Below are 103981 nucleotides of genomic sequence, written 5' to 3' on the forward strand. Positions count from 1 at the left end.
TCCACTGCACAGGTGTTGGTGTCGTGGCCATTGATTTCGAACGGGTTGTACTCGTCCACCATGCTGCTTGGTAGCGGGCAGGCGGTTCGATGGGGTCGAGATCTGGCAGACACCGCATTCTGTGTAGGAGCCGGCTTGCTGGCGATGGCGATTGTCAGCCACCCTCATTGTTGCCTGACCCACCGCTATCGCCAGCCGTGCTCCTACAGATCAGCCGACGCGCAATGCGCGCAAATCCAGATGACCGTCCTTCAAGGGCGGGCACCAGTAGTAGCCACCGGTAATCGGTCGACTGATGCGGTACAAACCGTCGGTGATGCCGTCTTCCAGACCGCTCATGCGGCGCAGTTGCGCTTCAAAGGCATCGAGGGAAAAACCGAACGCGAGGAACATCAGGCCGGCACGATCCCCTTCGATCCAAGGCATCGAACGACGGACCACGAACGCTTCCGGGGCAAAGCTCTCCTGGGCGGTGCGTTTGACGTGGGCGGAGATCGGCGCCTCATCGAGTTCTTCGTTGTCGCTCAGGCGACGGCCCATGATGTTGTCCTTTTCATCGGACGGCATGGCGTGGAAGCCTTTCAGGTCATGCTGCCACTGCTGGATCGCAGCGAAGCTGCCACCCACAAGACCCTCAGCGCCCTCACCCACCAGCGCAGCGGCTACGGCGGCTTCGTCGTGCGGGTTTTCAGTGCCGTCTTCGTAACCGGTCAGGTCGTGGCCGGTCAGGTGGCGGAAGGTTTCGTTCATCTGCACCAGGCGCAGGGCCGGTGCCAGCGCAGCTTCTATGGCGTTGCTGCGATTGAGCAACTCACCACGGTCGACGCCATGCAACCAGCACCACAGCGCGTGCTGGGTCGATGGGTTGTCGACACCGACACCAGTCAGCGCCGGAAATGGTCGCAGGCCTTCGATCTGACCATTGAGCGCCTGGACCAGGGATTCACCGAAACCGACCACTGCCGATTTACCGTCCACCAGCTGTGCCAACTTGTCGAGCGCGGCCGGCAGTGCATCGACGGATTCCAGCGCGAAGAACATATGACGGGCTTGAGGCGGTACTGGGGTGGCGAGAATGCCCGGCTGGTAGTAACTCATATGAACTCCTTAAGAAAGAGCACGAAGTTTACCCGCAGCGTTGGCCGTTGTGTGTTCTCAGGTCAAAAGATCGCGGGATCGTGAAATCCGCACTTAAAAAGTCGGACCAATAAGGCGTATAACCTTTGAAGTGAATTCTGAACTGCAAGCCGCCAGCGCTTGGCTTACATCACATGGAGTAGCGACATGACCACAGCACATATCCTTGGCAACCTGTTTCCAGACTCCAGCGACATCCCGGAAAAGTACCGCCTCGACGGTCAGACCGAGCAGCGTGAATACCTGGTCGACGGCGAGCTGAAAACCTGGTCAGGCCCGCTCGCCCAGGTTCGCAGCCCGGTGTACCTGACCGGTGAAAACGGCGACGAACAGGTCATCCTCGGCAGCACGCCGCTGCTCGATGCCGACACCGCGCTGACCGCCCTCGACGCCGCCGTTCGCGCCTATGACCGGGGCCAGGGCTTGTGGCCTACCATGCGCGTGGCCGAGCGCATCCAGCACGTCGAAACCTTCCTCGGGCGTATGCGCGAACAGCGCGACGCGGTGGTCAAGTTGCTGATGTGGGAGATCGGCAAGAACCTCAAGGACTCGGAAAAAGAGTTCGACCGCACCTGCGACTACATCGTCGACACCATCAACGCCCTCAAGGAACTCGACCGCCGCTCCAGCCGATTCGAGCTGGAACAGGACACCCTGGGCCAGATCCGTCGCGTACCACTGGGCGTGGCGCTGTGCATGGGACCTTACAACTACCCGTTGAACGAAACCTTCACCACACTGATTCCGGCGCTGATCATGGGTAACACCGTGGTGTTCAAGCCGGCCAAACTCGGCGTACTGTTGATTCGCCCACTGCTGGAAGCGTTCCGCGACAGCTTCCCGGCCGGGGTGATCAACGTCATCTACGGCAGCGGCCGCGAGACGGTCAGCGCGCTGATGGCCAGCGGCAAGATCGACATTTTTGCGTTTATCGGCACCAACAAAGCGGCCAGCGACCTGAAAAAACTCCACCCGAAACCGCATCGCCTGCGTGCCGCGCTGGGCCTGGATGCGAAGAACCCGGGCATCGTCTTGCCTGAGGTGGATCTGGACAACGCCGTGAGCGAAGCGGTCACCGGCTCCTTGTCCTTCAATGGCCAGCGCTGCACCGCGCTGAAAATCCTCTTCGTCCACGAAGAGGTGGTCGAGGCGTTCATCGACAAATTCAACGCCAAACTCGCGAGCCTCAAACCCGGCATGCCGTGGGAAAGCGGTGTGGCCCTGACGCCGCTGCCGGAGTCGGGCAAGGTCGACTATCTGCACGCACTGGTCGCGGATGCCGTCGGCAAAGGCGCCCGCGTGGTCAACCCCAATGGCGGCGAAGCCCGTGCATCGTTCTTCTATCCGGCGGTGTTGTACCCGGTGACGCCACAAATGCGCGTCTATCAGGAAGAACAGTTCGGCCCGGTAGTGCCGATCGTGCCTTACCGGCATCTGGACACCGTGATCGATTACGTCCTGGAGTCGGACTTCGGCCAGCAACTGAGCATCTTCGGCACCAACCCGGTGGCGGTAGGCCGGCTGGTGGACACCTTCGCCAACCAGGTCGGGCGGATCAACCTCAACGCCCAGTGCCAGCGCGGCCCGGACACCTACCCGTTCAACGGCCGCAAGAATTCCGCCGAAGGGACGTTGTCGGTGCATGATGCGCTGCGGGTGTTTTCGATTCGCACGCTGGTCGCGACCAAGTTCCAGGAGACCAACAAAGACCTGATCAGCGAAATCATCAGCGGCCGCAGTTCGAGTTTCCTGACCACCGATTACATCTTCTGAGGACAACGAGCCTGAGCACCTTCAGAGCCCAAAGACTGCCACCGCTGTTGCGCCGGGTACTGCGTCCGTTACTGGACCCGTACCGGCGCTATCGCCACGCCAAACTGATTCACGCCGTGCGCGTATCACTGGGGCTGCTGGCGACGATCCTGCTGACCACCGGCATCCACCTGCCCCACGGTGAGTGGGCGTCGGTGACGATGCTGGTGGTGATCGGCGGTTTGCAGCACCACGGCAACATCGGCAAAAAAGCCGCCGAGCGCGCCATTGGCACGTTGATCGGGGCTGGCGTCGGCCTTGTGTTGGTGGCGCAACAGGCCTGGCTCGGGATGCCGTGGCTGACCTATTTTGCAATGTCGGTGGTCTGCGGATTCTTCTCGTACCACGCCATCGGCAAGGGCGGTTACACGGCGCTGCTGTCGGCGATCACCGTGTTTATCGTCGCCGGGCATGGCGATAACCCAGTGACCGACGGATTGTGGCGCGGGGTGGACATCCTGATCGGCATTGCCCTGGCACTGGCATTTTCCTTCGCCCTGCCGCTGTACGCAGTTTATTCCTGGCGCTACAACCTGGCCGATGCCCTGCGCGATTGCGCGACGATTTACGGACGGATCATCAATGGCCAGTCCGTCACCGATGACGAGCACGTGAAGTTGATGAATCGCCTGAACGCGGTGATGGTGCAACTGCGCTCGCTGATGCCGTCGGTATCCAAGGAAGTGAAGATATCCATGACGGAGCTCGATGCGATGCAGCGTCATTTGCGGATGTGCGTCAGCACCCTGGAAATCCTCAGTAATACCCGACCGGATACCCATGACCCGAACGCGATGGCTCATTTGCAATCGGCGTTGAAAGCGGAGCATCGGCTGATTCGGGTGCAACTGGTGGGAATGGCGCGGGCGTTGAAGTCCGGCGCGTCGCAACGGCTCAGTCGACCTGTTGAACTGCCGGCGGATTCAAGCCTGGACGCACCCGTCTATAACCCGCTGGACGGTTACCGGTTGTTGATCCGGCAGCTGGCCAGCAACATCGGCGAGATGCGCCAGCGCCTGGCCAAGACCGCGCCGCGCTGGAACATTTGATTATTGCGTAACAGTCCGCCGAAACTTCAGGCTCCAGCCTTGCTGCATGCCGGCAGCGGCCAGCAGAATGGCGGCGACACCGATCCATTGCAGCGTTTCCAGGCGATGGCCGAAGGCAAACCAGTCGACGAAAATCGCCGCAATCGGGTAGATGAACGACAACGCGCCGGTCAGTGCAGTCGGCAACTTCTGGATCGCGCCGTACAGCAGCACATACATCACGCCGGTGTGAACAATGCCAAGGGTCACCAGGCTGGCCCATGCGCTCGGCGCTTGCGGCAACGCGGAGAAGTGCGCGAACGGCGCGAGCAACAACACGCCAGTGCTGACCTGAATCAGCGCAATCAGATGCGGTGGCGTGCCGGTCAGGCGCTTGATGATCAACGCGGCAATCGCGTAGAGGAACGCAGCGCCCAGCGCCAGCGCGATGCCCATCAGGTAATCATTGCCGCCCTCGCCCTGTTCACCGTGCGCGCTGACAATCGCCAGCATCCCCAGAAACGAAATGCCCAGCCAGAACAGCTTCTGCAAAGTGATTTTTTCGTTGAGGAACAGCGCCGCCAATCCGACCAGCATGAACGGCTGAACGTTATAGACCGCCGTGCCAATGGCGATCGAGGCGCGGGAGTAAGAGGCAAACAACAACACCCAGTTACCAACAATCGCCACGCCGCTGAGCACGGCCAGCAGGAAGGTGGTGCGGGTCAGAATGCCGGGGCGCAGGAAACCGAATGCCGCGCAGATCAGCAACAACGTGCCGGCGCCGAACACGCAACGCCAGAACACCACGTCCAGCACCGGCTGCCCGGACACCAGCACAAACCAGCCGATAGTCCCGGAAATCAGCATGGCGGCGGTCATTTCGAATGACCCGTGACGAATTGTTTTGTCCATCATCAGACTCCTGTGTTTGAGCCCAAAGTATGCCAATCCGCCGGGGGGCTTCTCCAGCGCAAAAAGCAGGCTAAACTCGGTATCTGCCTTTTTTATCAAAGCGGTTTCGATTAATCGCCTTACAGGGGATGCGCCATGACTGATGATATCGACCAAGTGCTGATCACGGCGTTGATGGAAGACTCGCGGCGTTCGCTGAAGGCCTTGGCGAACCTCAGCGGCCTGTCCTCGCCCAGCGTCGCCGAGCGTTTGCGCCGCCTCGAAGAGCGCGGCGTGCTCAAGGGTTACACCGTCGAGATTGATCCCAAATGCTTCGGCTATCAGCTCCAGGCCATCGTGCGTATCCGCCCGCTGCCGGGCCAGTTGCAGGAGGTGGAGCGGCAGATCCAGGCCATCCCCGAATTCACCGAGTGCGACAAGGTAACCGGCGACGACTGCTTCATCGCCCGCCTGCATGTGCGCTCGATGGAGCAGTTGGACACCCTGCTCGACCGCCTCAACACCCACGCCGAAACCAACACCGCGATCGTCAAGAAAACCCCGGTCAAGCGACGGTTGCCGCCGATGGCGTGAACCTTTACTCAAATCACAGACAAAAAAAACCCGCTTTCGCGGGTTTTTTATTTCAAGCCTGGCGATTAATCATCGCGGCTCATGATGCCGAAGATCTGCAACAAGCTGATGAACAGGTTGTAGATCGATACATACAGGCTGATGGTCGCCATGATGTAGTTACGCTCGCCGCCGTGAATGATGGCGCTGGTCTGGAACAGAATGCAGACCGACGAGAACAGCACGAAACCTGCGCTGATCGCCAGTTGCAGACCGCTGATCTGGAAGAACAGGCTCGCCAGCGTCGCACCCAGCAACACGAAGAAACCTGCGGTGATGAAGCCGCCGAGGAAACTCATGTCCTTGCGAGTGATCAGCACGTAAGCCGACAGACCGCCGAACACCAGTGCCGTCATCGCGAACGCCGAACTCACCACTTCCGCACCGCCCTGCATACCCAGGTAGCGGTTGAGGATCGGGCCGAGCAGGAAACCCATGAAACCGGTCAGGGCAAACGCCGACACCAGGCCCCACGCGGAATCACGGAGTTTGTTGGTAAGGAAGAAAAGGCCGTAGAAACCGATCAGCACCACGAAGATATTCGGGTAGCCGACACGCATCTGCTGGGCGACAAACGCCATCACGCCGCTGAATGCGAGGGTGAGTGCGAGTAAGCCGTAAGTGTTGCGCAGGACGCGGCTAACCTCTAGCTGCTCAGCCTGCACGCTGTTATTAACTGCGTAATCCTGTTCGCGCATGGCGACACTCCTGTTGGTTTGAAACGTTCAGTCGCAAAGATCATAACAGACGCTCTGTAACAAGCCATCCAGAGAGTTTGACAGTGTGTTTCATTCAGGTATTATGGCGCCCGCAACGCAAACGGAGGTGTGGCCGAGTGGTTTAAGGCAACGGTCTTGAAAACCGTCGACTGTAACAGGTCCATGAGTTCGAATCCCATCGCCTCCGCCATCTTTAGTACGACAAAGCCCTGATTATTCGGGGCTTTGTCGTTTCTGGGGTTTGGTAAAACCTGCCAGCCCACACTTCAGCCCACGCCCTGGATGAAGTATTACTTTTCGACCAGCGGCCAATTTTTCGGATGCTAAATTGTCGCTGCACTCCTGCAGTACTGATAAAGACACAGAGGCTGTAGGAGATCCGGGGCGAAAGTAACGACTTGATCTCGTTCCCAACACGCGATGATGCACTGCGGATTAAAGGCTCGACATATCACTTCTTTCACCTCTAACAAAACCTGGCAATCGCTGGTCGTCTTTAGCGCGTGCAGATCGCGGCTCAGGCAACCAGGCGTATCAACGTCAGGGATCGAGCTCGCTGATCAACTGAGCACAATGTTGACTGCCGAGGCATAACATCTCAGGCTAATGAGCGCAGCTCTGCCACAGAAAGTACCTGACAGCTCCGTGATCTGCACTCCAACAACAATTTAACGTGGAGCGGCAACGCTTGGAATTAAGACAGCTGCGCTATTTCGTAAAAATCATCGAACACGGAAGCTTGGGACGCGCAGCTCTTGAACTGGACGTCGGCGTTTCAGCCCTTAGCCAACAGATCGCGAAACTTGAAAGTGAGCTGTCAACCCGCCTCCTTAATCGCACCACGACTGGCGTCACACCTACCAGCTCCGGTATGGCGTTCCTGCACCATGCCCAGCTCTGCTTGCGGCAAGCCGAAAATGCGATCATGGCCGCTCACCGTGGGCGAATGAGTGGGTATGTCACCGTCGGAATGGCGCCCACGACTGCCACTGTTCTCGCCCTGCCACTGATCAATGCGATGCGAGAGCGCTACCCGGATATTCAATTGCATCTGGTCGAGATGTTGTCCGGGCATTTGGCCACGCAACTCAATGCTCGCCAGATCGACCTGGCCATTCTTTTTCAACTCGAGGGTGGTAAGCGCTGGAGCGTGACGCCGCTGCTCGACGAGAAACTATTTGTCATCAGCTCACCGCACCTGCCCCACGCACCACAAGGAACCAGCGTGCAACTGGCGGATCTAGGTCAACTTCCACTGGTGATGCCGAGTGCGCAACACGGTTTGCGCTCTACGCTGATGGTTGCGTTTGAACGTTCGGGATTGGCTCCCAACATCATCATGGAAGTGGATGGTCTTGCCGTACTGATGAACGCCGTACGCGCAGGTCATGCTGCCACCATCCAGCCCGGTGCGGCAGCGGCGCTCAAAGGTGAGTCGGGACTTTCAGTAGTGGAAATTTCCGATGCTCACGCAGGGCGACGAAACCTGTTGGCGACACTGCCTGATGATGAGCTGTCCCCCGCCGCCCTGGCTGCGCGGCTGGTTATTACGGATGTCGCTCGGCAGTTGGTCATTGATCAACAATGGCCGGGAGCGTCGTGGATCGAGGACGTCGTGCCATGATGCCGGCTAACCCTCTTCCCGGCGTCCAATACTGTTGTTATTCGCAGCAAAGCCTTTATAAAAACTAAACACCCCGAGTCATTTCGCGCCTTTCGACAATAAGCTGACAGCTCTACCTTCTCCCCACTCGCGAGGAGCACTTCGTTCATGCCTCCTTGCGATTGAGGAGTGATGATGATCGACGTATTAGTAATTGGCGGCGGCAATGCGGCCTTGTGTGCAGCCTTGATGGCTCGGGAGGCCGGCGCCAGCGTCATGTTGCTGGAGGGTGCACCAAAAGCCTGGCGCGGCGGCAACTCGCAACACACCCGAAACCTGCGCTGCATGCACGACGCGCCGCAAGATGTACTGGTCGATGCCTATCCCGAAGAAGAGTATTGGCAGGATCTGCTGAAGGTCACCGGTGGGCTTACCGACGAGAAGCTTGCACGTCTTGTCATCCGTGCCTCGTCGAACTGCCGTGACTGGATGCGCTCCCATGGCGTGCATTTTCAGCCATCGCTGTCCGGCGCCCTTCATGTTGCGCGCACCAATGCATTTTTCATGGGGGGCGGCAAAGCGCTGGTTAATGCGTATTTCCGTAGCGCCGAGCGGCTGGGCGTCAAGATCCGCTATAACGCTCAAGTCACTGACATTGAGATGGAAGGCGCAGAGTTCGTCGCGGCGTACATCGGTGAACGTGAGATCGATGGTCAGCGTTTACCCGCCGAGCGTATTCAGGCCAAAGCCTGCGTTCTGGCGGCTGGCGGTTTCGAGTCGAACCGCGAGTGGCTCCGTGAGGCTTGGGGTCAAAACGATCGCGGTGAATGGCCGTCAGACAACTTTCTGATTCGCGGGACGCGCTTCAATACCGGCGTACTGCTTCGCCGCATGCAGAACCTGGGCGCCGATTTTATCGGCGACCCGACTCAAGCACACATGGTGGCCATCGACGCCCGTGCCCCCCTCTATGACGGTGGTATCTGCACCCGTATCGATTGCGTATCGCTGGGCGTAGTGGTCAATCGCGACGGCGAACGCTTCTATGACGAAGGCGAGGATTTCTGGCCCAAGCGCTATGCAATCTGGGGACGCCTGGTGGCCGGGCAACCCGGTCAACAGGCCTACTCAATCATCGACCAACAAGCCCTCGGCCGTTTCATGCCTCCGGTGTTTCCTGGCACTAAAGCCAACTCCCTGCAAGACCTGGCCCGCCAATTGAAGCTTCCCGTAACGCAATTCGTCAAAACCATCGAGCAATACAACGCCGCCTGCCGCGTTGGCACGTTCGACCACACCGCGCTGGACGATTGCCACACCGAGGGTTTGACACCCGCCAAAACCCATTGGGCTCGCCCACTGGTAAAGCCCCCCTTCTGCGCCTACCCGCTCAAGCCCGGCGTGACCTTCACCTATTTGGGCCTCGCTACCGACGATACCGCCGCCGTTCACTTCAACGGCAAGCCTTGCCCCAACCTGTTCGTCGCAGGAGAAATGATGGCGGGCAATGTATTGGGCAAGGGCTATACCGCCGGCATCGGCATGGCCATCGGTACCGCATTCGGTCGGATTGCCGGTGTACAGGCAGCCGCTTCGGCAGGCTTTGTTTCTCGTTCACAAACGGAATTTAGACATGCAGCTGTTTGATCCCAAGGCACCGAGCGATTTGATTCCGGTGCTCAACCTTGATGAAAGCGAAGTTCAGCGACAAATGACCGTTTGCAATGCCTGCCGTTATTGCGAGGGCTTCTGCGCTGTATTTCCGGCCATGACACGACGTCTGGAGTTTTCTCAGGCGGATATCCACTACCTGGCGAACCTTTGCCATAACTGCGGTGCGTGCCTGCATGCCTGTCAGTACGCCGCACCTCACGAATTCGAAATCAATGTACCCAAGGCCATGGCCAAAGTCCGCCTCGACACTTACGCCGAGTACGCCTGGCCACAGGTGATGGGCACGCTATACCGGCGCAACGGACTGACTCTGGCACTGTCAGCCGGTGCCGGGCTGGCATTGTTCCTGTGTCTCACGTTGATGGTGATGGGCAACCTGTTCACGGCGATACCCGGGGGAAATTTCTACGAGATCTTCCCCCACAACACCCTCGCCGTAATGTTCGGTGCCGTTTTCGGATTCGCGGTACTCGCGTTGACCCTTGGCGTGCGGCGCTTCTGGCGCAATGTTTCACCGGCCGACGCGCCCGCGCAGGAAAAAACCGCTGCTGCACTGGAAGCCACGGCCAACGTCGCCCGGCTCAAATTTCTGGACGGAGGCCATGGCGAGGGCTGCAATAACGCTGATGATCGATTCACCTTGTGGCGGCGGCGCTTCCACCACTTCACCTTCTACGGCTTCATGCTGTGCTTCGCAGCCACTGGGGTCGCCACGCTCTACCATTTCCTTCTGGACTGGTCGGCGCCCTACCCCGTATCGAGCTTGCCAGTGATGCTGGGCATCAGCGGCGGGCTCGGGTTGCTGGTCGGCCCTGCGGGTCTGTTGTGGTTGAACCTGCGTCGCAATCCCGAACACGGCGACGAAAACCAGAAACCCATGGATCGCGGCTTTATCGCACTGCTGTTCCTGGTCAGCGCCAGCGGCCTGGCACTCCTGGCGTTCCGTGAAACCGCAGCCCTGGGCCTGTTGCTGGCGATCCATCTCGGCCTGGTCATGGCGTTTTTCCTGACCATGCCCTACAGCAAATTCGCCCATGGCATCTTCCGTAGCGCCGCGCTGCTCAAGTACTCCATCGAAAAACGCCAACCCAACCCGATTAACGCCGGAAGCGACTGATCGTAGAACCACTCATTCCAATAACAATATTGATCACCTGAGTAACCATAATGAAAACAACAACTCAAGACAGCCGATCCAAGGGGTCGAAGCTGGGCGCCATTCTACGGGTCACCAGCGGCAACTTTCTCGAACAGTTTGACTTCTTTCTGTTCGGGTTTTACGCGACCTACATCGCCCAGACGTTCTTTCCTGCCACCAGCGAGTTCGCCTCGCTGATGATGACCTTCGCCGTATTCGGCTCGGGATTCCTGATGCGCCCACTGGGCGCTATCGTGCTGGGGGCATACATCGACAAGGTGGGGCGGCGCAAGGGATTGATCGTGACACTGTCGATCATGGCAGCGGGAACGGTATTGATTGCACTCGTGCCGGGCTATGCCAGCATTGGTGTCGCGGCACCTGTACTGGTATTGATGGGACGACTGTTGCAGGGCTTCTCCGCAGGGGCGGAGATGGGTGGCGTTTCAGTGTATCTGGCTGAAATCGCCACGCCGGGTCGCCGCGGTTTCTACACCAGTTGGCAGTCGGCAAGCCAGCAGGTGGCAATCATTCTTGCAGCCGCCTTGGGCTACACGATAAACGCGTCCATGGAAGCTGCCGAAGTGGCCGCCTGGGGCTGGCGGATCCCCTTCTTTATAGGGTGCGTGATTATTCCATTCATCTTCGTCATTCGCCGCTCGCTACAGGAAACCGATGCGTTCAAAGCACGCGCGCACCACCCAAGTGCCAATGAAGTGTTTCGCTCGATGCGAGACAACTGGCGAACAGTGCTGGCGGGTGGCTTGCTGGCCTCAATGACCACCACCACGTTCTATCTGATTACCGTCTACACCCCCACCTTCGGAAGGACTGTACTGAACCTGAGCACCACCGACAGTCTGGTGGTCACGCTCTTCGTCGGCCTGAGCAACTTCATTTGGCTACCCATCGGCGGCACACTCTCCGACCGTATCGGCCGTCGCCCCTTGTTGCTGGCGATTTCCTTGCTGTGCCTGTTCACCGCTTATCCCGCCATGCATTGGCTGGCCGCAGCGGCAAGCTTTGAACGCCTGCTCGCCGTGCTGTTGTACTTCTCTTTCTTCTTTGGCATTTACAACGGCGCGATGGTTGCAGCTTTGACTGAGGTGATGCCGCAGAACGTACGAGTCGTGGGATTTTCTCTGGCATTCAGTTTGGCGACCGCTTTTTTTGGCGGTTTCACACCCGCCGTATCCACAATCCTGGTGCAGGCAACCGGTGACAAGGCGTCGCCTGCCTACTGGCTGATGTTTGCCGCTTTGTGTGGTTTCACAGCGACGACGATCTTGTATCGCCGGCAAAAAGTAGTGACAGTCAACGCTTGATCAACGAGCGGTTTCGTTGGCGTTCAATCGCTCTACCCTGCCTGCATTGACTCGTCTTTCGTATCAATGCAGGCCTGCCACGCATCTGTCCTGTCCAACACCCTGCCCCATCGTCCTGATAAGCGCCGAGCAGGACGGCATCAAATTTTGAAATGCCCCAGCAAGCTTTGCAGGCGATTACCGATCATATGCATCTCGTCGACTGTCTTGACCCCGAGCTGAGTCTGGTTGGCAACGGCGTCAATTGCGCGCGCGATCTGATGCACCCCACGATTGATCTCTTCCGCCACCGAGGTCTGTTCCTCGGCAGCACTGGCGATCTGTGCGTTCATCGCATTGATAGTCGCGATCAGCTCGACAGTGTTGCCCAGGAACTCACCCGCCTGGTCGGCCTGAGCGTTAGCGCCTTGAGCGGCTTCGGTGGATTGGTGCATTGCATTGACCACCCCTCCAGTAGCGCTCTTGAGGCGTTCAACCATCGCTTGGATTTCCTGGGTACTCCGCTGGGTACGGCTGGCCAACGCTCGCACTTCATCAGCAACCACCGCAAAACCGCGCCCGGCAGCACCTGCACGGGCGGCTTCAATGGCCGCATTGAGCGCGAGAAGATTGGTCTGTTCAGCAATCGAGCGAATGACATCCAGCACGGAGACGATAGACGTTACATCGCTTTGAAGATGCTTCATGGAAATACCGCTCTCATCAAGCTCAACGGTCAGCGCCTGAATTCGCGTAATGCTGCCATCGACAATTTGCCTGGCGTGCCGGGACTGCTTGTCGGTCTCGACGGCTGCCTCTGCAGCATTTTGTGCGCTGACCGACACCTCCTGCGCCGCCGCCGACATCTGGTTTATGGCCGCAGCCACCAGGTCTGTTTCCTGACGCTGCTTGTCCATGGCACGATCAATTTGTCGGCTCTGATCGGCCACACGACTGACGGATCCATTCAACTGCTCGCTCATGGCAACAATCTGGCTGACAAGGCTGTGAATCTTTTCGATAAACGCATTGAACGAACCGGCCAGTTGCCCAAACTCATCTCGACTGACAACCGGCAGACGCCGCGTCAGATCCCCCTCGCCCGCAGCGATTTCATCAAGGTGGGCCCGGATCAGGGTCAAGGGACGCAAGCTGCGCTTGACCAGCAGTAAAGCCAACGCACCGATAATGCCAACCAGCACACAAGCAATGATGGCGATGCTGTACATCAAGCTGTGCACCCGCGCATCAACATCAGCCCGCACCTTGGCGACCTGAACTTCAATACTGTCCAGATTGATCGCCGTGACCACCACCATGTCCCACTTGGGCAAATAAAAACTATATGCGAGCTTCGCCACCACCTTATCGGTGTTGACCAACCCACCCGAATAGGTGACGAAGTGAGTCTCGTTTTTTGCCGCAGCGACCATTTCGCGGTTCAAGTATTTTCCGTTGATGTCTTTGCGATCACTCATGTTGGTGCCGATGCCTTCGCTGCTTTCACCGCGAAACAGGCGTACAACCTGGCTGTCATAACCGATGAAATAGCCGTCATCGCCGTACTTCATTTTCGACAAGCGGGTGATCGCCAACGCTCGGCTGGACGGATCCCCGGCAGCAGCCCGATCATAAAGTTCGGCGATGGAAGTGCGAGCAATGCTCGCGTAATCCTTGAGCCGAGCACGGCTCTCCTCAAGCAGTCGCTCGCGGGTCTGAGCGACTTCTTGCTCGGCCTGGGACTGTAAAGTGCCGCGGGTGCTCAAACCTGAAACCAGGGCAAACAACATCACCGGAAACAAGGTCAGCAACAGTATTTTGGTTTTAAACGACATCGTTGAAATCCTTCACCCAATCCTGTGAGGCCGAGGCTGAAAAGGCGGCCTGCGAATATCGCGAGGCCGCGATCAGGGAATCACCAGAGCGCGATGTCGTAGGTAAAGTAGATCCGATTACTATCCCGGCCACGGGAATAATCAGAGCGGTAAACGTAGTTACGCAACCGCACACCCAGCCCTTGGAAGGTGCCTTGCTGCACTACATAAGCAAGTTCGGCGTCACGCTCCCACTCTTTTACCGTGGTGTTGGACTTACCGTCGTTGCCGCTCAGATAGCGAGTAGAGAAAGTCAGGCCCGGCACACCGAGGGCGGCAAAGTTATAGCCGTAGTTAAGCATCCAGGTCTTCTCATCTTCCTCGATGAATTTACCTATCCCGGCGTTGCTGAACGAGTAGACAGTCGCGCCACTGATGAAGGGCAAACCGGCATCGCCGCTCAGGGTCTGGTATCCGCCACCAAAGGTGTGGCCGGAAATGGCATAGGACAGTTGCCCGCTCAGCATGTTGTTATCGATCTTGCCGCTGTAGGCAGAGCCGGTGTCGACACTGTTGAAGTAGCGTAAATCACTGGTCAGTACACCGCCGCCCAAGGGTAGGTCGTGCTGGATACCTGCAAAATTCTGACGGTAAAAGTTTTCCAGTTCGCCGTAGAAGTAACTCAAACGAATGTTTTTCCCGAGCTTGTATTCGGCGCCGGCATAGCTGAAATCTCCGGATTTATCACCGCTGTAGCCGTCAGGAACAATCGGCATACTGTCGCTGGAATCACGCAGTTTGAATCGATCCAGATAACCCCCGGTGAGGGTGAGGTTCTGAATGTCGACGCTACTGATTTGTGTGCCTTGGTAGGTTTGCGGCAATAAACGCGCATCGTTGTAGATCAGCACCGGAGTCTTGGGGAGCAAGGTGCCGTATTTGACCGTGGTCTTGGCCAGTTGGGCCTTGGCGGTCATCCCCATACTTGCGAATTCGTCGGCCGCACGACCGTCATCATGGACGGGCAACAAGCCAGTCCCGCTGCGCCCACGGCCTGAGTCGAGCTTGACCCCGACCAAGCCAAGGGCATCCACACCAAACCCGATCGTGCCGGGGGTAAATCCCGACTGATAATCCAGCAGGAATCCCTGGGCCCACTCGGTTCGTTCGCTCTTGGCCGTCCTGGCCGCTTTGGCACTCAAGCCATGCTCGTCGCGGAAATTTTCATTGAAATAGACGTTGCGTAATTGCAGCTTGAGCTTGCTGTCGTCGATAAATCCTTCTGCACTGGCACTGGCCAGCGGCAACAAACCAAGAAATGAAAACAGCACCCGTTGGGTATGCAAAGTGGTCATTGGCAAACTACTCATTGTTGTTATTTGGAGTGCAGGACGTCGCGCGCCTCGCTGATGAGGCGCGTCAGGGAAGAACAGATGGTGTGGTTGAATCAGGTGAAGAGACTGATCGCACCGGTCAACAGGGCTATAGCCGTGATCACCAGGGAAGTGAGAACTGCCCATTTGACGGTGGCTTTCTGGAAGTCACCGATATCGCGATCGACCATCCCCACCAGCAACAGGGTCGAAGCCACGAGAGGGCTCATCAGATGCACCGGCTGTCCGAGTATCGAGGCCCGGGCGATTTCAAGCGGGTCGATGCCATAGGCAGCGGCCGCGTTGGCCAGGATAGGTACAACCCCGAAGTAGTAGGCATCGTTGGAAAGAACAAAAGTCAGCGGCATGCTGGTGATCGCCACCACCAGTGGGAACAGATGACCCCAGGATGGCGGAATCCAGTCAACCAGCGTTTGCGCCAGAGAATCGACCATCTTGGTGCCCGAGAAAATCCCGGCAAAGATACCGGCGGCAAACACCAACAGTACGACAGTCATGGCGTTGCCCGAGTGGGCAAGAATGCGTTCTTTCTGAATATCCAGTTGCGGGTAGTTGATCATCAGTGCCAGGACAAAGCCGATCAGGAACAGGATCGCCGAGTGCATGATCCCCATGACCAGCGCGACCATGACCGCGATCACCAGCAACAGGTTCACGTAGGCAAGTTTAGGCCGCTTGTGCGGGGTATCGCCCAGGATCGCGTCGATGTAGCAATTACCGCCACCGCTTTGTAGCTGCACATTACCGATGCGCTTACGCTCGGCACGGCCCAGGAGGAAAGCGGTAAACACCACCCACATCGCGCCGCCGATCATGGTCGGCAGCAAGGGCACGAAGTATTCGCCGGCATCCAGGCCCAGTGCCGCGATTGCCCTTGTAGCGGGGCCACCCCATGGGGTCATGCCGCTCATGATACTCAAGGACAACATGGCGATGGTCGCCAGAATCATCGGATTCATGCCGATACGCTTGTACAACGGCAGCATTGCCGCGCAGGTGATCATGTAGGTGGTTGTGCCGTCGCCGTCGAGCGCGACCACCAGTGACAGCAGCGCGGTGCCGATAGCAATTTTCATCGGATCGCCGTTTACGCGCTTGAGAATCTTGCGAATCAACGGGTCGAACAACCCCGCATCAATCATCAGGCCGAAGAAGAGGATGGCGAACAGCAGGAGCGCAGCCGAAGGCGCAACCATCTTCAGGCCGTCGAGCATCATCTTGCCCGTAGTGCCACCAAAACCGCCAATCACCGCAAACACTATCGGCACCACAGTCAGGGCGACAATCGGCGATAGGCGTTTCGACATTATCAGGTAGGTGAAAACCACCACCATGGCCAAACCAAGAAATGCGAGCATAGGTCAGTTCTCTTGTTCTTATCAGTAGCGTGGCCGATGCGCAGGCGCACGACCCCGTGCCCGCCAGACGGCCCGATCAACGGTGCCTGGCGGGGGTGTTCTTTGAGGTATTTAAGGGGGCTCGATTCAGCTGCGACCGGTTAGACCTGTTCCGTGACCTTCAGGCCATCCCAATCCGGGTTCTGAACTAGGGTCGGGGTCGCTGCAGGCGAAGGTTTGCCGTCCAGTGTCCGCATCAGCGTTTCGCGATCGCAGGCGTTCTCCGAGATGGACATCACCACGGTGGCCACGGCGTTGCTTGCCAGACTGGTCAACGCCCGGGCTTCCGACATGAAGCGATCGATCCCGATCAGCAGGGCAAGGCCGGCCAAGGGAATGTCATGGATCACAGTCAGTGTCGACGCCAGCGCGACAAAACCGGCGCCGGTGACGCCTGCCGCGCCCTTCGAGGACAACAGCATGATTGCCAGCATGGTCACGGTCTGTGTCAGGCTCAGCTCGATGTTGCAGGCCTGAGCAATGAACACCGCTGCCAGCGAGAGGTAGATCGCCGTTCCGTCGAGGTTGAACGAGTAACCCGTTGGCAGCACCAGCCCCACCACGCCTTTTTTGCAACCCAGGGCTTGCAACTTTTCCAGCATCCGCGGCATCACCGGCTCGGTGGAGGAAGTCCCGAGCACCACCAGGAATTCTTCGCGGAAGTAGCGCAGCAACTTCCATAGACTGAAGCCATTCGCCCGGCAGATGCTCCCCAGCACCACAAAGACGAAGAAGGCGCAGGCGATGTACAACGTCATGATCAGCTTGGCCAACGAGCCCAGCGATGTAATACCGTACTGGCCCACGGTGAAGGCCAAAGCGCCGAAGGCACCGACCGGAGCGAAGCGCATCAAGTAGGAGAAGATCTTGAACACCATGTGCGAGGCGGATTCCAGTACATCCAGTACCGGCTTGCCACGCTCGCCTATGGCCGACAGAGCAAAACCGCAAAGCACCGCGATGAACAACACCGGCAGCACTTCGCCTTTATTGAAGGCACCGATGAACGTGTCGGGGATGATGTGCATGAAAAACTCGACCACTCCCAGCTTCGCAGCGGAATCGGTGTACTGCGACAGGCCCTGGGTGTTCAACTGGGTGGGGTCAATGTTCATGCCCACACCGGGCTTGAACAAGTAGACCGACACTAGGCCGATGATCAAACTGATCACGGTCAGCGCCAGGAACAGCAGCATGGTCTTGCTCAACAGACGCCCGAGGGAGCGTTTGTCGCTCATGCCGGCGATGCCGGTGACGATGGTGCAGAACACCACCGGAGCGATCATCATCTTGATCAGCTTGATGAAGGCATCACCCAGCGGTTTCAAGGCAATGGCCTGTTGCGACCAAAAATGTCCGACCAGCACGCCCAACAGCACGGCGAAGAGAATCTGGAAGTAGAGCGATTTTACAACTTTCATGGCATCACCCATTTTTAGAATTGTGCTGATGCAAGAACGGCAATGACTAGGGGAAATTATCCGGCAAGTCGTCGGGAAGCCGCGGCGTAGACAAAACCGGAGAACAGCCTGCGCGATGTACGCACCACAGAGGCACGAATGGTCTCACCCTGAGCGCCGGTGTAGGACAATACGACATCTATTCCACCACTTGGGTGTTCAATGCGTACTTGCTGCAAGCGCGGCTCGCTAACCCCGCCGAGCAATTGCGCGACCACACTGCCTTCAGTGACGCAAGCTGTAGCCAGACCGATGGAGCCGGTAATCGCCAAGGCCCGGTGGCAGTTGTGTGGCATGAAGTAGCGCACCTGGATTGTGCCACCAGCCTTGGCCGGTGAAACCAGTACTGGCTTGGGGATCACTTTGTCGCTGACATCACCCAGGCCCATTGCCAGGCCAGCTTGCAGTCGCAAGGATTCCAGGCGACGCAGAAACTCTTTGTCGGCATCCAGCTCAGCAGGACTTTCATCACCGCGCTTACCCAACTGGCCGGCTTCGACGATCATCATCGGCATCGCCATGTCGATGCAGGTCACTGCAATACCGTCGATCAGATCCTGCGTTTGCCCCGTCGGGAAAAGCTTGCCCGTCTTGCTGCCCGCCGCATCCAGGAAGGTCAGTTGCACAGGAGCGGCGGTACCCGGCACACCATCGATGGCGGTGTCGCCTTCATAGCTGACCTTGCCACCCGGGGTCTGTACCTCGGCGTTCACAAAAGTCCCCGTGTTGAGGTTGCGAATACGCACAAGGGTCAGGTCTTTGGTGCCTTTTACCAACCCCTGTTCAATGGCGAACGGCCCAACGGCGCAAAGCATGTTGCCGCAATTGGGCGCAGTGTCGACTCGACGCTGGGAGACCATGACTTGAACGAACAGATAATCGACATCCGCGTCAGGATGCAACGAAGGACTGACGATCGCCACCTTGCTGGTTTGTGGACTACCGCCACCGATACCGTCAATTTCCAGCTCATGGCCAGAACCCATAAGGTTGAGCAGCAGCTCATCACGCTCTTCGATTGCAACAGGTAGATCCCAGGCGAGAAATACCGGGCCCTTGGAAGTACCACCGCGCATAAGCACACAGGGAATTCGTTGCATGAATACTGACTCTTGTTGATCAATGGGGGTTATTGATGTCTTGTGAGCAAGAGTCGCAGGCTTTCAAAATTGTTTCCAATGCAAATATCAGCCTGATTATTGCGTTTGACGAATGATAAACCTAGGATGACCGGGCTGAACAACGCTCCTCTGATGGGATAAAAAAAGTGAATTATGAGCTCAATGACATCCGATCTTTCGTGAAGATCGCAGAACTTGGAAGCTTCCACGAAGCTGCCGATGCATTGCATCTCTCTCAACCCGCGTTGAGTCGAAGAATGAAAAAGCTTGAAGAGGGATTGGGAACAGCGCTTCTTGATCGCACGACAAGAAGGGTTAGCCTCACCAGCGTTGGGCGAGACTTCCTGCCCAAGGCACGACGCTTACTGGATGACTTCGACGACTCGATACTGAACATCCGCGAGCTGGCAGAGCGGCAGAGCGGTCGTGTCACCCTCGCCTGCATCCCCACCGCAGCCTTCTACTTCCTCCCGTCGGTGATCCGCCTCTACAACGAGCGCTACCCACAAATCCGCATTCGCTTGCTTGATCTCAGTGCGAACGAAGGACTGGAGGCTGTTCTGCGTGGCGAAGCCGACTTTGGCATCAACATGATGAGCGGCCAGCACCCAGACATTGAGTTTGTGCCGTTGGTCAACGAGCCTTTTGTTTTGGCTTGTCGACGCGATCATGAGCTGGCCGGGCGCAGTTCGGTCACCTGGTCTGAACTGAGCAATTACCGCCTTATCGGGGTCGGTCGCCTGAGCGGCAACCGCATGTTGCTGGACCACGCGTTGTCGGGCTTGAGCTGGCGTCCGCAGTGGTTCTATGAAGTGCAACACCTCTCTACATCACTGGGCCTGGTAGAAGCTGGATTAGGCGTTTCGGCAATGCCGAGCCTCGCAATGCCGGCGGTGGATCATCCCACCTTGGTGAGCGTCCCTTTGATAGAGCCTATTGTGAACCGATCGCTGGGACTGGTTTACCGAAGAGGCGCCTCACTTTCTCCGGCAGCGGAAAAATTCGTGTCAATACTGCTGGAACAGTGGGAGAAATGACGCAACTCCCCCCGCACAGATCCGTACGTGCGTGACGACCACATACGGCTCCTACTCATTTCATGCAGGGCGGTCGCGGCCAGCTCCACTTCGCGGTACTGGCGTTGCATCCCTGCGCTGACTTCCCGGGCAATCCCCGAGGAGGTATTCGCGCTGTTGCGGGTATCCAGGGAGGCGGTTTGAATGTCGCGAATAATCGGCTGCAACTTGTCCAGAAAACGGTTGAACCCATTGGCCAATTGGCCCAGTTCAAAATAACGCGCCGCGGCGTTATGAAACGCCAGCAGGCGGTGCGTTCACTGGGTGACCATATCTTCGTACTCGAGCCCGAGCCCTACCTGGAAACCGAGGAGGACGTCTACATCCAACAGTTCACCAAGCTGATCGTGAACGTGGGCGGCGTACCCAGCGACTGGGCAGAACCACAGGGCTTACCGGTTGAGATCCAGCCCCTGAGCAAGCCCTATGCAAACTGGACCGGCGGCGTATTCCGCGCGTTGGTGCTGGCCGACGGCAAGCCCGTTCCTTTCGCCGAGATCGAAATCGAATACGTCAACCATTCCGTCGATATCAAAAACAACGCCTTCGGCAAGCAGGACTATGTCACGGCCCCCCAAGCCTCCTTCAAATCCCTGAGTACGTATTCGGATGCCCAAGGAATCGTCACCATCGGCCTGCCCCGTGCCGGCTGGTGGGGCATTGCGGCGCTCAACATTGGCACAACGAAAACCCATAAAAGCAAACCCCTTTCGCAAGACGCCATACTGTGGGTGCAGGCCAGAGACATGAAATGACAATAGGCCGTTCGGGGGGAAGTGCTTGGGTCCACGGCAGCTCGACCAAAATGTGAAGAATGAGCCTCCTTGAGGCATTCAAGCCAAACGCATGGGCTGGGTTGTGATTGCCGGGATCGAGGCGTTGTCGAACTGCCCTGCGCGAACGGCTACCTCGTGAACCCGTTCATTTGCGCCCACACCAATCGTCGTGACAACAAATATGGTTGTTCACTGCAAAACCGCCTACGCTTGTTGAATGATCCCCAAGCCTTTGCTCAGATGATGTATCGGGCTGGAGCGATCTGATTTCTTTCTACCGTCCGCTCATCGCCGAATCCGGACCTGCCCGCGCGTATCGCCAGCAACTGGCCCCTCGATCCGGTCGACCCGACCAGCATGTACGGTGCAACGGGCGAAGACTACACCCATTACCCCACCTGTCGTTCTCAAGCGACCGATGCCGCAGCACCTCTGGAAACGGGGCGCTGTTCACGTTCTCCCATTGAGGAAGATGAGTATGTATCGGCCGAGCACGATTCCTTATCAGCAGCATCGAGGGTTCAGCCGAACCTTCACTCAGGGTCATTTGAGCCTTGGATTGTTCTTTCCTTTGGAGGCCTTCGATGGGGACACTCCGAGCATGCTCAATCAGGTCGCACTGGCCAAACAAGCAGAGGCGCTGGGCTTCTGCGCGCTCTGGTTTCGCGACGTGCCGCTTCGGGACCCTGGTTTCGGCGATGTGGGCCAGCTGTTCGACCCTTGGGTTTACCTGGGCTATATGGCTGCTCATACGTCGGAGATAGCGCTTGGCACCGCCTCCATTGCCATCCCTTTACACCATCCTCTGCACACGGCCAAGGCGTCAGCCAGCGTCGATCAGTTGAGCGCAGGTCGCTTGATTCTGGGAGTTGCTTCCGGCGATCGTCCTGTGGAGTTTTCGGCTTTTGGCGTCGATCCCGAAAGACGCGGAGAAATCTTTCGAGAACACTACGAGGTGATTCGCCAAGCCCACAGCACCAGCTTTGAGCCCATTCGCTGGAGCGGTGGAGAGATGCGGGGCGCAGACCTCATTCCGAAACCCACAACCCAAGTCATTCCAATGCTCGTGACCGGGAATAGTCGCCAGTCACTGGATTGGATCGCACGCGAAAGCGTCGGATGGATCAACTATCCACGTATACCGAACATGCAGCGACTGATCGTGGAGGATTGGCGGCAGGAGGTCATGAAGCAATGTGGCTCCGTCTATAAGCCCTTCACTCAGTCGCTTTACATCGACCTCGATGAGACCCCGTCGACGCCGCCCACTCGCATTCATTTGGGGTTCAAACTGGGACGCTACCATCTCCGGTTTTTGCTGGAGTCACTTGAGGAAATCGGAGTGGACCACGTTATCCTGAATCTCAAATACGGAAAGCGCCCTGCTGCGCAAGTCATTGAAGAGCTGGGCACTCACATCGTTCCGCAATTCGGAGTACAGCCGCGTCCTGAAGCGAAATGATGCGCCGGCCGCCTCCATGCCGGCCGAGGTGGTGCGGTTCAACAGGTCGAATCATCCGGCCGATACCTGCTCAAGGAATATCAGTTGCAACGGCTCTTCGAGCAGGTCATCTGCCGTGGCGGCAAAGCGCTGAAAGTAAGGCATCGAAAAATGCGCATCCAGCGCCGCCTGATCCCTGAAAGCCTCGCGCATGTAGAACGTGCCCTGCTCGTCACGCAGCTTGAACAACACATAATCGAGATTGCCCGGCTCTGCGCGGGTCGGCTCTACCAGCGCCAGCAATTCTTGTTTCAATGCCAGTTCTTTGCCTGCCTTGGCCTTGAGCATGGCAATCGATACCAACACGTTACTGGACGTATTCACCGTCAACGCTCCAACATTAAAAAATCGAAAGTGATGCCGCAGGCGGTTCAGCGGGCCCGCAAGCGAGCACGCCTGATGAGTAAAATCAGAAACCTTCGAGAACGATCTTGCCCCGGGCCTTGCCGCTCTCGACCAGCGCATGGGCACGACGCATGTTTGCCGCATTGATCGCACCGAAGTGCTCGCCCACGGTGGTTTGCAGAACGCCTTGGTCAATCAGAGCGCTGACCCGATTGAGCAGATGATGCTGGTTGATCATATCCGGGGTTTCATACAGCGAGCGGGTAAACATCAGCTCCCAATGCAACGACAGCGACTTGCGCTTGAGCGGCATCACGTCGAGGGTTTCGGGATCGTCAATCACAGCCAGACGCCCTTGCGGCTTGAGTACGTCGATCAGTTGTGCAAAGTGCTGCTCGGTGTGAGTCAGGCTGGCGACATAGTCGATCTCCGGCACGCCGAGGGCTTGCAACTGTGCGAGCAGTGGCTGGCTATGATCGATCACGTGATGCGCGCCCAACTGCCGCACCCAATCAGCGGTTTCCTGGCGTGAGGCGGTACCTATGACGCTAAGGCGGGTCAACTGTCGGGCCAGTTGCACCAGCATCGAACCGACGCCGCCAGCCGCTCCAGTGATCAACAGGCACTTGCCCTCCCCCGATCCCTCGGCGACACCGAGCCGGTCAAACAATAATTCCCAGGCAGTGATCGAGGTCAACGGCAACGCGGCCGCATCGGCTGCACTCAATGAACGAGGCTTGTGCCCGACGATCCGCTCATCGACCAAATGGAATTCGCTGTAGCTGCCGGTGCGGGCAATCGAGCCGGCATAGAACACTTCATCGCCCGGCTGAAACAACGTCACTTCAGAGCCGACCTCGCGGACAATGCCTGTGGCATCCCAGCCGAGGATTTTCGGTTCTTTTGTGAAAGTTCCGGCGCGCACCTTGGTATCGACCGGATTCACTGATACCGCGCGAACTTCAACCAGCAGATCCCGTGGGCCAGGTGTGGGCACCGGGAGACTGATGTCAATCAATGCTTGTGGATTGTCGATGGGCAAAGCGTGTTCGGTGAAGGTGATGGCTTTCATGGACACTCGCTGTCTGAAGGGTTTGTGCATTCGCTTGCAGCCATCTTCGACTTCCCATGTGCAAAGAAAAACAAGCAGAATGCGCCAACACTTTCACTGCAGGAGTGAAAATGATCCGTATCGATGATCTTGGTTTATTCATCCGCAGCGCCGCGCTGGGCAGTTTCACCGCAGCGGCGCTGGAGGCTGATCTTCTGCCTGGTCAGGTCGCCGCCGCCATCAAACGTCTGGAACGCGAGCTGGACGTGCGCCTGTTCGCCCGCACCACTCGCAGCCTGCGATTGACTGCCGAGGGCGAGCAATATCTGCCCACCGCCCACGCAGTGCTTGAGACCCTGAAGCAAGGCAAGGAAAACCTGCGTGGTGAGAACGCCACGCTGCGAGGTGTACTGCAAGTGACAGCGCCGTCCGATCTGGGGCGCAACATACTGCTGCCGTGGTTGACGCAGTTCCGCCGTCAGCATCCAGAATTGACGTTGCGTTTTTTCCTGTCGGACCAGATGGCCAATCTGTTTCGCGACCCGGTGGACGTGGCGATTCGATACGGCCCGAACGAAGACGCCAACTATGTGGCACTGCCGCTTGCACCGTGGAACCAGCGGGTGCTGGTTGCCTCGCCGGAGTATGTGCAACGCTGCGGTTCTCCCCAAACGCCGGATGACTTGAGCAAGCATCCCTGCCTGCTCTATCTGCAAAATGGCCGGGTCTACGACAAGTGGAACCTTGGCGGGCAAACCGTTCAGGTTTCAGGACCGTTGTTCAGCGACGACGCCGATGTCGTGCGGCGCTGGTCATTGGAGGGTGAAGGTATCGCCAACAAATCCTGGCTGGATGTCAGTGCCGATATCGCTGCAGAGCGTCTGCTTGTGCTGCTGCCGGATTACCCTGGCGAAGCGTCGCCGTTGAGCCTGGTGTGCCCGCATCGCAAGCAGATCAGCCCTGCGGTTTCGCAGCTTTATACGTGGTTGAGGGGCCAGTTTTCTGCTCTGGAGCGCAGTTGAGCCGACACTGTGCCTGATGCTCACCGAGCCTCCCGCGACTCCCGCGCCTCAGGGTTCGGCGGCTCGATGCGCTCAATATTTCCCAGCACCAACGCTCGCCCGGCAAACAGCCCGCCCGATGTTTCCAAGGCAAAACGTTCGGCATCGCGTTTGCGCACTTCGTCGATCACCGCGTCGGCTTCGTGCTCCGACGCACCCAGAGTCACCACGGCCTGACGGCCGAGCAGCAGGGCGGCCTCAAAGGTTTCCCGCACTATGTAGTCGGCGCCGTGTTTGACCAATTCCAGCGCATGTTCGCGGTCAAAAGCGCGTACCACCAATTTCACCTGCGGGCAGAAGTGCCGCGTACTTTCGACAATGCGAGTCGCGGCTTTTTTATCATCCACACAAACAATGATGGCGCGAGCGTGATGGGCGCCAGCGGCGTGCAATATTTCATGGCGGGCGCCATCGCCGTAATAGACCTTGAAACCATAGGGTGTCACGGCGCGGATGACCTCTGGATTTATATCGATGATGGAAATTTTCGCTCCCTGAGCGAGCGGCGCCTGGCAGGCAATCTGCCCCACACGGCCAAAACCGATGATGAGTACATTGCAGCGCAGATTCTGTGCGGCTTCCACGCCGTCCAGGGAAACGGTCCGCGCGCGAGCAAACCGTTTGTACAGCAATAAAGTCACCGGCGTTATGACCATGGAGAGCACCACAATAGCCGTCATATTGGCGTTGACTTCAGGACTGATGGCCCTGAGTTTGAGCGCTTCGGCAAACAGCACAAAAGCAAATTCGCCACCCTGCGCCATCAGCAAGGCGCGATCCAGCGCGTCGTCATGACCGCTTTTCGCGAGGCGCGCGACCGCATAAATACACAGCGCCTTGACCACCATCAGCGCCAGCACGCCGGAGATGATGAGCTTCCAGGCCTCGGCCACCAATTGCAGATCCAGCGACATGCCGACGCCGAGGAAAAACAGCCCCAGCAGCAGGCCGCGAAACGGCTCGATGTCGGCCTCCAACTGGTGGCGGAAAGTGGATTCGGACAGCAGCACACCGGCCGCGAAAGCCCCCATCGCCATTGAAAGACCGCCGAGTTCCATCAGCAACGCTGCGCCCAACACAACCAGCAGCGCAGCGGCAGTCATTACCTCGCGCGCCTTGACTTGGGCCAATACCCGAAACAGGGGATTGAGCAGCCACAATCCGATGGCCACCAATGCACCCAAGGACAGCGCTGCGATACCTATGCGTTGCCAAAGTGGAGACGTGGGTCCATTTGCCAACTCCGTGGGCGCCAGAAATGCCACCACCGCCAGCAAAGGGGCTATCAACAGGTCTTCAAACAGCAAAATGGAGACGACGTGCTGCCCTCTCGGCTCGGTAATGTCACCGCGTTCCGAGAGAACTTGCATAACCAGAGCCGTGGAGGTGAGTACAAAACCCGCTGCGCAGACAAATGACACCTGCCAAGAGAATCCGAAAGCCATGCCGACAAAAGTGAGCAGACATGCACTGACCACCACCTGCAGGCTGCCCAACCCAAAGATCTGCCTACGCAGGTCCCATAGGTGAGAGGGTTTCATCTCCAGGCCAATCACAAAAAGAAACATGACCACGCCCAACTCGGCCACCTCAAGGATGGTGTGGGGGTCATTGAAAAGTTGCAGTCCGAAGGGGCCAATGATCAGGCCCGCCGCCAGGTAACCGACCACTGAGCCGAGCCCGATGCGTTTGAACAGCGGCACTACCAGCACGGCGGCGGCAAGCAAAATGACGACGCCCAATAATTGTCCTGCATTGCCTTCAACGGCCATAGCATTGACCCTCATCCCACATCAGGACCGGTAATGCTTCTACGGCCAGGCGTGTTGAGCAGAGCTTTCAAGCTGAGCGCTCAGTTCTGCAAATTCTTCAGGACCAAGCACGACGTCTGGAGCGTTCACCAGGAACTCTCCAGGGTAGGAGTGGCACCTGAAGTGTAGTGCAGGACACCGGCATCGTTTGAAAGGGTGACAAAAAACTCAGTAACAACTTCCTCTCCGTACCGAAAAGGGCCGGCTAACAATCCTTTCATTTTTACCGAACGCGTAGGTAGCCTGAATCTTGGACAAGGTACTTTGCCCACGACATCAGCCTTAAATACAAGTGTTTTAATGACTCATCTTCAAATCCATCTGATACGGTTTTTTTTCGATCACCTGAGCCTTTTTCGTTAACCAACATTCTATAAAGTGCGTGCCCGATGCTCTTTAAAACAACAAAAAAGCAGCCAACTAGTTTTGGCTCTTGGGCACACTGACGCGCTCGAGAATTTAGACCATCCCAGGATCAACAATAGAACCCCGCTTTATCAAAGAAATGGGCCAAATAACTATTCATTTGATTTGGAGATGGCCGCTGTGCGAAAGCTTAGCTTCGGCTTACTGGTAACTGGCGTTTTGGGGCAACTATCAGCGCTTATATGGGCCTACGTGTCTACAGGACCAACTTGTCAAAATAACGTCGACAACACATACATCCAGCAAAAAGTGACAGCGTTCGAACAACTGGCCGATGACACCGCTAATAAAGTTGTGACAGAGTTCAGTACAAAACATTCCGATGGGGTCGTCGCACCCTTTGAGAAAAAGGGATCCCATGTACCCGATTCAGTGGAGGCGGACGCCGTACAGTTTCTGATCGAAAAGTCAGAAGAAATGCCAGAACTTACACTGCCTTCATTGCCCGCACAGGCACACAATTGGACGATTGTTCTCAGCGGTCTGATTACTTTTATCGGCCTGCTCCTGGCACGCTTCGCCCGCAAAAGAACCATTGATCCGCAATGGCATGTCTTTCGCACCGTGCCAGGATCGCTCATTACGCTGGAACGCCCGTGTTTGACGTGCTGCGGCTATATTCTCCACACTAAAAAAGAAGCTTCAACCACGCCTTCATCCGGCCTGTGGGTGGTCGAAATCGCATTGAACACACCCCACCGCCATCACGCCGTAAAGGCCATTCAACAGATGGAGTTGCCGGTAGCACGTAAAGAAAACAACTTTGTCGTCATCGGCCCGTATAAACAGAAGCAGGACGCAGCTCGAGTTGTGAAAGAGCTGAGTGAAAGTCATGGCGTTCGAGGATGGATGATGGCAGGAAATTGACATAGTCAGACTTGGCGCTGGGCCGACTTCGAACAACCAGCTACTTACTGCATGCAACAAGAGAGCACTCATGATCGCAAAAGAACTTAGAGCCGAACTCGCTTTGAAGAAATTCCTGGACGCCAACTTATGGATCCAACTTGAACTCAGCGAATTGAACTACGACCTCGCTGAAAACTGTGGACTTTCGCCAGAAGAATATCGCCTTAAATTTCTGCAAGAAGCATTTGAAGCAGAAGCGGACGCTCACGATTGCGATTACTGGGACTTCATTCTGCAATGGACAGCCGAAACCGAGGAAGAACTTGAGTTGATGCGGGAAGAACGCATGAAAGAGATTTATGACCTTCTGGACAATTAGCAACCCTTACAACTTTCGTCGTCTTTACAAGCCGCCAATTTCAAAATGACAGACTAACTTCATCGACGGGAGTATTGCCCAATACCCCCGCCCTCCTCTCGGTTCAAACCGTCACATAACAATCCACTACGCGCCGATACTGGCTGGGTGAGGCTCCGATGTGCTGACGGAAAAACCGTGTGAAATGACCTTGCTCGGAGAACCCGAGATTCTCCGACAACAGGCCCAACGTTCCACTGCGCTCACGCTCCAGCCAGGCAAAAGCCCGGCGCATGCGCGCGTCGTTCAGCAAAAGGGTCGGCGTCATGCCGGTATCTTTCTTGAACAGCGCAAAGAAGTGCGCCCGCGACAGACCACAAGCCCGCGCGGCGTTGTCGATCGGGTTCGGATCATCGAGGTGCTCAAGCAACCAGGCGGTGCCACGGCGCACGCGCGCATCCCGGAACTCACCTGAGTTCGGCGCACCCAGTTGCGACAAATGCCGCCAGCTGGAAAAGTCCTCGATCAGTTCGATCAAGAAGTCGAACAGCATGAATTCCATGCGTTCTTTCGGCACGATCCCGCAGCCATGTGCTTCGGCGACCAGAATGTCGGCCAAGGTGCGATTACGACTCGACAGCTCGATGCACGACTGGGCAAAAAAGTCCGGCCGACCGCTGAGCGCCAGCGACTGCTGGGCAGTGGCCAGCCAGGCGGGCTCGATGTAAAGCGCCAGGATGACGGTGGCACCGGCACCCGGCTGCGGATCGTAGAAATGCGGCTCCCAGGCGTTGACCAGCACCGCCGTGCGATCGCTGAGCGGAACCCGCCGACCGTTAACGTTGAAGTAAGTGTCCTCACCGGACACTTTGACCAGCACATGGCATTCGGAATGGGTATGGGTGACCAGCGAACGATCCATGTTCAGCAAGGCGACCCGGCCAAACCTGCCGTGGAAAACCCGTTGAGCAATCGACATCAGATTCCTCCGCTCGCTTGAAGCGATATCGTTATCGGCCTCAATGCATATCATCGGGGCGTCTATCTATTTCTCAAGCCCGCCGATCGGTCCATGGTTCAGCAACACTTGGCTGGCCACTATCGCGCGCGAATGACTGAGCGTCTACCTCGACTTTCGCAGCCCCCACGTTCGTCGGAAAAGCCGTTTTACAAGGCATGGCGCTCTTTCCCGTGATAAACGCGCAGGATATCGGCCACCACCGCCAGAGCGATTTCCGCCGGGGCCTTACTGCCCAGATCGAGGCCGATGGGCATGTGTAAACGGGCGATCTGTTCATCCGTCAGACCACCGATGCGTTTGAGCCGCTCGGCGCGCTTGGCCGAAGTGGCCTGAGAGCCCATGGCGCCGATGTAAAACGCCGGGGTGTGAACCGCTTCCATCAGCGCCAGATCATCGATTCGCGGATCGTGAGTCAACGCCACCACCGCGGTCGCTGCGTGACAACCTCCGGCGGCGATAAACATCGAGGGCAGCACACGCTGCATTTCCACGCCTTCAAGATTTAGATGCAGCGTCTCTTCCCGGGGGTCGCAGGCAATGACTTCGCAACCGATGGCCCGGGCGAAACTGGCGCAGACTTCCGCGACCGGCGAGAGCCCTGCCAGAATCAGTCGCAGTGCCGGGCCAACGCTGATGCGCACACTTTCGTCGACGACTTGCACCCGCTCGCTGCCGTGACCGGTGTCCGGGTCCAGGCGCAAGGCACCGCTGCTCAGCTCGATATGACGCTGCAGACGTCGCTGGCCGAGCAACGCCGCTTGCAGACTCTCCAGGTGCGCGATCCATTCGAGACTGGCAGCGCGGTGCTCGACCAGCACGATCAGCACACCACCACAGGGCAATCGCAGACGGTGGCGTTGCTCGACGCTGTCGCCATAACTGACGATCTGCGCCGGTTCGCGTAATTCACCGCGTGTCAGGCTTTCGAGGAACTCCTCCTCGACGCAGCCACCGGACAGCGAGCCAACGTGTTCCCCCGCACCATTGGTCACCAGCATCGCACCCGGCGCACGCGGCGCCGAGCCATAGGTGGAGAGCACCGTGCACAGCCACTGGGCCTGCCCGTCGCGAGCCCATTGCAGTGCCTGGTCGATCACCTGAACATCGAGATGGCGCATGTTTTCTGTACCTCAAGCAAAGCGTGGTGCTGCATGCAGGGTTACGTTTACGGTAACCTGCGAGCAACCTTGTTCAATCGTTGATTCAACATGTCGCCACAACAATTTCTGCAACTTGGGCCGCTGCGCCTGGAATATCGCCAAATCCCTGCGGCTGACCCATCGCGACCGACGCTTGTGCTGCTGCACGAAGGCCTCGGCAGCAGCGACCAATGGAAAGACTTCCCCCAGCGCCTGGCCCAGGCCAGCGGTTGCGGTGTGGTCACTTACAGCCGTCAGGGTTATGGGCAATCGAGCCCGGTAACCCTGCCGCGTCCACTGAACTACCTGAGCAGCGACGGCCCTCGGGAACTGCGGCAATTGCTTGATGCCTTGCAACTGCCGCAAGTGGTCTTGCTCGGTCACAGTGACGGCGCATCCATCGTCCTTGCCTATGCCGCCACCAACGATCCACGCGTGTTGGGCAGCATCGCACTGGCGCCTCACGTGATTGTCGAGGCCGAGAGCCTCGATGGCATTCGCCATACCACCGAGGCCTGGCATCAGGGCGAATTGCGCGAGCGCCTGGCACGCCATCATGGGACCAATGTCGACGGCGCTTTCCACGGCTGGAGCGACAGCTGGCTACACCCCGACTTTTCCCTGGACGATCTCGAAGCGCAGTTGGCTTGTATCGAAAGGCCGCTGCTGGTCATTCAGGGTCGCGAAGACCACTACGCCACGCCCGAGCAACTGGTGGTCATCCAGCGACAGGTCGCTGGACCGTGCCGCTGTGTGCTGCTGGATGACTGTCGACACTTTCCTCAAACCGAAGCGCCCGAGCGGACTTTGCAGCTGATCGGCGAATTCCTGGAGCACCTCCCCGCCGTTATTTGAAGTTGCCTTGGGTTTCTGGAATCACCACGCTGCCGATCAGGTAGATCACCGACAGACCGACGGCAAACATCGCCAGCACCATGGGGATCTGCGCGGGGCTGCCGCTGACCAGGGACACAAAGGTCGGCATGGTTCCGCCGAGGGCGAAACCGATGTTCCAGGACAATCCGGTGCCGCTGGCTCGCAGCTCGGTGGAAAAGCGTTCGTTGAGAAAGATCAGAATCGGCGCGATGATCGCCCCACCTATGAAGCCTATGCCCACGCAATACAGCGCAGTACGGGTCAGCGAACCCGATTCGGCGACACCCAGAAACATCATCGGCAGGCTCACCAGGTTGATCACACCCAGCAGCATGAAGGTCTTCTTGCGACCGATCAGGTCGCTCAGGTAACCAAAGGCCAGTGCTCCGACAATGGTTGCCACCGAACCGTACATGAGCAGCTGCGAAGTCTGCGCATGAGGCACTTTGGCGACCACGTTGAGCAATGTCGGCAGATAACCGCAGGCCAGGTAATACGTGGCACCGCCTCCGAACGTAATCAGCAGATTGACCAGCATCACGCCGCGGTACTCGCGACCGAACAGACGCTTGAGCGGCGACACGACAACTACTGCCGGCCCCTTGGTTTTACGCGCTTGTTGCAGTTGCTGCCAGACCGGGGTTTCTTCCAGGTAACGGAACATCACCAGACCGAAAAACGTGCTGAGCAGGCCGCAGAAGAACATGAAGCGCCAGCCCCAGACGTCAAATTCCTCCCCGGGAAAGATCTCCGACAACACCAGATAAGTGAATGACGCCAACAGCGCGCCCATGCCGGCGCCGGCACCACCGATCAACCCGGACATCAAGCCGCGATAGCGCGGCGAGATGGATTCGGTGCCGATGGTGTGAGTGGAGGCAACGATGCCGCCAACGAAAATGCCCTGAATCACCCGCAAGACCAAAAACAGTATCGGGGCCAATATGCCGACCTGGTGAATGGTCGGCAACGCACCAAACAGTGCCGTGGAAATACCGACGCCGACCATCGATACCATCAGCGCACGCTTGCGACCGTGTTTGTCGGCATACGCGCCGAAGATCGCCGAGCCCAGCGGACGTACCAGCAAGGCCACGGCGAACGAGGCGTACACGGCGGCCAGCGACAGTGTCGGGGTGTCCGAGGGGAAGAACAGGCGGCCGATGATCGGCGCCACGTAGAGCAGAATGAACAGGTCGAACAGATCCAGCGCCCAGCCGAAAGTCGAGGCAAATGCCGCGAGCAAGGCCTTGCCCGGTGGAATCTGCGGTGTATCGATAGCGGCGCTGGCGGGTGATGCAGTTATTGTTGTTGTCGTAGTCATGGTTGCCTCACACAAACGGTGAATCGAAACGTTCTGCATCCCGGTGCGCGGGGTGCGAGTAATCAGCAGGTCAGCGGTGATACCTTGATGTGCCCTTTGAGTTGCATTGAAGGGGCTGCAGACCCTGTTCCGTGAGGCGTACGCTGTTACCAACATACTCCCGGGCCTGCTCGCCGGTACGATTTACTCGCCGATAAACACGGCCTCACGCTTGCTGTGAAACGCTTCAACGCCTTCCTTGAAGTCCTTGGAGCTACGCAGGCGGCTGTAGCAGTGACCTTCCATTTCGATCGCGACAGTCAGCGGCGCATCTTCGTTGTCGTTGATCAGTTTTTTTGCCGTGCGCTGAGCCAGCGGCGAGAAGCGACGCAGTTCGTCGACCAACGCATCGACGGTGCTTTCCAGTTCGGTATCCGGCACGACCTCGGTCGCGATACCCCAGGCGTAGGCCTGGTCGCCGGTGATGCGTTTGGCGCGCATCACCATGTGCTTGGTGCGAGTGATGCCGATGATTTTCTGCAAGCGCGCGGAGCCACCCGAGCCGGGGATCTGCCCCAGGTTCTGCTCAGGCAAGGCGTAGCGAGTGGTTTGCGAAGCAATGCGGAAATCGCAGGCCAGGGACAGTTCGAAACCGACGCCAAAGGTGTAGCCACGGTTGGCCACGATCACCGGTTTTTCGCAACGTGCCGGTGCCGCGACGTTCCAGGCCAGCTTCGATACGTGCTCTGGCGACGCTTCGAGGAAACCCTTGATGTCGCCACCGCTGGAGAAGTGTTCACCCACCGAGCGCAGCACGATGACGCGCACGCCTTTGTGTGCATCGAGGGCTTCGAAGACCAGGCGCAGTTCATCACGCTGCCCCATGGAAATGACGTTCAACGGTGCCCGGTTGAGGATGATGTCGGCGCGCTCGCGGGACACATCGACTTCAACCTGGAAGCCATCGAACTGAGTGTCGAGAAATTGCTGGATCGCTTGCTGTTGCATGAGAGTGTCCTCTGGATGATTAGCTGATGGCCTTCAAGGCCTGTTCCTGAAATTGGGCCAGCAGTACGCGCCGCAGCACCTTGCCCACTGGAGATTTGGGAATCTGGTCGATGAACTGGTAACGCCGTGGCCGCTTGAATTTGGCCAGGCCCGAAGCGATGCAATGGGCATCGAGGTCGCCTTCCGAGACCTCGGCGCGCAGCTTGATAAATGCGGCAATGATCTTGCCCCACTGCTCGTCGGGCAGACCGACCACCACCACTTCTTCTACTGCCGGGTGCAGAGAGAGCATGTTTTCGATTTCTGCCGGGCTGACGTTTTCGCCGCCGGTGATGATCAAGTCATCGACACGACCGGTGACGAATAGATCGCCCTCCAGATCGAAGTAGCCGATGTCACCGGTGAAATACCATCCGTCACGCAATGCCTTGGCGGTCGCTTCGGGGCGGTTCAGGTAGCCTTCGAACGCCTCGTCACTCGCCAGGTCGGCGATGATCTGGCCCTCTTCCAATGGGTTGACCTGCACGTCCGCCGTTTCAGCATCGATCGGCACCACGCGCACGCGCTGGTTCATTGCACTGCGCCCTGACGAACCGGGTTTGCGGCTGGCTTGCTGGTCGATGGTGAAGGTGTAGATCTCCGAGCTGCCGTAATGATTGACGAACAATTGCGGCTGGAACGCCTGCTCGACGCGACGCATCAAACCGTCGCTCATCGGCGCACCGGCAAAGCCTATTTTCTCCACACTGGCGACTCGCTCGCGGGCAAAGGCCGGGTGTTCGATGAGCATGTGGTAGAGCGTCGGCACCAGGTACAGGTTGCTGACCTTTTCCCGCTCGATGGCCTGCAGCGTGGCTTCCACGTCGAACTTCGGCACACAGACGAAATGTCCGTCGATCAGCGCCATGGACAGCAACGAACGCACGCCCATGGTGTGGTAAAGCGGCATGACGCCCAGCGTGCACTCGTTCTGGCGGTAGAGGTTTTGCGCTACGTGGGCAACCGCCGCGGCGCGTTCGCTGCGGTGCCGACGGGGCACGCCCTTGGGCTTGCTGGTGGTTCCGGAGGTGTACAGCAGCAGTGAAAAGTCTTCGGCGTCGGCCTGCAAAATGATGCCGGAGGGGGTCTGCGAACACAGTTCCTCGAAACTCAGGTCGGTGTTGGCGGCACGCAGACCGGTGGCTATCCGTGGCAACCTTGTGGCGGCGCTGCAACCGGCCACGGCGGTCACGGTCGCGTCGTCGTAAGCCACTGCCCGAATTTGCGCATCTTCGATGCAGTAGCCCAGTTCATCGGCAGTCGAACGCCAGTTCAACGGGGTCATGACGATGCCCGCAAACTGACAGGCCCAATGCAGGGTCGCCATCTGCCAGCGGTTTTGCATCACTACCAGCAGTCGATCACCGCGTTGCAGCCCAAGGCATTGCAAGCCCCAGGCGGCACTCTGGATATCGACGAACCATTCTTCATAGGTTTTCTTCAACGCACCGTCACTGACCGCCACGGCGTGCGGCCGGCGTTCAACGGCAGCGAGGAAACTGCGTCCGAGATCGAACATTTTTGTTATACCCCTTTGTTCGTTTGGCGCTGGGCAGCGACTTCGAGCACGGCCTGGACGATGCCGGTGTAGCCGGTGCAGCGACATAGATGCCCCGAAAGCATGTCGCGTACCTGGGTCTCGTCCGGGTCGGGTACCCGTTCGAGGAAATCCACGCAGGACATGAGAATGCCCGCAGTGCAAAAGCCGCACTGCAAGGCGTGATGACGGCGAAAGGCTTGTTGCAGGTCGCTCAGTGTGTCGTCGTCAGCCAGCGACTCGACGGTCTCGATACGCCGCTCGTGCCCCTGTACCGCGAGCATCAGGCAGGAACGCATGGCGACTCCGTCCACCAGCACCGTGCAGGCACCGCAGACACCGTGTTCGCATCCGACATGGACACCGGTGGCACCGAGGTCGTGGCGCAGGAAGTCGCAGAGTTGGGTCCGCGGCTCAGCCAGGGCTTCGCGGGAGCGGCCGTTGAGTTCCAGGCGGATCGGAAAGGTTTGGTCGGCAGTTACACGCATGTTCAGACTCCTTCGATCAGCTGGTGACCCAGCTCGCGAATCAGTTGGCGGCGATAGGCAGCGCTGGCGTGCACATCGTCTTGTGCATCGAGCGACCAGGCGGTTTGATTGAGCGCGTCCGGCAGCTCCGCACCACGAGGCAGGCTGCGACGTTGCGGACGGTCGGCGACCCCGCCGATGCCGAGTTCGACCTGGTCCGCGCCGATGGCAGCGGCCAGGGAGACAATTGCAAAGTCGCCGTGGCGCATGGCGATCTCGCGGAAGCGATAGGTAATGCCTTCGCGCTTGAGCGGAAAGCGCACCTCGACGACCAGTTCATCCGCACGCTTGTCGGTGGTGAGAATGCCTTGGAAGAAGTCGGCAGCCTTGACAATGCGCTTGCCTTTTTTCGACTCCAGAACGATCTCGCCACCCAACGTCACCAGGCACAGCGGCAACTCGGCGCTCGGGTCGGCATGAGCCACCGAACCGCAGACTGTGCCGCGATTACGCGTCTGGAAGTGACCGATCCAAGGCATTGCCAGCGCCAATAAAGGCACCTCGTCCATCAGGGTCGAACGCGCCAGCAACTGCGCCTGTCGTACCCCGGCACCTACCGCCAGACAATCCTTGCGCAGTTCGATATAGGCCAGGTCAGCCACATGATTGATATCGATCAGCAACTTGGGCTGAGCCAGGCGCATGTTCAGCACCGCCATCAGCGATTGGCCACCGGCGATGATGCGAGCTTCCTGGCCGTACTCGGCGAGCAACTCAACCACCTGACGACGGTTGTCAGCCCGAACGTAATCGAAAGCAGCCGGTTTCATTGCGCACCTCCCTTGCCAAACAGCGCGCCAAGCGAGGCCCGCAATCGCGCCCACCACCCGGTGGAGATGGCTTGGCCGCTGACCCGTTGTGACAGGCGAGTAAATATTTGTCCGATGATCACTTTCGAGGCCCCTTGCAGCATTCGGCCGCCGACCGCGGCGACTTTGCCGCTGACCGCCACCTGGTATTGGTATTCCAGGCGTGTGTGGCCATTTTCCAGTTCAACGAAACGCACCTTGGCCTGCCCCTGGGCCGACCCCATCGAGCTGCTGCCGGAACCGGACAGACGCAATGAATGCGGCGGGTCCAGATCACTCAGGGCAACCTTGGCCTCGAAGCGCGCGCGGATCATGCCGACGCCGACGGTGACGTCCGCGCGGTAACGGTTTTCGCCTTCAAGCACGAGGTCGTGGCAACCGGGAATGATCGCCGCCAGCGTCTGCGGGTCGAGCAAGGTATCGAAGACCTGTTGCGGCGAAGCAGGAATCACCACCGAGTCGTTGGCCCGCAGTGCCGGTCCACCGGCAGGTGCTGCGTCGAGGTTTTCATCGGCCTCCATACCGGCGGGCCGTGGTGGCTCGTCGATGCCGATGAGCGTGCGTACTTTCGAGGGCGTCAGTGGCAGACGGATGTCCGATCGACCGAGGGCGTCGGCCACCGCGTTGGCGATGCACACCGGCGTGCTCATATTGTTGCCCTCGCCCACACCCTTGGCGCCCAGTGGGGTGAATGGCGATGGCGTTTCCATGTGCAGGATCATCGGTTCGATCACTTCCGGTGCGGTCGGCACCAGATAATCGGCGAAGGTCCCGCTCAGGAAGCTGCCGTCCTCGCCGTAGGCGAATTCTTCCATCAGCGCCGCGCCGAGGCCTTGGGTGAAGCCACCACGAATCTGGCCATCCACCAGCGCCGGGTTGAGCAGGCGGCCGGCGTCATGGCAGGTGACGTAGCGATCGATGTGGATCTCGCCGGTCATGCGGTCGATTTCCAGACCACAGATGTCGAAGACAAAGCCGTAGCACAGCGAGCTGTTGACCTGATCCTTGTCGTCCGGTGCCTCCAATTGCGGCGGGCTCCAGAAGGCGGTTTCGCGCAGACCGCCGCTTTCACCTTCCGGCAGCAGGCCCGGCGACCAATGGGTCGCACCGGCAATCCGATGGAATGGCGCCACCGCCCCGCCATTGACCACAAAAATCTTGCCACCCGCGAAACGAATATCTTCGGGACTGGCCTGCAATTGCTCCGCGGCAATCGCGGCGAGGCGATCACGGATCTTCAGCGCGGCCTTATAGACGGCACCGGCCACAGCACCGGCGAAACGGCTGGAATAGTTGCCCGAGGCAATCGACCACGCGTCCTTCTGAGTGTCCAGCTCGACGTTGACCACGATGGATTCCAGCGCAACCCCAAGCACTTCGGCGACGACTTGAGCGACGGTGGTTTGATGGCCCTGCCCTTGCGGTGCCGAGGACACATGCACACTGACGTCACCCAACGGGCCGACGTTGATGGTTGCGGTGGCGACAGCGCCGTTTTTCGGACCGGCCTTGCGCCGCTCTTCGGGCGTCATCGCGGTGGTGATGTAACCCATGTTGGAAATCGAGGGTTCGATGACCGCGGCATAACCAATGCCATAGATTCGGCCTTCGGCACGCGCCTGATCACGACGTTTGAGCAACTCCTCGAGTCCGCCATCAGCCGCCGCCAAGGCAATGCCTGCCTGGTAATTGCCGGAATCGAGCAACGCACCGGCTGCCGCGCGATAAGGGAAGGCATCGGCCGGCACCAGGTTGCGGCGGATCACGTCCAACGGATCAAGCTTCAACTGCACGGCGATGTGTTGCAGCAGCCGCTCAAGGGCGAAATACACCTGCGGGCCACCAAAACCACGGTTCAGGCCGGAAGGGGTTTTGTTGGTCAACACCACGCGGTTGCGCACTTGCAAATTGCGGATCGCGTAAGCACCCGTCAGGTTGCCGTGCATACGGTAAAAAGTCGCAGGTTCAGGCGCTCTCAGGTAGGCGCCACAATCGTCGATCTGGTCATAACGCAACGCGGTGATACGGCCATCGGCTTCTACCGCCGCTTCAATCTCGGTCACCCGATTGGTCGCCGAAGAAGCCCCCTGAAGATGTTCCAGACGGTCCTCGACCCACTTCACCGGTGCGCCGACCTTGCGTGACGCCAGGCCCATCATCACCACGTAAGGGAAAACCCCTTGCTTGATGCCAAAGCTGCCGCCGGAATCTTTCGGTGTGCGCAAACGCAAGCGGTTGCCGGGCACATTCAGTGCCCGGGCCATGACCGTGTGCAACGCATAGGGGCCCTGGAAATTGGCCAGCACGTCATAAATGCCGGTGGCGCGCTCGTACTGAGCCAGCACCACATAGCATTCAATGGGTGTGCAGGAACTGCGCGGAAACTTCACTTTGAGCGAGACCTTGTGCGGCGCCTGTTCGAAGGCCTGCTCCGGCTCGCCATAACGAAAGCGCCGTTCGTTGACCACGTTGCTGCCGACTGCTTCGTGCAGGATCGGCGCCTGTTCGGCGGTGGCCAGTTCAGGATCGATGATCGGTGGCAGCGGCTCGTATTCAACGCGCACCCCTTCGATGGCGTCCTCGGCCAGATAGCGGCTCTCGGCGATCACCACCGCCACCGGCTCCCCGACGTAACGCACCTTGTCGACGGCGACGCACCAGTGCTCCATCGGCTGACGCACACCCACCGGGAACGGCAGCGCCCAGCGTTTGACGTCTTCGCCGACCAGCACGCCGTGCACGCCTTTCATCAGCAGCGCACGGGAAAAGTCCACCGAGGTGATACGTGCATGAGCGTGGGGTGAGCGGATGATCGCCGCATGGAGCGTACCCGGAGGGATCGCAGCGTCATCGGCATAGCAGCCGAGGCCGCGCAACAATGCGGCGTCCTCGACACGGGTCTGACGGGCGCCGATGTGGCCGGTCTGGCTTTCGGTAGCAGGCTGGAAACTAGTCATTTTTTTCGCGGCTCTTGTTGTTGTGCAGCGCGATAGCGTTAGAGCCGAGTGTGTGAGAAAGGCGCGGGGAGCGCCTTGCCTGAGGAGAGGGAGTTCTGCGCTGGGGTCTGAAAATTTGCCTTAGCGTCTGATTTTCAGGTCTGGGTCCAGACAGAATTGGCGGTCAGGGATGGGACGCGGGATGGCTCAGGAAAGCTTCGATTTCTGCATAGGGCATCGGTTTGGCAAAGTAATACCCCTGAAAAACATCGCAGCGACTGCCCTTCAGAAAATCCACCTGAGACGCCGTTTCCACGCCTTCGGCGACCACCGTAAGGCTGAGGTGATGGGCCATGGAAATAATGCCTTGGGTGATCGCTGCATCGTGATGGTCAGTGGCGATTTCCTGGATGAACGAGCGGTCGATCTTGATCTTGTCGATGGGCAAACGCTTGAGGTAGCTGAGGCTGGAAAAACCGGTGCCAAAATCATCGAGCGCAATGAGCACCCCCAACGCCTTGAGCTGGTGCAACGTGTCGATCGCCTGTTCAGCGTTATGCAACAGAAGCGACTCGGTGATCTCCAACTCCAACTGCTCTCCACGCAGTCCATGTTTCTCCAGGCTGGCTTGGACACACTGGACGAAATGGCCACGCTGAAAATGCATCGGCGAAATATTCACCGCCATCGAAATGCCCGTGATGCCCTGCTCGCCTAGCTGGCGCAGCTGCGCGCAGGCCGTATCGAGTACCCAAAGGCTCAGCGGGATGATCTGACCACTGTCCTCTGCCACCGGCACAAACACCGCTGGTGAGATGAATCCTTTTCCCGGATGTTCCCAGCGCAACAACGCTTCGATCCCGACCACCCGACTCGTGAGCGCGTCTATCTGCGGTTGATAATGCAGCTTGAACGACTGAGTTTCGATAGCCTTTTGCAGGTCATTGCGCAGGCTCGCGTGCTCGCAAACGCGCTGATTAAGATCGCTGGTGTACCATTGAAAGTTATTGCGCCCTTGCTGCTTGGCTTTGTACATGGCCATGTCAGCCTGCTGGATCAGTTGCATCGGCTGCTCGATGTGACCATCACTCAAGGTGATGCCGATACTTGCACTCACGTGCAGGTCAATGCCCTGGATGCAGTAGGGTCTGGCAATGCTGGCCATCAAGCGCTCGACCACCGGTACAACGTCCTCATCACGAAGCAGGTCCGGCAGCAGCACGATAAATTCGTCACCGCCCATGCGCACGATGGTATCGCCGGGACGAACCTGCCGGGTCATACGCTGCGCCACCTCAATCAGCACCTGATCGCCGAAGTAATGTCCGATCGAATCGTTGATGGATTTGAACCCATCCAGATCAATGCACATCACCGCCAGACGACGCTCACGCCGACGGCTGATGTGACAATCCAGAACAAGCCGGTCTTCAAGCGAAACACGGTTAAGCAAACCGGTCAGGCGGTCATGGCTGGCGTTGAAGCTCAATTGGCGCTCGAAATGCTTCTGCTCGCTGATGTCACGGGCAATGCCAAATACCCCGACGATCTCACCGTTGACCATGATCGGCAGATTAGAGATGTCCATGGTCAGCAGTTTTTGACTCTCGTCGAGAACCCGTGCCTCGAAGCGCTGAGGTTCTCCGGCGCGGGCTGCGGAAAAATGCTGACTGACCCGTTCCAGGTCTTCTTCGAGTACCAGATGGGAAAAGTGATGACCAATGAAGTCGGTCGCGGTGTGCGGTTTCAGCTTCAGGCCTGCCGGATTCACACTCTGGATGTTGCCGGCCAGATCGAGGGCGAACACCGGGTTGGGGTTGTAGGTAAACAATGAACGAAAACGTTGTTCGCTTTCCTCCAGACGTTGGCCGTCACGCTCATGCCGGATCGCAATGACTGCCAGCTGGGCCGCGCGGGCCAGTCGTTGAATTTGCGCCTCATCCGGCGCATTCGTGCGGTTCTGATACAGGGCAAACGTACCCAACACGCTTCCCAGATGGGAGAGCAAAGGCACCGACCAGCAGGAACGCAGGTTATGCCCCAGCGCCAGGCCTCGAAAACGCTCCCAGTTTGGATCTCGGGCGATGTCTTCGGTGACCACAAGCTCGCGCCGGAACGCTGCGGTGCCACAGGTTCCTTCATGTGGCCCAATCAGCATTCCATGAATCGCGTCACTGTATTCGACCGGGAGGCTGGGCGCCGCGCCGCTAAGCAAGCGTTTGCCCTCGGCATCAGTGAGCAGTATCGAGCAGAAGGTTTCGGGGGCCTGATCGTCAAGCATCTGGCAAATGGCGCAGAGTATGTCGACCAGATGATGATCGGTCGCGATCATACCGAGAATGTCACGTTGCGACTCAGGGAATGTCTTGCTGTGAAAACCTGGACGAGTATTCATGGTGGTTCCTGAAGACTCTCGAGGTCGTCCGGTCTTCAGAGAGCCTGGAATAGTAGGCGGCCGATCACTGTCCACTAGTGCGTCGGACGCGCACTCTATAGAGCACCGACCAACTAAAAAAAGGCTCAGATCCAACATAAAAAACAGTATCAGATTGCCGCCGTCTGGCTGACTTCGCTTTCTCGACTCGCGGCAATTTCTCGGCCAATTTCATCCACCTCCTGCCCACCCTGCGCGCAGCCGTCGCCGGCTGCGGGCTGCGGGCTGGCTTTCCTGCCCGAAGATATGGTGCAGAAGGAAATTACTGACGGGAGCCTGGTGCGGGTGCTGGAGGACTGGTGCCAACCCTTTCCCGGGTATCACCTCTACTACCCTAACCGCCGTGAACATTCGACTGCGTTTGGCGTAGTGGTTGATGCGCTACGTTACAAGCGCTGAGGAAGGGGCTATTGCTGACGCCTGCTCTCGATTAGTGAAGGGCTGGTTTTGGCTGTGGATTCAACCGGTCGAGAGGGACTGCTTTCGATTGTCCAGAGCGGACATTTCTTTGGTTCCCAGAAGCTACGCTGTCAGTTGCCGAGGGCTATGGATATCCAAATGTTCCTGCGGGGTCGGTTTATGGTTGAATAGTTTGCGTCTTTTGCGCCTTGCGAACAGACGCCACGTCTGCTTTTCGATTCCCCCCAGAGAGCTATTCGGCCTGTCGTATACGCGCTAAAATGCGACTGTCAACCGCCTACTCGTTATCAGCTGATTAGAAAGATGGAGCTTTTGTGTTCGCAGCTATTCGCTTCCGCATTTACTGTTTCATCGGTGCGCTGGTATTCCTATTCGTTGCTTATGGGATGGGCCTGAATCTATATGACGCTCTGACCATTTCGGATTTCAATGCGGTAACGACATATCGTCCGCACACGATGATGGAAAACGTTGTATATGAAGAGCTGCAAAAGCGCTTCTTTTCGAATCTGTTGCTCAAAGCTTTTTCTTTCATTGTATCCGTCGCATTAACGCTCGCTATGCTATGGGGGGTGCTGAGGGGACCGGGGGCCTTCAAGCGCCGGGATTAACAGCCTCCTGCTCGCCAGCTTTGGTTCGAGCCTTCAGGACGCCTGATTCGCGCCGACTGCTTGCCCCTCGACGAAACCTCGATCACCGCCCTGCAACACCTGACGGACTTCCTCCAGCGTTGGGACTTCATTCCCCAACGCTTCGATGTCCGCGACTGGATCGATCCGCGTCCGCTGGAGGAGGTTTGTCGGGTGATCTGAATCCGGTTTCACAAGACATGCTCAGGGGGCGAGTATTTCCTGAAGAAATTCTATGAACACATTGATGCGACTGGAGCCGCGATGGTTGGGCAGATACAGCGCATTGATGCAGGTGCTCGCACTACCGGGGTTGACCTCATACTGCTCCAGCACGCGGGTCAGCCGGCCCGCGCCAACATCGTCACGCACCAGCCAATCGGCCAGCAGCGTCACCCCGCCACCGGCCAACGCCGCCTCCCGCAGAATGTCGGCATTGTTGCTTTGCAGCCTGCCCTGCACATTCAAGCGAATGACTTCTTCATCGCCCTGGAATGTCCAATTGTGGTGGCCGGTGCGGTAATCAAAACGCAAGCACTGATGGTCCAGCAGATCACGGGGGTGTCGGGGTAATCCGGTACGCGTCAGGTATTCGGGACTCGCCACCACCCAACGCTGGAAATCACCCACCTTCTTGCTGACGATGTCATCACTGACGACCGATGAACCGAGACGCACCGACACATCGATCTGCTCGCTGAGCAAGTCACTGACCTCGTCACTCAGCGAGAGGCTGATCTCCAGGCCCGGATGGCGATCGAGCAGCCGACTCAAATGGGGAGCGATGATACGCCGGCCGAATTCCACTGGAACGCTGGCCCGTAAACGCCCTTGGGCTTCGCTGCCACGGTCGGCAACGACGGCGTCGGCTTCATCGATTGCTTCGAGGATCGCCACGGCTTTGTCGAAATAGCTCTGCCCCGCCACCGTGACGCTGGTATTGCGCGTGGTGCGGTTAAGCAGGCTGGCGCCCAGCTCACTTTCCAGCCCCGCGACCTGCCGCGTCACCGACGAAGTGGAGATGCCAAGCTTGCGCGCTGCTGCCGAATAACCACCACAGCGTACCGTTTCGACAAACATTTTCAGCGCCAGCAACTTGTCCATAAGCGGAGTCCATGATCGAAAAGTGAAGTTGATGACTATGCATGACCAGGCTCTGAGTGTCTTGCATGGCTGTGCTCAACCCCGGGACTCACCGGAACGAAACGCACAATGCCAATCAGGATCAACTGATGCCCATGATCCGGTTGCCCATGCTCACACCCCAGTCCCCCATGCGCTTGCCTTCTGCAAGTTGCAGTCGCTGCCAGGCCAGCAAGGCTTTATCGATGTCGCCAATGTCTTCGATCGCTTGCGCCAGGGCCAGTGCATTGCGGGCCGCCTTGGCCGTGCTTCCCGCCGTGTGAGGGCGCGGCACAAAAGCAGCGTCGCCCGTCAACAGCACGCGGCCAAACACCATTCGGGGGACGTTGAGATCAAGAATCGCCTGTACAAAAATATCCTTGGTCTGGCGAATCAGTTCGCGAAAAGCAGGGTTGGCATGTTGCTCACCCCTCTCTCGAATATAGGCATCCTGCTCGACGGCCAACGCCCCGGGTGGCACAGAGTGGCTAAGGCGATGGCCATTCTTGTCAGTGAGCACAGCGTCCAGTTCCGGCCCTTGTGCCGCTTTCAGATACCAGAGCCAGTTGAACCGTCGCTCGCCAGGATTAACCGAGCCGTTCAGGCCCGGCACCATGTATTCCAGCATCAGCGACTCAGGGTCCTGCTGAAACACAAAGTCCTCGTAGATTTGCGCCTGTGCGAAGTCTGGAAGCCGGTGCTCATCGACCAGACCACGCCAGACCACATAGCCGGAATAGGAATACCCTGTGCCTGGCAACACCAGGCTTCGCACGGTTGAACCCGCGCCATCGGCACCGATCAACAGATCCCCCTCGACGCGGCTGCCATCCTCAAAAATCGCCGTCACGCGTTGCTCATTCTCAATCAGGTCAACCAACGTCTTGCCACGGTGATAGTGCTCGGCAGGGAACGCTGAGAACAATGCGTTGTAAAGCGTGTTCCAGGACGTCTGGGTTTGCGGCATCGGCTCTTTGTGCACGACGGTGCCGGCTCGATCCAGATACAGACGATCATGGGACCGGACACCGAGCGCATTGGCGTGATCAATGCCCGCATAGCGAAAATGTTGCAGGACATCCGCTTGCAGAACGATGCCACCGCCACGGCTATCCATCGCCGCGGGGGATCGCTCGAAAATGTCGACGTGCCAGCCAATCGCACGCAACGCCGTGGCGGCGAACAACCCGCCCAGGGAACCACCAATGACCAGGGCCTTCGGAACGTCTGGACTCTTCATTACCTTTCTCCTCGTAGCCTGGTGATTCCCACCCTGCGTTATGCCAACACCGGATAGTCGATGTAGCCCTTGGCGTCGCCGCCAAAAAAGCTGCTGCCGTCTGCCAGATTGAGTTCGTTACGGCCACGCAAGCGAGCCGGCAAGTCGGGGTTGGCAATGAACGGGCGACCGAAAGCGATCAGGTCGGCACGCCCCTGCGCGATGGCCTGTTCGGCCGTTTCGCCGGTGTAACCACCCGCCAGCATCAGGACGCCGTGGAAGTCGCTGCGCAGTTGTTTGATGATCGCGTCCCAGCGTGGATCGTTACTTTCGTCGAGCACGGTGCCGACCATCATCGGTTCTACCAGGTGCAGGTAAGCGAGGTTCCAGTGGTTGAGTCGGGAAGCAATGTAGCCAAAGGTCTGTTCCGGGGTGTCATCGTCCATCCCCATGAAACGCCCCATCGGTGTCAGGCGAACGGCAACGCGCTCGGCACCGACTTCTTCGGTTACGGCCTCCACGACTTCAAGCAGCAGCCGCGCACGGTTTTCGATACTTCCACCGTAGCGATCACTGCGCTGATTGCTGGCGCTGTTGATGAATTGATCGAGCAGGTAACCGTTACCCGCGTGGATTTCCACACCGTCCATACCGGCAAGCAGCGCATTGCGAGCGGCCTTGCGGTAATCGGCAACGATCGCTTCGATCCCCGGAATATCAAGCTCCTGTGGGACCGGCACATCACCCCAGACGCCCTCGCCCTTTTCATTCAGGATGAACGTCTTGCCGGGCACCGGCTGCGCGGTCGGTGCCACCGGCAAGCCGCCGTTGGGTTGAAACACCGGGTGCGACACCCTCCCCACATGCCAGAGCTGCAGGAAAATGCGCCCGCCTTCTGCGTGTACGGCCTCGCTGACCGCTTTCCAGCCCTGAATCTGCTCGTCGCTATGAATGCCGGGCGTCCAGGCGTATCCCTGGCCCTGCTGCGAAATCTGGGTAGCCTCGGTAATGATCAACGCCGCACTGGCACGCTGACGGTAGTACTCGACGTTCATCGAGGTCGGTACGTTGCCAGGTTGCCCCGCACGGGAGCGAGTCAGCGGCGCCATGGCGACGCGGTGATCGAGGGAGAGCTGGCCTAGTTTGATGGGGCTGAACAAATGGTAGGTCATGATGAATTCCTGATGAATAAGGTTTGAAAAAAACGGCTTACGCAGCCTGGTTTCGTCTGAGTATCTGGATCATTACTTCGACGGGCTGGGCGCCACTGATCATGTCGTCTGCGATCTGAATGCTCGGAACCGAGCGCACGCCGGATGCCTTGGTTATCGCTTCAAGCTTCAACACCTCAGCAGTGCCTTCATCGGTGTTGAGAAAGTCGACAGTGGCCGCGCGGTCCAGCCCTGTTTCGGCTGCGATGTCCGCCAGCACATTGAGGTCGCCGATATCCCGCCCTTCGCTGAAGTAGGCCTTGAAAATGGTCTTGACCAGCAAGGAAGCGTCTCGGCCCGCCTGTTGTTCCCGCCATACCAGGCGATGACCCGCCAGGGTATTGGGGGTCCTTTCGATACGCTCATAATCGAATTCAAGACCGACAGCCCTGCCGGCGTGGGTAACCTGTGCGTCCATGGCCTGGCTACGCGCCCAGCTGCCGAACTTGCCGGAGCGATAGGTTTTACGATCCATGCCCTGAACAGGCATGTCCGGGTTCAACTGATACGGCAGGAAAACAACCTGGCGGTCAGTTGGAAAATTCGCAGCGACAAGTGCGCGTTCCAGATGCTCTTCACCGATCCAGCACCATGGGCAGATGAAGTCGTAAGTCACGTGAATCGTGGATGGGTGCACACTCATGAGGGTCTCCATGGTTGAATGTTTTCACACCCCCAAGGTAGGCACCCGGGCTCCGTCAGAGAATCCACCTGTTGCACAACGCAGCGTTTCGTAAAACGCAAAGGTGCGCAGATCACCCCTCGAGATGACTTTCCGATCCGAGCAGTTTGGTCAGGAAATCAATGAACGCATTGATACGTTTCGACCCGCGATGATTGGGCAGGTACAGGGCCGAGATCGCCGAACTTGCGCGGTTCGGATTGACGACAAAAGCCTCGAACAAAGAGGTCAGGCGACCACTGTCAATGTCATCGTCGACCAGCCAGTCGGCCAACAGCGCCACTCCGCTGCCGGCCAGCACGACTTCACGCAAGACCTCGGCATTGTTGCTCCTGAATGGCCCATCGACGGGCACACGGACCTCTTCCCCCTTATCGGCAAATGTCCAGACCTGCTGCGGCGCGCCATAGTTGAAGCACAGGCACTCGTGTTGCATGAGGTCCATGGGCCGGTCGGGAAATCCTCGCGCATTCAGATACTCAGGGCTGGCAACTACCCGGCGGCGAAAGCTGCCGATACGGCGACTGATCACCGCTTCCATCGCCGCAGGCGACCCCAGCCGGATCGATAGATCGATGCGTTCGCCGAGCAAATCGACGATGTCGTCGGACAGGGTCATGTCCAGGATGAGCAGTGGATAACGCGTCAAAAGCGCACGGATATGAGGGGCGATGAGGCGGTGTCCAAACGCCACGGGCACTGAAATACGCAGCTCGCCAGCAGGGACTTCTCCTCGATCCGACACCGATTCGTCTGCGTCCGCCATGGCGTTCAGGATATCCCGGGTCTTCAGGTAGTAAGCACCACCGGCATCGGTCAACGTGATTTGCCGGGTAGAACGATTCAGCAACACGGCACCGAGCTCATCCTCAAGCCTGTCGATCATTCGGGTCACTGAAGAGGTGGCCAGATTGAGTTGTCTGGCGGCAGACGAAAAGCCCTTGGACTCGACCGACTGGACGAACATCTTCAGCGCGAGCAGCTTGTCCATGAAACTCCTTCAACGTCATCGGTACGCTCCTTGAGGACCTATCTTTGGACATCGACCGAGGCTGCGCGAGTTAACCGTTGTTAATTCTGCCGCCGTTGCGCCGAGCGCAATGTAGCGTTGCGTCTTGGTGGGGTACTCCATCACAACCGCCCTCTCTAAGCTCCCTCCCAGAAAGTCGCCGTGCGCCAATCGCAAGCGGTGGATTGAAAAATCTGTCGTTAACTCAGGAGAGGTGAGGCGATGAAGCGCAAGACGATCATCGGTGCCGTTCTGGCAATCGGCGTCGTGGGGATAGGGTTTGCATTCTGGATGATGTGGAGGCCGGAAATTCCCGTAGCCAGTCAGCATCAGAATGCTGGCCGCGAATCCCTGGACAGGGGCCGACGCGTTGTCGAAGCGGGAGACTGCGCGGTCTGCCACACCCGGCCAGGCGGCGCTTACATGGCGGGCGGTTTGCCGCTGGTAACGCCCTTCGGAACACTCTTCACCACCAACATCACACCGGACCGGGAAACCGGTATCGGTGAATGGTCGCTGGACGCCTTTGAGCGGGCCATGCGTGAAGGCATCGCGCGCGATGGCCATTTTCTCTATCCGGCCTTCCCCTATGTGCATTACCGCAAGATGAGCGACGCCGATATCGCGGATGCCTACGCCTTCCTGATGAGCGTGGACCCGGTCAAATACACCGCGCCGGAAAACCACATTATTTTCCCGATGAACTTCCGGCCGCTGGTGTCTTTCTGGAACCTGTTGTTCCTGCACGGGGAGCCGCTGGAACCACTGCCCGAGCGGTCAGCGCTCTGGAACCGTGGACGCTATCTGGTCGAAGGCGCCGGGCACTGCTCATCCTGCCATTCACCCCTGAATTTGATTGGCGGGGAGAAAAGCAGCGAGCTATTCAACGGGGGTGTCGTCGATGGCTGGACGGCCCCTGCCCTGCGAGGAATGGCAATGGCGGAACATCCCTGGAATGAAGCCCAGTTGGTCGCCTATCTGACGGGCGAGGTTGCCCAAGGACACGGCGCAGCGGCGGGCCCGATGTTGCCGGTCAGCCTGAGCATCGCGCAGATGCCAACGGAAGATGCCCATGCCATTGCGCAGTACATTCTTGACCTCGAAAAAACCTCTTCAGCAGTGACATTGCCGCCCTGCGCCTCGACGGCCAAGCCCGGTGCCAAGGCGCTATCGGGCGCCTCATTGTTCGACGGCGCCTGTGCAAGCTGCCACGGCAGCGCCGCACCGATGCGCGTCATTGAAGCAAGGCCGGCGCTGGCAAACACCTCGGCAGTGACGGCCGACTCGCCACGCAATTTGATCCAGACAATCCTGCAGGGTATTCCGATGTCCACCGCTGCGCCGAGCCATTACATGCCTTCTTTCGCCCATAGCCTGGACGATGCCCAGTTGGCCGCGCTTGCCGAGTACTTGCGCAACGAGAGCTGCGCGACCAGACCCTGGAAGGACCTGGAGAAAACCATCAAGAGCATTCGGGCACAGGAGCAGCAACCGTGATCACACTCGACATCAACGGCAAGACTCATGAACTGGACATCCCGGAGGACATGCCGTTGCTGTATGCCTTGCGCAACCAGGTGGGACTCAATGGCGCCAAATACGGCTGCGGTCTGGGTCAATGCGGCGCCTGCACTGTGTTAGTGAACGACAAACCGGTTTTTTCCTGCCTGACGCCGTGCGGCGCGCTGGCGGGCAAATCCGTGCGTACCGTGGAGAGCCTGGGCAGCGCAGAGCAACCGGGACCGCTGCAAAAAGCGTTTATCGATGTCCAGGCGGCCCAGTGCGGTTATTGCATCGCGGGAATGATCGTACGGGCACAGGCGCTGCTGGAGGCCAACCCTCAGCCGGACGATGAAACGATCCGTCGCCACATGGCGCCCAACTTGTGCCGTTGCGGTACCCATGTGCGGATCCTCGCCGCGATCAAGTCGGTCATCGCGCAGGGAGCCAAGGGATGAAAACCTCACCGAAAGACGTCAATCTGAGCCGCCGTGCCTTCGTGATAAACGGCGCATTGGTGATGGGCTTCGCGATGCTTCCCGGTATTCCGCGCGCCTTCGCTGACACCGAAGTGGATACCTTGGGCACCGAAATCCTGGCGCCTGATCTGCCGGGCAGTCTGCGGGCCACGCCCTATCTCGACGCCTGGATCCGCATCGATGCGAAAGACGGCATCACCGTCTACACCGGCAAAGTGGAGCTGGGCACCGGCGTCAAAACTGCGCTGTTGCAGATCGCCGCCGAACGCCTGGAAGTGCCGCCAGGCCTTATCCGTTTTCTCACCGCCGACACCGCGCTGACACCCAATGAAGGTTACACCGCGGGCAGCCATACGATGGTCGACAGCGGCACTGCGCTTTTCAACGCCGCGGCCCAGGTGCGTCAACTTTTACTCGAATCTGCGGCACGGCAATGGCAGCAGAAAATCGACAGCCTGAGCACGCGAGACGCCGTCATCTACGATGCGCAAGGCCGCAGCATGACCTACGCACAAGCGGTTGTCGGGGTTCAACTGCATCGCTTCGCATCGGCCAGTTCCCCCTTCAAGCCAGCCAGCACATTCACCCTGATCGGCACATCATTGCCTCGACTGGACATTCCAGCCAAGGTCAGCGGCGGTGCGGCCTATGTGCAGGACATGCGTCTGCCCGGAATGCTGCATGCGCGAGTGATACGTCCACCTCGGCGCGGCAGTCAGTTACTGGACATCGACGAGACCGCCCTCAGGAAACTCCCCGGTGTGGTGAAACTGGTCCGCAACGGCAGTTACCTAGCCGTGGTCGCCACCGATGAATGGATGGCGATCAAAGCCATGCGCGAGGGCTATGCCACTGCCCGCTGGACAGAAGGTAATCCGCTACCCGACTCGACACACATCCATCAACTGCTCACCGAGTTACCGGCGCGGCGCTACCCGGTGAGCGCCAAGGGCAACATCGCGCAACCTGCGCCACGCGCCTACAAAGCACGGGTGACCAAGCAATACCTCATGCACGGTTCTATCGGGCCGTCCTGCGCAGTGGCTCGATTCCATGAAGGAACACTGACCGTCTGGACCCACACTCAAGGCGTCTATCCTCTGCGCATGGGCATCGCCGAGATGGTCGGCCTGCCAGTGGCCCAGGTGCGTTGCATCCACACCGAAGGCTCCGGTTGCTATGGCCACAATGGCGCGGATGACGCGGCAGCCGATGCCGCGCTGATCGCCATGGCCACACCGGGCAAACCGATACGGGTGCAATGGATGCGCGAACAGGAAAATCTCTGGGAACCCTACAGCTCGGCGATGCTTGCCGAAGTGGAAGCGGGACTGGACAGCAGCGGGCGCCTTCGTGACTGGACATACGAGCTCTGGAGTACGCCGCACAACGAACGCATCGTCAATGCCGGGCGCCTGTTGCCTGCCTGGCTATTAGCAAGCCCCTTCACCCCTGCCCCTTCGATCCCGATCGCCCAACCCGAAGGCGACGGTGACCGTAACGCGGTTCCGTTGTATGAGATACCCAACCTTAAGGTCGATCTGAACTTCGTACTGACCATGCCCTTCAGGACCTCGGCCATGCGTTCGCTCGGTGCCCATATCAACGTGTTCGCCATCGAGAGCACCGTCGATGAACTGGCGGCGCAGGCCAGCGTGGATCCGGTGCAGTTTCGCCTGAGTCACTTGATCGATCCGCGTGCTCGGGCGGTGATGGAGCGCGTGGCCCGTGAGTTCCGCTGGCCGCAAAAAGCAACCGGCCCCGGCAGCGGGATCGGCTTCGCCTTCGCCCGCTATAAAAACATCATGGGCTACTGCGCAATCGCCGTGCAGGTGCATGTGCAGCGCCAGACCGGGCAGGTCACGATTGATCGAGTGGTTGCTGCCGTCGATGTGGGGCAAATCGTCAGCCCCGACGGGCTGCTCAATCAAATCCAGGGTGGCATCGTGCAGTCCGCCAGCTGGACGCTCTATGAACGAATCCTCTATGACGCCAGTGGCATGCACAGCTTCGACTGGAGCGGCTATCCGATCATGCGTTTTCCCGAGTTGCCGCAACAGGTCGAGGTCCACATGATCGATCAGCCGGACCAGCCTTTTCTCGGTGCAGCGGAAATCGTCCAGGGCCCCATGGCTGCGGCGCTGGGCAATGCCATCAGCGATGCCACCGGCAAGCGTTTGCTGGACCTGCCGCTCGCGCGACGGGGCTGGCAGGATGCGCTGGGATCGTGATCGATCCGGATTCAGAATAAAAAAAGGGCGGTGAAGGATCACTTCACCGCCCTACCCCAATCAAGGGAAATGTTGCTCTTCTATAAAACACGCCGTTGGAAGAGAACGACATGTACACGCAACACTCGCTAAAGTGCTGCCTGTCAGTTACAGCGGCCAGCCAGGAACAGCACTGACCACTCTTTGCACTACGAACTATTGCTTCCGCGAAGCGAATCCTGCCGTTTAAAAATCAAAACAACGCCAATTGGTAATTTATGATCAGACGGTTCTCATCTTGCTGACGGGCATTCGGGATATTGTTTCGCACCATTGCATTTTTCCACATGACCCCCAAACCCTTTAAGGGGCCTGATTGCACGACGTAGGCCAGCGTAATATCACGTTCCCATTCACTGGAATTGCTGGAGGCGACAGTATCGATACCGTCACCTTTAACGTACACAACCCCCGCCGTCGCACCTGGCAAGCCGAGTTTTGCAAAGTCATAAGAGTAACGGGCTTGCCATGACTTCTCGCCGGCACGAACGAACTTCTGAACCTGCATCTCGGTGATGGTATAGGTGGTCGGGCCATCGCCTTGGTTCAAATAGGGAAAGTCACTTTCCCCATCGCTGACTTCATAGCCTGCGCCAAAGGTGTGACCGGCAACCGCATAGGTCAATAATCCACTGTACAGATCATTGTCGACTTTGCCCTTTAACGTATTACCGCCGTAGTAGCCTGTCGTGAAATACGCAGGGTCATGGCCGTTTGCGCCATCATCCTTGCTATAGAAGTATCGAAAATCGCTGGTCAGCACGCCAGGGCCAATGGCCCAGTTGTGAATCAGTCCGAGAAAGTTTTGCTTATAAAAATCTTTGAGATTGCCGTAATAGTATTGAACGGTCAGATCTTTAGTCAGCTTGTAATCGCCACCAGCGTAGATGAATTTATTACTGAAACGGCCGGTGACAGCATTATTGGCACCCGCGATGGACATGTTTTCATTGTTGCTGGAGTTACGGCCCTTCACCTCATCAATTTGCCCACCCACCAGGGTCAGATCTTTGATATCGGCCGAAGTGATCTGGGTTCCTTGCCAGGTTTGCGGCAATAAACGTCCGTCATTGCTGAAGATCACCGGGAGTTTCGGGACCAGCGTTCCAAGCTTCAACTCGGTTTTGGATATTTTCATTTTCCCGGTCAGCCCCAAGTTGGAAACATCGTCAACCGCATGATTGCCGTCGCTTGGAAACACAATGCCACCGTAGTTTGTGCCCGTCGGATTGCCATGTTTGCCGGTGCTTGAGTCCAGCTTGACGCCCAACATGCCCAACGCATCCACACCGAAACCTACCGGCCCCGGGGTATATCCCGAGATGAATTCGAGCTGGAAGGCCTGGCCCCACTCCGCTTGATAACTCTGGTTGGCTGCTTTCTGCGCGGGCGTTGCCGAGTCACGGTAATCGCTATTGATATAGAAGTTACGCAGTTTCAGCGCAGCTTTACTATCTTCGATGAAACCCGCCGCATGGGCTTGCTGCGCCAATACACACAGGGCCGCTGCTACAGTCAAAGTACACTTCATTATTCGCACCTTATTATTGTTGTATAAACTACTCAGCGACTTTTCAGGCGTAGCTATCCACATGAGCTGCACGTTCATGCAGCCATTATTTAATGTGAACAGTAATAACCCGAATTAATCAGCTTTCAGCTGCGCCGACCATGTTGCCGGTGTACCCAGTTCAGAATCCACCAACTGGTTTTCGAATCGATTGCGTTCATCTACTGCACTGGCGGAACGATCAGTAATGGAGAACCAGAAAATACCGATAAATGCGACGGCCATTGAGAACAGGGCCGGGTATTCATACGGGAACCAGGCTTGCTGATGATGCAGGATCTTGACCCAAACAGTCGGGCTGAGAATGCACAGGGTGATTGCCGATACCAGCCCCAGCGAACCGCCAATCACGGCGCCGCGTGTCGTCAAGCCCTTCCAGTAAATCGACAACAGCAGCACTGGGAAATTGGAACTTGCGGCGATGGAGAACGTAAGGCTCACAATAAAGGCGATATTCTGTTTTTCAAAAGCAATCGCCAGGAGAATCGACAACACGCCCAAAACGATGGTTGTAACGCGCGAGACGCGCATTTCTTCACGGTCGCTCGCGGTGCCCCGGCGAAAGGCATGTGCATACAGATCATGAGAAACCGCGGAAGAACCGGCAAGGGTTAACCCCGCCACCACTGCCAATATCGTCGAGAACGATACCGCACACATGAACCCGAGGAAGACATTACCGCCGACGTTGTGTGCGAGGTGAATCGCAACCATGTTCACGCCGCCCAATATTCCGCCTGATGCATCGTGATAGGCGGGATTGCTGGCAACCAGGGCGATGGTGCCGAAACCAATAATGACGATCAGTGCGTACCCTATGCCGACAAGACCGGTGGCATAGAGAATACTTTGGCGCGCGGCCTTGACGTTACCGACAGTGAAGAACCGCATGAGAATGTGTGGAAGGCCTGCCGTGCCGAAGACTAATGCCAACCCCAGGGAAATGGCAGACACCGGGTCGGTAATCAGACCTCCCGGGCTCATGATTGCTACATGGGAGGGATGAACCTGGGTCGCTTGAGTGAACAACTGATTCAGGCTGAATCCGAATTCGGACAACACCATGAACGCCATGAAGACACAGCCGGTCAACAGCAAGACAGCTTTGATAATCTGAATCCAGGTGGTTGCCAGCATCCCCCCAAAGAAAACATAGATAACCATCAGTGTACCCACGAGAAGTACTGCCGCGGTGTAATCGAAGCCGAACAGCAACTCCACCAGTTTTCCAGCGCCTACCAACTGGGACACCAGGTAAAGCAACACGATGACGATCGAACTGGACGCCGCAAACGCTCGTATGGGTCGTTGTTGCAGCCGATAGGACAATACGTCCGCCAAGGTGTAGCGACCGAGGTTTCGCAATGGCTCCGCAATCAGGAACAGAATGATCGGCCAGCTTGCAAGAAAGCCGATCGAGTAAATCAGCCCATCAAATCCGCTGGTAAAAACCAGTGCGGAAATGCCCAGCAAAGACGCCGCGGACATATAGTCTCCGGCGATGGCCCAACCGTTCTGGAAACCGGTAATTTTTCCGCCTGCTGCATAGTGATCGGCAACGCTATTGTTTTTACGTGCCGCCCATCGTGTGACAAACAGAGTGAAAATAACGAACGCTAAAAACATGCCGATCGCAATAGGGTTGTGCTGGTGCGCTGCGGCAGGAACGTCGGCCGCGTACACCGCTACCGAAGCAAGGATGGCTGAACTTGCAATGAGTAGACGCTTCATTTGTTGAAGCTCCTGATGATTGTTTTTATTTTGGGGTCGTAGCAGGTGTTAGTGCGCCATACGTAGACAGCAACAAGAAGAATCGTGAAGGCGAGCATTCCAAAGCCAATGGGCACGCCCCACGTCATCGGTTGACCTTCGATGATAGGTGTACCCAGACGGGCAGGTATAAAGGCCAGAGAAAGAATAAAGCCGAAATAAACCGCCAACATAAGAGCGGTCATACTCCACGAAAATAGTCGTCGCTGTTTTACCAAAGCACGAAACTGCGGGTTTTCGAGAATCGGGTTTTGAACAGTGTCATCAACCTGATTAGCGGACATGGCCGGGCCACCGTCTCGCGGATATGCATGTTCCATGGTGATCTCCTGCAAAGGGCGTGTGGCTGAATTAAAACTTCACCGGCACTGCGGTCTCACGCATCACGGCTTCCGGAGTTCGATATAACTCAGCCATTTCGCGCTCTTCTTCACTTTTCAGTTGCGCCTGCATATAGGCACCAAGATGCCTCGCATGCTGAACAATCGACGTCCCGAAACGACAGCGTCGCTCGCTGTAGTCCGCCAATGCCTCTTCAACCGTTGCATGTCGCGCAAGTGCTTCCACGATTGCCAACGCATCACCGGCGGCCTTGGTAACGCCCATCCCGCAATGGGGACGCGCCACGAATGCCGCGTCGCCCAGCAAAGCGACACGTCCGAAATTCATCTTCGGTACTTCCAGGTCGTAAATCGGCTGGAACAATGGCTGCGCGGCTTTCTTTACGACTTCGGCAAACTGCGGCGCAAGCAATGTCTCTGCGCAGTTGTACATCGTGTCGAGCACATCACGGCGTATCAGCGCCGGAGGAATTCCGCCTTCAAATTGTTTACCGGTTTCATCGCGCAGCAAATCGCGCAAATCGTCATCGTCGCTGGTGCGGTACCACACAAAGTTATAACGACGTTCACCAACAAGGGTGCTATTGGAGTGCCCGGCAACCGGATACCCCAGGATCTGCTCGTGCGGAGGCAAACAAAACGCGAATTTATCGAAAAGTGCTGCGTGGGCAGAATCAGACAGCGCACTTTCATCCACTAACCCGCGCCAGGCGATATAGCCGGCATATTGCAGGTGTACGTCAGGCAAGAAATGCTGGCGAATCGTCGAACGAAATCCATCGGCCGCAATAATGACGTCTGCCTGATGAGTCGTACCATCGGCCAACGTGACGCTGCCATGAGTTTCAGTACTTTCAACGGAGACGACGCTACCACCGCAGCGATACAGCGAGTCCGGAAATGCGGCGCGAAGAACCTGGTACATCTTCCCCCACGCGGTCAACGTCTGCGGGAGCGCGTTTTCCAGTACGACATCACCGTCCTGGGCCAGCGTGACGCGCGAACGCACATCGATGCCTACGGATGCATCGAGGGGAATTCCGGCTGCAGCCATCGCTTCGAACAATTCAGGGTGTGTAACGATGCCGGCGCCTCGTCCAGCGAGTTCATCCGGCACGCGTTCGAAGACTTCAACATCCCAACCTTTGCGCAACAGCATATTGGCTGCAAACAGACCACCGAGCGAGCCGCCCACGACAATAGCGCGGGGTTTGTTCAATGAATTGATCATGACCGGCCTCCCGCCGTCGCAGCCACATGGGCGGCGTAAGAACCCACTGCTTCAATCTCGGAGGCCGGGAAATTGAGCTCGATGGTGACGCCAGACGGATCTTCGATGAAGACCTGATGCAGGCCGAGGCTCGGAACGGTGCGATCACGCCAGGCAATGCCCTCGGCCTTGAAGACGCGCCAGAACTCAACCAGCCCTGTTACCAGAAAAGCAATGTGGTCGACGGTGCCAGTGCCGCTCAGCGGGACTTCTTTGTCACCGAGGTACTTCTTCAGACCTTCGGGGTTGGAGGGATCAATGCCGATAATGTGGACCGTGCCAAAGTCCTCCTCATCCCCTCCCATGTACAACCAGACGCCAGGAAAATCGAACGGCGGCCGGTAGCCAGGCGTAAAACCGAGCACCCTTTCATAAAATCGACTGGACTTCTCCAGGTCGAACGACCGAATCGAATAATGAGCGAGCTTCAGGACTTGCATGGTACCTCCAACGTTTTTTGTATTTATTTATCACTTGATAAACAATACGACCTGACGAAATTGAAGGCAATAGCTTGAGGATCAAATTTTCGTAGAACTGGCTGGTACGAGGTCGTGACGTCGCTGAAAGAGAACACGCTTCAGCCGTTGGGAAAGGGCATTTGCAGGGCAAAAAGGCGCGCGTACGCCCCTTACCACCCGCTCAGCTCAAGGCTGAAACAGGTGATGAGTGGTCGACAAAAAGAGGGTCGAAGCAAGAGTTCAGGCGGACAGGGAAAGGGGGGAAACCCGTTCGGATCAAAGCCGATCAGTTCAAGCGAGCCTTCTCGCCGAGGTCGTTATCGACTTGCTGCAGTACGTGGGGGCTGCCGTTAAGGAAGGCATCGACCATCTGCTCGATCAGCGCATCAATGTCCTCGGTCACGGGAAGATCGTAAATCCACTTGCGCACGCCAATATAGAAAATGCTGGCATGCAAACTCCAAATCAACTCCAGCTCTTTTTCATTGATCGTTTCACCCGAGGATGGCGCCAATCCATGGGTATGGCGAATTTCTGCAATGACAGGAATGAAGACGCGCTCACGCAATTTAGCCAGATACCGATCGTTGATACCTTCACGTGTCAGCCCGGCGAATACGAAGATACGAATCCATTCTCGCCGCAGAATCACGCTTGCGTATGAGGTATAGAAGCGAACCAGGCGAGACTGAAGGGGTTCCGAGCGATCCTTGATCATCGCCTCCCACCCGCTATCCCACTGATAGACCTCGTCGTAGACACGGTCTATCAAGGCCTCTTTGCTAGGAAAATATCGATAAAGTAACGGTTGGGTAATATCAAGTTGTCGCGCCAGCTCACGGGTACTCCCCGAGAATCCGCACGTCGCAAAATGCTCGATGGCTTTCTGCACAATTTGCTTTTCCCTGACCTCTGGCGAAAGGCGTCGAGTCGTCGACTTGACGAGGCCTTCGGAGTCCGCTGATTTTCCAGGCTCTTTCTCGTCTATATTTTTTGAGTCTTGCATAACGCCTCACTAGAGCTTCATCGAGGCATCATACAAAACAAAAGAATGCGCTGGCTATGAACCCCGCCTATTTGGCCAGGCGGCTTTCAATATCTGTCTTGAACAAGGCTGGACGGCTTAAATAGTGCCCCATGGGCAACACTTCCATCTCGCCATCGATTTCCAGCGCAAACGCCGGAAAACCGCGAGCATGCAGGGTTTCAAGCATCCCGTTGCTGCGTTGGATATGGTCCTGTAATGAGTTCGCGGTGACCGAATCAAAGGTCGCCATAAACGCACCGGGTTCAAATCCAAGCTCACTGGCAATGTCGGCGATCACTCCACGATCCGCGATGGCTCGTCCCTGCTGGTAGTACGCAATCTGCAGGCGCTTGAGCATTTCGATGCCGCACCCTGACAGTTGTTGAGCCGTCAACATGGCTGCAATCGGTGGTGAAGAATCCAGATGGACATTTTCATGTTCAAGTACGCCCTGGACGTAGGCGTCTGCAAAGGTTTGTTTGCTGAATGCGCTAATCCGGGCTTCGTGAGGACGAACAAAGTCGCGCCATTCACCCGACACCAACTTGCTTTTGTCTCCCGAGAGCATGCCCACACCATGGGCCTGAATGTCCAGGCCAGCAACAGTGGCCGCTGCCGTGATCATCGGTGCCGCGCCATAGCACCAGCCGCAGAACGGATCGTAGACGTAATGCAATGTTGCAGTGCTCATTCAAGCCTCCGGAATCTGCTGTGTTTAAACAGCGAAAAGGGATCAGCGCAGGGGTAAGCCTTCAGGCCCCAGCAATTCGCTGATGAAATCGATAAACGCATTGACGCGTCTGGAGCCACGATGATTGGGGAGATACAGCGCAGAGATAGCCGAACTCGCATCGTTCGGATTGACGACAAATGACTCGAACAACGACGTCAATTGACCGCCACCAATATCATCGTTGACGAGCCAGTCAGGTAACAACGCCACCCCACCGCCCGCCAGCGCGATCTCCCGCAAAACCTCCGCATTGTTGCTTTTGAAGCGTCCCTCCACGGAGACTCGGGTCTCTTCACCGTCCCTCAGGAAAGTCCAAAGCTGTTGCTTGGTTCCGTAACTGAAGCGCAGGCATTCGTGCTGCAAGAGGTCCATTGGATGTTCAGGGAGGCCACGGATTTTCAGGTACTCGACACTGGCAACCACCCGACGTCTGAAATAGCCGACGGGACGACTGACTACGCCATCCATCGCTGCTGCCGAGCCCAACCGAATCGATAGATCGACGCGCTCGCCCAGCAACTCGACAATGTCGTCAGAAAGCGTCATGTCCAATATGAGTTGCGGGTAACGCTTCAGAAACGAAGCGATATGAGGCGCGATCAGGCGGCGTCCAAATGCCACCGGTACGGAAATACGCAGATGCCCTGCGGGAACTTCCCCACGGTCAGTCACCGAAGCATCCGCTTCGGCTACAGCGTTCAAGACCTCCCGGGCTTTCAAGTAGTAGGCGGCCCCGGCATCTGACAGCGAGATTTGACGCGTGGAGCGGTTAAGCAGGACGGCGCCCAGCTCCGCCTCAAGCCCATCGATCATCCGGGTCACGGAAGATGTCGCCAGGCCTAACTGCCGAGCGGCAGAAGAAAAGCCCTTCGAGTCCACAGCCTGGACGAACATCTTCAATGCGAGCAGCTTGTCCATGACACTCCTTGGCTATTGCGCGTTGTGGTGACCGATTGACTCACTGAACCTGGCCGGTGCGACGAGAAACAATCGAGAAGACGACCAGAGAGACCAGTGACAATCCACTCCCCACCGCTGCAATCGCCAACCAGCTGGCGTGTTCATAAAGCGAACTGGCCACCGAGGAACCGATTGCACCGCCAATGAAGATACTGATCATGTACAACGCATTCAGACGGCCTCTGTTGGCGGTGCCCAGGGCATAGACGGCTCGTTGGCCCAGCACCATGTTCATCTGCACCGCAAAATCCAGCGCAACACCGGTGACCGCCAAACCGATCACGCCGTAAAAGGGATTGATGAAGGCCGGAAGGAAGCTCACCACGCCCAGCACCATGGCCAACTGTGAGGCCCGTCGAGTGTGCCCGGCATCAGCGAGTCGGCCACTCAGAGGTGCGGCGACGGCACCGATGGCGCCGACCAGAGAGAACATCGCGATCTGACTTTGCGTCAGGCCAAACTCACGACTCAACACCAGCGGTACCGCGGTCCAGAACAAACTGAACGCCGCAAACATCAACCCTTGATAAAGCGCACGCTGACGCAATACCGGCTCGCGGCAAAACAGTTGTCCAAGGGACATCAGCAACTGACCATATGACGCGCGGTGGGCCGGCTGCCATTTGGGCATGGTCATGCTGATCACGATGGAGATGATGAGCATCAAGCCAGCCGCCCCGATGAACACTGCCCTCCAGCCGAAATGATCAGCCACCAGGCTCGACAGCGGCCGCGCAAGCAGAATCCCCAGCAGCAGGCCCCCCATGATCCCGCCCACCACCCGGCCACGAGATTCTTCCGGTGCCAGATGCGCGGCCAACGGGATAAGCATTTGCACCGAGACCGAGCTGAAACCGATGAGTGCCGATACGACAAGAAACACGCTCGGCTGCTTGGCCAGACCCGCGGCAACCAGGCTGAAGATCGTCATCACGATCGTCGCGATCATCAGCCGGCGGTTTTCTACCAGGTCCGCCAAGGGCACCAGGAAAAACAATCCAAGGGCATAACCAATCTGAGTCAGCGAAACAATAAAGCTCGCGCTGCCATTCGACATGCCGATATCCGGGGCGATCAAGCTGATGATCGGTTGTGCGTAATAGATGTTGGCGACGATGGCACCGCAACAAAACGCAAACAGAAGTACCAGCCCTCTGGTCATTGAAGCCTTTTGTATCGTCGTTGCTGTACCGCTTGTAGAAACGCCCATTCCATAAACTCCTGAGATTCGACAGCGGTGACTCTCCAGGAGAGATCACTCGCATTGATGGTTTTCAGGGCTACAAAATAGGCGGCACTACCCCTTCAGAGAATAGGGGCGGGACGCAACGTCATGTTGCGTCAAGCGCAAAAGACGCCGGGCCTCGTCAACGTCCCTTCTGACGTTGGCATCCGATGAGGCCAAGCAGACGCGAGACCAATGCGAGCGCAACAGGACACCTGCACGCTCGCCTGTCACGCTCAGTGAGGGGCGCGAGGGATCGTCTTGAGCAGGTCTTCGGGGCTGATGTGACCGACGATCGGTTCCATGACGCTGCCCGGTTGCGGCAGATCGAGGATGTGCCCCTTGATCTTGCCGATGACGTGCATCTCACACGGCTTGCAGTCGAACTTCAGCGTCAGCACCTCGTCACCGTGTACCAGTTGCATCGGCGCGACCTTGGTGCGCACACCGGTGACGCCTTTGGCTTGCTTGGGGCAAAGGTTGAAGGAGAAACGCAGGCAGTGCTTGGTGATCATCACCGGCACCTCGCCGGTTTCCTCGTGAGCCTCGAACGCCGCGTCGATCAGCTTCACACCATGACGGTGATAGAAGTCGCGGGCCTTCTGGTTGTAGACGTTGGCCAGGAACGACAGGTGCGATTCCGGGTACACCGGCGGCGGGTTGGTTTCGGCCTTGCGACCTCCACGTGGGTGGGCCAGCAGGCGAGCCGCGGTCAATGCTTCGATCGCTTCGCGGCGCAAGGCCTTGAGTTGCGAATTGGGGATAAAGAACGCCTGGGGCGCATCCAGTTCAATGGCGGTGGCGTGGTAGTCGGTGGTGCCCAGTTGACCGAGCAGGTCTCGCAGTTGCTCCAGTGCCTGCTCCGGCTTGTTGGCCAGACCGAACGGGCCGTCCAGGGACACGCTGGCGCTGACGCCCTCCTCGCTGGTGGCGGTCAGTTGCAGACGCTGCTCGTCCAGCCGTGCGACCCAGGTCAGGCCGATACGACGTTCGGCGGACGTCTTCTGCAAGGCTTGCTGCCAGTTATGGTCCAGGTTGCGGCTCAGTGGATGGTTGGGCCGTAGCTTGTACATGCCGTCCGGCATCTCGTTGGGCTCGACGCGATAGCGGTAGCGCTTCTGGCCATCTTCGTCGAACTCGCCCTTGGGCTCCGCGATATTGGCGCGAAAACCCACCACTTCGCGCTTGACCTGCACATTGAGGCCATCGCCGTTGGACAACGGCTCAAAGGTCACTACCTGCATGTCGCGCTTGCCAACCTTCTCCACCACGCCCACCGGCAAGCCGGTGAAGGTCGGTGAGTCGAAGGCGCCGATGTCGATCTTGCGCTCGCTGACGAAGTAGTCGGTGCTGCCACGGTGGAAGGTCTTGTCCGGGTCGGGCACGAAGAAGTGCGCCGTGCGGCCACTGGAAGCGCGGGCCAGGTCCGGACGATCTTCAAGAACATCGTCCAGGCGCTGGCGGTAGTAGGCCGTGATGTTCTTCACATAGCCCATGTCCTTGTAGCGCCCTTCGATCTTGAACGAGCGAACGCCGGCTTCCACCAACGCGCGGATGTTGGCGCTCTGGTTGTTGTCCTTCATCGACAGCAGGTGTTTTTCGTAGGCGACAACGCGACCCTGGTCGTCCTTGAGGGTGTACGGCAAACGGCAGGCCTGGGAGCAGTCGCCACGGTTGGCACTACGGCCGTTCTGCGCGTGGGAAATATTGCACTGGCCGGAGAACGCCACACACAGCGCGCCGTGAATGAAGAACTCGATCGCCGCGTCGGTCTCGTCGGCAATGGCGCGAATCTCTTGCAGGTTCAGTTCGCGGGCGAGTACCAGTTGGGAGAAGCCAGCCTGATCAAGGAACTTCGCTCGCGCCAGGGTGCGGATGTCGGTCTGGGTGCTGGCGTGCAGCTCGATCGGCGGGATATCCAGCTCCATCACGCCCAGGTCCTGGACAATCAACGCATCGACACCGGCATCGTACAGTTCGTGGATCAGCTTGCGCGCCGGCTCCAGCTCGTTGTCATGCAGGATCGTGTTGAGAGTGGTAAACACCCGGGCGTGGTAACGACGGGCGAACTCCACCAGTCCGGCGATTTCACTCACCTCATTGCAGGCGTTGTGGCGGGCGCCGAAGCTTGGGCCACCGATATACACGGCGTCGGCACCATGCAGGATGGCTTCGCGGGCGATGCTCACGTCACGGGCGGGACTGAGCAGCTCCAGGTGATGTTTAGGTAGAGACATGTTTTTTTATCTGGTTTGTCACGGTCGAGGCACGCATTGTAGCGGCGAAACGCTTGACCGGCACCCGTGGCCTACCGAGTGGTAGCCGCCCCAAACCGTCAACCCGATTCCCCCGGCGCTGACCACTCGGCCATTCGCCACCGTGAATCAATGGCAACAAAAATATGTTTGCTACCATTAGAGAGCAGCATCGAGGCTGAGGCCTGGCTTGCGAAATCGGCTTTAACCTTCCTGACATTGATCCATTCCGTTCCAGCCTGCCTGAGCAGGTGGGGGGCCAATGCGCATTCCATTATTTTTCGCGGTGGCCGCGGCACTGTTGTTACACGGATATTCCTGTCTGGCGCAGCCATTGGATGCGACCGCGAACGGTGCCGATTCCGCGCCCGTCACGGCAGCCGTCAAAGACGCCGTGTTCAATCAGGAGCAGCTGGATCAAATGCTGGCGCCCATTGCGCTCTACCCGGATCCGCTGCTGGCCCAGGTACTGATGGCCACCACGTACCCCGGCGAAGTCACCGAGGCGGTGACCTGGTCCAAGTCACACCCGGACGCCAAGGGCGACGATGCGGTCAAACAAGTGGCGAGCCAGACGTGGGACCCGAGTGTGCAGGCGCTGGTCGCCTTCCCGCAGGTGCTGGCAACGCTGGGGCAGGATCCCGTTTGGGTACAACGCCTGGGGGATGCCTTTCTGGCGCAGCCCGACGATACCATGGAGGCAGTGCAACGCCTGCGTCATCAGGCGCAAGCGGCAGGCAATCTGCAGAGCAATCAATATCAGAACGTGACGGTCGAAACCGTTGCGGCACCGGCACCCACCACCGCCACTTCGGCGTCTGCGCCTGCCAGCAGCACCTCCACCATCATCATTCAGCCCTCCGATCCACAGGTGGTGTACGTCCCCAGTTACAACCCGACCACCACATACGGGACCTGGTCCTATCCCGCGTCCCCCCCTGTTTACTACCCGCCACCGCCCGCCTATTACCCCGGCTCGGCGTTGATGGCCGGACTGGCGTTTGGTACCGGTGTGGCGATCGTCGGCGCGCTATGGGGTGACTGTGACTGGGATAACAACGACATCGACATCGACGTCAACCGCTACAACAACATCAACGCCAACAACCGAATCACCAATAATCAGAACAAGTGGCAGCACAACACCCTTCATCGCGACGGTGTTCCTTACCGAGACAGAAAGAGCCGCGAACAGTACGGCCGACAACTGGACGGTGCCAGTCAGCGTGAGGCGTATCGAGGGGACAATGTCGAGCGGGCCCAGGCTCGTGAACGGGCCCGTGGAGCCATGGACAAGCGCGGCTTCGAACAACCTGCCGCCAGCAACCGCGAAGCCCGGGATCGCGCGCGCGAAGCCCAGTCCGCAACCTCGGCCAACAATCGGATGCAAGGCACAGACAGAGCGAAGTCGTCCGACAGAAGTCAGGGTAATGCCAGAAACACTCGGGAGAGCCAGCAAGCCAGGCAGCAGACCGCTCAGGTGAACCCGCGCGGACAGGGCATGGCGCAAAACAGGCCATCCGCCAGCGCGGGCAGTGCCCGCAACAATGCATTCGCCGGCGCGCGATCACCGGCCCAGTCCAACGCACAAGCCAGTCGTGGCCGGGCCAGTCAGGTATCCGCCCAGCGCGCCAGTGCTTCGCGACCAGCCGGCCACCAGATCAGTCGGCCGTCGAATCCACCCGCGCGTCAACGAGGGGGCCGTCGTTGAAAAACAATCCTCGAATAATGTTACTCATGGGCGTGTTCCCCCAGGTATTGGCGATGGCTGCCGGCATGGCCTGGTCGTGTGTCGTTACGGCACAGCAGACATTCCCGACGCCGGAAAAGGCCGCTCAAGCGTTCGTCGAAGCACTGGGTACGGAACACGCCGATCAGGCGCGCCTGACAGAGTTGCTGGGCAATGAATGGCACAGCTACATCCCCCGCGAAGGGGTTCAGCGCAGTGATGTGGATGCGTTTTTGAAGCAATACCACGATCAACATTCCATTGAAAAAACCAGCGACCGCAAGGCGCTTCTGTCGGTCGGCAGCGACCACTGGACACTGCCGATACCCATGGTCAAAGTCGATAAAGGTTGGCGCTTCGACATCAAGGCCGGCCAGGCCGAAATCCGTGCCCGTCGAATTGGCCGCAACGAACTCGCTGCGTTGCAATCGGTACGGACTTATCACGACGCCCAGATGGACTATTCGTCAGAGGACCGTGACGGTGACGGCGCACTCGAGTATGCGCAGAAAATCTTCAGCACCGCCGGCAAGCACGACGGTCTCTACTGGGCCGACGACGATAGCGATCAGATCAGCCCGTTGGGATCCTCGTTCGGCAAAGCCATTGCCGGCGAAGACTGGCACGGTTACCACTTCCGTATTCTTGATGGCCAAGGTCCTTCGGCACCTGGCGGCGCCTACAGCTACCTCATCGGTGACAAGATGAGCCGTGGCTTTGCACTGATCGCCTGGCCGGCGAAATACGCTGACACCGGGGTCATGAGTTTCATGATCAGCCATGAAGGTCAGGTGTTCGAGAAAGACCTGGGAGCCGAGGGTGAGAAACTGGCACGGTCAATGAAGCGTTTTGACCCGGATGACAGCTGGAAGGTGGTGCCTGCCGACCAAGAGTAAACACTTCGAACGGCGCGCTATCCTTGATCCGGGTACTGAACTGACCGGTCGCACCGAAGGAGGTCATCACGTTCTGATGAACTACCGGCCTGGATCACGGCACCAGGCACTTTTGTCTGACACCCTGAAACGGAGACGCCAGCATGAGCACCTTGAAACTTCACCCAGTACTGGACAATGGTTTCCAACCCGCCGCCGCGGATTTCAAAGGTGGCACCCTGCAATGCCTGTGTGCGACCGACAAGGTCGAGGTCAGGATCGACGCGCAAACCCTGCATAACCACGCGTGCGGCTGCAGCAAATGCTGGAAACCGCAAAATGCGATATTCGCCGTCATTGCCGTGGTACCCCGGGATAAGGTCAGCGTCACGGCCCACGGCGAAAAACTGGCCATCGTCGACGAAACCGCCACCATCCAGCGGCACGCCTGCAAACAGTGCCACGCTCACCTCTTCGGGCGCATCGAAAACAAGGACCATGCCTTTTATGGCCTGGACTTCGTCCACACCGAGCTCTCTCCCCAGAGCGGATGGGCGCCACCGGGCTTCGCAGCGTTCGTGTCCTCCATCATCGAAACCGGCACACCGCCCTCGCAAATGAAGGCCATCCGTGAGCGTCTTCGCTCGATCGGCCTGGAGCCCTATGACTGCCTGTCTCCGGACTTGATGGACGCACTGGCGACTCATGTCGCCAGACAGAAAGGCCTGCTCCCCGCCGCCTGATTGATCGACCGCCGCGGCTCTGGGCCGGGAGCTGCCGGTGGTCGTTGCCTTTGGCTTGTCACCGGCGTTTGACTAAGCTGAATAGATCAGGACGAACTGAAATCCAAGTGATAGCGGCCACCCGCGAATCCGGACGGGTATCAAGACGGTAACTCGCAAAGGAGATGACCATGTACGCGGTCATAAGAACCTACTCGGGTCGTGACGCAAAAAAACTTTTCGATTTTCTCGAAGAGCAAAAGGCCGACGTCGAGGCTGCCCTGCGCAAAGTGCCTGGCCTCGCCAGCTACACACTGCTGCCTCTCGGTGATGGCGGTATATCGATAACGGTTTGCACGGACAAGGCCGGCACCGATGAGAGCATGAAAGTCGCACGCGAATGGATTGAGAAAAACGCCTCGCACATCCATGCGTTCCCACCGGTCATCACGGAAGGTCCGGTCATTGTGCAGATCAATTAGCGCGCCCTGATGCCCCCTCACGACATTATCGCTGTCACAACGATTGGAGGTTCACGCCCCCCCCCTTTTCATCGACAGTGTTCATCCCGGTATCAATCCGGAACAAACGCCCCCAATCGCGCCCGCGCCGTTGGAATGATTTCCTCCAACAGCTCCAGCGGCACATCCTGCATGAACAGGGTGACTTCGAACTTGAGTGTTTGATCATTTCGAAACACTTCAAACACCATATCCCCTCCTCGCCAGCACTCAATGCCGAGTCCGTCATGCCCTGGCGTTACGCTCGATGCGATCTCAAACCGGTATTCCATGCCATCAATCAGCAAGCGCTCGTCTCCTTTGCCTGTCAATCAACTATTGGGGAGTCAGTGTGTAGTGATAGTGCACCGCTCCGGTATCCGGATGCACCAGCCAGTAATCGTCATTGTCCTTCTTCAGTCGATAGCATTCTTTCTTGATTTTGGCGCCCGTGAAACAAATCACGCCGTCCTTGGTTGTCCAGTGTTCTGTCTCTGGAGGATTGCCCTGCAGCGCAAAAATTTCGGTGCCGTCTGCATTGAAGCTCAATGAATAGGGCAATCCGGTCTTGCCGATATTGTTCAGTTTGTGGCCGATCAGCGTGCTGCGGATCTGAGCATCATCAAGTGCCGCAGCTGTTGGGGTGACAGGCTTGATGACGCGTTGTGGCGTAGAGGCGCAACCGCCCAGGGCAATGGCGATGACGACGCAGTACAACGTCTTCCGGTTCATGTTGCACCTCAGGATTATGCGAGATTCGGGTGTAGATGAAGCTTAGGCCGTTACGACGGGAACGCTTTTCCAGGATAAAAAAAACCTCCGCGCTATGCAGAGTCAGAAAGACGCCCGAAAAATAAAAGGGAACTGGCACTAAGCCACTAATGTCGGAGCCGCATCACCTGGAGAATTGGCTGATGCGCTCTCGGCATTTTGAAATCACTTACTGTTTGAATGGCTCGCGTCGAAAGTTTGTCCAGCCGGACACTCACATGACCGATGAAGATGCGTGGTACTACGCGTGTCTGCACGCAGGCGTGGGCCTTTTGTACGGGGAAGACAACGTCCAGGACAATCACGCGAAGTTGCTCGACCATGCTGAAAAATCCGATTTGGCTGATGTCAAATGGGAGGAGTTGCCGTAAACCGCGATTGAGTGCCCTTCCCTGCACGGGCAAAGATTTAAACCTCCCGCTACGCTCAACACAACGCATCTTCCTCTCCATGAAAAGAGGTCGACCTTCCTATGCCGTTATATCCGAGATTATCCGCCCGGGTCCTAGGCGGACTCCTTCTTGCTGCATCGCTTGCAAGCAACGCTCTGGCCGATGGCAAAACCTGCGAGTGCGAGTTCAGCAGCCGGGACTATCAAGCCTACGGCACGAGTGGCGCCTGTGGCGTATTCATGTACGCAAAGGCCAGTATCTGCGAGATCTCCTTCGCCGGTATCGGCGCCAATCCAGATGTGCTGACCAATCCGAGGCTGGGCACCAATACTCTGCAGGCACAGTTAGACGTCGCACCGGATATTTTCAGTCGTTATCTCGAGTTCATAAAAACAGGCAATGTCACGCCTCTGAGCGAGCAAAAATTCATAGCGCGCAGTTTGCCCGTCATGGCCCGCGCGAGCCTGTTTCGCGCAGCCCCGCAAATAGCAGAAGCGCCAATCAAGCAGCTGGATGCCGTGATTCAGGACGTGGCACACAAATACAGCGGCGAACTGGAAGCGATTTTCCTCGGCAAAAAAGAGCCGCATACCCTCAAGTGGGATGCCGAGAACGAGGTTGAACTGGGTCGCGGTTATGTCCAGATCAATTACAGAAAAGATATTCAACTGCGCGTTCTTTACTTCTCGCCAGCACAGAGGTGAAGGTCATGAACTTCACATGCCTCGAAGAGTTATCGGACCTTGACCGGACGGGTTTGATGGTGGCGATGATCGGCGCCGCGATCTTGCTGCTTGTGGGCCTTGGTTTGTCCTTTCGCCTGAAACTCTGGCAAGCGCTCACGGAAATCATCTATGACAAAGTCCACTTGAAGTTGCCGCCTCCCCTGCTTTGCCTGCTGACTTGCTTCGCTGTATTGGGCGGCATCTATTGGTGGCTGAATAACCACTATCCGGCCGACAGTATTATTTTCAAGGACAAGCCCTGGACGCTTGGGGAGATCAAACAGCGACTGGAGACAGTGTCAGGGGTCGATGTTCAATTGAAAGGGGACGTGGCGAGTTTTGCCATTGATAGAAGGATCAGCGGGGCTTGTGCGGCTGATGTGCTGAAAGCGATATGTGACCATTACCGGGATCAACTGATTTGTCGCAATGAGCCCGGGCGAACCATTATCGAACGTAAACCCTGAGAGTCGCTGCGTACAAAACAAATGTGGGAGCGGGCTTGCTCGCGAAGAGGTCGTGTCAGTCGACATTAATGTTGAATGACACACCGCTTTCGCGAGCAAGCCCGCTCCCACAGGGATTGCATCAAGCCGGCTGTTGTATTAACAGCACTTCGGCCCGGCCTTGCTGCCATAACGAGCTTCCTGGCGTTCCCGGAAGAACACCTCGTAACTCATCACCGGTTTGTCCGGGTGTTTGGTCTGCATGTGCTCGACGTAAGTGTCGTAGTCGGGCATGCCGACCATCAGGCGCGCGGCCTGACCGAGGTATTTACCGAGGCGACTCAGGTCATTGAACATGCTGCACTCCTCGATCAAGCATCCGGCAAGGCCTGGAATGGCGCTTCTTTATCCGTGCGTTCCTTGGTTCCCCAGGCGGCGATACCGACCTTGAGCGCGAAGAACAGGATGCTGAAGACCACCAGCAGGAACAGCGCCGTCAGCGTCGCGTTAGTGTAGGCGTTGTAGATTACGTGCTGCATCTGCTCGATGCTCTTGGCCGGTGCGAGTACCTGACCGTTGGCCAAGGCATCGCTGTACTTCTTGGCCAGCGCGAGGAAACCGATGGCCGGGTTGGCGTCGAACAGCTTGATGAAGCCGGCGGTGGTGGTGCAAATCAGCAACCAGACCGCAGGCAGCATGGTCACCCAGACGTAGCGTTGACGCTTCATTTTGATCAGCACAACCGTCGCCAACATCAGCGCGATACCGGCCAGCATCTGGTTGGAGATGCCGAACAGCGGCCACAAGGTGTTGATGCCACCCAGCGGATCGATCACGCCTTGGTAGAGCAAGTAACCCCACATCGCCACACAACCGGCGGTGGCGATCAGGTTGGCGGTCCAGGATTCGGTGCGTTTCAGCGCCGGCACGAAGGAGCCGAGCAAATCCTGGAGCATGAAGCGTCCGGCACGGGTGCCGGCGTCTACCGCGGTCAGGATGAACAGCGCCTCGAACAGGATCGCGAAGTGGTACCAGAACGCCATGGTGTTTTCACCCGGCAGGACGTGGTGCAGGATCTGCGCGATACCGACCGCCAGGGTCGGCGCACCGCCGGCACGGGCCAGGATGGTGGTTTCACCGATGTCCCTGGCCACCGCTTCCAGCGCTTCCGGAGTAATCAGGAAACCCCAACTGCTGACGGTTTGAGCAACCGAAACCGCGTCAGCGCCGACAATGGCGGCTGGACTGTTCATGGCGAAATACACACCTGGCTCAATCACCGACGCGGCAACCATCGCCATGATGGCGACAAAGGATTCCATCAGCATGCCGCCGTAACCGATGTAGCGGGCATGGCCTTCACTCGCCAGCAACTTCGGCGTGGTGCCGGAAGCAATCAGCGCATGGAAACCGGAAACCGCGCCACAGGCGATGGTAATGAACAGGAACGGGAACAGACCGCCCTTCCACACCGGGCCGGTGCCGTCGATGAATTGGGTCAATGCCGGCATTTTCAGATCAGGCATGGTGATCAGGATGCCGATCGCCAACGCAATGATGGTGCCGATTTTCAGGAACGTGGAGAGGTAGTCACGCGGTGCCAGGATCAGCCATACCGGCAGTACCGCAGCCACGAAACCGTAGCCGATCAACATCCAGGTGATCTGGATGCCCGTGAAGGTGAAGGCCTTGGCCCAGACCGGATCGGCGGCAATCTGCCCGCCCAGCCAGATCGAACCGAGCAGCAGCAATACACCGATCACGGAGATTTCGCCGATGCGGCCCGGACGGATGTAGCGCATGTAGATGCCCATGAACATCGCGATCGGGATGGTCGCCATCACCGTGAAAATGCCCCATGGGCTTTCGGCCAGGGCTTTGACCACGATCAGCGCCAGCACCGCGAGGATGATGATCATGATCAGGAAGCAGCCAAACAGCGCGATGGTACCGGGGATGCGGCCCATTTCTTCACGGACCATGTCACCGAGTGAACGGCCGTTGCGGCGGGTGGACATGAACAGGACCATGAAGTCCTGAACCGCACCGGCCAGCACCACGCCGGCAATCAGCCACAGCGTGCCGGGCAAGTAGCCCATCTGCGCCGCCAGGACCGGACCGACCAGCGGGCCCGCGCCAGCGATGGCCGCGAAGTGGTGACCGAACAGCACGTGTTTGTTGGTGGGGACGTAGTCCAGACCATCGTTATTGAGTACAGCGGGCGTGGCTCGATTGGGGTCGAGTTGCATCACCTTGTTGGCGATGAACAGGCTGTAGTAGCGATAAGCGACGAGGTAGATAGCGACGGCTGCGACTACTATCCAGAGGGCGTTGATCGCTTCGCCGCGGCGCAGGGCCACGACACTCAGCGCAAACGCTCCCAGAACAGCCACGGCAAACCAGGCAAGGTGTTTAGCCAGACGGGGCATAGCGTGTCTCCTGCCGACAGCCAGTGACTGCGGCGGTAATTTTTATAATTGTGTCCGCTGTGCGGAGCTGGCCCAATATCCGCGCATGCCGTCCACAAATAAATCCGCGTTACTACGTACGCGACCTCTACGTAGTTCTACGTAGAGGCGCGTAATCTGTAGGAGCCGGCTTGCTGGCGATCCAGGCGATCCAGGCGATCCAGGCGATGCGGTGTATCAGTTACGCCGCCATCGCCAGCAAGCCGGCTCCTACAATTCGGTGTCGCCCGGATAACCACAGGTCATTCCGTCCAGCAGCGCTACTGGACGCGCGTATCTTTGGCATATGATGCCGGCCTTCGCCTTCCCCCGGTCCGGACAGGAGCCCAGATGCAGCTCAAACACAAAATCGTCGCGCTCGGGATTCTGCCGCTGGTGCTGGCGATCGCTGTCATCTGTGCACTGGTGATTTCCCTGAACCGCCAGCTGGGTGATCAACAGGCGCAGCTGATCGAAGACAGCATCCTGGCCAGCAAGCGCGCCGAACTGAAAAACTACGTGGAAATGGCCCAGAGCCTGATCGCGCCGCTATACGACAATGGCCAAGGTGACGCGCGCGCCCAGCAGCAAGTGCTGGAAGAACTGCGCAAACTCAGCTTTGGCATCAATGGCTACTTCTTCGTGTACGACCGCGAGGGCCGCAGCCTGATGCACGCGCGGCAATCGGAGCTGGTGGGCCAGTATTTGTGGGACATGAAAGACCCGCACGGCCTGCCGGTGATCCAGGCCTTGCTCCAGAGTGCGCAATCGGGCGAAGGTTTTCAGCGCTACGCCTGGAACAAACCCTCCTCCGGCCAGGTGACCGACAAACTCGCCTACGTGGTGATGCTGGATCGCTGGGGCTGGATGCTCGGCACCGGCATTTACCTTGAAGACGTTGAACGCGCCACTCAGCAGGCCCGTGACGAAGTGGCGATGGGCATCCGCAAAACCATGCTGGCGATTGCCGCCGTCGCCCTTGTGGCCGTGCTGTTCGTGTTTGCCAGCGGCATGACGCTGAATGTCAGCGAACACCGTCTGGCCGACAAGAAACTCCAACGCCTGACCCAACGCATCGTCAGTCTGCAGGAGGAAGAGCGCTCGCGGGTTTCCCGAGAGCTGCACGACGGGATCAGTCAGGTACTGGTCTCGATCAAGTTCCAGTTCGAACTGGCCAGCCATGTCCTGGAGAACGGACAGGACAAAGGCTTGAGCATTTTGAGAGAGGCCACCGAGCGGCTGGGGGAAGCGATTGGCGAAGTTCGCAGCCTCTCCCACGACCTGCGCTCATCCTTGCTCGACACCCTGGGGCTGTCGGCGGCGATCGGCCAACTTGCCGAGGAATTCGAGCAGCGCAGCGGCCTCACGGTGACTTACAACGACAACGAATTCGACTGCCATCTGGTCGAAGGCGCGGCGGTCTCGCTGTTCCGCATCGTGCAGGAAGGCCTGACCAATATTGAACGCCATGCCCAGGCGAAAAACGTTTCCATTACCCTGCACGGGTCTGAAGAATCCATACGGCTGACGGTGGTCGATGACGGTGTCGGCTTCAACGTCGCCCAGGTCGAACGTCGTCACGCCGGCATTGGCCTGCGCAATATCCGTGAGCGTGTCGAGCATTTCGGGGGTCGATTCGACCTGATTTCGATGCCGGGAAGAAGTGAGCTGGACGTGCTGCTGCCGATGAAAATGCCCGGCGCAAAACGCTGACCTGACAATAAGAGTGAATGCCCGTGATAAACCTGCCCTCCCCGATCCGCGTCGCCCTGGTCGACGATCACTCTTTGGTCCGAGACGGGATCAAGGCGCTGCTGTCCGTCATGGCCCCGCTGGAAGTGGTCGGCGAAGCGGAAAATGGTGCGGACGCCATCGAGATGGTCGGTCGCTGCAAGCCAGACCTGTTACTGGTAGATATCAGCCTCAAGGACATGAACGGCCTGGAGCTGACCCGGTTGCTGCGCAGCCAGTACCCGTCGCTCAAAGTGCTGGTGCTCAGCATGTACGACAATTACGAATACGTGAGTGAGTCCGTGCGCTCGGGTGCCAGCGGGTATGTGCTGAAGAACGCGCCGTCACGGGAAATCATTGCAGCCATCGAAGCCATTGCCAGCGGCGGAACGTTCTACAGCGCCGAAATTGCCCAGCGGCTGATCGCCGATAAAAGTACCGACAACGAGCTGACACCCCGTGAAAGCCAGGTGTTGTACAAAATGGCCCAAGGGATGAACAACAAGGAAATGGCCCGCGACCTGGACATCAGCGTGCGCACCGTAGAAACCCATCGACTGAGCATCCGCCGCAAACTCAACATCGACAAACCGGCAGCGCTGGTCAAATACGCGATCGATCACGGGATCATTTCCCCATAAACCGTCTGAACGCCTGCTCCCTTGTAGGAGCCGGCTTGCTGGCGATAGCGGTGGGTCAGCCAACCTGTTTTTTGACTGATCCGACGCTATCGCCAGCAAGCCGGCTCCTACAAGGTTTATGTCGTCCCGGACTCCTCATACATCCCGACCTGCCCACCGGAGAACCCCGTGCCACCGCTGATCGCCCGCGAGATTTACCAGGTATTGCGCGATGCCTCGCTGGAGGTTCGTCCGCTGCGACTAGTGGGCGAACAATCCGAGTCCGGCGTGGTGCACGTCGACATCGAGGGCTGGCGCCTGACCCTTGATCTCGATGGCACCCACCTTCGCCACTGCCAGCATTGCCAGTGCCCGGATGGCCGCGAGGGGACCTTCGACAGCTGGCAACGTTATGGCACCGACCCGGTGAGTTTGCTCAGCACCTGGGAACTGGCGCAAATAGAACGTTTGCTGACCGAACTCAAAACCGCGGCTTGACTGCCTTCCAGTCCGGTTTGTAGCGCTGCATCTGTTTCACGTCATCGCGCTGGCGTATGCCGCAGGACAGGTATTGATCGTGCAGCTTGCCCAACTGATCCTGATCCAGTTCGAGTCCCAGCCCGGGTGCGCGGGTGATTTTCACGCAGCCATCGACGATCGGCAGCTTGCCGCCCTTGATCACTTCTTCATCCGGTTCCTGCCACGGGTAATGGGTGTCGCAGGCGTAATCCAGATTGGGCACCGCCGCCGCCACATGCGCCATCGCCATCAGGCTGATGCCCAGGTGCGAGTTGGAATGCATCGACACGCCAAGACCAAAGGTGTCGCACATTTTCGCCAGCGCCTGAGTGTCGCGCAGGCCTCCCCAGTAATGGTGGTCGGCGAGGACGATCTGCACGCTGTTCAACGCCACGCTGCGACGAAACTCATCGAAATCGGTGACCACCATGTTGGTCGCCAGCGGCAGCCCGGTGCGTTTGTGCAGCTCGGCCATGCCGTCGAGGCCCGGCGTCGGGTCTTCGTAATACTGCAAGTCATCGCCAAGCAATTCAGCCATGCGGATCGAGGTTTCCAGTGACCAGTTGCCATTCGGGTCGATGCGCAGCGGGTAACCGGGGAAGGCTTTTTTCAGGGCCTTGATGCACGACACTTCGTGCTCAGGCGGCAACGTGCCAGCCTTGAGCTTGATGCTTCTGAAGCCATAAGCCTCGATCATCCGCCGCGCCTGGGCGACGATCTGTTCTTCGTTCAACGCCTCACCCCAGTTGTCTGGCTTGTAGGGTGAATCGACATGTTGCGCGTACTTGAAAAACAGGTAGGCGCTGAACGGAATCTCATCGCGGATCGCCCCGCCCAGCAAGTCCACCAACGGCACGTTCAACGAATGCGCCTGCAAATCCAGGAACGCCACTTCGAACGCCGAATACGCGTTGCTCACCGCTTTGCTGGCGTGTGAGCCCGGCGCCAGTTCGGCACCGGCAATGCTCGCGGGCTTGTTCGCCGCCACCGTGGCCTGGACGATGCGGCGCAGCTGATTGAGGTTGAACGGGTCGAGGCCGATCAGTTGCGATTGCAGTTGTTGCTGGATCAACAGCGCTGGCGCGTCGCCGTAACTTTCACCCAGACCGATGTAGCCATTGTCGCTCTCGATTTCGATGATCGAGCGCAGCGCGAAAGGCTCGTGAATCCCGCTGGCATTGAGCAGCGGCGGATCACGGAAAGCGATGGGGGTGACGGTGACTCGTTTGATTTTCAAGAGGTTGCTCCCTTTGGATCAGGTTTCAAAGCGGGGTGACTTAAAGAGGTGGACGCTGATGCGGTGTTGACCGGCTTACCCTTCAGTACGCTGTGGGCATCGCCCCGCGGGGCGGTGCGGGCAAAGAAGATCACCACCGCAGCCACCAGCGAAGTGGCCGCCAGACCGTAGAGGCCGCCTTCGATGGAACCGGTTTTTTGCTCGAGGAAACCGAACGCCGTCGGCGCCACGAAACCGCCAAGGTTGCCGATGGAGTTGATCAAGGCGATCACTGCCGCGGCGATGCGTGCGTCCAGATAGCCTTGGGGAATCGGCCAGAACAACGCCGAGGCGGCCTTGAAACCGATCGCCGCAAAACAGATGGCGACGAAGGCGAAAACCGGCCCGCCGGTGGTGGACATGAACATGCCGAACGCGGCAATCACCAGCGTCAAGGCAACCCAGGCCTGCTGGTGCTTCCATTTGCTGGCCATGGCGGCGAAGCCATACATCGCGATAATGGAAATGATCCACGGAATCGAGTTGAACAGGCCCACCTGGAAGTCGCCGAGGTTGCCCATTTTCTTGATCATGCTCGGCAGCCAGAACGTGGCGCCGTAGATGGTCAGGGCGATGGAAAAGTAGATGAAGCAGAACAGTGCGATCTGTTTGTCGGCGAGCAATTTGAACATCGACGGCTTGACCGTCTGCGTGGCTTCGCGGGCCTGCTGTTCGAAGGCGATGGCGCCCACCAGCGCGTCCTTTTCTTCCGTGCTCAGCCAGTTCGCCTGGCGTGGATGGGACTGCAGCCAGAACCAAACGAAACCACACAGCACGATCGAGGCAAAGCCTTCGATCAGGAACATCCACTGCCAGCCGTGCAGGCTGAAACCGCTGACGTTCAGCAATGCACCGGAAACCGGCCCGGAAATCACCGAGGCAATGGCCGAGCCGCTGAGGAAGATCGCCATGGCCTTGCCGCGTTCGGTCGACGGCAGCCATTGGGTGAAGTAGTAAATGATGCCGGGGAAGAAACCCGCCTCGGCCGCGCCGAGTATGAAACGCAGCACATAGAAGCTGGTTTCACCGCGCACGAACGCCATGGCCATGGCCGCCGCGCCCCAGGTGAACATGATGCGCGTCAGCCAGGCGCGGGCACCGTAGCGCTGCAGCAGCAGGTTGGAGGGGACTTCGAAGATTGCGTAACCGATGAAGAACAGCCCGGCGCCGAGGCCGTAAGCGGCGGCGCCGATGCCCAGGTCAGTTTCCAAGTGGCTGCGCACGAAGCCGATATTGACGCGATCGATGTAGTTGACGATGAACATCACCACGAACAGCGGCAGCACATGGCGCTTGACCTTGGCCGCTGCGCGGGCGAGCACAGTCGGGTCCGGCGGACTCTGGAGGGTATTCAAGGGGCGACTCCCGTTCATTGTTTTTTTAGGGACGGGCCGATCATGGACGCGGACATTGATCCCGTCTAATCTAACTTGGCATTCGATTGATACCTGGATTAGATCAATGTTCGAACTGACTCAACTGCGCTGCTTCACCACGGTGGCAACCGAACTCAACTTCCGTCGCGCCGCCGAACGGTTGAACATGACGCAACCGCCGCTCAGCCGGCAGATTCAACTGTTGGAACACCATTTGGGCGTGGAGCTGTTCACCCGCACCACCCGCAGCGTCGCCCTGACCGCTGCCGGCCGCGCTTTCTTTATCGAAGCGCAGAACCTGCTGGAGCGCGCCCAGCAAGCCGCCGCCACCGCCCGACGCTTTGCCGAAGGCGATATCGGCTCGGTGAACATCAGTTTCGTCGGCAGCGCGGTGTACGAGTTCCTGCCCAAGGTGATTGCCGAAGCCCGGCTCAAACAGCCACACGTGAAAATCGACCTGTCGGAAATGAACACCTACCAGCAACACGAAGCCCTGCGTGCCCGCCGTATCGATCTGGGCATCGTCCGTGCGCCGTTGCTGGAGCCGGGTTACGCCACCGAATGCCTGGTGCGCGAGCCGTTTGTCCTCGCCGTGCCCAGCAATCACCGGCTGGCCAACGCTGAAAACGTGTCGGTCAATGACCTCGATGCACAACCGTTTCTAATGTACTCCCACGCCGCTTACCCGCCGTTCAACGAACTGCTGACCGGTATGTTGCGCTCGGCCCGCGTCGCCCCGGAATACGTGCAATGGCTCGGCTCGTCGCTGACGATTCTGGCGTTGGTCAACGCCGGCATGGGGTTGGCGCTGGTGCCGCGTTGCGCGACCAGTGTGGTGTTCAAGAATGTGGTGTTTCGCGACATCGATCTGGGCGAAGGTGTGCAGAGCGAGTTACATCTGATCTGGCGGGAGAACAACGACAACCCGGCGTTTGCGATGTTGCTGGAGGGCATTCGCACAGCGGTGCGGGAGGGTTGGGGGGGGTGAATCTTGCTTTAAAGGTGGCGGTGTACGTGAAGCCGCCTTCGCGGGCAAGCCTCGCTCCTACGGAACATGGACATGCCTGTTTTTTCGGACAACATCGGAGTGTAGGAGCCGGCTTGCTGGCGAAGGCGGTCTCGAAGACACCATCGCCAGCAAGCCTTGCTCCTACGGAACATGAACATGCCTGTTTTTTCGGACAACATCGGAGTGTAGGAGCCGGCTTGCTGGCGAAGGCGGTCTCGAAGACGCCATCGCCAGCAAGCCGGCTCCTACAGGTTTAGCGGTGTTTTTTCGCCAGCGGTGATTCATGTGGGCCGTCGCACCGCCCTCTCCTTCCCGCAGCCACCGCCGCCGCAGTACGTCTGTCGGACGCATGCTGTCGCCGGTAAATATGCCCTCCTGCGCCGTGAACCTTGTTTCAGCTCCTCAGTCTTACAGCGGCGCCAATTCCTCCCCTAACCGTTGTCATCTCTTCAGAGCTGTCTCTCCATGCGCCAAACCGCCCACGCCTTGCGCTTGACTTCGCTGTGCCTGTTTACCCTGCTTGCTGTTATCACCCGCCCCGCCCACGCCGGCGCGGAACGGCAACTGGTGGAAGCCATCAACGATTACCGTGCCCACCCCGAGCATTGCGAGCGGCGTCCCGCCCAACGGTTGTCGCCGCTCACGCTGAAATCCAACCTGGCCCTGCCGATCGGCTACGGCGGCGGTTTGCGCGACCGATTGAAAGCGTCCGGTTACCAAGCCGTCAGCGTGCGTACCCTGCGCGTGGTCGGCGCACAAGATGCCGATGAGGCGTTCGATCTGCTGCAAAGCGACTACTGCACGGCATTGCTGGATAGCCAATACGCCGATATCGGCGTCAGCCGCAGCCGTAGCGAATGGCAAGTGGTGCTGGCGCGACCGGTGCTGGACAGCCAAATGGACGACACGCGAGCCGTCAGCCGAGCCTTGCTCGCCCAGGTCAACGCTGCACGGGCGAAACCGCGCCTTTGCGGGCGTCAGCGCTTCGCCGCTGCCCGACCACTGGCCTGGAATGCCAGCCTCGGGGCAGCCGCGCAGGGCCACAGCAAGGCCATGGCTTACGGAAATTACTTCGCCCATCGCGATCCCGACGGTGATACGCCCGCCGACCGTGCGAGAGCTGCCGGATTCCGTGGTCGCCAGATCGGCGAAAACATCGCCGCGGGCCAAGGCTCACCGAGCAAGGCAATGGCAGGCTGGCTCGCCAGCCCCGGACATTGCGCCAACCTGATGAGCCCGCTGTTCACTCAAGTAGGGTTCGCCTACGCGACGGACTCGCGCAGTGACGAAGGGGTTTACTGGACGATGTTGTTTGGAGCGCCTTGAGGCCGGTCGCGCAGCGAATATCATGCGGTGTCACGCAGGCCGTCGCACCGCCCTCACCTTTCCACTGCCACCACCGCCGCAGAAGAACTGATCGCCGCCGTCGGATTCCAGCCCCGACACGCCGACACCGGCCGGCATCCTGACGCTGTGCAGCACTTCCCCAGTTTTGGCGTCCACGCGACGCAGTTCGCTTTCATCCCCTTCCCAGGTCCCATGCCACAACTGCCCGTCCACCCAGGTCACGCCGGTGACGAAGCGGTTCGACTCAATCGTACGCAGAATCGCACCGGACTCTGGGTCGATCTGGTGGATTTTCCGGTCGCGATAGCGGCCGACCCACAACGTGCCTTCGGCCCAGGTCAGCCCGGAATCATTGCCGCCGCCCGGGGCCGGAATGGTGTTGAGTACCTTGCCGGTCTGCGGATCGATTTTCTGAATGCGATCGGCGGCGATCTGGAACAGATGCCGGCCGTCGAAGGCCGTGCCCGCGTCGGCGGTGACATCGATTGAACGCAAGGTCTTGCCGCTTTGCGGGTCAAGGGCGATGAGCTTTTCACCACTGGCAAACCAGACGCGCTCGCCGTCCCAGGTCACGCCATGCACGCTGTCGACACCGCTGAACGGGCCGTATTCACGAAGGATTTCTGCGGTTGAATGTTTCATGTCAGTTTCCTTTTCCGGGGTTCGTGGCGTTGATCCTAATCACTTGGCAGAGGCGCCGGGAGTAACAAGGTCGTCGCGAAACCCGGCACCGGCGGCGTCATCCAGCGCCGCGCCCGTCCATGCCCGAATGACTGCACCTTGCCGGCCGCCGCCAGTGTGTCGAGCGAGCGTTGCACCGTGCGCTGACTGGTGCCAAGGGCCAAGGCCAGCGCTGAACTCGACCAGGATTCGCCATCGGCGAGGAAGGCAAACAGCGCCGCAAACTTCTCTTCAACCGGTTGAGCCAGCACCACGACATCGGATGAAACCAGCGCCACCAACGCAAACCCGTGTTGGGTGGCGATGATACCGGCCAAGGGTTTCAGCGCCGCGCGCAGGCGCCCGACTTCGACGCGCAGCCGTGCCCGGTGGGACTCGTCCGAGAGCTTCAGGCGGAACGCCCGACGGATCAGTACTTCCCTCGGCACGTCGCCCGGCCAGGCTTCGGCCAACGCGCGCGCGAGGGTAAACAACACGGGACGTTTGGCGAGCGACACCGACATGCCGGCGCCGCGCACGACATACCGGCACGCGTCGATTACCAGCGAGGTCGAACCGAGCAAGGCTTCGACTTCTTCCAGGAGTAAAGGTCGCTCTTCGCCGTGGACGATCAGCCGTGCTGCCGGGGTGTCGAGAACGAGAAATGCGTTTTCGACTTCCGCCGTCAGCGCCGGAATACCGGCTTCACGCGCAGCATGCTCGGCCCTCGTCAGGGCATGCCGAGCCATTTTCGATTGCAGCCGCCGGATGGCAATCCCGGCCACCACCAATTCATGGGCGGCGCGCAAAGCAGGCGGCAACGGCGCAGGATCCAGCGTGGCCAGCAGAACATCCGCCTCGTCGAGCCGGCCGATCAGCAACAATCGCCGAATCTGCAGACAGCGCGCATGAGCCGCGTTGACCCGGTCACTGTGCGCCTCAAGCGTGACCCGCGCCGCCTCAAGGGCTTTCACCGGCCAGCCCAGGTCTCGCGAAGCCAGGGCAATCTCGGCCTCGGCCACGACGCACCGCGCCCGCGCCAACGCCTCCTTTGGCCCGAATGCTCGCGCCGCACTTTTTACCAGCGCCTTCGCCCGAACCAGATCGCCGAGCTGCGCCATCGCAATGCCGCGCAAGGCGAGCGCTGGCGCGTCATCGCGCAACGCGATCCGGTCCAGCGCACCCAGCGGATCACCCGCCGCCAGTGCCCGTGCAGCCGCGGTGATCAACGAGTCCATTTGAATAGCGCCACGCTGGTTGCTCCCACCGTTCAATGTGGGAGTCAGTCTAGTTCACGACCGGAGTCGGTCGAAAAGTTGCGGTGCTTGGGCAGACGCTATCGCCAGCAAGCCGGCTACTACAGGTTTTGTGTGATGCGGGAGTCTGATGCACGACACCGATTTCGTAGGCGCCGGCTTACTGGCGATGAGGCCTCCCTATACACCGAAACTGCCAGCCCTCAGTTCGGGTCGAGCAAGCCACCGCTCCAGTTGCGCGGGTGACCCAGGCGATACCGTTTTCAACCCGGCTGAGCAGTGACGATTGGGAAGTCATGAAAGGTCCTCGTCGTTCTTGTTGTTGGACAGGAGGTACGAACTGTTGCCGATACTAAACAAGTGTTCGGTAACACGGCAAGGAAGCCGTTATAAGTTGTTAACTACTTGATTTCAATAGAGATTTACAATAAACAAGGAGAGTATCCGGGAAAAACTGTTACATCTTCGAACAACAACTTTCGGAGAGCGGCTGAAGGGGAATCTCCATCCGCTCGATGTTGCGCACCGCCGCGGGGCAAGCTTTGTCCAAGGGATTGAAATGTCCGAGAGTCAGGCCTGCGTCATTAATCGCATGCTCAAAAGCGCGACCCGACGACCGTCCGGCGATAACCGTTCTTCAATCTCAAACGGCACAAACCCGAGTTGCGGATACAGCAACAGCCCCGCCGTGTTTTCGTTGAAGCACGAAATCTGCACTTCACTTGCCCGGTGACGGTCAATCGCCAGCCCTACCATCGTCTCCACCAGAAATTTCGCCACACCTTTTCCCCGGGTCTTGGGGGACACGATCACGTTGCCGATCGTGCACACACCTTCGCGCTCGAACTTGTAAAAGTTTGCAAAACCAATCACGGAGCCGTTCTCTTCAACCACCGTTGAGTCAGAACGCTGGGCAATCGATGCAAGCAGCTGGGTGTCCGTCAGCGGGTACTGCGCCTTCGGAAACATGAAAAAGAGTTCCTCAGGGGTTTGCGGGAAGTTGCAGATCGCCTGAACATCTTCAGCGCGTACGGGACGGTGGGTGAGTGTCATGATTCGGCTCCATCCAAATGTCGGTGTGACAGATTACTGATTGCAGGCCCCTGATAAAAGCGGCCGGCCTGCTGATCCTGAAAACGCAAAAAGCCCCGCCCTCTCGAAGAGGACGGGGCTTTTCGTTGCCCGTCGATCAACCGGCGTTCAGCAGCACCGCGTCGTGCAGCTGCGTTTGCCGTAGCGCGCTTCCTGACGTTCGCGAAAGAACGCCGAATAGCTCATGACCGGCTCGCCGGGATGATTCAGCGCCATCTGCGCGACGTAGTTGTCGTAATCCGGAACGCCCACCATCAGGCGCGTGCTTTGGCTGATGAGCCTGGCGGCATGCTGCAGTTTACGGAACATGGCAAAAGCCTCTTTATGGTTTTGGACAGTCCCATGAAACCGCGCTCATGTATCTGGAATGTGTCCGCGTGACGGGAATTTGTATGATCAAGTAGCCGCCCGTCACAGCACCAGCCGCCGGTAATCCGCCAGGACACTGCCCAGATAGGCGTTGAAACGCCCGGCAGTGGCGCCATCGATCACACGATGATCCCAACTCAGGCTCAACGGCAGAATGTTGCGCGTGACCACCTGCCCGCCTTCCAGCGCGAGCCGCTCCCGGCTTTTGCCCACCCCCAGAATGGCGACCTCGGGGGCATTGATGATCGGCGTGAAATACGTCCCGCCAATGCCGCCCAACGACGAAATCGAAAAACAGCCGCCACTCATCTCGGCAACGCTCAACTTGCCCTCGCGTGCCTTTTCAGCGAGCGCCGACATTTCCCGGGCAATCGCCAGCACACCTTTCTGATCGACGTCCTTGATGACGGGTACGACCAGCCCTTGCGGCGTATCGGCGGCAAAACCGATGTGGCAGTAACGCTTCAATACCAGCTCGTCGCCGTTGAGACTGGCGTTGAACTCCGGGAATTTTTTCAAGGCGGCCGCACAGGCTTTCATCAACAAGGCCAGCAACGTCAGCTTGACCCCGCTCTGCGCTTTTTCCTTGTTCACCTGCACGCGGAACTGTTCGAGCTGCGTGATATCCGCATCGTCATGATTGGTCACGTGAGGAATCATGACCCAGTTGCGATGCAGGTTGGCCCCGCTGATTTTCCGGATACGCGACAGTGCCCGGGTTTCCACCGGCCCGTATTTGGCAAAATCAACCACCGGCCAGGGCAGCAAGCCGTCCAACGGTTGGGCACCCGCTTCGGATACTTTCAGTGCGCCTTTCACATGGGCCAACACGTCTTCTTTGGTGATGCGACAGCGCAGCCCCGTCCCCTGAATGGCCTTGAGCGACACACCGAGTTCTCGAGAAAACTTGCGAACCGAGGGTGATGCGAGCGGCATATCGGTGGGTGGCTCACGCACTTCGATGAGCGCCGGTGCCGACGCCAGCTGCCGAGGTTCCGCGAGCGTTGCAACGGGCTCGATCATGGGTGCAGGCGCAGGCGAGTGCCCTTCACTCTCGATCAAGGCGATCGGCGATCCTTCGCTGACCTTGTCGTCCAGCCCGACCGTCAACGATTGCAATACACCCGTCGTGGGCGACGGAATTTCCATGGCCGCCTTGTCGGTTTCGACAATGATCAAGGTCTGCCCTTCGAGCACCGCATCGCCCGCCTTGACCCGTATTTCGATGACACCGACATCCCTGGCATCGCCGATGTCGGGCATTCGCACTTCATGCACATTCTTCATAAGCGTTTCCTGAACATTCGACTCGACCTGAAGCACGGCTTCAAGCTTCCCAAGGCGCGACGGCGTCAACCTCAATGGCGTACCGCGCAATCGCTTCGGCACACACACTGGCGTCGAGGCGCCCTTCCTGAACCAGTGACGTCAGGGCACTCAGGACGATCTGATGGCGATCCACTTCAAAGAACGCGCGCAGCCTGCCGCGGGTATCGCTGCGGCCGAAACCGTCGGTGCCGAGCACGCTGTAGCGAGCCCCCAGATAACTGGCGATCAACTGGGGCAATGCGCGGACGTAATCGGTACAGGCAATGATCGGCGCCGTGTCGTTGAGTGACTCCTGTACGTGGCTGCGTCGCGCCGGGTGTCCGGGATGCAGGCGATTCCAGCGCTCCACCTCGCGGGCATCGCGGGCCAGTTCGGTGAAGCTGGTCACGCTCCACACCTCGCTGTCGATGTTCCAGTCGCTGGCCAGCAACTCGGCCGCCGCGATCACTTCAAGCAGGATCGCGCCGGAACCCAACAACTGGACGCTGCCGCGTGCATCCTCGACTTCATGCCGGGCGAACAGATACATGCCCTTGATAATCGCCTGCTCGACACCGTCGGGAAGGTTGGGCTGCGGGTAATTTTCGTTCATCAGCGTGACGTAATAGAACTCGTCGACCTGACGCTCCAGCATCTGGCGCATGCCGTGATCGAGGATCACCGCGAACTCTCCGGCGAACGCCGGATCGTAGGCACGGCAGTTGGGCACCATCGACGCCATCATGTGACTGTTGCCGTCCTGGTGCTGCAGACCTTCGCCACCCAGCGTGGTGCGACCCGCCGTGGCGCCGAGCAGGAACCCGCGCGCCCGCTGGTCAGCCGCCGCCCAGATCAGGTCGCCGATGCGCTGGAAGCCGAACATCGAGTAGTAGATGTAGAACGGCAGCATGGGCAGGCCATGCACCGAATAGCTGGTCGCCGCCGCTACCCAGGAACTGATCGCCCCGGCCTCGCTGATGCCTTCTTCGAGAATCTGGCCATCCAGGGCTTCCCGATAACTCAGGATCGAACCGATGTCCTCCGGTTCATAACGCTGGCCCACGCTGGAATAGATACCGATCTGCTTGAACAGGCTGGCCATGCCGAACGTGCGCGCCTCATCCGCCACGATCGGCACGATGCGCGGCCCCAGTTGCTTGTCTCGCAGCAAACCGCTGAGCATCCGCACGAACGCCATGGTGGTGGACATTTCCTTGCCTTCAGCGGCAATGGCAAACCCGGCGTAGCTATTGATGTCGGGCACCGCCAACGCCGCCGACGTGGTGGGCCGCGACGGCATATAGCCGCCCAAGGCCCGGCGACGCTCATGCAGGTAGCGCATTTCGGCACTGTCGTCGGCGGGTTTGAAGAAGCTCAGCGAGGTGGCCTGCTCATCGGTCAACGGCAAATTGAAACGGTTGCGGAAGGCGATCAAGGCGTCCTTGTCGAGTTTCTTCTGCTGGTGCACGGTCATCTTGCCTTGCCCGGCGTCGCCCATGCCGAAGCCTTTCTTGGTCTGCGCCAGAATCACCGTGGGCTTTCTGCTCTCGCGCATTGCACTGTGGTAGGCGGCAAAAATCTTCACCACGTCGTGGCCACCGCGTTTGAGGCGGTCAATCTGTTCGTCGGTCAGGCCCTGGGCGAGATGAGTCAAGGCTTCGTTCTGGCCAAAGAACTGATCGCGGTTGAAGCGCCCGTCTTTTGCGGCAAAGGTCTGGAACTGGCCGTCGACCGTAGCGGACAAGGCCTTGACCAGCGCGCCGTCATGATCCCGGGCAAACAGGCCGTCCCAGTCGGAACCCCAGACCAGTTTGATGACGTTCCAGCCGGCACCACCAAACAATGCTTCCAGTTCGTCGATGATGCGACCGTTGCCCCGCACCGGACCGTCCAGCCGCTGAAGGTTGCAGTTGACCACCCACACCAGGTTATCCAGCCCTTCACGCGCTGCCAGTGTGAGGGCGGACATGCTTTCCGGCTCATCCATTTCACCGTCGCCAAACACGCCCCAGACGGTGCGCCCGGCGGTGTCTTGCAAGCCGCGGTGCTCCAGGTATCGCATGAAGCGCGCCTGATAGATCGAACTGATCGGACCGATGCCCATCGAGCCGGTCGGGAACTGCCAGAAGTCCGGCATCAACCATGGGTGCGGATAACTCGACAGCCCCCGGGCCCCCTGGGCGCGCGCGCCTATTTCTTGCCGATAATGCTGCAGGTCCTTTTCCTCGAGGCGACCTTCCAGAAAAGCTCGTGCATAGACGCCCGGCGCCGAGTGCGGCTGGTAGAACACCAGGTCTCCCCCGCAGGTGTCGGTGCGCGCCTTGAAGAAGTGATTGAAGCCCACCTCGAACAGATCGGCAGCGCTGGCATAACTGGCGATGTGGCCACCGAGTTCCCCATAAGCCTGGTTGGCCCGGGCCACCATGACCAGCGCATTCCAGCGCATGATCGAGGCCAGGCGTTCTTCCATCGCCAGATCACCCGGAAACACCGGCTGCTGCTCGACGCTGATGGTGTTGATGTAGGGCGTGCCGTGGCGCGGCCGCCAGTTCATCTCGCAGGTGCTGGCCAGTGTCACCAGCATGTCCATGATCTGCGCGGCTTGCCCGGCGCCGCCATGGGCGATGACCGATAGCAAGGCATCCCGCCACTCAGCGATTTCCTGTGCATCTTCAGCGGTCTGGCCCGGCAATTGGGCATGAATATCGGACGGGTTCATGGGCAACTCCTGCAGGTGTCGGGAAACACTTCAAGGTGGCGCGAATGACTTGCTCGGGCGAGGCTTTTAACCTGATCGACCGCCTCGAGGATGGAACGCTCGGCCGAGGCGACATTCGCGGTCTCGACATGGATCAGCGCAACATTTTCAAAACAGCTGAAACCCTGATGGATCAACTCAATATGATCGCTATCCAGTCCGGACGCGATGACAACGATGCGCGTACCACTTGAAGGCTCGCGCATCCATTTCAGGGCTTTGTTACGACAGTCGGCAGTTTGGCTCATAGGCTTTGCCTTTCTTGTTTGGGGTGGTTGATTCGCTAAATGACGCAGCGCTCCTGCAACACGCTTTTCGCCAGACTGCGGGTTGCCGATAAAACGTCTTCCACCTGTCGATCCATCGCCGCGCTGGAGGACGCTATCTCTCCCAGTTCGACGACGCGCAACGGGTGACCACAGACAGATCCCAGCCAGGTCAGGCCAGGGGCCGCGCCGACTTCGACATCCAGTAAAAAGCTGCCTTTGGAAACGTAGCGCAGCAATTGGCTGGCATCACAGACGTCGACTCGTGTCGATTGCTCGGGGTTGAACCCGACCCGCAGCCAGTCGAGCATCAACGCTCTGGATTGCAGGACGGCCAGATATGCCACCTGGTCCCAGTCGTCGATTGCCACGTGTAGCTTGTCGATCATGTATTTGGGCAAGGCTGCGCTGGTGACGATGACCACCCCGGCATCCGCGGAGGGTTCCTTGATCCAGACTGCGGATTGCGATGTCGCGTGCATGGCGTTACTCCCGGCGGTTGAACGGTCCGATTCGGCCTCGGTAGGAACGAACCTGTGTGGCGAGGGGGCTTGCCCCCGTTCGGCTGCGAAGCAGTCGTAAAACATTGCATGCGGTGTAACTGATAGGCCGCGGCTGCAGGATTGGGGCCGCTTCGCGACCCAACGGGGGCGAGCCCCCTCGCCACTGAGGATCACCGTCAGCCGTTACGGAACAGGAAGCTGTAGGCATTCAGCGCCGGCGCCCCGCCCAAGTGTGCGTAAAGCACTTTCGAACCTTCGGGGAATTCGCCACGGCGAACCATCTCGATCATCCCGTGCATGGATTTCCCCTCATACACCGGATCAGTCAGCACGCCTTCAAGGCTCCCGCACAGGCGAATGGCTTCCAGCGTGCCTTCGTTCGGCAAACCGTATTCCGGATAGGCGAAGCGCGTGTCGAGCACCACATCCTCGTCGGTGATTTCGCGACCCAGTTCCACCAATTCAGCAGTGTGACGGGCAATACGCAGAATCTGTGCCCTGGTCTTTTCCGGTTTGGCCGAGGCATCGATGCCGATGACGTTCTTCGAACGGCCGTCAGCGGCGAACCCGACGACCATGCCCGCCTGGGTACTGCCGGTCACGGAGCACACGACGATGTAGTCAAACTTGAAGCCCAGTTCTTTTTCCTGCTGCCGGACCTCTTCGGCAAAACCGACGAAGCCGAGACCGCCATAAGGATGCTCGGAACAACCTGCCGGAATCGGGAACGGCTTGCCGCCCCGCTCCACCACGTCGCTCATGGCCTTCTCCCAGCTGGGACGAATGCCGATGTCGAACCCGGCGGCGTCCAGTCGTACGTCCGCACCCATGATGCGCGACATCTCGATATTGCCGACCCGGTCATACACGGCGTCGGAGTAGTTCACCCAGTTTTCCTGGACCAGCACACACTTCATGCCCAGGTGGGCGGCGACGGCAGCAACCTGACGGGTCTGGTTCGACTGGATCCCGCCGATCGACACCAGGGTGTCGCAACCCTGTTCGAGTGCCTCGGGAATCAAGTATTCGAGCTTGCGCGTCTTGTTGCCGCCGAAGGCCAGGCCGCTGTTGCAGTCTTCACGTTTGGCATACAGCTCGACCTTGCCGCCCAGGTGTTCGCTGAGGCGTTTCAAGGGAGTAATGGGAGAAGGACCGAAGGTCAGCGGATAACGTTTAAAACGATTCAGGTTCATGACTCTGCTCCTTGTTTATTGGATATCCAAGCGCCAGACCGAAAGGCAAAAAAGGCTGCGTTCCAGGTGCTTTCAGAGGGGCTTCGATGAGTTCAATATTAAGAACAAAGGCAAAAATATGTGTTGCAAGTTTCAATTCATTAAAGAAACATAAATCATCGACTACCACTTAAAACATCTTTTTATTGTGTAGAAATCACTATGAGCGCAACAAATAATCACAAGAAACCCGGCACTTCAGGTGCGGAGCCACACCCGCTGGACCGGACCGACCGCGCCATTCTCAAGACCCTGCAGCGAGACGCCTCCATCTCCAATGTGGCGCTCGCCGAGAAGGTGAAACTGAGCGCACCGGCCTGCCTGCGGCGCGTCGAACGCCTCAAGCAGGCGGGCCTGATCAAGGGCATTGTCGCGTTGCTGGACAATGAAGCGCTGGAGGCGGGGATGGTGGTGTTGATCGGCGTGGTGCTGGACCGCTCGACACCGGAATCCTTCGCCGCCTTCGAGGCCGCGGCGCAAAAGGTGTCAGGCTGCATGGAATGCCATGTGGTGACGGGGGAATTCGACTACTTCATGTTGATACGAACCAAGGACAGCAACAGCTTCAACCGCCTGCACGCGGAGCAGTTGCTTTACCTGCCGGGGGTTCGGCAGATCCGTTCGTTCATGGGGTTGCGCCAGGTGTTGTCGACCACACACATCCCCATTTGAGAGTCATATCAATCCGAGCGTCAGCGCCTTCAGTGTCGCTGCCGCACGGGTCGTGCACTGCAATTTGCGGAACACGCTCTCGACATGGGTGCGCACCGTGCTCGGGCTGATGCCGAGCTGGCGTGCCACCTCCTTGTTGCTGCCGCCCATGCTGATGCGCTGCAGGATTTGCGTCTCGCGGTCGCTCAGCGGGCTGGTGTTTCCCCTGGGCGCGACGGCGCTCTCGCCGCGAGCCGCCGCGATGACCGCCTGACAGGCCTGAGGGTCGAAACGCCCCAGCGCGGCTTCGTCGAGCAAGAGGCGCTCGGCGTCACTGTCGCTGAGGGCTGCACGCCACGGCCGGTTGCAACGCAATGCCTGCCAGACCAGCGTGGCTGCCAGCAAACGCTGCTCGGCGGGCAAGGCATCACCCTCAAGGCCACGGAAGTAGCCACTGCCATCCAGTCGTTCATAGGCATTCGCCGCCAGCCGCCCCGGCGCCGACAGTTCAGGAATCTGGCCGCAGGTGCGCGACGTCCAGTAAGGCACCAGCCGTACCTGTTCGAGATCACCGTCGAGCAATACGCCCGTCGTGTTCCAGATTCGGTTGGGCACCGCCGCCCGGCCGATGCCATGAATCAGCGCCGCTTTCGCGGCCTGGTCGGCCGACTGCTCCGGCAAGCCCCACAACCTCGCGGCTTCCCGGACAAGTTCAGCCGACCGGCGTGAGTAGCCCGCCAGCCAAGGCAGCTTGAGGTCGATCACATCCCCGACCAGCGTAAGCGCAACCTGTCTCTCGTTTCGATGCGGTTGCGAAGGAACGTCTTGCGGCACGCGCAACGATTCCAGCCAGTCTTTGGCATTGTGCGCAAGTTCTGCGGCCAGCGATGCCGGATAGCGACGGTCGCCCTTGGTCGCAATCCATTCCAGTGCTGCCTCCAATCCGTGAACCCTGGAGAGGATTTCCAGATCACCGGCCAGCAATACCTGATAGACCACCTCCGGCACCTCGGGATGGCGCAAGCCAAAGGGTTTGCCTTCACCGTCGAACTGTTCGAATACGTGTCGCAGCCCGTGTTCGACCGGCGCGCTCAGGCCAAGCGTGTGCGCGATATCGCCCGACACCTCGCAATGCACCACGGCCAGCGGCGTCGATTTGCGCATCGCGCGCAGGCCTGCCGCGCCCAGTGTCTGGCTGAGCATGGCGTTGCGGCCCTCGACGTCATCGCCCAGCAAACGAGTGAAACCCTCGGCATTGGCCGTACACCCCGACCAGCGCAGCAAGGCCACTTGCCGTGCGACCTCGGTGTGTTCACCGGCACCGTGGCAGGACTGCGCGAGCAACTGCACCAGGCGAGCCGTACGGCGTGACTGGTCGAAGGGTTGGCCCATGCTCAGGTCCCCGACCATGGACAACGCCAGGATCGCACTCTCCAGCTCGATACCGTCACTCTCGCGCATGACTCTCCCCTTTCATCACTTATTTTTGGTCTGCCTCGGATAAACGACCGATACCGGACCGCCCCCGTATTCCTGAAACTGCGTCACACCAACCACAGGAGTTCCAACCATGTTCAAACCCAAGGCTATCGCCCTCGCACTCGCCATGACCACTTCACTGTTCGCCGTCGGCAGCCAGGCCGCCGCCCCTCAACCGTCGGTGGTGATCGTACACGGTGCTTTCGCTGACGGCTCCGACTGGGGCAAGGTTGTCCCGCTGCTGCAGGCCGAAGGTATCAAGGTTACCGTGGTGCAAAACCCGCTGACTTCCCTGGCCGATGACGTAGCGGCTACGCAGCGCGTGTTGAACAATCAGGACGACGGCGTCGTGCTGGTCGGACACTCCTGGGGCGGTACAGTAATCAGTCAGGCCGGCACTGACCAGAAAGTCCGCGCCCTGGTGTACGTCGCCGCGTTTGCCCCGGATGCGGGCCAGGCCACCAAGGATCTGGGTAAAGACTACCCGGCACCGTCCGGCGTGAAAGACATCGCCGCGGATAAAAACGGTTTTCTCTACATGACCCCACAAGGCATGGCCACCGGTTTCGCACAGGATCTTCCCGCCGTACAGACCGCCGTCATGTCCGCCACACAGGGACCGATTCGCGCCTCGGCATTCGACGACAAAACCAGCGCCGCTGCCTGGAAGGGCAAACCGACCTGGTACGTCGTTGCTCGTGAAGACCGCATGATCCAACCCGATCTGCAGCGTGCGTTTGCCAAGAAGTTGAAAGCGCAGGTCACCGAAGTCGAGGCCAGCCATGTGCCGCAGCAGTCGCGTCCGGCGGACGTGGCCAAGGTCATTATCCAGGCGGTTCACAAGACTCAGGAGCAGACTGCGCAAGTGGCGGATGCAACCCAACAGCCCCGCGGACCGCAAAACAGCAAGAACGGGGTTTGAGCAGGCCACTTTGATGCTGCAATAAAAAAGCCCCGCTTATTGTGGGGCTTTTTGTATGGGTAGATCGGGTTGGGGTTGGGGTTGGGGGCATAACCGTTTTTGTGGTAACGGCTGCTATTGGTTCCGCTCTTACAGCGGGTCACTTGGAAAAGCCCCAAGTAACCAAAGGCTTTTGCCCCTTTCGTTCGGTGGCTCGCTAAGGCTCGCCATGCCCTCGTTCCGGTCCTGCTCCGTGGGCCCGCCGCCATCGGCCATCCATGGCCGGGGGCGGCTAACCCGGCATCCTTGCCGGGTTGCCCACTGCGCAGAACCTCCACTCGGCCTCTCGAGGGGGCGATCTCCGCCACAGCAGCGCGAGGCGGCCTGCGGGCCGACCTGGGCGTCAAGCGGGCGCGCTTCGCTCATTTGTCGTTTACATCCCTCTTGAGCAACTCCTATTAAATGTGGGAGCGGCGGTGCGACGATTCGACTTGCTCGCGAAGGCGTCCGGTCAGTCGACATCAATGCTGAATGCCAGTTCGCATTCGCGAGCAAGTCGAATCGTCGCACCGCCGCTCCCACAGGGGATTTTTGGTGGGCATGACATGGGGGTTCACCGCCGATGACCTTGACGAACATCAGGTCGGCTATAAGGCCGCCTCGCTTCGGCTTTTGATCTTGATCTGCCCCGTCGGAAGGCCGAGCGCAGGTTCTGCGCAGTGGGCAACCCGGCATGGATGCCGGGTTAGCCGCCCCCGGCCGTGGATGGCCGATGGCGGCGGGCCCACGGAGCAGGACCGGAGTGAGGGAATGGCGAGCCTTCGCGAGCCACCGTACGTCAGGGGCGCAGGCGCTTGGTTACTTGGCGCTCTTCCAAGTAACCCGCTGTAAGAGCGGAACCAATAGCCGCCGTTACCGCAGCAACGGATATGTACCCCGTTCAGGGCTTCAGCGGAAACTCCATATCACGATCTGACAGCTCTTTCCCATCATCGGGGTGCTTCCAGGTCGGCGTCGAACGCTTCTGCCGCTCGATCTCTTCTTCCGTCGGTTCATCCATGTCTTCTTCATCCGGATCCGGACGCTTTTGTTCAGTTGCCATGCTTACCTCTCTTCCTAAGGGATCAGTCATCAACTTTAAGCGTAGAACAGTTTCGCCCCCCCGGCTCAAAGCCACCAGCGCAGCAAAAAGAAAAACCCCATGCTCAACAGCATGCTGAGCAAGGTATTGCGGGTGTACAGCACCAGCCCCACCGCCACCAGCGAACTGATCAGATACGGGTTGTCCCACTGCAAGTTCAGCTGCTTGTCCGGCATAAACACTATCGGGCCGCAAATCGCGGTCAGCATGCCCGGCACCGCAAAACCGAGAAACTGCCGGGCATTGCTGCTCAGGCGCAGCGGCAGGCGCGGTTCGAGAAACACGTAGCGGTTGAGGAACACCAGAATCCCCATACCGACAATCACTGCCCAGACCATCATGTGCGCCCACCATAAAATTTATTGCAGACAAAGCCCGCCGTCATGCCCGCCAATCCCGAGAGCACCAGCGCCGAGCCCCATTGCCAATAGCTGAACAACACCGAGCAGAACAACGACACCGCCACGCAGACCACCGTCGGTACGTTACGCACCACCGGGGTGATCAGGGCAATGAAGGTCGCGGCGATGGAGAAATCCAGGCCCAGATGCTCCAGCCCCGGAATGCTGCTGCCGAGCACAATGCCGGCAAGGGTGAAGAGGTTCCAGGCGATGTAAAACGTCAGGCCGACGCCCAGGGCATACCAGCGATTGAACTGCTGTTTGTCATGCTGACTGGTCAGGGCAAACAACTCGTCGGTGAGCAAAAACCCCAACCCTGCACGCCAGCGCCCCGGCAGCGGCGAAATCACCGAGCGCATGCTCATGCCATAGAGCAAATGCTGGGAGGTCAGCAGCAACGTGGTCAGCAGAATCGAAAAAATCCCGGCACCGCCCTTGAGCATGCCGATGGCCACCAGTTGCGCCGCGCCGGCAAACACGATGCTCGACAACCCCTGGCCTTGCAGCGGTGTGAGGTTGGCTTCGATGGCCATGGAACCGGCGAGCAATCCCCACGGCGCGGTCGCCAGGGACAACGGCATGATCGCCGCGGCGCCGCGAAGAAACGCGCTGCGCGGCAGGAGTGAATTGGACATAACGCTCGACAACCAGAGAAAGACGTCAGACTGTGCCAGCAGTTGCCGCCGATGGCTTGAACAATCTTGCGCACTGCAGCGAATGGCAGGATGCGCGCCGGGTTCGCTGATTTTCGTGATTAACGCCCCGCCCGAGTACCATGGAGCCATCGCATAACGTGTCAGGGAGTCGACATGCTTTACCGAATCGCCGCCGACGGGCTGGTGCTGTTTCACCTGTTGTTCATTCTGTTCGTGCTGTTCGGCGGGCTGCTGGTGCTCAAATGGCATCACTTGGTCTGGTTGCACCTGCCGGCCGCCGCGTGGGGCGTGTGTGTGGAGTTTTTCCATTTGTTCTGCCCGCTGACGGACTGGGAAAACCGCATGCGCCACGCCGCCGGGCAAACCGGCTATGGCGGTGGTTTCATTGAGCACTACGTGTGGCCGGTCATTTACCCGGCGGACCTGACACCGGCGATTCAACTGGGACTCGGCAGCGTGGTGCTGGCGCTCAACGTGCTGGTCTATCTTCGGTTGTTCAGGTTGCGCAAGTTACGCCGGGCCGCCTGAACAATCTCCTCTGAGGATCTGCACATGTTGTCGATTGAAGACCTGGCATTGCTGCAAGCCATTCGGGAAACCGGCAGCCTGTCGCGAGCGGCGGCGCATCTGGGCAAGGCGCCGTCGACGGTGTCCTATGCGGCGCGGCAACTGGAAGAGCGTTTCGACGCGCTGCTGTTCGACCGACGCCGCTACCGTCTGCAGCTCACCCCCGCCGGGGAGCTGCTGGTGAACGAAGCGGCGCGGCTGATGCAGGACGTCTCGCGCCTGACCCAACGGGTGCAACAAGTGGCCAACGGCTGGGAGAGCCGGCTGTGGATCGTCACCGACGAACTGCTGGAATTCGACGCCTTGATCCCGGTGATTCACGAGTTCGACGCGCTGCAATCCGGCGTACCGCTGCGCATCACCCAGGAAGTACTGAAAGGTGTATGGGAAGCCCTGCGGGAGGGCCGGGCGGACCTGATCATCGGCGCCACCAACGAACCGCCGGCGATCCCTTCCTTGCGCTGGATGCAATTGGGGGAAATGGAATGGGTGTTTGCCGTCTCGTCCAGGCATCCGCTGGCCAGGGCTAAGGAACCGATTTCCCGGGCAACGGTGACGCAGCACCGAGCGATCGTCGTGGCGGATTCATCCAGAGCCACCGAAGGCAGCACCTATGGCGTTTCCGGTGGGCAACCGGTGCTCGCCGTGCCGACCATGCGCGCGAAAATCCTCGCCCAGTGCGACGGCCTCGGCGTGGGTTGGCTGCCCCGGCATCGGGTTGCCTCGTTGCTGAAGAACGGCACGCTGGTCGAGAAACAGATGGCCGATCCGCGCGAGCCAAACATTCTGTACGCCGGCTGGCGCGGCGATCATGACGGCCGCGCCCTGGGCTGGTGGCTGGAAAAACTCAAGCAATCGTACCTGGCGACCAGGCTGGTCCAGGGCAGCGACCGGTTCGTCTGAACCGGCACACTCAGTTGGCAATGACGCTCATGTTCCGGCCGCTGGCCTTGGCGACATAAAGTGCCTTGTCGGCGGCACCAATCAAGTCGTCAGCCTGGGCTTGCGAGGCCGGATCATAAGCGGCGACGCCCAGGCTGACCGTCACCACGCCTTCCGCGCCTTCACTGTGGAGAATACCGGCGTGGAGCACCGCGCGACGAATTTTTTCCGCCACCAGAAACGCCCCGACATAGTCGGTTCCGGGGAGCACCACCGCAAACTCTTCGCCGCCGTAGCGAGCCGCAAGGTCCCCGGGGCGCTGGATATTATCGGTGATGATCGCACTGATATTGCGCAGACACTCATCACCGGCCAAGTGACCGTAGTTGTCATTGAACAGTTTGAAGTGATCGACATCAATCATCAGCAAGGCGAGGCTGGTCAGGCTGCGTCTGGCGCGACCGATTTCCGAGTGAATGAACAGATCGAACTGACGGCGGTTGGACAGCCCCGTCAACGCGTCCTCCAGGGCCAACAGTTCCAGGCTGCGATTGACCTCGATCAGTTTTTCCTGGGCATCCAGCAACTGGTTCTGGATACGGTTCTGCTGCTTCATCAGATTGATCAGGCGATAACCCAGCACCCCCACAAAACCCAGCAGCAACGCGACGATGCCCGCACTGAGCAAGGATTCCTCGCGCCAGCCGGCCAGGACTTCATTCTTGTCGAGCGCGGCGAAAACGATCAGCGGATACCCCTCGACCCGGCGAAACCCCACCACCCGCACAACGCCATCCATCACGGACCTGACCGTTGCCGTGCCTGAACTGCCCATGGGCAACAACTGTTTGAACAGCGGGCTGTTGGCGATGCTGGTGCCGATTTCCGCTTCATTGAACGGCCGGCGAACGATAATGGTGGCGTCGTCGGCGATCAGATTGATCACGCCGTTGCGGCCCATGTCGATGCTGTCGTACAGGGACAGAAAATGGCTGAGATAGATCGTCGCCAGCGCCACACCGGCAAAACGGCCGTCGGCGTGATTGATCCTGCGCGACACTGTCATGATCCATTCGTCGCTGGAGCGGCTTTTGATCGCCGGACCGATGTGCGGCCCACGGTCGGGATGATCGCGATGGTAGATGAAATACTCACGGTCGGCGTTGTTGGCATCGGACACGACCGCACCATTGGAATTGGCAATCCAGCGCCCCTGCTCGTCATAGACGAACATGCCGTGCAATTGTCTCAGCTCACTGCGTTGGGCACTGAGCAAGCGCTCCAGGTGAGGCAATCGGGCCGACTCGAAGCCGTCGGTTTCCAGGCGTTCCACCAGCGTAAACAGCAACGTGTCGGCTTGCTTGATCGTCGCCTGCGCTTGCGAGGCCAGGGTCTGCGCAAGGTTGGACATCGCCACTTCTTTGTCATGCAGATGGTACTGGCGCGAGTTCCAGGCTTCCCAGATCACGATGGCGATCATGGACAGGCACACAGCGAGAAGCAAAACCACTGCGGAGCGGACCTTGAGCCTTGCCCCCGCCTCGGTCACCAGGGACACGCCGTGGCGGGATTGTTCGATTCGCTCTTTGACGGACGGATGCCCCATGACGCTCCCTGATTCTTGATGAGTGGCGACTGATCCCGTTCGCCTTTTTATTATCACGACGCCTCGACAGTACAGCGGTCAGCGTGGCGTCTGTTTCAATGCCTCAAGCCACGCAGGGTTCAATTGCGTCTGTTCGGTCTCGATGCCCAGCGCCTCCATCCGCGCCTTGTGCAGGTCCATTTCGCGAACCAGTTGGCTGTGATCACTGGAGTTGCCGTCCAGCTCATGCATCTGGCTCAACCCAAGATGATAGAAGCGCAACAGCTTCATGGCCCCTGGATCATCCTTCTCCACCGCCGCCGTCACCTGATGCATGACGTTGGTGATGCTCATCAGGCTGCGCTTGAGCTGCCAGCCGTACACGGCGGGCGCCATCCATTCCTGATTCCAGAACGTGCCGCGCATCAGTGCCACCATCAATAGCACCGCGACAAACACGCCACCCACGTTGAAGCGTAGATTGTCGCCCCCGGGTTCGCCGAACATCGCCACCGCCGCGGTCGACAGCACCATCGCCAGCGCCAGGAAAACCAGGGCGATGATGATCGTGCTGCGGCGTGTCTGGCGTCGATAGACTTCGGGGTTCTGCGGCTGGATTTCGAACATCGCGACGGGTTTCCTCAGGTGGCATCGGCAAAAAGACTGCGAGGCATTATCGCCTCTGCGGCGGATTTAGCTATGCTGGGGCTCCTTTTCATCTTTTCATCGTCAAAGGGGAACATGGCGATAGTGCGCAGTTCGTGCCATCTTCTTTTATGGATACATACTATTCGGATGTCATGCGTCCTCGGCGGGTGACATCGTTTTAAGGATCATTGAATGTCCCAACGACAAGTAATCAACGCTTCGGTCAGCCCGAAAGGCAGCCTGGAAACCCTCTCTCAACGTGAAGTACAGCAACTGAGCGAAGCCGGATCCGGCAGCACATACACCCTCTTCCGCCAGTGCGCCCTGGCCATCCTCAATACCGGCGCCCATGTCGATAACGCCAAGACCATCCTCGAAGCCTACAAAGACTTCGAAATCCGTATCCACCAGCAGGACCGCGGCGTGCGCCTGGAATTGCTGAACGCCCCGGCCGACGCCTTCGTCGACGGCGAAATGATCGCCAGCACCCGGGAAATGCTGTTCAGCGCCCTGCGCGATATCGTCTACACCGAAAACGAACTCGATGCCCAGCGCATCGACCTGAGCACTTCCCAGGGCATCAGCGACTACGTGTTCCATCTGCTGCGCAACGCCCGCACCCTGCGCCCCGGCGTCGAGCCGAAGATCGTGGTGTGCTGGGGCGGCCACTCGATCAACACCGAAGAATACAAATACACCAAGAAAGTCGGCCACGAACTGGGCCTGCGCAGCCTGGACATCTGCACCGGTTGCGGCCCGGGCGTGATGAAAGGTCCGATGAAAGGCGCGACCATCGCCCACGCCAAGCAGCGCATCCACGGTGGTCGCTACCTCGGCCTGACCGAGCCGGGCATCATCGCCGCCGAAGCGCCGAACCCGATCGTCAACGAGCTGGTGATCCTGCCGGACATCGAAAAACGTCTGGAAGCGTTCGTGCGCGTGGGCCACGGCATCATCATTTTCCCGGGTGGCGCAGGCACGGCCGAAGAGTTCCTCTACCTGCTCGGCATCCTGATGCACCCGGATAACGAGGGCCTGCCCTTCCCCGTCGTCCTCACCGGGCCGAAGCACGCCGCGCCGTATCTGGAGCAACTGGACGCGTTCGTCGGCGCCACCCTGGGTGAAGCGGCGAAGCAACATTACGAGATCATCATCGACGACCCGGCTGAGGTTGCACGGCAGATGACCGCCGGTCTCAAAGCGGTGAAACAGTTCCGCCGCGAGCGCAATGACGCGTTCCATTTCAACTGGCTGCTGAAGATCGACGAAGGCTTCCAGCGCCCGTTCGATCCGACTCACGAAAACATGGCCAACCTGAAACTCAGCCGCAACCTGCCGGCTCACGAGCTGGCCGCCAACCTGCGTCGCGCGTTCTCCGGCATCGTCGCCGGCAACGTCAAGGACAAGGGCATCCGCCTGATCGAACAGCACGGGCCGTATCAGATTCGTGGCGATGCGGCGGTGATGCAGCCGCTGGATCAACTGCTGAAAGCCTTCGTCGCCCAGCACCGGATGAAGCTGCCAGGCGGTGCGGCGTATGTGCCGTGTTACCAGGTGGTTGCATAAGGCTGACGACAACCGGATCTATGGTTAACGCAAAACCTGTAGGAGCCGGCTTGCTGGCGATTGGCCCTCGAGACATGAGTCGCTCTCTCGAACGCCATCGCTAGCAAGCCAGCTCCTACAGTTGGGCGGTGTGTGCCGCCGGTGCCACGATCAACCGCCCTGGTTGCCGCACTCTGCAAACTTGCTGTAATCCAGCACTTTCTGCGTGCCGCTGGAATCCAGGTACGTCATCCGCGCGTTGACGACCCCGCAATGGCTGCCGCCGTCTTCTACAGTTGAAACAACCTTTTTGATATCCAGATGGGTGCCCGCGGCGTAGGTCTGCGCAGGGGTCTGGACATCGGCGTGGGCGGAAAACGCCGCGACGTTCAGGATGGCAAAGAAGCCGGCAGCGAAGAGTTTGTTCCGGATCAAGGTGATTTCCTCAAGGTTTCAATGGGTGGTCGGTGTGAGGCAAGTTGCCTTGTCTCGATAGAACCCATTCAACCGACTCGAGGTATCTGCCATGTGTCGTAAAACCGGGGCTTTTAAGGCGTAAGGTGTCACACGGGGAGCTCGATACACTTCGATACACCCGTCCCCGAAAAATGTTGCCGTGTATACCAATGTATCTATTACATCCTCAGATACAGTGAGATACAAAGGCCCGCAGGCAGCAGCGGCGCGGCTCCCTAGAATGCGCAACCTGCGAATAACAAGAGGGTTGAATGATGGAACATGTGAACCACATCCTGATCGTCGACGACGATCGCGAGATTCGCGAGCTAGTCGGCAATTACCTGAAGAAAAACGGCCTGCGCACCACGGTGGTTGCCGATGGCCGGCAGATGCGCAGTTTTCTGGAAACCAATCAGGTGGACCTGATCGTGCTGGACATCATGATGCCCGGCGATGACGGCCTGTTGCTGTGCCGCGAATTGCGCTCGGGCAAGCACAAGGCCACACCGATCCTGATGCTCACCGCACGCAACGACGAAACGGACCGCATCCTTGGCCTGGAAATGGGCGCCGACGACTACCTGACCAAACCCTTCGCCGCTCGCGAACTGCTGGCCCGGATCAATGCCGTGCTGCGCCGCACCCGGATGCTGCCGCCCAACCTGCTAATCACCGAAAGCGGTCGATTGCTGGGTTTCGGTCGCTGGCGCCTGGACACCACCGCCCGGCACCTGCTGGATGAAGACGGCACCATGGTCGCCCTCAGCGGCGCCGAATATCGACTGCTGCGCGTGTTTCTCGATCATCCGCAACGGGTGCTCAGCCGCGACCAGTTGCTGAACCTGACCCAGGGTCGCGACGCCGACCTGTTCGACCGTTCCATCGATTTGCTGGTGAGCCGCCTGCGTCAACGGCTGATGGATGATTCGCGGGAATCGACCTACATCAAAACCGTGCGAAGTGAAGGCTACGTGTTTTCCTACCCGGTGGAATTGCTCGGCGCCGAGTCCTGAGGTTCTGCACCAGAGGAGATTTCTCGTAGGACTTTTGTATCCCTCTGTATAGGGAAGCATGGCGGATACGAAGACATCGATTTCGAGGCGTTCAAGCACACATCATCGATACACCCGAGCGTTTAACTGAGTTCACCGGATAGCCGCAGCTACCGACTCACTCAAACTCAAGCGCAAGGAGAATCACCCATGTTCAACTTCTCGAAAGTCTCGTCCCTGGCACTCGGTCTGGCACTGGTCGGCGGTCTCGGCCTGTCGAACCTGGCCTCGGCCAACACCGTGAGCGTCGCGTCCCACAGCCAGGTCCAGCAACTGCTGGTGGAAGGTGGTTCAGATCGCCTGCAACAGAATCGTGTGGCTGAAGGTGGTGCCGATCGCCTGCAAGAGCTGCGTGAACGTGTGGCTGAAGGTGGCTCTGATCGCCTGATCGAAAATCGCGTCGCTGAAGGTGGGGCGGATCGTCTGCAGGAACTGCGCGAACGCGTGGCACTGGTCAGCCCGGGCAACGCCGTACGCGGCGGTGTGGTGGTCGCCGAAAACCGCGCCGAGTTCGGTTCGAAATATCAGCGGTATTGATTACACGTTGATCCGCAATCCCCCAAGCCCGGAGACCCCGGGCTTTTTTTTGCCTGATCGTTTTCCACCATTGCGAGCGATACGCATAAATCCTGAGTTCTGACGCAAAAGCCCGACGATTGCGCGGGACAGTTGCAACAGGTGCGTACTAAGATTTGCGCTTCATTTCATCAAGGACGATTCATGAAACGCTTGGCCGGTTGTCTGCTGACTTTCCTGACGTTCACTGCGGTCGCGGCAGACCTGAACATGCTCACCGACAACCATCCGCCCCTGCATTTTCAGCAGGGCAACGCGCTGGTGGGGTTTGGAGTGGATGTGGTACAGGCGCTGGCCGACACCGCTGGCGATCAGGTGCACTTCCAACGGGTGCCGTTACTGCGGGCCTTGCACTTGGCCAACACCGAGCCCGCCACCGGGGTGTTCACCGTGTTTCGTACCGCCGAGCGTGAAAGCCAGTATCAGTGGGTCGGTCCGTTGATGGACGTGGAAACCGCACTGTTCTCCACGGGCAGCTCCCGGCAACCGGTGCGTAGTTTGTTGGAGGCCGGCCGTCAGGGCCGGATTGCCGTTCCGCGAAAATGGCTGATCTACAGCTACTTGCAAAAACAGAGCGTGAGCAACCTGTACGGCGTGGAAACACCCGAACAAATGATGCGACTGGCGCGACTGGGCCGCACCGAATTTGTGGTGGCCGACACGCTGTCCGTCGCCAACTTGGCCCGTGAGGAAGGTTTGTCACCCGAGCAGTTGCATTATCAGATTCCATTGATGAAGCAAGCCATCTACATCGCCTTTTCACCGCTGACCGATGCACGGCAGGTTGCACGCTGGCAGCAGGCGCTGGACGAGATGAGCCGGGACGGACGCCTGGAGCACATCAAGCAGCGTTGGCTGGTGGATCGTACGCCGCGCTGACGGCGGATCAACGTTCTCGATAACGACTATGCGTCAGGGTGTTTTTTCATCGTGAAGCGCCAGCACTAGAGTGGGCTCATCTTCTTCCCACGCTTCTGGAGCTACATCATGAAAAGCATTATCGGTCTTGGTTTCGCCCTGTCGGTTCTTGGTGCTACGTCGGCTATTGCTGCGCCTCACGCTACTTGGCCAGTGGTTGTGGCAGCGGCGAAGGTCAGTCAACCGGCTACGTTGAATGTGAATACTGTCGATGTTGATCATAAAGATGGTCAGGCGAGCACACTTTACGTGGCTGAAAACCGTCCTGAGTTTGGTTCGAAGTATCAGCGTTATTGATTGGCGGGTTTGTGCTGTTTTGGAATGGGGAACCTTCGGGGGGATTGGTCTTTCCGGGGTTTTTCTTTGTTTGTTTGTTTGTTTGTTTGGGGGGGCATATCCGTTTTTGTGGTAACGGCTGCTATGGGGG

General features: G+C 58.7%; 99 protein-coding genes, 1 tRNA gene and 1 pseudogene. 43 read left to right on the forward strand and 58 right to left on the reverse strand.

All coding sequences use genetic code 11. The annotated features are described in order from the left end of the window. Window positions 1-210: 210 nt before the first annotated feature. Complete coding sequence (locus PMI01S_RS18090) at window positions 211-1098, reverse strand: Dyp-type peroxidase (protein ID WP_084321394.1); 888 nt, start codon at window positions 1096-1098, stop codon at window positions 211-213. A 186-nt stretch (window positions 1099-1284) separates the two neighbouring features. Here PMI01S_RS18090 and PMI01S_RS18095 point away from each other — a divergent pair, with 186 nt between their 5' ends. Next, window positions 1285-2910 (forward strand): NADP-dependent glyceraldehyde-3-phosphate dehydrogenase, encoded by a 1626-nt coding sequence (locus PMI01S_RS18095; protein WP_084321396.1) that lies wholly within the window; start codon window positions 1285-1287, stop codon window positions 2908-2910. A gap of 44 nt (window positions 2911-2954) precedes the next feature. After that, window positions 2955-3998, forward strand: coding sequence for an FUSC family protein (locus tag PMI01S_RS18100; protein WP_084321398.1), 1044 nt, complete (start codon window positions 2955-2957; stop codon window positions 3996-3998). Here the strand turns inward: PMI01S_RS18100 and PMI01S_RS18105 are convergent, their stop codons facing one another. After that, entirely contained in the window at window positions 3999-4892 is an 894-nt protein-coding gene (locus PMI01S_RS18105) for a DMT family transporter (RefSeq protein WP_084321400.1), read from the reverse strand. It lies immediately after the preceding gene. Between the two features lie 135 nt (window positions 4893-5027). On the opposite strand from PMI01S_RS18105, the gene PMI01S_RS18110 reads away from it, so the two are divergent. Continuing rightward, window positions 5028-5465, forward strand: coding sequence for an Lrp/AsnC family transcriptional regulator (locus tag PMI01S_RS18110; RefSeq protein WP_008028095.1), 438 nt, complete (start codon window positions 5028-5030; stop codon window positions 5463-5465). A 65-nt stretch (window positions 5466-5530) separates the two neighbouring features. Here the strand turns inward: PMI01S_RS18110 and PMI01S_RS18115 are convergent, their stop codons facing one another. After that, window positions 5531-6202, reverse strand: coding sequence for a Bax inhibitor-1/YccA family protein (locus PMI01S_RS18115; RefSeq protein ID WP_017339210.1), 672 nt, complete (start codon window positions 6200-6202; stop codon window positions 5531-5533). A 123-nt stretch (window positions 6203-6325) separates the two neighbouring features. On the opposite strand from PMI01S_RS18115, the gene PMI01S_RS18120 reads away from it, so the two are divergent. The 5 genes from PMI01S_RS18120 to PMI01S_RS18140 all read left to right on the forward strand — a co-directional run bounded on the left by PMI01S_RS18120 (window position 6326) and on the right by PMI01S_RS18140 (window position 11963). Beyond that, window positions 6326-6413, forward strand: a tRNA-Ser gene (locus PMI01S_RS18120). 498 nt (window positions 6414-6911) lie between these two features. Beyond that, the gene (locus PMI01S_RS18125; protein WP_084321402.1) at window positions 6912-7847 is read left to right on the forward strand and encodes a LysR family transcriptional regulator; all 936 of its coding nucleotides are present in this window, start codon (window positions 6912-6914) and stop codon (window positions 7845-7847) included. Window positions 7848-8021: 174 nt separating this feature from the next. Further along, on the forward strand, window positions 8022-9473 hold the full coding sequence (tcuA, locus tag PMI01S_RS18130; protein WP_084321546.1) for an FAD-dependent tricarballylate dehydrogenase TcuA: 1452 nt from the start codon (window positions 8022-8024) through the stop codon (window positions 9471-9473). Then, window positions 9460-10617: a tricarballylate utilization 4Fe-4S protein TcuB gene (tcuB, locus tag PMI01S_RS18135; RefSeq protein WP_084321404.1), complete on the forward strand. Its 1158-nt coding sequence runs from the start codon at window positions 9460-9462 to the stop codon at window positions 10615-10617. The genes tcuA and tcuB overlap by 14 nt, the downstream gene beginning before the upstream one ends. Before the next feature lie 50 nt (window positions 10618-10667). Beyond that, window positions 10668-11963 carry an MFS transporter gene (locus PMI01S_RS18140; RefSeq protein WP_139273053.1) on the forward strand — a complete coding sequence of 432 codons (1296 nt, stop codon included), beginning with the start codon at window positions 10668-10670 and terminating at the stop codon, window positions 11961-11963. A 140-nt stretch (window positions 11964-12103) separates the two neighbouring features. Here the strand turns inward: PMI01S_RS18140 and PMI01S_RS18145 are convergent, their stop codons facing one another. The 5 genes from PMI01S_RS18145 to PMI01S_RS18165 form a co-directional block, all read right to left on the reverse strand. After that, window positions 12104-13777 (reverse strand): methyl-accepting chemotaxis protein, encoded by a 1674-nt coding sequence (locus PMI01S_RS18145; protein ID WP_084321408.1) that lies wholly within the window; start codon window positions 13775-13777, stop codon window positions 12104-12106. 80 nt (window positions 13778-13857) lie between these two features. After that, a complete protein-coding gene (locus PMI01S_RS18150; protein ID WP_084321410.1) occupies window positions 13858-15111 on the reverse strand; it encodes an OprD family porin in 1254 nt (417 codons plus the stop codon). A 92-nt stretch (window positions 15112-15203) separates the two neighbouring features. Then, window positions 15204-16508, reverse strand: a complete 1305-nt coding sequence (locus PMI01S_RS18155) for a CitMHS family transporter (protein WP_084321412.1) — start codon at window positions 16506-16508, stop codon at window positions 15204-15206. A gap of 140 nt (window positions 16509-16648) precedes the next feature. Next, window positions 16649-17980, reverse strand: coding sequence for a dicarboxylate/amino acid:cation symporter (locus tag PMI01S_RS18160; RefSeq protein ID WP_084321414.1), 1332 nt, complete (start codon window positions 17978-17980; stop codon window positions 16649-16651). A gap of 44 nt (window positions 17981-18024) precedes the next feature. Continuing rightward, a complete protein-coding gene (locus tag PMI01S_RS18165) occupies window positions 18025-19107 on the reverse strand; it encodes a 4-oxalomesaconate tautomerase (RefSeq protein ID WP_084321416.1) in 1083 nt (360 codons plus the stop codon). A gap of 167 nt (window positions 19108-19274) precedes the next feature. On the opposite strand from PMI01S_RS18165, the gene PMI01S_RS18170 reads away from it, so the two are divergent. The 4 genes from PMI01S_RS18170 (at window position 19275) to PMI01S_RS18190 (ending at window position 22442) form a co-directional block, all read left to right on the forward strand. Continuing rightward, on the forward strand, window positions 19275-20165 hold the full coding sequence (locus PMI01S_RS18170) for a LysR family transcriptional regulator (protein WP_084321418.1): 891 nt from the start codon (window positions 19275-19277) through the stop codon (window positions 20163-20165). Window positions 20166-20227: 62 nt separating this feature from the next. After that, window positions 20228-20959: a DUF4198 domain-containing protein gene (locus tag PMI01S_RS18180; RefSeq protein WP_338061158.1), complete on the forward strand. Its 732-nt coding sequence runs from the start codon at window positions 20228-20230 to the stop codon at window positions 20957-20959. Between the two features lie 69 nt (window positions 20960-21028). Beyond that, window positions 21029-21247: an oxidoreductase gene (locus PMI01S_RS32460; protein ID WP_371850927.1), complete on the forward strand. Its 219-nt coding sequence runs from the start codon at window positions 21029-21031 to the stop codon at window positions 21245-21247. A gap of 211 nt (window positions 21248-21458) precedes the next feature. Further along, window positions 21459-22442: an LLM class oxidoreductase gene (locus tag PMI01S_RS18190; protein WP_084321420.1), complete on the forward strand. Its 984-nt coding sequence runs from the start codon at window positions 21459-21461 to the stop codon at window positions 22440-22442. Between the two features lie 51 nt (window positions 22443-22493). On the opposite strand, the gene PMI01S_RS18195 is transcribed toward PMI01S_RS18190, so the two are convergent. Further along, complete coding sequence (locus PMI01S_RS18195; protein WP_084321422.1) at window positions 22494-22805, reverse strand: putative quinol monooxygenase; 312 nt, start codon at window positions 22803-22805, stop codon at window positions 22494-22496. Between the two features lie 85 nt (window positions 22806-22890). Further along, the gene (locus PMI01S_RS18200) at window positions 22891-23898 is read right to left on the reverse strand and encodes a zinc-binding alcohol dehydrogenase family protein (protein WP_084321424.1); all 1008 of its coding nucleotides are present in this window, start codon (window positions 23896-23898) and stop codon (window positions 22891-22893) included. A 110-nt stretch (window positions 23899-24008) separates the two neighbouring features. Here PMI01S_RS18200 and PMI01S_RS18205 point away from each other — a divergent pair, with 110 nt between their 5' ends. After that, the gene (locus PMI01S_RS18205) at window positions 24009-24899 is read left to right on the forward strand and encodes a LysR family transcriptional regulator (protein WP_084321426.1); all 891 of its coding nucleotides are present in this window, start codon (window positions 24009-24011) and stop codon (window positions 24897-24899) included. A 20-nt stretch (window positions 24900-24919) separates the two neighbouring features. On the opposite strand, the gene PMI01S_RS18210 is transcribed toward PMI01S_RS18205, so the two are convergent. Further along, window positions 24920-26710: a monovalent cation:proton antiporter-2 (CPA2) family protein gene (locus tag PMI01S_RS18210; protein WP_084321428.1), complete on the reverse strand. Its 1791-nt coding sequence runs from the start codon at window positions 26708-26710 to the stop codon at window positions 24920-24922. A 576-nt stretch (window positions 26711-27286) separates the two neighbouring features. Here PMI01S_RS18210 and PMI01S_RS18215 point away from each other — a divergent pair. Then, window positions 27287-28042, forward strand: coding sequence for an SPOR domain-containing protein (locus PMI01S_RS18215; protein WP_235864478.1), 756 nt, complete (start codon window positions 27287-27289; stop codon window positions 28040-28042). Window positions 28043-28112: 70 nt separating this feature from the next. Continuing rightward, entirely contained in the window at window positions 28113-28403 is a 291-nt protein-coding gene (locus PMI01S_RS18220; protein WP_084321430.1) for a DUF6388 family protein, read from the forward strand. A gap of 103 nt (window positions 28404-28506) precedes the next feature. Here the strand turns inward: PMI01S_RS18220 and PMI01S_RS18225 are convergent, their stop codons facing one another. Then, window positions 28507-29361 (reverse strand): helix-turn-helix transcriptional regulator, encoded by an 855-nt coding sequence (locus PMI01S_RS18225; protein WP_084321432.1) that lies wholly within the window; start codon window positions 29359-29361, stop codon window positions 28507-28509. Between the two features lie 188 nt (window positions 29362-29549). Further along, window positions 29550-30521: an XdhC family protein gene (locus tag PMI01S_RS18230; protein WP_084321434.1), complete on the reverse strand. Its 972-nt coding sequence runs from the start codon at window positions 30519-30521 to the stop codon at window positions 29550-29552. A 90-nt stretch (window positions 30522-30611) separates the two neighbouring features. Here PMI01S_RS18230 and PMI01S_RS18235 point away from each other — a divergent pair, with 90 nt between their 5' ends. Continuing rightward, complete coding sequence (locus PMI01S_RS18235) at window positions 30612-31397, forward strand: alpha/beta fold hydrolase (RefSeq protein ID WP_084321436.1); 786 nt, start codon at window positions 30612-30614, stop codon at window positions 31395-31397. On the opposite strand, the gene PMI01S_RS18240 is transcribed toward PMI01S_RS18235, so the two are convergent. The 7 genes from PMI01S_RS18240 to PMI01S_RS18270 all read right to left on the reverse strand — a co-directional run bounded on the left by PMI01S_RS18240 (window position 31390) and on the right by PMI01S_RS18270 (window position 41972). After that, on the reverse strand, window positions 31390-32742 hold the full coding sequence (locus PMI01S_RS18240) for an MFS transporter (protein WP_084321438.1): 1353 nt from the start codon (window positions 32740-32742) through the stop codon (window positions 31390-31392). The genes PMI01S_RS18235 and PMI01S_RS18240 overlap by 8 nt on opposite strands. A 183-nt stretch (window positions 32743-32925) precedes the next feature. Next, window positions 32926-33729: an enoyl-CoA hydratase/isomerase family protein gene (locus PMI01S_RS18245; protein ID WP_084321440.1), complete on the reverse strand. Its 804-nt coding sequence runs from the start codon at window positions 33727-33729 to the stop codon at window positions 32926-32928. A gap of 19 nt (window positions 33730-33748) precedes the next feature. Next, on the reverse strand, window positions 33749-35287 hold the full coding sequence (locus PMI01S_RS18250; RefSeq protein ID WP_084321441.1) for an AMP-binding protein: 1539 nt from the start codon (window positions 35285-35287) through the stop codon (window positions 33749-33751). A 5-nt stretch (window positions 35288-35292) separates the two neighbouring features. Next, on the reverse strand, window positions 35293-35793 hold the full coding sequence (locus PMI01S_RS18255; RefSeq protein WP_084321443.1) for a (2Fe-2S)-binding protein: 501 nt from the start codon (window positions 35791-35793) through the stop codon (window positions 35293-35295). 2 nt (window positions 35794-35795) lie between these two features. After that, window positions 35796-36602: an FAD binding domain-containing protein gene (locus tag PMI01S_RS18260; RefSeq protein ID WP_084321445.1), complete on the reverse strand. Its 807-nt coding sequence runs from the start codon at window positions 36600-36602 to the stop codon at window positions 35796-35798. Beyond that, complete coding sequence (locus PMI01S_RS18265) at window positions 36599-39598, reverse strand: xanthine dehydrogenase family protein molybdopterin-binding subunit (RefSeq protein WP_084321447.1); 3000 nt, start codon at window positions 39596-39598, stop codon at window positions 36599-36601. Before PMI01S_RS18265 ends, PMI01S_RS18260 begins: the two co-directional genes overlap by 4 nt. Before the next feature lie 163 nt (window positions 39599-39761). Further along, window positions 39762-41972 carry a putative bifunctional diguanylate cyclase/phosphodiesterase gene (locus PMI01S_RS18270; protein ID WP_084321449.1) on the reverse strand — a complete coding sequence of 737 codons (2211 nt, stop codon included), beginning with the start codon at window positions 41970-41972 and terminating at the stop codon, window positions 39762-39764. 221 nt (window positions 41973-42193) lie between these two features. Here PMI01S_RS18270 and PMI01S_RS18275 point away from each other — a divergent pair. From PMI01S_RS18275 to PMI01S_RS31225, 3 genes and pseudogenes are all read left to right on the forward strand, one after another. After that, window positions 42194-42410: pseudogene (locus PMI01S_RS18275) on the forward strand (LysR substrate-binding domain-containing protein); the annotation flags it as partial. A 335-nt stretch (window positions 42411-42745) separates the two neighbouring features. Further along, window positions 42746-43042 carry a hypothetical protein gene (locus tag PMI01S_RS18280; RefSeq protein ID WP_084321451.1) on the forward strand — a complete coding sequence of 99 codons (297 nt, stop codon included), beginning with the start codon at window positions 42746-42748 and terminating at the stop codon, window positions 43040-43042. 60 nt (window positions 43043-43102) lie between these two features. After that, a complete protein-coding gene (locus PMI01S_RS31225; RefSeq protein ID WP_371850928.1) occupies window positions 43103-43243 on the forward strand; it encodes a hypothetical protein in 141 nt (46 codons plus the stop codon). A gap of 21 nt (window positions 43244-43264) precedes the next feature. On the opposite strand, the gene PMI01S_RS18285 is transcribed toward PMI01S_RS31225, so the two are convergent. The 5 genes from PMI01S_RS18285 to PMI01S_RS18305 all read right to left on the reverse strand — a co-directional run bounded on the left by PMI01S_RS18285 (window position 43265) and on the right by PMI01S_RS18305 (window position 48285). After that, the gene (locus PMI01S_RS18285; RefSeq protein ID WP_084321453.1) at window positions 43265-44164 is read right to left on the reverse strand and encodes a LysR family transcriptional regulator; all 900 of its coding nucleotides are present in this window, start codon (window positions 44162-44164) and stop codon (window positions 43265-43267) included. Between the two features lie 121 nt (window positions 44165-44285). Next, on the reverse strand, window positions 44286-45422 hold the full coding sequence (locus PMI01S_RS18290; protein ID WP_084321455.1) for an FAD binding domain-containing protein: 1137 nt from the start codon (window positions 45420-45422) through the stop codon (window positions 44286-44288). A gap of 38 nt (window positions 45423-45460) precedes the next feature. Then, window positions 45461-46573, reverse strand: coding sequence for an alkene reductase (locus PMI01S_RS18295; protein WP_084321457.1), 1113 nt, complete (start codon window positions 46571-46573; stop codon window positions 45461-45463). A gap of 37 nt (window positions 46574-46610) precedes the next feature. After that, window positions 46611-47255, reverse strand: coding sequence for a DsbA family oxidoreductase (locus PMI01S_RS18300; RefSeq protein WP_084321459.1), 645 nt, complete (start codon window positions 47253-47255; stop codon window positions 46611-46613). Between the two features lie 112 nt (window positions 47256-47367). After that, window positions 47368-48285, reverse strand: a complete 918-nt coding sequence (locus tag PMI01S_RS18305) for a LysR family transcriptional regulator (RefSeq protein ID WP_084321461.1) — start codon at window positions 48283-48285, stop codon at window positions 47368-47370. A gap of 240 nt (window positions 48286-48525) precedes the next feature. Here PMI01S_RS18305 and PMI01S_RS18310 point away from each other — a divergent pair, with 240 nt between their 5' ends. Genes PMI01S_RS18310 through PMI01S_RS18320 form a run of 3 tightly spaced genes read left to right on the forward strand, consistent with a single transcriptional unit; the run spans window position 48526 to window position 52513 of the window. Then, window positions 48526-49800: a c-type cytochrome gene (locus tag PMI01S_RS18310; RefSeq protein ID WP_084321463.1), complete on the forward strand. Its 1275-nt coding sequence runs from the start codon at window positions 48526-48528 to the stop codon at window positions 49798-49800. Continuing rightward, on the forward strand, window positions 49797-50261 hold the full coding sequence (locus tag PMI01S_RS18315; protein ID WP_084321465.1) for a (2Fe-2S)-binding protein: 465 nt from the start codon (window positions 49797-49799) through the stop codon (window positions 50259-50261). Before PMI01S_RS18310 ends, PMI01S_RS18315 begins: the two co-directional genes overlap by 4 nt. Further along, window positions 50258-52513 carry a xanthine dehydrogenase family protein molybdopterin-binding subunit gene (locus PMI01S_RS18320; RefSeq protein WP_084321467.1) on the forward strand — a complete coding sequence of 752 codons (2256 nt, stop codon included), beginning with the start codon at window positions 50258-50260 and terminating at the stop codon, window positions 52511-52513. The genes PMI01S_RS18315 and PMI01S_RS18320 overlap by 4 nt, the downstream gene beginning before the upstream one ends. Before the next feature lie 232 nt (window positions 52514-52745). Here PMI01S_RS18320 and PMI01S_RS18325 read toward each other — a convergent pair whose 3' ends face one another. The 10 genes from PMI01S_RS18325 to PMI01S_RS18370 form a co-directional block, all read right to left on the reverse strand. Beyond that, the gene (locus PMI01S_RS18325; RefSeq protein WP_084321548.1) at window positions 52746-54086 is read right to left on the reverse strand and encodes an OprD family porin; all 1341 of its coding nucleotides are present in this window, start codon (window positions 54084-54086) and stop codon (window positions 52746-52748) included. Between the two features lie 111 nt (window positions 54087-54197). Then, window positions 54198-55853, reverse strand: coding sequence for a cation acetate symporter (locus tag PMI01S_RS18330; protein ID WP_084321469.1), 1656 nt, complete (start codon window positions 55851-55853; stop codon window positions 54198-54200). Further along, complete coding sequence (locus tag PMI01S_RS18335; protein ID WP_084321471.1) at window positions 55850-56212, reverse strand: DUF485 domain-containing protein; 363 nt, start codon at window positions 56210-56212, stop codon at window positions 55850-55852. The genes PMI01S_RS18330 and PMI01S_RS18335 overlap by 4 nt, the downstream gene beginning before the upstream one ends. A 31-nt stretch (window positions 56213-56243) precedes the next feature. Further along, entirely contained in the window at window positions 56244-57464 is a 1221-nt protein-coding gene (locus PMI01S_RS18340) for an FAD binding domain-containing protein (RefSeq protein WP_084321473.1), read from the reverse strand. Further along, complete coding sequence (locus PMI01S_RS18345) at window positions 57461-57943, reverse strand: VOC family protein (RefSeq protein ID WP_084321475.1); 483 nt, start codon at window positions 57941-57943, stop codon at window positions 57461-57463. Before PMI01S_RS18345 ends, PMI01S_RS18340 begins: the two co-directional genes overlap by 4 nt. A 307-nt stretch (window positions 57944-58250) precedes the next feature. Then, complete coding sequence (locus tag PMI01S_RS18350) at window positions 58251-58970, reverse strand: TetR/AcrR family transcriptional regulator (RefSeq protein WP_084321477.1); 720 nt, start codon at window positions 58968-58970, stop codon at window positions 58251-58253. 67 nt (window positions 58971-59037) lie between these two features. Continuing rightward, window positions 59038-59682 carry a DsbA family protein gene (locus PMI01S_RS18355; RefSeq protein ID WP_084321479.1) on the reverse strand — a complete coding sequence of 215 codons (645 nt, stop codon included), beginning with the start codon at window positions 59680-59682 and terminating at the stop codon, window positions 59038-59040. Between the two features lie 42 nt (window positions 59683-59724). Next, window positions 59725-60642: a LysR family transcriptional regulator gene (locus tag PMI01S_RS18360; RefSeq protein ID WP_084321481.1), complete on the reverse strand. Its 918-nt coding sequence runs from the start codon at window positions 60640-60642 to the stop codon at window positions 59725-59727. 40 nt (window positions 60643-60682) lie between these two features. After that, window positions 60683-61894 (reverse strand): MFS transporter, encoded by a 1212-nt coding sequence (locus PMI01S_RS18365; RefSeq protein ID WP_084321483.1) that lies wholly within the window; start codon window positions 61892-61894, stop codon window positions 60683-60685. A gap of 251 nt (window positions 61895-62145) precedes the next feature. Further along, the gene (locus tag PMI01S_RS18370; protein ID WP_084321485.1) at window positions 62146-64146 is read right to left on the reverse strand and encodes a peptidase U32 family protein; all 2001 of its coding nucleotides are present in this window, start codon (window positions 64144-64146) and stop codon (window positions 62146-62148) included. Window positions 64147-64426: 280 nt separating this feature from the next. Between PMI01S_RS18370 and PMI01S_RS18375 the strand changes: the two genes are divergently transcribed. The 4 genes from PMI01S_RS18375 (at window position 64427) to PMI01S_RS18390 (ending at window position 67972) form a co-directional block, all read left to right on the forward strand. Continuing rightward, window positions 64427-65875: a DUF3300 domain-containing protein gene (locus PMI01S_RS18375; RefSeq protein WP_084321487.1), complete on the forward strand. Its 1449-nt coding sequence runs from the start codon at window positions 64427-64429 to the stop codon at window positions 65873-65875. A gap of 26 nt (window positions 65876-65901) precedes the next feature. Beyond that, window positions 65902-66789, forward strand: a complete 888-nt coding sequence (locus tag PMI01S_RS18380; protein WP_084321489.1) for a DUF2950 domain-containing protein — start codon at window positions 65902-65904, stop codon at window positions 66787-66789. A gap of 143 nt (window positions 66790-66932) precedes the next feature. Further along, window positions 66933-67511 (forward strand): S-(hydroxymethyl)glutathione synthase, encoded by a 579-nt coding sequence (gene gfa, locus PMI01S_RS18385; protein ID WP_084321491.1) that lies wholly within the window; start codon window positions 66933-66935, stop codon window positions 67509-67511. A 170-nt stretch (window positions 67512-67681) separates the two neighbouring features. After that, window positions 67682-67972 (forward strand): hypothetical protein, encoded by a 291-nt coding sequence (locus tag PMI01S_RS18390; RefSeq protein WP_084321493.1) that lies wholly within the window; start codon window positions 67682-67684, stop codon window positions 67970-67972. A 92-nt stretch (window positions 67973-68064) separates the two neighbouring features. Here PMI01S_RS18390 and PMI01S_RS18395 read toward each other — a convergent pair whose 3' ends face one another. After that, window positions 68065-68298, reverse strand: coding sequence for a hypothetical protein (locus PMI01S_RS18395; RefSeq protein WP_084321495.1), 234 nt, complete (start codon window positions 68296-68298; stop codon window positions 68065-68067). Window positions 68299-68326: 28 nt separating this feature from the next. Then, window positions 68327-68722: a hypothetical protein gene (locus tag PMI01S_RS18400; protein WP_084321497.1), complete on the reverse strand. Its 396-nt coding sequence runs from the start codon at window positions 68720-68722 to the stop codon at window positions 68327-68329. Between the two features lie 182 nt (window positions 68723-68904). Between PMI01S_RS18400 and PMI01S_RS32045 the strand changes: the two genes are divergently transcribed. The 3 genes from PMI01S_RS32045 to PMI01S_RS32050 all read left to right on the forward strand — a co-directional run bounded on the left by PMI01S_RS32045 (window position 68905) and on the right by PMI01S_RS32050 (window position 70345). Further along, window positions 68905-69132 carry a DUF6555 family protein gene (locus PMI01S_RS32045; protein ID WP_307641305.1) on the forward strand — a complete coding sequence of 76 codons (228 nt, stop codon included), beginning with the start codon at window positions 68905-68907 and terminating at the stop codon, window positions 69130-69132. A gap of 101 nt (window positions 69133-69233) precedes the next feature. Continuing rightward, a complete protein-coding gene (locus PMI01S_RS18410; RefSeq protein ID WP_139273055.1) occupies window positions 69234-69857 on the forward strand; it encodes a hypothetical protein in 624 nt (207 codons plus the stop codon). Between the two features lie 5 nt (window positions 69858-69862). Further along, the gene (locus PMI01S_RS32050) at window positions 69863-70345 is read left to right on the forward strand and encodes a hypothetical protein (protein WP_235864433.1); all 483 of its coding nucleotides are present in this window, start codon (window positions 69863-69865) and stop codon (window positions 70343-70345) included. A gap of 138 nt (window positions 70346-70483) precedes the next feature. Here PMI01S_RS32050 and PMI01S_RS18420 read toward each other — a convergent pair whose 3' ends face one another. Continuing rightward, window positions 70484-70681: a YbdD/YjiX family protein gene (locus tag PMI01S_RS18420; protein ID WP_007900300.1), complete on the reverse strand. Its 198-nt coding sequence runs from the start codon at window positions 70679-70681 to the stop codon at window positions 70484-70486. Window positions 70682-70695: 14 nt separating this feature from the next. Then, a complete protein-coding gene (locus tag PMI01S_RS18425) occupies window positions 70696-72753 on the reverse strand; it encodes a carbon starvation CstA family protein (protein WP_084321503.1) in 2058 nt (685 codons plus the stop codon). A 369-nt stretch (window positions 72754-73122) separates the two neighbouring features. Between PMI01S_RS18425 and PMI01S_RS18430 the strand changes: the two genes are divergently transcribed. From PMI01S_RS18430 to PMI01S_RS18440, 3 genes are all read left to right on the forward strand, one after another. After that, entirely contained in the window at window positions 73123-74484 is a 1362-nt protein-coding gene (locus PMI01S_RS18430; protein ID WP_084321505.1) for a cache domain-containing protein, read from the forward strand. A gap of 26 nt (window positions 74485-74510) precedes the next feature. Further along, window positions 74511-75143, forward strand: a complete 633-nt coding sequence (locus PMI01S_RS18435) for a response regulator (protein WP_084321550.1) — start codon at window positions 74511-74513, stop codon at window positions 75141-75143. Window positions 75144-75311: 168 nt separating this feature from the next. Next, on the forward strand, window positions 75312-75620 hold the full coding sequence (locus PMI01S_RS18440) for a DUF7693 family protein (protein WP_084321507.1): 309 nt from the start codon (window positions 75312-75314) through the stop codon (window positions 75618-75620). Here the strand turns inward: PMI01S_RS18440 and PMI01S_RS18445 are convergent. Further along, window positions 75604-76878 carry a glucarate dehydratase family protein gene (locus PMI01S_RS18445; protein ID WP_084321509.1) on the reverse strand — a complete coding sequence of 425 codons (1275 nt, stop codon included), beginning with the start codon at window positions 76876-76878 and terminating at the stop codon, window positions 75604-75606. The genes PMI01S_RS18440 and PMI01S_RS18445 overlap by 17 nt on opposite strands. Further along, complete coding sequence (locus PMI01S_RS18450; RefSeq protein WP_084321511.1) at window positions 76875-78272, reverse strand: MFS transporter; 1398 nt, start codon at window positions 78270-78272, stop codon at window positions 76875-76877. The genes PMI01S_RS18445 and PMI01S_RS18450 overlap by 4 nt, the downstream gene beginning before the upstream one ends. A gap of 106 nt (window positions 78273-78378) precedes the next feature. Here PMI01S_RS18450 and PMI01S_RS18455 point away from each other — a divergent pair, with 106 nt between their 5' ends. Both PMI01S_RS18455 and PMI01S_RS18460 read left to right on the forward strand, forming a co-directional pair. Then, window positions 78379-79281 (forward strand): LysR family transcriptional regulator, encoded by a 903-nt coding sequence (locus PMI01S_RS18455; protein ID WP_084321513.1) that lies wholly within the window; start codon window positions 78379-78381, stop codon window positions 79279-79281. Between the two features lie 486 nt (window positions 79282-79767). After that, complete coding sequence (locus PMI01S_RS18460) at window positions 79768-80628, forward strand: CAP domain-containing protein (protein WP_084321515.1); 861 nt, start codon at window positions 79768-79770, stop codon at window positions 80626-80628. Window positions 80629-80658: 30 nt separating this feature from the next. Here PMI01S_RS18460 and PMI01S_RS18465 read toward each other — a convergent pair whose 3' ends face one another. The 10 genes from PMI01S_RS18465 to PMI01S_RS31235 all read right to left on the reverse strand — a co-directional run bounded on the left by PMI01S_RS18465 (window position 80659) and on the right by PMI01S_RS31235 (window position 90223). After that, window positions 80659-81291, reverse strand: coding sequence for a Vgb family protein (locus PMI01S_RS18465; RefSeq protein WP_084321517.1), 633 nt, complete (start codon window positions 81289-81291; stop codon window positions 80659-80661). 35 nt (window positions 81292-81326) lie between these two features. Beyond that, on the reverse strand, window positions 81327-82547 hold the full coding sequence (locus tag PMI01S_RS18470) for a helix-turn-helix domain-containing protein (protein ID WP_084321519.1): 1221 nt from the start codon (window positions 82545-82547) through the stop codon (window positions 81327-81329). Between the two features lie 588 nt (window positions 82548-83135). After that, a complete protein-coding gene (locus PMI01S_RS18475) occupies window positions 83136-83618 on the reverse strand; it encodes a GNAT family N-acetyltransferase (protein WP_084321521.1) in 483 nt (160 codons plus the stop codon). 147 nt (window positions 83619-83765) lie between these two features. Next, window positions 83766-83966 carry a YbdD/YjiX family protein gene (locus PMI01S_RS18480; RefSeq protein ID WP_084321523.1) on the reverse strand — a complete coding sequence of 67 codons (201 nt, stop codon included), beginning with the start codon at window positions 83964-83966 and terminating at the stop codon, window positions 83766-83768. Window positions 83967-84068: 102 nt separating this feature from the next. Continuing rightward, the gene (locus tag PMI01S_RS18485) at window positions 84069-85313 is read right to left on the reverse strand and encodes a dihydrolipoyllysine-residue acetyltransferase (protein ID WP_084321525.1); all 1245 of its coding nucleotides are present in this window, start codon (window positions 85311-85313) and stop codon (window positions 84069-84071) included. 40 nt (window positions 85314-85353) lie between these two features. After that, window positions 85354-88053 carry an alpha-ketoglutarate dehydrogenase gene (gene mdeB / locus PMI01S_RS18490; RefSeq protein ID WP_084321527.1) on the reverse strand — a complete coding sequence of 900 codons (2700 nt, stop codon included), beginning with the start codon at window positions 88051-88053 and terminating at the stop codon, window positions 85354-85356. Then, window positions 88050-88340 carry a hypothetical protein gene (locus tag PMI01S_RS18495; RefSeq protein WP_235864434.1) on the reverse strand — a complete coding sequence of 97 codons (291 nt, stop codon included), beginning with the start codon at window positions 88338-88340 and terminating at the stop codon, window positions 88050-88052. The genes mdeB and PMI01S_RS18495 overlap by 4 nt, the downstream gene beginning before the upstream one ends. Before the next feature lie 35 nt (window positions 88341-88375). Then, a complete protein-coding gene (locus PMI01S_RS18500) occupies window positions 88376-88840 on the reverse strand; it encodes a transketolase (RefSeq protein ID WP_084321529.1) in 465 nt (154 codons plus the stop codon). A gap of 197 nt (window positions 88841-89037) precedes the next feature. Further along, window positions 89038-90054 (reverse strand): 1-aminocyclopropane-1-carboxylate deaminase, encoded by a 1017-nt coding sequence (locus tag PMI01S_RS18510; RefSeq protein ID WP_084321532.1) that lies wholly within the window; start codon window positions 90052-90054, stop codon window positions 89038-89040. Then, on the reverse strand, window positions 90035-90223 hold the full coding sequence (locus tag PMI01S_RS31235) for a hypothetical protein (protein ID WP_139273057.1): 189 nt from the start codon (window positions 90221-90223) through the stop codon (window positions 90035-90037). The genes PMI01S_RS18510 and PMI01S_RS31235 overlap by 20 nt, the downstream gene beginning before the upstream one ends. Before the next feature lie 32 nt (window positions 90224-90255). Between PMI01S_RS31235 and PMI01S_RS18515 the strand changes: the two genes are divergently transcribed. Continuing rightward, window positions 90256-90765, forward strand: coding sequence for an Lrp/AsnC family transcriptional regulator (locus PMI01S_RS18515; RefSeq protein WP_084321533.1), 510 nt, complete (start codon window positions 90256-90258; stop codon window positions 90763-90765). Between the two features lie 3 nt (window positions 90766-90768). Here the strand turns inward: PMI01S_RS18515 and PMI01S_RS18520 are convergent, their stop codons facing one another. Further along, a complete protein-coding gene (locus PMI01S_RS18520; RefSeq protein ID WP_084321534.1) occupies window positions 90769-92205 on the reverse strand; it encodes an HD domain-containing phosphohydrolase in 1437 nt (478 codons plus the stop codon). 109 nt (window positions 92206-92314) lie between these two features. On the opposite strand from PMI01S_RS18520, the gene PMI01S_RS18525 reads away from it, so the two are divergent. Continuing rightward, window positions 92315-93145 carry an alpha/beta fold hydrolase gene (locus tag PMI01S_RS18525; protein ID WP_084321535.1) on the forward strand — a complete coding sequence of 277 codons (831 nt, stop codon included), beginning with the start codon at window positions 92315-92317 and terminating at the stop codon, window positions 93143-93145. A gap of 919 nt (window positions 93146-94064) precedes the next feature. Here PMI01S_RS18525 and PMI01S_RS31715 read toward each other — a convergent pair. The 3 genes from PMI01S_RS31715 to PMI01S_RS18535 all read right to left on the reverse strand — a co-directional run bounded on the left by PMI01S_RS31715 (window position 94065) and on the right by PMI01S_RS18535 (window position 95301). Beyond that, window positions 94065-94226, reverse strand: coding sequence for a hypothetical protein (locus tag PMI01S_RS31715; protein WP_167362930.1), 162 nt, complete (start codon window positions 94224-94226; stop codon window positions 94065-94067). Between the two features lie 65 nt (window positions 94227-94291). After that, on the reverse strand, window positions 94292-94603 hold the full coding sequence (locus PMI01S_RS18530) for an AzlD domain-containing protein (RefSeq protein WP_167362959.1): 312 nt from the start codon (window positions 94601-94603) through the stop codon (window positions 94292-94294). Beyond that, window positions 94603-95301: an AzlC family ABC transporter permease gene (locus tag PMI01S_RS18535; protein ID WP_084321536.1), complete on the reverse strand. Its 699-nt coding sequence runs from the start codon at window positions 95299-95301 to the stop codon at window positions 94603-94605. Before PMI01S_RS18535 ends, PMI01S_RS18530 begins: the two co-directional genes overlap by 1 nt. A 174-nt stretch (window positions 95302-95475) precedes the next feature. Here PMI01S_RS18535 and PMI01S_RS18540 point away from each other — a divergent pair, with 174 nt between their 5' ends. Together PMI01S_RS18540 and PMI01S_RS18545 are read left to right on the forward strand one after the other, a co-directional pair. Next, window positions 95476-95850, forward strand: a complete 375-nt coding sequence (locus PMI01S_RS18540) for a DUF2784 domain-containing protein (protein ID WP_084321537.1) — start codon at window positions 95476-95478, stop codon at window positions 95848-95850. A gap of 24 nt (window positions 95851-95874) precedes the next feature. Beyond that, window positions 95875-96792 carry a LysR family transcriptional regulator gene (locus tag PMI01S_RS18545; RefSeq protein WP_084321538.1) on the forward strand — a complete coding sequence of 306 codons (918 nt, stop codon included), beginning with the start codon at window positions 95875-95877 and terminating at the stop codon, window positions 96790-96792. Between the two features lie 10 nt (window positions 96793-96802). Here the strand turns inward: PMI01S_RS18545 and PMI01S_RS18550 are convergent, their stop codons facing one another. Both PMI01S_RS18550 and PMI01S_RS18555 read right to left on the reverse strand, forming a co-directional pair. Then, window positions 96803-98377 carry a GGDEF domain-containing protein gene (locus PMI01S_RS18550; protein ID WP_084321539.1) on the reverse strand — a complete coding sequence of 525 codons (1575 nt, stop codon included), beginning with the start codon at window positions 98375-98377 and terminating at the stop codon, window positions 96803-96805. A 78-nt stretch (window positions 98378-98455) separates the two neighbouring features. Further along, window positions 98456-98983 (reverse strand): DUF3087 domain-containing protein, encoded by a 528-nt coding sequence (locus PMI01S_RS18555; RefSeq protein ID WP_084321540.1) that lies wholly within the window; start codon window positions 98981-98983, stop codon window positions 98456-98458. A 213-nt stretch (window positions 98984-99196) separates the two neighbouring features. On the opposite strand from PMI01S_RS18555, the gene ppnN reads away from it, so the two are divergent. Beyond that, window positions 99197-100570, forward strand: coding sequence for a nucleotide 5'-monophosphate nucleosidase PpnN (gene ppnN, locus PMI01S_RS18560; protein ID WP_084321541.1), 1374 nt, complete (start codon window positions 99197-99199; stop codon window positions 100568-100570). Between the two features lie 150 nt (window positions 100571-100720). Here ppnN and PMI01S_RS18565 read toward each other — a convergent pair whose 3' ends face one another. Then, window positions 100721-100984, reverse strand: coding sequence for a DUF2790 domain-containing protein (locus PMI01S_RS18565; protein ID WP_084321542.1), 264 nt, complete (start codon window positions 100982-100984; stop codon window positions 100721-100723). Window positions 100985-101280: 296 nt separating this feature from the next. Between PMI01S_RS18565 and PMI01S_RS18570 the strand changes: the two genes are divergently transcribed. From PMI01S_RS18570 to PMI01S_RS18585, 4 genes are all read left to right on the forward strand, one after another. Further along, window positions 101281-102021: a response regulator gene (locus PMI01S_RS18570; RefSeq protein WP_017339377.1), complete on the forward strand. Its 741-nt coding sequence runs from the start codon at window positions 101281-101283 to the stop codon at window positions 102019-102021. 189 nt (window positions 102022-102210) lie between these two features. Then, entirely contained in the window at window positions 102211-102597 is a 387-nt protein-coding gene (locus PMI01S_RS18575; protein WP_084321543.1) for a hypothetical protein, read from the forward strand. 183 nt (window positions 102598-102780) lie between these two features. Further along, window positions 102781-103515: a substrate-binding periplasmic protein gene (locus PMI01S_RS18580; RefSeq protein WP_084321544.1), complete on the forward strand. Its 735-nt coding sequence runs from the start codon at window positions 102781-102783 to the stop codon at window positions 103513-103515. Window positions 103516-103623: 108 nt separating this feature from the next. Further along, complete coding sequence (locus PMI01S_RS18585) at window positions 103624-103851, forward strand: hypothetical protein (RefSeq protein WP_084321545.1); 228 nt, start codon at window positions 103624-103626, stop codon at window positions 103849-103851. The last annotated feature ends 130 nt before the right edge of the window (window positions 103852-103981 follow it).

The sequence above is a fragment of the Pseudomonas migulae NBRC 103157 genome, from assembly GCF_002091715.1.
Lineage (GTDB): Bacteria > Pseudomonadota > Gammaproteobacteria > Pseudomonadales > Pseudomonadaceae > Aquipseudomonas > Aquipseudomonas migulae_A.

Coding starts and splice junctions, on each gene's coding strand:
- PMI01S_RS18090 (WP_084321394.1), bottom strand. CDS start 1,098: ATGAGTTACTACCAGCCGGGCATTCTCGCCACCCCAGTACCGCCTCAA.
- PMI01S_RS18095 (WP_084321396.1), top strand. CDS start 1,285: ATGACCACAGCACATATCCTTGGCAACCTGTTTCCAGACTCCAGCGAC.
- PMI01S_RS18105 (WP_084321400.1), bottom strand. CDS start 4,892: ATGGACAAAACAATTCGTCACGGGTCATTCGAAATGACCGCCGCCATG.
- PMI01S_RS18110 (WP_008028095.1), top strand. CDS start 5,028: ATGACTGATGATATCGACCAAGTGCTGATCACGGCGTTGATGGAAGAC.
- PMI01S_RS18115 (WP_017339210.1), bottom strand. CDS start 6,202: ATGCGCGAACAGGATTACGCAGTTAATAACAGCGTGCAGGCTGAGCAG.
- tcuA (WP_084321546.1), top strand. CDS start 8,022: ATGATCGACGTATTAGTAATTGGCGGCGGCAATGCGGCCTTGTGTGCA.
- tcuB (WP_084321404.1), top strand. CDS start 9,460: ATGCAGCTGTTTGATCCCAAGGCACCGAGCGATTTGATTCCGGTGCTC.
- PMI01S_RS18140 (WP_139273053.1), top strand. CDS start 10,668: ATGAAAACAACAACTCAAGACAGCCGATCCAAGGGGTCGAAGCTGGGC.
- PMI01S_RS18145 (WP_084321408.1), bottom strand. CDS start 13,777: ATGTCGTTTAAAACCAAAATACTGTTGCTGACCTTGTTTCCGGTGATG.
- PMI01S_RS18150 (WP_084321410.1), bottom strand. CDS start 15,111: ATGACCACTTTGCATACCCAACGGGTGCTGTTTTCATTTCTTGGTTTG.
- PMI01S_RS18155 (WP_084321412.1), bottom strand. CDS start 16,508: ATGCTCGCATTTCTTGGTTTGGCCATGGTGGTGGTTTTCACCTACCTG.
- PMI01S_RS18160 (WP_084321414.1), bottom strand. CDS start 17,980: ATGGGTGATGCCATGAAAGTTGTAAAATCGCTCTACTTCCAGATTCTC.
- PMI01S_RS18165 (WP_084321416.1), bottom strand. CDS start 19,107: ATGCAACGAATTCCCTGTGTGCTTATGCGCGGTGGTACTTCCAAGGGC.
- PMI01S_RS18180 (WP_338061158.1), top strand. CDS start 20,228: ATGCAGGGCGGTCGCGGCCAGCTCCACTTCGCGGTACTGGCGTTGCAT.
- PMI01S_RS18190 (WP_084321420.1), top strand. CDS start 21,459: ATGTATCGGCCGAGCACGATTCCTTATCAGCAGCATCGAGGGTTCAGC.
- PMI01S_RS18200 (WP_084321424.1), bottom strand. CDS start 23,898: ATGAAAGCCATCACCTTCACCGAACACGCTTTGCCCATCGACAATCCA.
- PMI01S_RS18205 (WP_084321426.1), top strand. CDS start 24,009: ATGATCCGTATCGATGATCTTGGTTTATTCATCCGCAGCGCCGCGCTG.
- PMI01S_RS18210 (WP_084321428.1), bottom strand. CDS start 26,710: ATGGCCGTTGAAGGCAATGCAGGACAATTATTGGGCGTCGTCATTTTG.
- PMI01S_RS18215 (WP_235864478.1), top strand. CDS start 27,287: ATGGCCGCTGTGCGAAAGCTTAGCTTCGGCTTACTGGTAACTGGCGTT.
- PMI01S_RS18220 (WP_084321430.1), top strand. CDS start 28,113: ATGATCGCAAAAGAACTTAGAGCCGAACTCGCTTTGAAGAAATTCCTG.
- PMI01S_RS18225 (WP_084321432.1), bottom strand. CDS start 29,361: ATGTCGATTGCTCAACGGGTTTTCCACGGCAGGTTTGGCCGGGTCGCC.
- PMI01S_RS18230 (WP_084321434.1), bottom strand. CDS start 30,521: ATGCGCCATCTCGATGTTCAGGTGATCGACCAGGCACTGCAATGGGCT.
- PMI01S_RS18235 (WP_084321436.1), top strand. CDS start 30,612: ATGTCGCCACAACAATTTCTGCAACTTGGGCCGCTGCGCCTGGAATAT.
- PMI01S_RS18240 (WP_084321438.1), bottom strand. CDS start 32,742: ATGACTACGACAACAACAATAACTGCATCACCCGCCAGCGCCGCTATC.
- PMI01S_RS18245 (WP_084321440.1), bottom strand. CDS start 33,729: ATGCAACAGCAAGCGATCCAGCAATTTCTCGACACTCAGTTCGATGGC.
- PMI01S_RS18250 (WP_084321441.1), bottom strand. CDS start 35,287: ATGTTCGATCTCGGACGCAGTTTCCTCGCTGCCGTTGAACGCCGGCCG.
- PMI01S_RS18255 (WP_084321443.1), bottom strand. CDS start 35,793: ATGCGTGTAACTGCCGACCAAACCTTTCCGATCCGCCTGGAACTCAAC.
- PMI01S_RS18260 (WP_084321445.1), bottom strand. CDS start 36,602: ATGAAACCGGCTGCTTTCGATTACGTTCGGGCTGACAACCGTCGTCAG.
- PMI01S_RS18265 (WP_084321447.1), bottom strand. CDS start 39,598: ATGACTAGTTTCCAGCCTGCTACCGAAAGCCAGACCGGCCACATCGGC.
- PMI01S_RS18270 (WP_084321449.1), bottom strand. CDS start 41,972: ATGAATACTCGTCCAGGTTTTCACAGCAAGACATTCCCTGAGTCGCAA.
- PMI01S_RS18285 (WP_084321453.1), bottom strand. CDS start 44,164: ATGGACAAGTTGCTGGCGCTGAAAATGTTTGTCGAAACGGTACGCTGT.
- PMI01S_RS18290 (WP_084321455.1), bottom strand. CDS start 45,422: ATGAAGAGTCCAGACGTTCCGAAGGCCCTGGTCATTGGTGGTTCCCTG.
- PMI01S_RS18295 (WP_084321457.1), bottom strand. CDS start 46,573: ATGACCTACCATTTGTTCAGCCCCATCAAACTAGGCCAGCTCTCCCTC.
- PMI01S_RS18300 (WP_084321459.1), bottom strand. CDS start 47,255: ATGAGTGTGCACCCATCCACGATTCACGTGACTTACGACTTCATCTGC.
- PMI01S_RS18305 (WP_084321461.1), bottom strand. CDS start 48,285: ATGGACAAGCTGCTCGCGCTGAAGATGTTCGTCCAGTCGGTCGAGTCC.
- PMI01S_RS18310 (WP_084321463.1), top strand. CDS start 48,526: ATGAAGCGCAAGACGATCATCGGTGCCGTTCTGGCAATCGGCGTCGTG.
- PMI01S_RS18320 (WP_084321467.1), top strand. CDS start 50,258: ATGAAAACCTCACCGAAAGACGTCAATCTGAGCCGCCGTGCCTTCGTG.
- PMI01S_RS18330 (WP_084321469.1), bottom strand. CDS start 55,853: ATGAAGCGTCTACTCATTGCAAGTTCAGCCATCCTTGCTTCGGTAGCG.
- PMI01S_RS18335 (WP_084321471.1), bottom strand. CDS start 56,212: ATGGAACATGCATATCCGCGAGACGGTGGCCCGGCCATGTCCGCTAAT.
- PMI01S_RS18340 (WP_084321473.1), bottom strand. CDS start 57,464: ATGATCAATTCATTGAACAAACCCCGCGCTATTGTCGTGGGCGGCTCG.
- PMI01S_RS18345 (WP_084321475.1), bottom strand. CDS start 57,943: ATGCAAGTCCTGAAGCTCGCTCATTATTCGATTCGGTCGTTCGACCTG.
- PMI01S_RS18350 (WP_084321477.1), bottom strand. CDS start 58,970: ATGCAAGACTCAAAAAATATAGACGAGAAAGAGCCTGGAAAATCAGCG.
- PMI01S_RS18355 (WP_084321479.1), bottom strand. CDS start 59,682: ATGAGCACTGCAACATTGCATTACGTCTACGATCCGTTCTGCGGCTGG.
- PMI01S_RS18360 (WP_084321481.1), bottom strand. CDS start 60,642: ATGGACAAGCTGCTCGCATTGAAGATGTTCGTCCAGGCTGTGGACTCG.
- PMI01S_RS18365 (WP_084321483.1), bottom strand. CDS start 61,894: ATGGGCGTTTCTACAAGCGGTACAGCAACGACGATACAAAAGGCTTCA.
- PMI01S_RS18370 (WP_084321485.1), bottom strand. CDS start 64,146: ATGTCTCTACCTAAACATCACCTGGAGCTGCTCAGTCCCGCCCGTGAC.
- PMI01S_RS18375 (WP_084321487.1), top strand. CDS start 64,427: ATGCGCATTCCATTATTTTTCGCGGTGGCCGCGGCACTGTTGTTACAC.
- PMI01S_RS18380 (WP_084321489.1), top strand. CDS start 65,902: ATGGGCGTGTTCCCCCAGGTATTGGCGATGGCTGCCGGCATGGCCTGG.
- gfa (WP_084321491.1), top strand. CDS start 66,933: ATGAGCACCTTGAAACTTCACCCAGTACTGGACAATGGTTTCCAACCC.
- PMI01S_RS18390 (WP_084321493.1), top strand. CDS start 67,682: ATGTACGCGGTCATAAGAACCTACTCGGGTCGTGACGCAAAAAAACTT.
- PMI01S_RS18400 (WP_084321497.1), bottom strand. CDS start 68,722: ATGAACCGGAAGACGTTGTACTGCGTCGTCATCGCCATTGCCCTGGGC.
- PMI01S_RS32045 (WP_307641305.1), top strand. CDS start 68,905: ATGCGCTCTCGGCATTTTGAAATCACTTACTGTTTGAATGGCTCGCGT.
- PMI01S_RS18410 (WP_139273055.1), top strand. CDS start 69,234: ATGCCGTTATATCCGAGATTATCCGCCCGGGTCCTAGGCGGACTCCTT.
- PMI01S_RS32050 (WP_235864433.1), top strand. CDS start 69,863: ATGAACTTCACATGCCTCGAAGAGTTATCGGACCTTGACCGGACGGGT.
- PMI01S_RS18420 (WP_007900300.1), bottom strand. CDS start 70,681: ATGTTCAATGACCTGAGTCGCCTCGGTAAATACCTCGGTCAGGCCGCG.
- PMI01S_RS18425 (WP_084321503.1), bottom strand. CDS start 72,753: ATGCCCCGTCTGGCTAAACACCTTGCCTGGTTTGCCGTGGCTGTTCTG.
- PMI01S_RS18430 (WP_084321505.1), top strand. CDS start 73,123: ATGCAGCTCAAACACAAAATCGTCGCGCTCGGGATTCTGCCGCTGGTG.
- PMI01S_RS18455 (WP_084321513.1), top strand. CDS start 78,379: ATGTTCGAACTGACTCAACTGCGCTGCTTCACCACGGTGGCAACCGAA.
- PMI01S_RS18460 (WP_084321515.1), top strand. CDS start 79,768: ATGCGCCAAACCGCCCACGCCTTGCGCTTGACTTCGCTGTGCCTGTTT.
- PMI01S_RS18465 (WP_084321517.1), bottom strand. CDS start 81,291: ATGAAACATTCAACCGCAGAAATCCTTCGTGAATACGGCCCGTTCAGC.
- PMI01S_RS18470 (WP_084321519.1), bottom strand. CDS start 82,547: ATGGACTCGTTGATCACCGCGGCTGCACGGGCACTGGCGGCGGGTGAT.
- PMI01S_RS18475 (WP_084321521.1), bottom strand. CDS start 83,618: ATGACACTCACCCACCGTCCCGTACGCGCTGAAGATGTTCAGGCGATC.
- PMI01S_RS18480 (WP_084321523.1), bottom strand. CDS start 83,966: ATGTTCCGTAAACTGCAGCATGCCGCCAGGCTCATCAGCCAAAGCACG.
- PMI01S_RS18485 (WP_084321525.1), bottom strand. CDS start 85,313: ATGAAGAATGTGCATGAAGTGCGAATGCCCGACATCGGCGATGCCAGG.
- mdeB (WP_084321527.1), bottom strand. CDS start 88,053: ATGAACCCGTCCGATATTCATGCCCAATTGCCGGGCCAGACCGCTGAA.
- PMI01S_RS18495 (WP_235864434.1), bottom strand. CDS start 88,340: ATGAGCCAAACTGCCGACTGTCGTAACAAAGCCCTGAAATGGATGCGC.
- PMI01S_RS18500 (WP_084321529.1), bottom strand. CDS start 88,840: ATGCACGCGACATCGCAATCCGCAGTCTGGATCAAGGAACCCTCCGCG.
- PMI01S_RS18510 (WP_084321532.1), bottom strand. CDS start 90,054: ATGAACCTGAATCGTTTTAAACGTTATCCGCTGACCTTCGGTCCTTCT.
- PMI01S_RS18515 (WP_084321533.1), top strand. CDS start 90,256: ATGAGCGCAACAAATAATCACAAGAAACCCGGCACTTCAGGTGCGGAG.
- PMI01S_RS18520 (WP_084321534.1), bottom strand. CDS start 92,205: ATGCGCGAGAGTGACGGTATCGAGCTGGAGAGTGCGATCCTGGCGTTG.
- PMI01S_RS18525 (WP_084321535.1), top strand. CDS start 92,315: ATGTTCAAACCCAAGGCTATCGCCCTCGCACTCGCCATGACCACTTCA.
- PMI01S_RS31715 (WP_167362930.1), bottom strand. CDS start 94,226: ATGGCAACTGAACAAAAGCGTCCGGATCCGGATGAAGAAGACATGGAT.
- PMI01S_RS18530 (WP_167362959.1), bottom strand. CDS start 94,603: ATGGTCTGGGCAGTGATTGTCGGTATGGGGATTCTGGTGTTCCTCAAC.
- PMI01S_RS18535 (WP_084321536.1), bottom strand. CDS start 95,301: ATGTCCAATTCACTCCTGCCGCGCAGCGCGTTTCTTCGCGGCGCCGCG.
- PMI01S_RS18540 (WP_084321537.1), top strand. CDS start 95,476: ATGCTTTACCGAATCGCCGCCGACGGGCTGGTGCTGTTTCACCTGTTG.
- PMI01S_RS18545 (WP_084321538.1), top strand. CDS start 95,875: ATGTTGTCGATTGAAGACCTGGCATTGCTGCAAGCCATTCGGGAAACC.
- PMI01S_RS18550 (WP_084321539.1), bottom strand. CDS start 98,377: ATGGGGCATCCGTCCGTCAAAGAGCGAATCGAACAATCCCGCCACGGC.
- PMI01S_RS18555 (WP_084321540.1), bottom strand. CDS start 98,983: ATGTTCGAAATCCAGCCGCAGAACCCCGAAGTCTATCGACGCCAGACA.
- ppnN (WP_084321541.1), top strand. CDS start 99,197: ATGTCCCAACGACAAGTAATCAACGCTTCGGTCAGCCCGAAAGGCAGC.
- PMI01S_RS18570 (WP_017339377.1), top strand. CDS start 101,281: ATGGAACATGTGAACCACATCCTGATCGTCGACGACGATCGCGAGATT.
- PMI01S_RS18575 (WP_084321543.1), top strand. CDS start 102,211: ATGTTCAACTTCTCGAAAGTCTCGTCCCTGGCACTCGGTCTGGCACTG.
- PMI01S_RS18580 (WP_084321544.1), top strand. CDS start 102,781: ATGAAACGCTTGGCCGGTTGTCTGCTGACTTTCCTGACGTTCACTGCG.
- PMI01S_RS18585 (WP_084321545.1), top strand. CDS start 103,624: ATGAAAAGCATTATCGGTCTTGGTTTCGCCCTGTCGGTTCTTGGTGCT.